The organism is Cellulosimicrobium sp. CUA-896 (genome assembly GCF_001942335.1).
GTDB lineage: Bacteria > Actinomycetota > Actinomycetes > Actinomycetales > Cellulomonadaceae > Cellulosimicrobium.
The window spans coordinates 1-93,479 of record NZ_MKKH01000005.1 but is presented as its reverse complement, the minus strand read 5'-3'; the positions used below and the strand labels follow the sequence as shown (position 1 = coordinate 93,479).

General features: G+C 74.7%; 84 protein-coding genes, 14 pseudogenes and 1 riboswitch. Of the genes and pseudogenes, 44 read left to right on the top strand and 54 right to left on the bottom strand.

Translation table 11 applies throughout. The features are described from left to right. Positions 1-220: 220 nt before the first annotated feature. Both BJF88_RS02360 and BJF88_RS02355 read left to right on the top strand, forming a co-directional pair. Positions 221-1,213, top strand: coding sequence for a sensor histidine kinase (locus BJF88_RS02360; protein ID WP_255371681.1), 993 nt, complete (start codon positions 221-223; stop codon positions 1,211-1,213). Next, positions 1,210-1,896, top strand: coding sequence for a response regulator transcription factor (locus BJF88_RS02355; RefSeq protein ID WP_075827619.1), 687 nt, complete (start codon positions 1,210-1,212; stop codon positions 1,894-1,896). The genes BJF88_RS02360 and BJF88_RS02355 overlap by 4 nt, the downstream gene beginning before the upstream one ends. A gap of 33 nt (positions 1,897-1,929) precedes the next feature. Here the strand turns inward: BJF88_RS02355 and BJF88_RS02350 are convergent, their stop codons facing one another. The 5 genes and pseudogenes from BJF88_RS02350 to BJF88_RS02330 all read right to left on the bottom strand — a co-directional run bounded on the left by BJF88_RS02350 (position 1,930) and on the right by BJF88_RS02330 (position 6,396). Next, complete coding sequence (locus BJF88_RS02350) at positions 1,930-2,250, bottom strand: DUF4235 domain-containing protein (protein ID WP_075827607.1); 321 nt, start codon at positions 2,248-2,250, stop codon at positions 1,930-1,932. A gap of 71 nt (positions 2,251-2,321) precedes the next feature. Further along, a complete protein-coding gene (locus BJF88_RS02345; RefSeq protein WP_139315870.1) occupies positions 2,322-2,531 on the bottom strand; it encodes a hypothetical protein in 210 nt (69 codons plus the stop codon). After that, complete coding sequence (locus BJF88_RS02340; RefSeq protein ID WP_083648795.1) at positions 2,528-3,469, bottom strand: ABC transporter ATP-binding protein; 942 nt, start codon at positions 3,467-3,469, stop codon at positions 2,528-2,530. The genes BJF88_RS02345 and BJF88_RS02340 overlap by 4 nt, the downstream gene beginning before the upstream one ends. Before the next feature lie 139 nt (positions 3,470-3,608). Next, a pseudogene (locus BJF88_RS02335) lies at positions 3,609-5,326 on the bottom strand (ABC transporter permease). Then, entirely contained in the window at positions 5,302-6,396 is a 1,095-nt protein-coding gene (locus BJF88_RS02330; protein WP_075827618.1) for a thiamine ABC transporter substrate binding subunit, read from the bottom strand. Before BJF88_RS02330 ends, BJF88_RS02335 begins: the two are co-directional and overlap by 25 nt. A gap of 73 nt (positions 6,397-6,469) precedes the next feature. After that, positions 6,470-6,573, bottom strand: a riboswitch (TPP riboswitch). A 113-nt stretch (positions 6,574-6,686) separates the two neighbouring features. Here BJF88_RS02330 and BJF88_RS02325 point away from each other — a divergent pair. Then, positions 6,687-6,953 (top strand): DUF4235 domain-containing protein, encoded by a 267-nt coding sequence (locus BJF88_RS02325; protein WP_075827605.1) that lies wholly within the window; start codon positions 6,687-6,689, stop codon positions 6,951-6,953. A gap of 39 nt (positions 6,954-6,992) precedes the next feature. On the opposite strand, the gene BJF88_RS02320 is transcribed toward BJF88_RS02325, so the two are convergent. Together BJF88_RS02320 and BJF88_RS02315 are read right to left on the bottom strand one after the other, a co-directional pair. Then, on the bottom strand, positions 6,993-7,697 hold the full coding sequence (locus BJF88_RS02320; RefSeq protein ID WP_075827604.1) for a DUF1361 domain-containing protein: 705 nt from the start codon (positions 7,695-7,697) through the stop codon (positions 6,993-6,995). A 27-nt stretch (positions 7,698-7,724) separates the two neighbouring features. Further along, complete coding sequence (locus BJF88_RS02315) at positions 7,725-8,246, bottom strand: DUF6328 family protein (RefSeq protein WP_222843908.1); 522 nt, start codon at positions 8,244-8,246, stop codon at positions 7,725-7,727. A gap of 119 nt (positions 8,247-8,365) precedes the next feature. On the opposite strand from BJF88_RS02315, the pseudogene BJF88_RS22900 reads away from it, so the two are divergent. Next, positions 8,366-8,701, top strand: a pseudogene (locus BJF88_RS22900) (PAS domain-containing protein); the annotation flags it as partial. Positions 8,702-8,946: 245 nt separating this feature from the next. Next, on the top strand, positions 8,947-9,072 hold the full coding sequence (locus BJF88_RS20970) for a hypothetical protein (protein WP_255371680.1): 126 nt from the start codon (positions 8,947-8,949) through the stop codon (positions 9,070-9,072). A 46-nt stretch (positions 9,073-9,118) separates the two neighbouring features. On the opposite strand, the gene BJF88_RS20965 is transcribed toward BJF88_RS20970, so the two are convergent. From BJF88_RS20965 to BJF88_RS02295, 3 genes are all read right to left on the bottom strand, one after another. Further along, positions 9,119-9,325, bottom strand: a complete 207-nt coding sequence (locus tag BJF88_RS20965) for an ANTAR domain-containing protein (RefSeq protein WP_255371679.1) — start codon at positions 9,323-9,325, stop codon at positions 9,119-9,121. Between the two features lie 908 nt (positions 9,326-10,233). Next, a complete protein-coding gene (locus BJF88_RS02300) occupies positions 10,234-11,097 on the bottom strand; it encodes an SDR family oxidoreductase (RefSeq protein WP_075827602.1) in 864 nt (287 codons plus the stop codon). A 40-nt stretch (positions 11,098-11,137) separates the two neighbouring features. Next, a complete protein-coding gene (locus BJF88_RS02295) occupies positions 11,138-11,887 on the bottom strand; it encodes a PAS domain-containing protein (protein ID WP_075827601.1) in 750 nt (249 codons plus the stop codon). Between the two features lie 104 nt (positions 11,888-11,991). Between BJF88_RS02295 and glp the strand changes: the two genes are divergently transcribed. Beyond that, positions 11,992-13,356: a gephyrin-like molybdotransferase Glp gene (glp, locus tag BJF88_RS02290; protein ID WP_083648794.1), complete on the top strand. Its 1,365-nt coding sequence runs from the start codon at positions 11,992-11,994 to the stop codon at positions 13,354-13,356. A gap of 261 nt (positions 13,357-13,617) precedes the next feature. On the opposite strand, the pseudogene BJF88_RS20960 reads toward glp, so the two are convergent. Next, positions 13,618-13,986 (bottom strand): annotated as a pseudogene (locus BJF88_RS20960) (AIM24 family protein); the annotation flags it as partial. A gap of 154 nt (positions 13,987-14,140) precedes the next feature. On the opposite strand from BJF88_RS20960, the gene moaC reads away from it, so the two are divergent. From moaC to BJF88_RS19405, 4 genes are read left to right on the top strand one after another with little or no spacing between them, the layout of a single operon-like run. After that, complete coding sequence (gene moaC / locus BJF88_RS02280) at positions 14,141-14,629, top strand: cyclic pyranopterin monophosphate synthase MoaC (protein WP_075827600.1); 489 nt, start codon at positions 14,141-14,143, stop codon at positions 14,627-14,629. A 7-nt stretch (positions 14,630-14,636) separates the two neighbouring features. Further along, positions 14,637-15,308: a molybdenum cofactor guanylyltransferase gene (locus BJF88_RS02275; protein WP_075827599.1), complete on the top strand. Its 672-nt coding sequence runs from the start codon at positions 14,637-14,639 to the stop codon at positions 15,306-15,308. After that, complete coding sequence (locus tag BJF88_RS20155) at positions 15,305-15,586, top strand: DUF6457 domain-containing protein (RefSeq protein ID WP_075827598.1); 282 nt, start codon at positions 15,305-15,307, stop codon at positions 15,584-15,586. The genes BJF88_RS02275 and BJF88_RS20155 overlap by 4 nt, the downstream gene beginning before the upstream one ends. Before the next feature lie 45 nt (positions 15,587-15,631). Further along, the gene (locus BJF88_RS19405; RefSeq protein ID WP_075827597.1) at positions 15,632-15,823 is read left to right on the top strand and encodes a MoaD/ThiS family protein; all 192 of its coding nucleotides are present in this window, start codon (positions 15,632-15,634) and stop codon (positions 15,821-15,823) included. A gap of 87 nt (positions 15,824-15,910) precedes the next feature. Here the strand turns inward: BJF88_RS19405 and BJF88_RS02260 are convergent, their stop codons facing one another. The 3 genes from BJF88_RS02260 to BJF88_RS02250 all read right to left on the bottom strand — a co-directional run bounded on the left by BJF88_RS02260 (position 15,911) and on the right by BJF88_RS02250 (position 17,761). Beyond that, positions 15,911-16,420: a molybdenum cofactor biosynthesis protein B gene (locus BJF88_RS02260; protein WP_075827596.1), complete on the bottom strand. Its 510-nt coding sequence runs from the start codon at positions 16,418-16,420 to the stop codon at positions 15,911-15,913. A 57-nt stretch (positions 16,421-16,477) separates the two neighbouring features. Further along, a complete protein-coding gene (locus BJF88_RS02255; protein WP_075827595.1) occupies positions 16,478-17,146 on the bottom strand; it encodes a PAS and ANTAR domain-containing protein in 669 nt (222 codons plus the stop codon). 135 nt (positions 17,147-17,281) lie between these two features. After that, positions 17,282-17,761 carry a GNAT family N-acetyltransferase gene (locus tag BJF88_RS02250; protein WP_075827616.1) on the bottom strand — a complete coding sequence of 160 codons (480 nt, stop codon included), beginning with the start codon at positions 17,759-17,761 and terminating at the stop codon, positions 17,282-17,284. Positions 17,762-17,993: 232 nt separating this feature from the next. On the opposite strand from BJF88_RS02250, the gene BJF88_RS18795 reads away from it, so the two are divergent. From BJF88_RS18795 to BJF88_RS20950, 4 genes and pseudogenes are all read left to right on the top strand, one after another. After that, a complete protein-coding gene (locus BJF88_RS18795) occupies positions 17,994-18,398 on the top strand; it encodes a molybdopterin-binding protein (RefSeq protein WP_075827594.1) in 405 nt (134 codons plus the stop codon). After that, on the top strand, positions 18,395-19,261 hold the full coding sequence (gene modA, locus BJF88_RS02240) for a molybdate ABC transporter substrate-binding protein (RefSeq protein ID WP_075827593.1): 867 nt from the start codon (positions 18,395-18,397) through the stop codon (positions 19,259-19,261). Before BJF88_RS18795 ends, modA begins: the two co-directional genes overlap by 4 nt. A 10-nt stretch (positions 19,262-19,271) precedes the next feature. After that, a pseudogene (locus tag BJF88_RS20955) lies at positions 19,272-20,048 on the top strand (ABC transporter permease); the annotation flags it as partial. A 243-nt stretch (positions 20,049-20,291) separates the two neighbouring features. After that, entirely contained in the window at positions 20,292-21,428 is a 1,137-nt protein-coding gene (locus BJF88_RS20950; protein ID WP_255371685.1) for a sulfate/molybdate ABC transporter ATP-binding protein, read from the top strand. Positions 21,429-21,432: 4 nt separating this feature from the next. On the opposite strand, the gene BJF88_RS02230 is transcribed toward BJF88_RS20950, so the two are convergent. After that, positions 21,433-22,122 (bottom strand): FadR/GntR family transcriptional regulator, encoded by a 690-nt coding sequence (locus BJF88_RS02230; protein ID WP_075827591.1) that lies wholly within the window; start codon positions 22,120-22,122, stop codon positions 21,433-21,435. 150 nt (positions 22,123-22,272) lie between these two features. Here BJF88_RS02230 and BJF88_RS02225 point away from each other — a divergent pair. Further along, positions 22,273-22,805: pseudogene (locus tag BJF88_RS02225) on the top strand (gluconokinase); the annotation flags it as partial. Between the two features lie 65 nt (positions 22,806-22,870). Next, a pseudogene (locus BJF88_RS02220) lies at positions 22,871-24,252 on the top strand (GntP family permease). Between the two features lie 136 nt (positions 24,253-24,388). On the opposite strand, the gene BJF88_RS02215 reads toward BJF88_RS02220, so the two are convergent. The 3 genes from BJF88_RS02215 to BJF88_RS22895 all read right to left on the bottom strand — a co-directional run bounded on the left by BJF88_RS02215 (position 24,389) and on the right by BJF88_RS22895 (position 28,262). After that, positions 24,389-26,080, bottom strand: coding sequence for a hypothetical protein (locus BJF88_RS02215; RefSeq protein ID WP_158068866.1), 1,692 nt, complete (start codon positions 26,078-26,080; stop codon positions 24,389-24,391). Between the two features lie 82 nt (positions 26,081-26,162). Continuing rightward, the gene (locus BJF88_RS19400) at positions 26,163-27,422 is read right to left on the bottom strand and encodes a hypothetical protein (protein ID WP_075827588.1); all 1,260 of its coding nucleotides are present in this window, start codon (positions 27,420-27,422) and stop codon (positions 26,163-26,165) included. Positions 27,423-27,524: 102 nt separating this feature from the next. Further along, positions 27,525-28,262 (bottom strand): VIT1/CCC1 transporter family protein, encoded by a 738-nt coding sequence (locus BJF88_RS22895; RefSeq protein ID WP_369824443.1) that lies wholly within the window; start codon positions 28,260-28,262, stop codon positions 27,525-27,527. Between the two features lie 561 nt (positions 28,263-28,823). Between BJF88_RS22895 and BJF88_RS02200 the strand changes: the two are divergent. Further along, positions 28,824-29,194, top strand: a pseudogene (locus BJF88_RS02200) (FKBP-type peptidyl-prolyl cis-trans isomerase). Positions 29,195-29,301: 107 nt separating this feature from the next. Here BJF88_RS02200 and BJF88_RS02195 read toward each other — a convergent pair. Next, a complete protein-coding gene (locus BJF88_RS02195; protein WP_075827587.1) occupies positions 29,302-30,033 on the bottom strand; it encodes a DedA family protein in 732 nt (243 codons plus the stop codon). A gap of 247 nt (positions 30,034-30,280) precedes the next feature. Between BJF88_RS02195 and BJF88_RS02190 the strand changes: the two genes are divergently transcribed. Both BJF88_RS02190 and BJF88_RS02185 read left to right on the top strand, forming a co-directional pair. Continuing rightward, a complete protein-coding gene (locus BJF88_RS02190) occupies positions 30,281-30,856 on the top strand; it encodes a ribonuclease H (RefSeq protein WP_075827586.1) in 576 nt (191 codons plus the stop codon). Positions 30,857-31,018: 162 nt separating this feature from the next. Then, on the top strand, positions 31,019-32,041 hold the full coding sequence (locus tag BJF88_RS02185; RefSeq protein WP_255371678.1) for a DNA-3-methyladenine glycosylase: 1,023 nt from the start codon (positions 31,019-31,021) through the stop codon (positions 32,039-32,041). 80 nt (positions 32,042-32,121) lie between these two features. On the opposite strand, the gene BJF88_RS02180 is transcribed toward BJF88_RS02185, so the two are convergent. The 3 genes and pseudogenes from BJF88_RS02180 to BJF88_RS02170 all read right to left on the bottom strand — a co-directional run bounded on the left by BJF88_RS02180 (position 32,122) and on the right by BJF88_RS02170 (position 33,839). Beyond that, entirely contained in the window at positions 32,122-32,316 is a 195-nt protein-coding gene (locus BJF88_RS02180; RefSeq protein WP_075827585.1) for a hypothetical protein, read from the bottom strand. A gap of 137 nt (positions 32,317-32,453) precedes the next feature. Further along, positions 32,454-33,151: pseudogene (locus BJF88_RS02175) on the bottom strand (DsbA family protein). Between the two features lie 7 nt (positions 33,152-33,158). Then, positions 33,159-33,839 carry a DinB family protein gene (locus BJF88_RS02170; RefSeq protein WP_083648791.1) on the bottom strand — a complete coding sequence of 227 codons (681 nt, stop codon included), beginning with the start codon at positions 33,837-33,839 and terminating at the stop codon, positions 33,159-33,161. A gap of 216 nt (positions 33,840-34,055) precedes the next feature. Here BJF88_RS02170 and BJF88_RS20945 point away from each other — a divergent pair. From BJF88_RS20945 to BJF88_RS02160, 3 genes and pseudogenes are all read left to right on the top strand, one after another. Continuing rightward, positions 34,056-34,427: pseudogene (locus BJF88_RS20945) on the top strand (histidine phosphatase family protein); the annotation flags it as partial. Then, the gene (locus BJF88_RS22890; protein ID WP_369824441.1) at positions 34,397-34,765 is read left to right on the top strand and encodes a histidine phosphatase family protein; all 369 of its coding nucleotides are present in this window, start codon (positions 34,397-34,399) and stop codon (positions 34,763-34,765) included. The pseudogene BJF88_RS20945 and the gene BJF88_RS22890, both read left to right, overlap by 31 nt. A gap of 96 nt (positions 34,766-34,861) precedes the next feature. Continuing rightward, entirely contained in the window at positions 34,862-35,419 is a 558-nt protein-coding gene (locus BJF88_RS02160; RefSeq protein ID WP_075827613.1) for a PH domain-containing protein, read from the top strand. Between the two features lie 66 nt (positions 35,420-35,485). On the opposite strand, the gene BJF88_RS02155 is transcribed toward BJF88_RS02160, so the two are convergent. Beyond that, complete coding sequence (locus BJF88_RS02155) at positions 35,486-36,211, bottom strand: MOSC domain-containing protein (RefSeq protein ID WP_075827584.1); 726 nt, start codon at positions 36,209-36,211, stop codon at positions 35,486-35,488. A gap of 86 nt (positions 36,212-36,297) precedes the next feature. On the opposite strand from BJF88_RS02155, the gene BJF88_RS02150 reads away from it, so the two are divergent. The 7 genes and pseudogenes from BJF88_RS02150 (at position 36,298) to BJF88_RS20935 (ending at position 43,114) form a co-directional block, all read left to right on the top strand. Next, complete coding sequence (locus BJF88_RS02150) at positions 36,298-36,915, top strand: bifunctional 2-polyprenyl-6-hydroxyphenol methylase/3-demethylubiquinol 3-O-methyltransferase UbiG (RefSeq protein WP_075827583.1); 618 nt, start codon at positions 36,298-36,300, stop codon at positions 36,913-36,915. Further along, entirely contained in the window at positions 36,912-37,184 is a 273-nt protein-coding gene (locus BJF88_RS02145) for a hypothetical protein (protein ID WP_369824440.1), read from the top strand. Before BJF88_RS02150 ends, BJF88_RS02145 begins: the two co-directional genes overlap by 4 nt. Positions 37,185-37,253: 69 nt before the next feature. Further along, positions 37,254-39,043: pseudogene (locus BJF88_RS02140) on the top strand (AMP-binding protein). A gap of 192 nt (positions 39,044-39,235) precedes the next feature. Then, positions 39,236-40,510, top strand: coding sequence for an NAD(P)/FAD-dependent oxidoreductase (locus tag BJF88_RS02135; RefSeq protein ID WP_075827581.1), 1,275 nt, complete (start codon positions 39,236-39,238; stop codon positions 40,508-40,510). A 76-nt stretch (positions 40,511-40,586) separates the two neighbouring features. After that, positions 40,587-41,111: a PT domain-containing protein gene (locus tag BJF88_RS18785; protein WP_139315867.1), complete on the top strand. Its 525-nt coding sequence runs from the start codon at positions 40,587-40,589 to the stop codon at positions 41,109-41,111. 219 nt (positions 41,112-41,330) lie between these two features. Next, on the top strand, positions 41,331-42,809 hold the full coding sequence (locus tag BJF88_RS02125; RefSeq protein ID WP_255371676.1) for a M28 family peptidase: 1,479 nt from the start codon (positions 41,331-41,333) through the stop codon (positions 42,807-42,809). After that, positions 42,752-43,114: a hypothetical protein gene (locus BJF88_RS20935; RefSeq protein WP_075827578.1), complete on the top strand. Its 363-nt coding sequence runs from the start codon at positions 42,752-42,754 to the stop codon at positions 43,112-43,114. The genes BJF88_RS02125 and BJF88_RS20935 overlap by 58 nt, the downstream gene beginning before the upstream one ends. Positions 43,115-43,220: 106 nt before the next feature. Here the strand turns inward: BJF88_RS20935 and BJF88_RS02115 are convergent. The 7 genes and pseudogenes from BJF88_RS02115 to BJF88_RS02090 all read right to left on the bottom strand — a co-directional run bounded on the left by BJF88_RS02115 (position 43,221) and on the right by BJF88_RS02090 (position 49,979). After that, a pseudogene (locus BJF88_RS02115) lies at positions 43,221-43,879 on the bottom strand (SDR family oxidoreductase). A gap of 103 nt (positions 43,880-43,982) precedes the next feature. Further along, positions 43,983-45,707, bottom strand: coding sequence for a DapH/DapD/GlmU-related protein (locus BJF88_RS02110; protein ID WP_187346183.1), 1,725 nt, complete (start codon positions 45,705-45,707; stop codon positions 43,983-43,985). Between the two features lie 170 nt (positions 45,708-45,877). Further along, positions 45,878-46,219 carry a glycerophosphodiester phosphodiesterase family protein gene (locus BJF88_RS20930; RefSeq protein WP_255371684.1) on the bottom strand — a complete coding sequence of 114 codons (342 nt, stop codon included), beginning with the start codon at positions 46,217-46,219 and terminating at the stop codon, positions 45,878-45,880. Continuing rightward, complete coding sequence (locus BJF88_RS20925) at positions 46,216-46,662, bottom strand: glycerophosphodiester phosphodiesterase family protein (protein WP_255371675.1); 447 nt, start codon at positions 46,660-46,662, stop codon at positions 46,216-46,218. The genes BJF88_RS20930 and BJF88_RS20925 overlap by 4 nt, the downstream gene beginning before the upstream one ends. After that, positions 46,659-48,020: an ABC transporter substrate-binding protein gene (locus tag BJF88_RS02100; protein WP_075827576.1), complete on the bottom strand. Its 1,362-nt coding sequence runs from the start codon at positions 48,018-48,020 to the stop codon at positions 46,659-46,661. The genes BJF88_RS20925 and BJF88_RS02100 overlap by 4 nt, the downstream gene beginning before the upstream one ends. A 131-nt stretch (positions 48,021-48,151) precedes the next feature. Then, positions 48,152-48,994, bottom strand: a complete 843-nt coding sequence (locus BJF88_RS02095) for a carbohydrate ABC transporter permease (protein WP_075827575.1) — start codon at positions 48,992-48,994, stop codon at positions 48,152-48,154. After that, positions 48,991-49,979 (bottom strand): annotated as a pseudogene (locus BJF88_RS02090) (carbohydrate ABC transporter permease). The gene BJF88_RS02095 and the pseudogene BJF88_RS02090 overlap by 4 nt, the downstream one beginning before the upstream one ends. Before the next feature lie 270 nt (positions 49,980-50,249). Between BJF88_RS02090 and BJF88_RS19395 the strand changes: the two are divergent. Together BJF88_RS19395 and BJF88_RS02080 are read left to right on the top strand one after the other, a co-directional pair. Beyond that, the gene (locus BJF88_RS19395; RefSeq protein WP_158068865.1) at positions 50,250-51,395 is read left to right on the top strand and encodes a 3'-5' exonuclease; all 1,146 of its coding nucleotides are present in this window, start codon (positions 50,250-50,252) and stop codon (positions 51,393-51,395) included. Further along, positions 51,386-51,658 (top strand): hypothetical protein, encoded by a 273-nt coding sequence (locus BJF88_RS02080; RefSeq protein WP_075827573.1) that lies wholly within the window; start codon positions 51,386-51,388, stop codon positions 51,656-51,658. Before BJF88_RS19395 ends, BJF88_RS02080 begins: the two co-directional genes overlap by 10 nt. 79 nt (positions 51,659-51,737) lie before the next feature. Here the strand turns inward: BJF88_RS02080 and BJF88_RS02075 are convergent, their stop codons facing one another. After that, positions 51,738-52,280 (bottom strand): dihydrofolate reductase family protein, encoded by a 543-nt coding sequence (locus tag BJF88_RS02075; RefSeq protein WP_075827612.1) that lies wholly within the window; start codon positions 52,278-52,280, stop codon positions 51,738-51,740. A gap of 85 nt (positions 52,281-52,365) precedes the next feature. Here BJF88_RS02075 and BJF88_RS02070 point away from each other — a divergent pair, with 85 nt between their 5' ends. Then, positions 52,366-53,373 carry a hypothetical protein gene (locus tag BJF88_RS02070; protein WP_075827611.1) on the top strand — a complete coding sequence of 336 codons (1,008 nt, stop codon included), beginning with the start codon at positions 52,366-52,368 and terminating at the stop codon, positions 53,371-53,373. Positions 53,374-53,444: 71 nt separating this feature from the next. Next, a complete protein-coding gene (locus tag BJF88_RS02065) occupies positions 53,445-53,957 on the top strand; it encodes an Hsp20/alpha crystallin family protein (RefSeq protein ID WP_075827572.1) in 513 nt (170 codons plus the stop codon). Between the two features lie 222 nt (positions 53,958-54,179). Here BJF88_RS02065 and BJF88_RS02060 read toward each other — a convergent pair whose 3' ends face one another. The 4 genes from BJF88_RS02060 to BJF88_RS02045 form a co-directional block, all read right to left on the bottom strand. Continuing rightward, positions 54,180-54,680, bottom strand: a complete 501-nt coding sequence (locus tag BJF88_RS02060; protein ID WP_075827571.1) for a heme-degrading domain-containing protein — start codon at positions 54,678-54,680, stop codon at positions 54,180-54,182. A gap of 223 nt (positions 54,681-54,903) precedes the next feature. Continuing rightward, complete coding sequence (locus BJF88_RS02055) at positions 54,904-56,025, bottom strand: metallophosphoesterase (protein WP_255371683.1); 1,122 nt, start codon at positions 56,023-56,025, stop codon at positions 54,904-54,906. After that, complete coding sequence (locus BJF88_RS20920; protein WP_075827569.1) at positions 55,962-57,095, bottom strand: fibronectin type III domain-containing protein; 1,134 nt, start codon at positions 57,093-57,095, stop codon at positions 55,962-55,964. Before BJF88_RS20920 ends, BJF88_RS02055 begins: the two co-directional genes overlap by 64 nt. Before the next feature lie 192 nt (positions 57,096-57,287). After that, positions 57,288-57,713: a ChaB family protein gene (locus tag BJF88_RS02045; RefSeq protein WP_075827568.1), complete on the bottom strand. Its 426-nt coding sequence runs from the start codon at positions 57,711-57,713 to the stop codon at positions 57,288-57,290. 221 nt (positions 57,714-57,934) lie between these two features. On the opposite strand from BJF88_RS02045, the gene BJF88_RS02040 reads away from it, so the two are divergent. Beyond that, entirely contained in the window at positions 57,935-58,705 is a 771-nt protein-coding gene (locus BJF88_RS02040) for a hypothetical protein (RefSeq protein WP_139315865.1), read from the top strand. Between the two features lie 108 nt (positions 58,706-58,813). On the opposite strand, the gene BJF88_RS20915 is transcribed toward BJF88_RS02040, so the two are convergent. The 10 genes and pseudogenes from BJF88_RS20915 to BJF88_RS01995 form a co-directional block, all read right to left on the bottom strand. After that, the gene (locus tag BJF88_RS20915) at positions 58,814-58,999 is read right to left on the bottom strand and encodes a PaaX family transcriptional regulator C-terminal domain-containing protein (protein WP_255371674.1); all 186 of its coding nucleotides are present in this window, start codon (positions 58,997-58,999) and stop codon (positions 58,814-58,816) included. A 233-nt stretch (positions 59,000-59,232) separates the two neighbouring features. Further along, positions 59,233-59,673: pseudogene (locus tag BJF88_RS22885) on the bottom strand (regulator); the annotation flags it as partial. A 69-nt stretch (positions 59,674-59,742) separates the two neighbouring features. Next, positions 59,743-61,005: a kynureninase gene (locus tag BJF88_RS02030; protein ID WP_083648788.1), complete on the bottom strand. Its 1,263-nt coding sequence runs from the start codon at positions 61,003-61,005 to the stop codon at positions 59,743-59,745. Next, positions 61,002-61,514 carry a hypothetical protein gene (locus BJF88_RS02025; RefSeq protein ID WP_139315864.1) on the bottom strand — a complete coding sequence of 171 codons (513 nt, stop codon included), beginning with the start codon at positions 61,512-61,514 and terminating at the stop codon, positions 61,002-61,004. Before BJF88_RS02025 ends, BJF88_RS02030 begins: the two co-directional genes overlap by 4 nt. A gap of 5 nt (positions 61,515-61,519) precedes the next feature. Beyond that, entirely contained in the window at positions 61,520-62,509 is a 990-nt protein-coding gene (locus tag BJF88_RS02020) for a hypothetical protein (RefSeq protein WP_075827565.1), read from the bottom strand. Beyond that, positions 62,506-63,383, bottom strand: a pseudogene (gene kynA, locus BJF88_RS02015) (tryptophan 2,3-dioxygenase). The gene BJF88_RS02020 and the pseudogene kynA overlap by 4 nt, the downstream one beginning before the upstream one ends. 212 nt (positions 63,384-63,595) lie before the next feature. Then, entirely contained in the window at positions 63,596-63,961 is a 366-nt protein-coding gene (locus BJF88_RS02010; protein WP_369824442.1) for a GNAT family N-acetyltransferase, read from the bottom strand. A 130-nt stretch (positions 63,962-64,091) separates the two neighbouring features. After that, the gene (locus BJF88_RS02005) at positions 64,092-64,835 is read right to left on the bottom strand and encodes a histidine phosphatase family protein (protein ID WP_075827563.1); all 744 of its coding nucleotides are present in this window, start codon (positions 64,833-64,835) and stop codon (positions 64,092-64,094) included. A gap of 33 nt (positions 64,836-64,868) precedes the next feature. After that, complete coding sequence (locus tag BJF88_RS02000; protein WP_075827562.1) at positions 64,869-65,666, bottom strand: hypothetical protein; 798 nt, start codon at positions 65,664-65,666, stop codon at positions 64,869-64,871. 167 nt (positions 65,667-65,833) lie between these two features. Next, positions 65,834-66,388, bottom strand: a complete 555-nt coding sequence (locus BJF88_RS01995) for a DUF6318 family protein (protein ID WP_075827561.1) — start codon at positions 66,386-66,388, stop codon at positions 65,834-65,836. 262 nt (positions 66,389-66,650) lie between these two features. On the opposite strand from BJF88_RS01995, the gene BJF88_RS01990 reads away from it, so the two are divergent. Then, the gene (locus BJF88_RS01990; RefSeq protein WP_075827560.1) at positions 66,651-67,628 is read left to right on the top strand and encodes a ribonuclease Z; all 978 of its coding nucleotides are present in this window, start codon (positions 66,651-66,653) and stop codon (positions 67,626-67,628) included. Here BJF88_RS01990 and BJF88_RS01985 read toward each other — a convergent pair. Together BJF88_RS01985 and BJF88_RS01980 are read right to left on the bottom strand one after the other, a co-directional pair. Next, complete coding sequence (locus BJF88_RS01985; RefSeq protein WP_139315863.1) at positions 67,534-67,896, bottom strand: hypothetical protein; 363 nt, start codon at positions 67,894-67,896, stop codon at positions 67,534-67,536. The two genes, BJF88_RS01990 and BJF88_RS01985, sit on opposite strands and share 95 nt — an antisense overlap. 160 nt (positions 67,897-68,056) lie before the next feature. Next, on the bottom strand, positions 68,057-70,972 hold the full coding sequence (locus BJF88_RS01980) for a family 43 glycosylhydrolase (protein ID WP_255371673.1): 2,916 nt from the start codon (positions 70,970-70,972) through the stop codon (positions 68,057-68,059). 153 nt (positions 70,973-71,125) lie between these two features. Between BJF88_RS01980 and BJF88_RS01970 the strand changes: the two genes are divergently transcribed. Together BJF88_RS01970 and BJF88_RS01965 are read left to right on the top strand one after the other, a co-directional pair. After that, on the top strand, positions 71,126-72,217 hold the full coding sequence (locus tag BJF88_RS01970; RefSeq protein ID WP_075827557.1) for a hypothetical protein: 1,092 nt from the start codon (positions 71,126-71,128) through the stop codon (positions 72,215-72,217). Then, on the top strand, positions 72,217-73,044 hold the full coding sequence (locus BJF88_RS01965; RefSeq protein WP_075827556.1) for a hypothetical protein: 828 nt from the start codon (positions 72,217-72,219) through the stop codon (positions 73,042-73,044). The genes BJF88_RS01970 and BJF88_RS01965 overlap by 1 nt, the downstream gene beginning before the upstream one ends. A 35-nt stretch (positions 73,045-73,079) precedes the next feature. Here BJF88_RS01965 and BJF88_RS01960 read toward each other — a convergent pair whose 3' ends face one another. Next, positions 73,080-73,928: a DUF4352 domain-containing protein gene (locus BJF88_RS01960; RefSeq protein WP_075827555.1), complete on the bottom strand. Its 849-nt coding sequence runs from the start codon at positions 73,926-73,928 to the stop codon at positions 73,080-73,082. Positions 73,929-74,360: 432 nt separating this feature from the next. On the opposite strand from BJF88_RS01960, the gene BJF88_RS01955 reads away from it, so the two are divergent. The 4 genes from BJF88_RS01955 (at position 74,361) to BJF88_RS01940 (ending at position 79,438) form a co-directional block, all read left to right on the top strand. Beyond that, positions 74,361-75,608: a sensor histidine kinase gene (locus BJF88_RS01955; protein WP_075827554.1), complete on the top strand. Its 1,248-nt coding sequence runs from the start codon at positions 74,361-74,363 to the stop codon at positions 75,606-75,608. An 82-nt stretch (positions 75,609-75,690) separates the two neighbouring features. Then, the gene (locus BJF88_RS01950) at positions 75,691-76,338 is read left to right on the top strand and encodes a response regulator transcription factor (protein WP_075827610.1); all 648 of its coding nucleotides are present in this window, start codon (positions 75,691-75,693) and stop codon (positions 76,336-76,338) included. A 153-nt stretch (positions 76,339-76,491) separates the two neighbouring features. After that, positions 76,492-77,379: an HNH endonuclease gene (locus BJF88_RS01945; protein WP_075827553.1), complete on the top strand. Its 888-nt coding sequence runs from the start codon at positions 76,492-76,494 to the stop codon at positions 77,377-77,379. Between the two features lie 367 nt (positions 77,380-77,746). Then, positions 77,747-79,438 (top strand): hypothetical protein, encoded by a 1,692-nt coding sequence (locus tag BJF88_RS01940; RefSeq protein WP_075827552.1) that lies wholly within the window; start codon positions 77,747-77,749, stop codon positions 79,436-79,438. 94 nt (positions 79,439-79,532) lie between these two features. On the opposite strand, the gene BJF88_RS18770 is transcribed toward BJF88_RS01940, so the two are convergent. The 3 genes from BJF88_RS18770 to BJF88_RS01925 form a co-directional block, all read right to left on the bottom strand. Then, positions 79,533-80,198, bottom strand: a complete 666-nt coding sequence (locus BJF88_RS18770; RefSeq protein ID WP_139315860.1) for a hypothetical protein — start codon at positions 80,196-80,198, stop codon at positions 79,533-79,535. Between the two features lie 1,299 nt (positions 80,199-81,497). Further along, entirely contained in the window at positions 81,498-86,042 is a 4,545-nt protein-coding gene (locus BJF88_RS01930; protein WP_369824439.1) for a ThuA domain-containing protein, read from the bottom strand. 156 nt (positions 86,043-86,198) lie between these two features. Continuing rightward, a complete protein-coding gene (locus BJF88_RS01925; RefSeq protein WP_255371671.1) occupies positions 86,199-87,260 on the bottom strand; it encodes a multicopper oxidase domain-containing protein in 1,062 nt (353 codons plus the stop codon). A gap of 627 nt (positions 87,261-87,887) precedes the next feature. Here BJF88_RS01925 and BJF88_RS01920 point away from each other — a divergent pair. Beyond that, positions 87,888-89,000: a saccharopine dehydrogenase NADP-binding domain-containing protein gene (locus tag BJF88_RS01920; protein ID WP_075827551.1), complete on the top strand. Its 1,113-nt coding sequence runs from the start codon at positions 87,888-87,890 to the stop codon at positions 88,998-89,000. 6 nt (positions 89,001-89,006) lie between these two features. Here BJF88_RS01920 and BJF88_RS01915 read toward each other — a convergent pair whose 3' ends face one another. From BJF88_RS01915 to BJF88_RS20905, 3 genes are all read right to left on the bottom strand, one after another. Beyond that, a complete protein-coding gene (locus BJF88_RS01915) occupies positions 89,007-89,816 on the bottom strand; it encodes an alpha/beta fold hydrolase (protein WP_255371670.1) in 810 nt (269 codons plus the stop codon). A 152-nt stretch (positions 89,817-89,968) separates the two neighbouring features. Beyond that, on the bottom strand, positions 89,969-91,177 hold the full coding sequence (locus BJF88_RS01910) for a cobalamin-independent methionine synthase II family protein (protein ID WP_075827550.1): 1,209 nt from the start codon (positions 91,175-91,177) through the stop codon (positions 89,969-89,971). 157 nt (positions 91,178-91,334) lie between these two features. After that, positions 91,335-91,856 carry a nucleotidyltransferase family protein gene (locus BJF88_RS20905; RefSeq protein ID WP_255371669.1) on the bottom strand — a complete coding sequence of 174 codons (522 nt, stop codon included), beginning with the start codon at positions 91,854-91,856 and terminating at the stop codon, positions 91,335-91,337. Positions 91,857-92,099: 243 nt separating this feature from the next. Here BJF88_RS20905 and BJF88_RS01900 point away from each other — a divergent pair, with 243 nt between their 5' ends. Together BJF88_RS01900 and BJF88_RS01895 are read left to right on the top strand one after the other, a co-directional pair. Beyond that, positions 92,100-92,792, top strand: coding sequence for a histidine phosphatase family protein (locus tag BJF88_RS01900; RefSeq protein ID WP_075827549.1), 693 nt, complete (start codon positions 92,100-92,102; stop codon positions 92,790-92,792). A gap of 69 nt (positions 92,793-92,861) precedes the next feature. Further along, positions 92,862-93,479, top strand: a 618-nt coding sequence (locus BJF88_RS01895; RefSeq protein ID WP_075827548.1) for a hypothetical protein, incomplete at its 3' end; no start/stop codon positions are given.

The window sequence follows — 93,479 nt, the reverse complement described above, 5'->3', positions numbered from 1 at the left end:
GCCGGGCCGCCGGTCCTCGCGACGGCGACGGCCCGGCGCGACGCGACCGCCCGGCTGCTGCCGTGGCCGTGGTTCGCGGCCGCGACGGCGGGGATCACGGTCCTCACGCTCCTCGCCCTCGGCGGCGTCGCTCGAGGACGGCGGCACGCGTCGCGCGCTGGACGTCGCCGTCGCGGTCCTCGCGCTGGCCGCGTCCCCCCTGCTGTTCACGCGCCGCGCCGTGCCTGCGTCGCTCGTCCTCGCGGCGCTCGCCGCGGTGTCGGGCGCGGCCACCCCGGCGTCCACGCTGGCCACGCTGCACGTGGCGCGCTGGTTCCCGCTCCGCACGGCCCTGCCGGTCGCGGTCGCGGGCTTCGCCGGCCACGCCGTCCAGGCGCTGTGGCGGCCGGTCGCGCTCCCGCTCGGCTGGTGGCTGCTGTGCGTCGCCGCGGTGCAGGCCGCGCTGCTCGGGTGGGGCGCGTACGGCCAGGCGCGGGCCGCGCTCGTCCGGTCGTGGCGCGAGCGCGCGCGACGGGCCGAGGCGGAGCAGGAGCGTCGCGTCGCGGAGGCACGCCTCGCCGAGCGCGCGCGCATCGCCCGCGAGATGCACGACACGCTCGCCCACCGCCTCTCGCTCCTCGCGGCGACGGCGGGCGCGCTCGAGTACCGCCCCGACGCGCCGCCGGACCGGCTCGCGGCGGCCGCGGCGCTCGTGCGCGAGGGCGTGAGCACCGCGCTGGAGGAGCTGCGCGACGTCGTGCGCGTGCTGCGCGCGGTCCCTGACGACGCGGCCGGCGCCGCGCCCGACCTCGTCCCGCAGCCGGGGCTGGGCGACGTGCCGCGGCTCGTGGCCGAGGCGCGCGCCGCGGGCGGGGACGTGACGCTCGAGCGGACGGGCGACGTCGACCCGCCGCGCGCCGTCGGGGTCGCGGCCTACCGCGTCGTCCAGGAGGGGCTGACGAACGCGCGCCGGCACGCCCCCGGCAGCCCGGTGGCCGTGCACGTGTCGTCGGTGCCGGGCGCGGTGCGGGTCGTCGTGTCCGACGCCGGTCCGCAGCTCGTGCGCTCCGGTGCGCCGGGGGTCGGGGCCGGGTCCGGCACGGGGCTCGTCGGCCTCCGCGAGCGCGTCGCGCTGCTCGGCGGCCGGCTCGACGCCGGCCCCGCGCAGACCGCTGCCGCGGGCGGGCGCGCGCCGGGGTTCGTCCTCGACGTGCGGCTACCGTGGGGGACATGACGGCTCCGGACGCGGCGACCGGCGCGGAGCGGCCCACACGCCTCGTCATCGTCGACGACGACGCGCTCGTGCGCTCCGGCCTGCGCCTCATGCTCGACGGCGCGCGCGGCATCGAGGTCGTCGGCGAGGCGGCCGACGGCGCCGAGGTCGCGGCGGTGCTCGACGCCCACCCGACCGACGTCGTGCTCATGGACCTGCGCATGCCGGGCGTGGACGGGATCGAGGCCACCCGGCGCGTGCGCGCCCGGACCGCGCCGCCGGCCGTCGTCGTGCTCACGACGTTCGACACCGACGAGGAGGTCGTGGGCGCGCTGCACGCCGGGGCGTCCGGGTACCTGCTCAAGGACATGCCGCCCGAACGGATCGTCACGGCGGTGCGGGCCGCCGCCGCGGGCGAGCCGGTGCTGTCCCCGGAGATCGCGCGGCGGCTCATGGCGTCCGCGGCGGACGCCGGCGGCGCGCGCGGCCGGGCACGCGCCGCGCTGGGCCGGCTCACCGCGCGCGAGCGGGACGTCGCCGTCGAGATCGGCCGCGGGGCGACGAACGCCGAGATCGGCGCACGCCTGTTCCTCAGCGTGCCGACCGTCAAGGCCCACGTGTCGAGCGTGCTGCTCAAGCTGGGCGTCGAGAACCGCACCCAGGTGGCGCTCGTCGTCCACGAGGCCGGGGCGGACGAGGACTGACGCCCGGACCGGTCGGACGGGCGCGGAGGGTCCTCAGTCGCCGGGCCACTCCCCCGTCCACTTCTCGAAGACCCGCGCGCCGCCGCGGTCGATGAGCGCCTTCACCACCGCGTAGATCGCGCCCTGGATGAGGGACGCGACGACGATCTCCTTGAGCGGGTACTCCGACTGCAGGGGCGTGGGCGCGTCCTTGCGGTCGCCGGGGCCCACGCGCTTGTACACCTGCTTGAACACCTGGCCGGCCACGAGCCCGCCGAGGATCGACGTCACGATGCCGACCGGGCGGTAGAGGATCTTCGCCGACTTGCTGCCGTGCTTCTCGGGCAGGTGCTCGCCGATCTCTGCGTCGCTCATGACTCGACGCTAGGACGTCCCCGGCCGGGTCGCTCGCCGAGACGGGACCGGGGCGACGCTTCGCCGGCCGCTCAGCCCGGGACGACGGCGCACCCTCCGGCCTCGAGCCCGACGCGCACGACGTCGCCGGGCCGGGGCGTGCCGGCGCCCTCGGCGGGTGCCGTGGCGGGTGACTCGCCGGATGACTCGCCGGATGACTCGGCGGGTGACGTGGCGGCGAGCGCCACCACGCGGGCCGACGCATCGTCGGGCGTCCCGGGCAGCACGACGTCGACGGTCACCTCCGTCGCGCCGCGCCGGAACACGCTGCCCACCACCGTGCCGCTCCACGTGCCGGCGCCGTCCGCCGTCCGGTGCCTGGTCCGGTCCGGGGCGCCGGCGTCGCTCCGCGGCCCACGACGCGCAGGCCCCGCGGCCCGACCGCGACCACACCGCTCGTCGTCCCGGCACCGTCCCGCGTCACCGCGGCGCGCTGCGCCGCGGACAGCGCGTCGAGCGGCACGAACGCCTGGTACCCGAGGAACTGCGCGACGCGGCGCGACGCCGGCGCGCGCCACAGCTCCTCCGGCGGCGCGACCTGCAGGAGCCGCCCCGCGTCCATGACGGCGACCCGGTCCGCGACGGTGAAGGCCTCGTCGTGGTCGTGCGTGACGAAGACGGCGGTCGTGCCGGTCGCCCGCAGGGCGTCGCGCAGGTCCTGGGCGAGGCGCTCGCGCAGGCCCCGGTCGAGCGCGGACAGCGGCTCGTCGAGCAGCAGGAGCCGCGGCCGGGGCGCGAGCGAGCGCGCGAGGGCGACGCGCTGCCGCTCCCCGCCGCTCAGCGTCGCGACGGGTCGGTGCTCGTACCCGGCGAGCCCGACGACGTCGAGCAGCTCCCGCACGCGCGCGTCCCGCTCGGCGCGCGGCCGGCCCGCGAGCCCGTACGCGACGTTGCCCGCGACGTCGCGGTGCGGGAAGAGCTGCCCCTCCTGGAACATGAGCCCGAACCCCCGCCGGTGCACGGGCACGCCCGCGAGGTCGTGGCCGACGAACGCGACCGTGCCCGACGCGACGGGCTCGAGCCCCGCGACCGCGCGCAGCAGGCTGGACTTGCCGCACCCGCTCGGCCCGAGCAGGGCGAGGACCTCCCCCGGGGCGACGTCGAGCGAGACGTCCGCGACCGCCGTCGTGGCCGGGTCGCGACGTCCCTGCCCGCCGTACCGCACGACGACGTCGCGCACCTCGAGCCCGCGCGCCGGCCGGGTCCCGGCGCCGGTCGGCGCGGGTCGCCGCGGCGGGGCGCGCGCGTGCCGTCGGCCACGTCGACGGGGGCCTCGGCGGAGACGTCCGCGGACGTGTCGGCGGGTACGGGTCGCACCATCAGAACTCTCCTCCGGGACGGTCGCCGCGCAACCGCTCCGCGAGGAGCATCACGGTGGCGGTGAGCAGGGCCAGCACGACGCTCGCCGCGAGCGCCATGCCGTAGTTCTCCGCGCCGGGCCGCCCGATGAGCCGGAAGATGACGACGGGCAGGGTCGCGGTGTCGGGTCGGGCGAGGAACGACGTCGCACCGAACTCCCCGAGGGACACGGCGAACGCGAACCCGACGGCGAGCCCGAGCGAGCGCGCCGCGATGGGCGCGTCGACGGTGCGGAACACGCGACCGGGAGCGGCACCGAGCGTGGCCGCGGCCTCGCGCAGGCGGGGGTCGATCGCCCGCAGCGTCGGGAGCACCGTGCGGACCACGAGCGGGATCGCGACGACGGCCTGGGCGATCGGCACGAGCAGGCCGGACGTGCGCAGGTCGACGTCGATCCCCAGCGGCCGGTCGAGCGTGATGAGGAAGCCGAAACCGACGGTCACGGCGGACACCCCGAGCGGGAGCATGAACACCGAGTCGAGGGCGCCGATCGCGCGCGACCCGCGCGGGAGCGGGGGCGGCGGGAGACGACGAGCGCGACGAGCCCGCCGACGACCACGGCCAGCAGCGTCGCGACGGCGGCGGTGCGCAGCGAGTTCCCGGCGGCCTCCCACACGGTCACCGACAACGCGTTGCGGCCGCCGGTCGTGCCCAGGTTCGCGTAGTTCTCGAGGCCCCACCCGCCGCCGGGGACGCGCAGCGACCGCACGACGAGGGTGCCGAGCGGCAGGCCGACGAGCACGACGACGACAGCGGCGGTCAGCGCGGCCGGCGCGAGGCTCCCCGTCGGCCGGCCGTCGCGCCACAGCCGCAGCGGCTGCGCGGCGCTCGCCGCGGACGACAGGGTCAGGGCGCGCTCGCGGTGTGCCCGCGTGCGGTTCGCGACGGTGAGGGCGGCGGCGACCACCACGAGCTGGACGACGGACAGCACCGCGGCGGCGCGCAGGTCGAGGAACTGCGTCGTGCGGACCCAGATCTCCGTCTCGATCGTGCCGTACCGGATGCCGCCGAGGACGAGCACGATGCCGAACGCCGTCGCGCAGAACAGGAACACGATGGACGCCGCGCTCGCGACCGCCGGGGTGAGGGCGGGCAGCGTCACGGTGCGGAACGCGCGCCACGGGGTGGCGCCGAGCGCGCGCGCGGCCTGCTCGGCCCGCGGGTCGAGGTGCTCCCACAGGCCGCCGACCGTCCGGACGACGACCGAGTAGTTGAAGAACACGAGCGCGACGACGATCGCGGCGAACGTCTCGTCGAGCCCGAGGAAGCCGAGCGGCCCGCCCTCGACGAGCAGCGAGCGGAACGCGACGCCGACGACGACCGTGGGCAGCACGAACGGCACGGTGACCAGCGCGCGCAGGACCCGGCGGCCCGGGAACCGGCACCGGTACAGCACGTACGCGCCGGGCACGCCGAGCAGCACGGAGAACGCCGTGCCGAGCACCGACTGCCACAGGGTGAGCCCGACGATCCGCCACGTGCGCGGCTGGGAGAACGTCTCGGCGAACCCCGACAGGTCGAGCGCGCCGTCGGTGACGAAGCCGCGCGCGACGAGCGTCGCGACGGGCCAGGCGAAGAAGACCCCGAGGAAGGCGAGCGGCACCGCGGCCGCGAGCGCCCACAGGACGCCGCGGCCGACGGCGGGCGCGGAGGTCAGTCGACGACCGTCGCCGTCCACGCCCGGATCCACTCGTCGCGGTTCGCCGAGATCTCCTCGGGCGCGACGTCGAACGGCTGCTCGGCGAGCGGCGCGAACTCCGCCCAGCCCTCGGGCAGCGCGACGGAGTCGTCCGCGGGGTACATGTACATCTGCTCCGGGACGTCGGCCTGGAACGCCTCGCCGACCAGGAAGTCGACGAGCTGCCGGGCACCCTCGGGGTTCTCGGCGTTCGCGAGGACGCCGGCGTGCTCGACCTGGCGGAAGCACGTGTCGAGCAGCGCGCCGGTGGTCGACGCGGTGCCGTCCTCGGTGAGCGTGAAGGCGGGCGACGTGGAGTACGACAGGACGAGCGGTCGCGGCCCGGCGCCGTCGGCCCCGGAGAAGTCGACGTAGTAGGCGTCGGACCAGCCGTCGACGACCTTGACGCCGTTCTCGCGCAGGTCGGTCCAGTACTCCTGCCAGCCGTCCTCGCCGAACGCACCGACGGTGGCGAGCAGGAACGCGAGGCCGGGCGAGGACGTCGCGGGGTTGGTGACCACGAGCAGGTCGCGGTACTCGGGCCTCGTCAGGTCCTCGAGGGTCACGGGCTCGGGCACGCCCTGCTCGTCGAACCACGTGTGGTCGACGTTGATGCACACGTCGCCGAGGTCGACGGGCGTGAGCTCGCCGTCGCCGATCGTGTACCGCGCCGCGGAGTCGGAGAGAACGGCGGGCGTGTACGGCTCGAGCACGCCCTCGTCGATCGCGCGCGAGGCGAACGTGTTGTCGATGCCGAAGACGGCGTCCCCGAGCGGGGCGTCCTTCGTCAGCACGAGCTGGTTGACGAGCGCTCCGCCGTCGCCGGGCGCGATCTGCTCGACGTCCAGGCCGCTCTCCTCCTCGAACGCGGCGAGGACGTCGTCGCTGACCGCGAACGAGTCGTGGGTGACGAGCGTGACGGTGCCGCCGCCCTCGCCGCCGCCGCCCGCGCCGTCGGTCCCGTCGGCGTCCTCCGTGCCGCCGCCGCACGCGGCGAGGGCGAGGAGCGCGAGGCTCGTGCCGCCGGCGACGGCGAGCGCGCGGGCGCACCGGGGACGGCGGGTCGTGATGTGGTGCACGTGTCCTCCCTGGACGTTCAGGAGGGGTTCCACCCGCGCAGCGCGACGTGGCGTCGCGCTCGGGTGGTCGAGATTCCCGACTTCCTCCACCGGTGCTAACCGGATCAGGTTCGAGGGTCTGCGGCGGTCCGCACTCTCAGCTCCCGGGGAGCTCCCCTGTCGTTCCCCGTGAGCCTACACCGGCGGCGCGGCCGCGCGGCGTGGGCCCAGGTCAGCCGCTACGGTGGAGCGCAGCACACCCGTCGACACCGGCCGACCCGGCCGGCCGTGAAGGAGCACCCGTGGCAGACACCGAGGACCAGACCCTGGCCGTCAAGGTCGGCACCGTCGCGCTGACGTTCGCCGCCGGCTGGGCGGCGCAGAAGCTCGTGACGTTCGTCTGGGCGAAGGCGACGGGCCACGACGCGCCGAAGGACCTCGACGACGAGGAGGTCGGCATCGTCTCGGCCGTGACGTTCGCGGCCGTCGCCGCCGGGGTCGGCGTCCTCGCGCGCCGGTTCGCCGGGCGCGGCGCGAAGCGCTTCGTCGCGCGTCTCAGCCCGCGCTGACCCGCGGCGCGTGCCCGGCGCCGCGCACGGACAGCAGCGTCAGCCGCCGCGCACGAACAGGGTCGTGAGCGGCCCCACGACGACCACGTAGACGAGGCCGAGCAGCACCGAGTGCAGCAGGCAGAACAGCGCCGCCTGCGCGGGCACGCCCGGAGTCCGTAGGTGCTGGGCGAGCTTGTGCACGAACGCCGCCGGGTGCAGCAGGTCCCAGCTGTTGAACCGGACGTAGCGCCCGAGGTAGATGCCCACCGTGACGAGCACGAGCACGACGGCCACGGCGATCCACGAGCCAGGACGCTGGAACGGCGCGTCGTCGTCGGGGTAGCGCAGGACGGCGTAGAGCATCTGCGCGACGAGCACGTTGACGACCGTGTTCAGCACGCCCGAGAGCGCGAGCGTGAGGACCGCGACGATGTCGAACCACAGCGGCACGCCGTCGTCGTCGCGCCGGTGGCTGAAGTTCAGCTCGGTGACGAGATAACCGGCGTTCGGGAGCAGGACGAGCCACACGAGCGAGCCCGCCACGGTGACGACGACGGTCACCGCCGTCGGCGCCTGCGTCGCCAGGAGCGCCATGAGGGCGAGCACGACGACGCCGAGCACGAACACGGGGACGATCGACAGCGCGAGGTTGAGCAGCATCGGCCGGTACACCGGCGTGCGGTAGAGCACCCCGCGCGCGACGACGAGCGCGAGCGCGTAGACGTTGAGGAGCGCGACGCCGCCGAACAGCCACCAGAGCACGCGCCCACGGTACGGCGCGCGCGCCGGCTACACCCCGCGCACCGCCGCGCGCGGCAGCGCGAACCAGAGCCCGACGAGCAGGACGAGGATGGCGCCGCTCGCCCAGAACGCCGCGGTCCGGTTGACGACCACGTCGACGACGAGCAGCACCGTCCCGGTGAAGACGAGCGCGAGCACGAGGATGCCGGCGCGCGTCACGCGGTCGCTGAGCGTGACCAGGGCCGGCTTGCGGTGCTTGCGGAACAGGGCGCGGTGCAGGCTGACGGGGGTGACGAAGAGGCCGGTGGCGAGGACGGACAGGCCGACGAGCGCGAGGTAGACGCCCACCTGGAACGTGTCCAGGTCGGCGAACCGCGCCTGGAACGGCAGGGTGAGCAGGAAGCCCGTGAGGATCTGCACGCCCGTCTGCATGACGCGCAGCTCCTGGAGGAGCTCGACCCAGTTCCGGTCGGACCGCTCGTCGGGCGTCTCGTCGCGCCCGCGGTCGCCCTCGCCGCCGGATCCGCCCGATCCGCCCGACCTGCGCGACAGCTCGTACCCGTCCGCCATCTCTCCTCCGCCCGTGCTGCCGTGCCGTGCCGACGCCCGGCACCCGGCTGGGTTAGTGTTCCATCTGCTGGGGTCAGGAATCGGCTCCGTCCTTCGTCGACCCCTGGGGACCCCTATCGATGGACGCCGCCCTGCCCTCCGACCCTCCTGAACCGGCACTGACGGTCCCGGCCGCCCTCGACACGGTCCTCGCGGCCCTCGTCACGGGCGACGACCAGCCCGTGGGCCGCTTCCGCGTCGACCTCGTCGCGGACCGCTGGTGGTGGTCGGACGAGGTGTACGTGATGCACGGGTTCGCGCCCGGGGAGGTCGTGCCGACGACGACGCTCGTCCTCGCGCACAAGCACCCGGAGGACCGCGAGCGCGTCGCGCGGGCGCTCGCGCGCGCGGCCCGGAGCGGGGAGCCGTTCGGTTCCATGCACCGCATCGTGGACGCGGCGGGAGACGCTCGCACGCTCGTCGTGGCCGCCCAGGGGCGGCGGAGCCGGGCGACCGGTGCGGTCGTGGAGCTCTCCGGGTACTTCGTCGACGTCACGGAGACCCACCGCGTCGTGGCGCAGCGCGAGGCGACGGCCGCGATCCAGGCCGCGGACGTGTCGCGCTCCGTCATCGAGCGCGCGCGGGGCGTGCTCATGATCGCGTACGGGGTGGGCCCGACGAGGCGTTCGAGCTGCTGCGCAAGCGGTCGAACGACTCGAACGTGCCCGTCCGCGACCTCGCGCGGGACCTGCTCGACGGCCTGCGTGCGCACGGCGCGTCCGAGCGCACGCGCGAGCTCGTGGAGCAGGTCCTCGCCGAGGCGAGCAGCAGGGTCGTCGGCGGCTGACCGCGACGCCGGCGCGACCGGTGCGCGCCCGCCCGCCCGGTGCTCGCTACCGCGGTCGGTCCGGGGTGAGACCTGCGGCCCGTCCCGTCCCGGGCACGCGGCGGGTGCTGACGATGTCGCGCGCGACGTCGACGAGCTTGACGTTGGAGTCCTGGGAGACGCGGCTCATGACGGCGAACGCCCGCGCGTCGCTGAGGCCGAAGCGCTCCATGATGATGCCCTGCGCCTGGCCGATCAGCGTGCGTGTGCGCACCGCCGACTGGAGCTGCTCCTCGGTGCGCGCGGCGGCGATCGCCGCCGCCGCGACCGCCGCGAACGTCGTCGCGAGGTGGAGCGACTCCTCGTCGAAGGCCCGGTGGAGGTCGCGTAGAGGTTGAGCGCGCCGTGGGCGTCCGCGGAGGTGTAGAGCTGCACGCCGAGCATCGACCGCACGCCGAGCTCGTCGACGGCCGTCGGCGCCCAGGGGGCCACCGCGGGTCCGCGGCCACGTCGGGCGACTCGACGACCGTCGCGAGACGGATCGCGTCGAGGCACGGGCCCTCGCCGAGCTCGTACTGCAACGCGTCCCCGCGTGCGACGAACGGGTCGGACACCGACACGCTGCGGATCCTGCCGCGCTCGACGAGCGAGATGCCGGCCGCCTCGCACCCGGGCACCATGGTCATCGCGAGCTCGACGACCCGGTCGAGGGTCTGCTGGAGGGTGGGCTCCTCCGCGAGCGTGCGCGCCGCGTCGGCGACCGCGCCGGAGACGCCACGGTCCTCGAGCTCGCGAATGGTCTCGGCGAGCTCGTCGGAGGTCACGACCTCCGCGTCCATGTCGCGGGCCCGGGGGTGCTCAGGATCGGTCGTCGTCATGCCGCCTCCTCTCGTCGGCACCAGGCTACGTCGCCCGGGCGGTCGAGGAGGGTCGGGCGGCACCGTGCGCCCGGTGATGGTGGCGGAGGTCCCGCTCGGGCACGTGGCCCGGGCGGGACCGGGAGCGGTGGCCGTCTCGCCCGCACAAGGCGTGGCGGCCGGTGTCCCGACCATGGGCGCCGTCGCTCTCGCGGCGGACCCGCTCCCGGACGGGCGGCGTGCGCCCGTCCCCCGCTCCTCCCGGCCTGGGGCGTCCCGGTGGTCGACCGAGCCGGCGACGCCCCGAGGGAGGAGGTTCGTGCGCTCAGAACACGGGCTTGCCCCCCGTGACCCCGAGCACGGTCCCGGACACGTAGCTCGCCTCCGCCGCCGACGCGAGGAAGACGAACGCGGGCGCGACCTCGGCGGGCTGCCCCGCGCGCCCCAGGGGCGTGTCCGTCCCGAACTTCTCGATCTTCTCCGGCGGCTGCGTCGAGGGCTGCAGGGGCGTCCAGATGGGCCCCGGCGCGACGGCGTTGACCCGGATCCCCTGCGGGCCGAGCTCGGCCGCGAGGTTGACGGTGAGGTTGTTGATCGCCGCCTTGGTCGACGCGTAGTCGAGGAGCGACGTCGACGGCTGGTACGCCTGGATCGAGGAGACGTTGATGATGCTCGCCCCCTCCGTCAGGTGCTCGAGGGCCGACTGCGTGACCCACAGCAGCGCGTAGAGGTTGGTCTTGAGGACGCGGTCGATCTCGTCCGTCGCGACGTCCGCGAACGACTCGCGCCGCGCGAACTGGAACCCGGCGTTGTTGACGAGCACGTCGAGCCCGCCGAGCTCCGCGGACGCCCGGCCGGGAAGCTCGCGCGCGGTCCGCTCGTCGGTGAGGTCGCCGGGGAGCAGGACGGCCTGGCGTCCGGCGTCGCGGACCCAGCGCGCCGTCTCCTCGGCGTCCTCCTGCTCCTCGGGCAGGTAGCCGATCGCGACGTCCGCGCCCTCGCGCGCGAACGCGATCGCGACCGCGCGACCGATGCCGGAGTCGCCGCCGGTCACCAGTGCTCGGCGGCCCTCGAGCCGTCCGCTGCCCCGGTAGGACTGCTCGCCGTGGTCGGGCGTGGGGTCCATCGCGGCCGTGGAGCCCGGGGGCTCCTGCTGCTGGGCCGGGAAGGCGGGCGTGTCCTGCGACATCGGGTCCTCCTGTCGTCGTCCGTGCGGGGAAGGGTGCGGGTCAGCGGCGGCTCGGCTCGCGGCGGCGCGCGAGCTGGGCCTCGTGGGCGTGGGGCCGGGCGACGGGCTTCACGGCGGCGACGGCCCCGGCGACGGTGGCCTCCGCCGTCGGCCCGATGCCGCCGGCCTTCGCGAGCGCCGTCATGACCTGGGCCGCGGTCTCCTGGACCGGCACGCCGGCGGCGCCCGCCGCCTCGGCCAGCAGGTGCGACGCGGCGACGTCGTCGACGCCGTGCACCGCCATGAGCACGCCCTTGGCCTGCTCGACGGACGCGGCGCTGACGAACGCGCGCGTCACGGCGCGGTTCGCCTCGCGGTCGAGCGTCTCGCGCTGGGCGGGGGTGACGTCCACGACGTACCCGGCGATCTCCACGACACGGCCCCGCGCGTCGCGCCGGCCCTGCCCGGTGATGACGACGCAGCGCGCCTTGCCGTGCCCGTCGACGATCCGGTGCGAGCACGAGAACGGACGGCCCGCGCGCAGCGCGTCGGTCGCGGCGCGCACGACGCGCGCCCGGTCGTCCGGGTGCTTGCGCGAGCGCATCGCGTCGAGGCCGGGCTCGACGTCGCCGGGCGCCCACCCGTGCATCTGGTACACCTCGTCCGACCACCACCAGGAACCTGAACCGAGCTCGACGCGGTACTGCCCCACCACGAGGTGGGTACCCAGGGCCAGCACCTCGGCGAGGGACGCGGGCCGCACGGGTGCGGTGCGCTCGGGGGTGTCGGCGGTCATGGAGTTCGAGGCCATGTCAGTCCTCCTGGATCCAGGGGGTTTCGGGCCGCTTCATGACTCCTGGACCAACGTAACCCAGGGGTGAGGAGACGGCATCCGGGCTTCGGTAGCGTGCGGGCATGGCCCCTCCCGCGCCCCGCCGGAGCATCGCCCAGCACGTCGACGACGCGCTGGACCTGGTGCAGCCGCTGCCCGTCGAGCGGCGCGACCTCGACGACGCGCTGGGCCTCGTGCTCGCCGCCGACCTCGTGGCGCGCCTCGACTCCCCCGCCTTCGACGCCGCCGCGATGGACGGGTACGCCGTGCGGTCCGCCGACGTCGCGGCGGCGACGCCGCAGGCCCCCGCGGTGCTCCGCGTCGTGGCCGACGTCCCCGCGGGCGGGGCCGGACCGTCCGGGACGGCGGGGACCGACGACGAGCGGCGGGTCGGGTCCGGCGAGGCCGCCCGGATCATGACCGGCGCACCGGTGCCCGTGGGGTGCGACGCCGTCGTCCCCGTGGAGTCGACCTCCACCGGGCGCTTCGTGCCGGGCGCCGCGGACACGGGACCGGCGACGGTCGAGGTGCGCGGCCTCGGGCGCCGCCACGTCCGCAGCCGCGGCGAGGACGTGCGGCGCGGCGACGTCGTGCTGACGGCCGGCACGACCCTCGCCGCGCGCCACCTGTCCGTCGCCGCCGCGACCGGGTACGGGCAGGTGCCGGTGCACCGGGGCCCGCGCGTCGCCGTCGTGTCCACGGGGAGCGAGCTCGTCGCGGCAGGGGTCGCGCCGCCTCCCGGCATGCTCCCCGACTCCAACTCCGTGCTCCTCGCGGCGGCCGTGCGGTCGGCCGGGGCGCACGTCGTGCGCCGCGGCGGGGTCGGGGACACCGCGGCCGCGGTCGTCGCCGTCCTCGACGCCGCGCTCGGCGCGTCGTGGCCGGGCGGAGTGACGGGCCCGCCCGACCTCCTCGTCACGACGGGCGGCGTGAGCGCCGGGGCCTACGACGTCGTGCGCGAGGTCCTCGACCCCGCGACCCGGACCGGCACGGCGTGGGCGGACGCGGTGACGGACGCGCGCCTCGTCGCCGTGGGGATGCAGCCCGGCAAGCCGCAGGGCCTCGCGCGCTGGCGCGGCGTGCCGTGGCTGGCGCTGCCCGGCAACCCCGTCAGCGCCGCCGTGTCGGCCGAGCTGTTCGTCCGGCCGGTCGTCGACCGGCTGCGGGGCGTCGCCGACCCGCGCCGCACGCTCGTGCCCCGCGTGGCCGGCGCGGGGTGGTCGTCACCGGCCGGGCGCGAGCAGCTCGTCCTCGTGCGCCACGTCGTGCCCGACGGCGCGCGCGTCGTCCCGGCGCGCGGCGCGCACGCTCCCGGCGACGCCGACGGGCGCGGCTCCGGCTCGCACCGGCTGTCGGCGCTCGCGCACGCCGACGCGGTCGCCGTCGTGCCCGCGGACGTCGTCGCCGTCGAGCCCGGCGACGAGGTGCACGTCCTCCGGCTCCGGTGACCCGGGCGCCGGGCGACCCGGCGCCCGCCGGTCACTTCTGCGGAGGCAGCGGGTGTCCCTCCGAGGCCTGCACGACGACGATCCCCCGCCCCGAGAGCGCGAGCTGGTACGCCTCGCCGGAGCCGCGGCCGATCGCCGCCGCGAGCTTCGCCGTCTTGCGGATCGACGACTGCAACGACGTCGACCACAGCACCGCGGACTGCATGTCGACGTACGTCGCACGTCGACGTCCAGCACGACCGGCGTGCCGTACGCGGTGACGGCGATCGACCCGGTGCCGCGGAACGTCGTGTTGAACAGGCCGCCGCTGAGCATCGACGCGCCCTCGACGCGGTTGATGTCCCACGTGAGCGTGCTCTCGAACGCGAGGACGTTGGCCCCGTTGACCGTCACGCCCTCGTCCTCCAGGTGCAGCACGAACACCTCGTCCGCGTCCTGCGCGAGGAACACGTCGCCGCTGCCCGAGACGCGCATGAGCGACATGCCCTCGCCGGTGAACGCCTTCTTGAACATCTTCCCCAGGCTGCCGCTGCCCTCGTAGGCGAAGTCGACGTCGCCCTGGTAGGCGACCATCGACCCCTGCTTGGCGAAGAAGTACCCGCCCGTGCCGGTGAGGTCGACCTTGAGCATGCGAGGGTTCTGGAGCTGGAAGCTGCCGGGCTCGACGGAACGCTCGGCGTGTTCGAGGAGTGAGCTGCGCATGCGCCGATCCTCGCGGCCGCGCCCCCGGCGCGCAACGGTCCGGGCGCGCGACGTCGCGAGAGGGTCTGCAAGAGTGTCGTCCATGAGCTTCACGCACCTGGACCGGCGCGGCCACGCGCGCATGGTGGACGTCACCGAGAAGCGGCCCACCGTCCGCTCCGCGACGGCGACCGGCACGGTCCGGTGCTCCGACGACGTCGTGCGGGCCCTGCGCGACGACGCCGTGCCCAAGGGCGACGTGCTCGCCGTCGCGCGCATCGCCGGGATCGCGGGCGCCAAGCGCACCGCGGAGCTCCTGCCGCTCGCCCACGTCATCGGCGTGCACGGCGCGGTCGTCGACCTCACCGTGGGCGACCACGGGGTGGACATCACCGCGACGGTGCGCACCGCCGACCGCACCGGGGTCGAGATGGAGGCGCTCACCGCCGTCGCGGTCGCGGGCCTCGCCGTCGTCGACATGGTCAAGGGGCTCGACAAGGCCGTCGAGCTGACGGACGTCCGGCTCGTCGCCAAGACCGGCGGGAAGTCGGGCGACTGGCACCGCGACGCGGCCGGCCCTGCCGGCACATGAGCGCCGCATGACGGTGCCCTCCGCGGCGGGCGGGCGGCCCGCGTTCGACGCGCTCGTCCTCGCCGGCGGCCGCGCACGCCGCCTCGGCACCCCGAAGCCCGGCCTCGTCGTGGCCGGACGTCGCCTGCTCGACCACGCGCTCGCCGCGACGGCGGGCGCCGGGGCGACGGTCGTCGTCGGGCCCCGGGAGCTGGCCGACCCCGCGCGGTACGTCCTCACGCGCGAGGACCCGCCGTTCGGCGGTCCCGTCGCGGCGATCGCCGCCGGGCTGGCCGTGCTCGGCCGTGTGGGCCCGGACGGCACCGGTCGGGACGCCGCGGGCCGGGACGGCACGCTCCGCCCGGCCTGGGTGCTCGTGCTCGCGTGCGACGTGCCGCGCGCCGCCGCGGCGGTGCCGCTGCTGCTGGCCGCCGTGGACCGGCCCGCCGACTCTCCCGCGCCCGTCGACGCCGTCCGCGCCGTGCGCGACGGGCGCGACCAATGGCTCGTCGGCCTGTACCGACGGACGGCGCTCGACGCCGCGGTCGCGCGGATCCGCGCGGCGGGAGGCGTCGACGGCGCCCCGGTGCACCGGCTCCTGGGCGACCTGCCCGCGCTCCTCGTCGAGGACACCGCGGGCCACACGCGCGACGTGGACACGTGGCAGGATGCCCACGACCAGGACAGGAGGCACCGATGACCAACCTCGAGCGCTGGGTGGACGCCCTCGCCGCCGAGTTCGACCTGGACCCGGACGTCGTCGACATCGCCGGCGTGCTCGACCTCGCGCGCGACGCCGCGCACCACGTCGAGCGCCCGGCCGCCCCGCTGACGGCGTTCGTCGCCGGCTATGTCGCCGGCCGGGCCGCGGGCGGGAGCACCGACCTCGCCGTCGACGACGTGCTCGACCGCGCGAGCACGCTCGCGCTCGCGTGGGCACCCGAGCCAGAGCTGCCCGGCACCGGCACGGAGGCCTGACGTGGCGACCGTCCGCTACTTCGCCGCGCCCGCGACGCCGCGGGCGTGGAGACCGAGACCGTGCCCGCCGAGACCGTCGGCGAGCTGCACGCCGCCCTCGTCGGGCGTCACCCGGCGCTCGCGGACGTGCTGCCGCGCTGCTCCCTGCTCGTCGGGGGCGTGCGCGCGTCCGACGACGCCGGCCCGGTCGGCCAGGACGAGCTCGTCGACGTGCTGCCGCCCTTCGCCGGGGGCTGAGCCGCGGTCCCGTCGGTCAGCCGTCGGGACAGCCGTCGGTCACGATCGTCGGCCACAGCCGTCGGTCGCGGCTGTCGGTCGCAGCCGTCAGTGGTCCCCGCCCGCGAGCTGCGCCAGCACGTGCGGCACGAGGGGCTCGAGCACGGCCCACCCGTCGCGCACGCCGCCCACCGACCCGGGGAGGTTGACGACGAGCGCGCGCCCCGCCGCGCCGGGGGCGGTCCCCGCGACGCCGCGCGAGAGCACGGCGGTCGGGACGTGCTCGGCCCCGCGGCGACGCAGCTCCTCGGCGACGCCGGGCAGCTCCTGGTCGACGACGAGGCGAGTCCCCTCCGGCGTCCGGTCCCGCGGCGCGACACCGGTCCCTCCCGTCGTCAGCACGAGGCGCGCGCCCTCGCCCAGCACCCGGGCGAGCGCGTCGCGGACCGGCTCCGCGCCGTCGGGCACGAGCACCGTGGACGCGCGCGTCCAGCCGGCCGCCGCGAGCAGCTCCACGAGCAGCGGGCCGGACCGGTCCTGCGCCTCGCCGCGCGCGCAGCGGTCGGACACGGTGACGACGGCGACGGCGACGTCCTCGCGGCCTGCGGTCTGCGTCATGAGGCACCTTAACGACGCAGCCGCGGGCGGGGCCGGGGGCGCACGCCCGGGCGGTGCCTACGCGGCGCGCGAGCCGTCGAGCGCGGGCGCGGTGCGCGCCACGTCGAGGGCGGCCGCGACCCGCGCGACGCTGCGGTCCGCGCCGACGGCCGCCTCGACGACATGGCGCGCGACCTCGCGCAGCGGCACGTTCGCGTCGTTCGAGGCCTTGCGCAGGACGGCGAACGCGTCCTCCGGGTCCGTGCCGAGCGCGAACGCGACGATCCCCTTCGCCTGCTCGATGGGCCCGCGGCTCGCCGCCGCGGCGCGGACGCTCTCGTCGGCCACCGCGCCGGCACGACGCGCGATCGCGGACGTGACGTCGACGAAGTACCCGCCGAGCTCGACCACCGCGCCCGTGACGGGGTCGCGGCGCCCCTCGCCGACGAGGACCAGCGTCCGTTCGCACCCGCGTCCGTCCATGATCCGGTGGACGCTGCGGAACGGCTCCCCTGTCGTGGCCGCCGTCGCGAGCGTCGCGCGGACCCGGTCGCGGTCCTCGGGATGCTTGTGCGCGAGCACGAGGTCGGTCGTCGGCACCACCTCGTGCGGCGCGAAGCCGTGGATGCGGTACGTCTCGTCCGACCACCACCAGCGGTCGGTCGACGGATCGACGGTGTAGCGGCCGACGAGCTCCCCCTCGCCCGCCGCGCGGGCGCGCTCGGTCCCCAGAGGTTCTGCAGTCATGGCGTGCCCCTTCGGATCCCGGGCACGCCGCGCGAAGGAGCCGCTGCCTGACTCATGGCGATCGTCGCCCGGGACAAGTAACCCCCTGGATACCAGAGGGTGACGCGGTGTGCGCGGCGAGTCAGAGCACGCGGGTCAGAGCTCGCGGGTCAGGAAGACGCTGTTCGGGTCCTCCGTGTAGTCCGCGAACGGCGCGCACCCGACGAACCCGTGCCGCGCGTACAGGCGGCGGGCGGCCGCGAAGTACTCCTCGGCGCCGGTCTCGAGGCTCACGCGGGCCAGCCCGCGGCGGCGGGCGTCGTCGAGGAGGAACGCGAGGACCGCCGTCGCGACACCGCGTCCGCGCGCGGCGGCGGTGGTGCGCATCGACTTCAGCTCCCCGTGCGCGGCGTCGTGCTGCTTGAGCGCGCCGCAGCCGAGCAGCGTGCCGTCCCCCGACCGCGCGGTGACGAACGTGATCCCCGGGACCCGCAGCCGCTCGACGTCGAGGGCGTGCACGCTCTCCGGCGGCGACGTGGCGTACATGTCGTCGAGGTGCTCCTGGAGGAGCGCGAGCACGTCGCCGGCCTGCGGGTCCTCCACGGCGACGACGACGCGGGCAGGCTCCGAGGGCAGCGTGGGGTCGGGCTGCGGTGCGGTGGTCGTGTCGCTCACGCGACGAGAGTGCCACAGGCCGAGGGATGCACTCCGGGTCGAGAGGGGCACGTCGCGGTGCATCTGCCGAGCGGAGGTGCAGCGCTCGGGGCGCAGCCGCGCCGCACGAGTCCCTCACCGACGCGTGGGAGGACACCGCGGGACCCGCCCCGCGCCGCGACGCCGCCGCAGATGCGGCGCTATCCTCGCCCTCATGCCGCAGTTCCGGATCAGCCAGGCCGCCGGTCTTCTCGGCGTCAGCGACGACACCGTCCGCCGGTGGGTCGACGGCGGGGAGCTCGCCGCGAGCACCGACGACGCCGGGCGCAAGGTGGTCGACGGCGCGGAGCTCGCCCGGTTCGCCGCCGGGCAGGCCCGTCCCGTGCCGGACCCGTCCGGCGTCGCGCGCTCCGCGCGCAACCGGTTCGTCGGGCTCGTCACGGGCGTGGTGAGCGACCGCGTCATGTCGCAGGTCGAGATGCTGTGCGGCGGGCAGCGCGTCGTGTCCCTCATGAGCACCGAGGCGGTGCGCGAGCTCGACCTGCAGCCGGGCAGCCTCGCCGTCGCGGTCGTCAAGGCGACCAACGTCGTCGTCGAGACCCCGGGAGGGGCCGCGTGAGCACCGCGCCCGCGCGCCCGCTCGCACGGCGACGCACGCCCGCCACCGCTCCCCCGGCACGGCGTGGACCACGGCGGACCGCCGCGTCGCTCACGGCAGGCGCGCTCGTCGCGCTCACCGCGGCGTGCGGCGCGTCGGGCGCGGACGGCGGCGCGGCGTCGGGCAGCGGCGCCGAGGAGCGGACGCTCACGGTGCTGGCCGCCGCGTCGCTGCGCGACGTGCTCACCGAGATCGCGGCGGACTTCGAGGCGGAGCACGAGGGCGTGACGGTCGCGCTGTCGTTCGCCGGCTCGTCCGACCTCGCCGACCAGGTGCTCGCGGGCGCCCCCGCCGACGTCCTCGCCACGGCGGACGAGCGCACGATGGAGCGGGTGGTCGAGGCGGGCGACGCGCGCGACCCGGTGGTGTTCGCGACGAACACGCTGACCGTCGTGACGCCGCCCGACAACCCGGCCGAGGTCACCGGCCTCGCCGACCTGGCCGACGACGACGTCCGCGTCGTCGTGTGCGCACCGCGCGTGCCGTGCGGCGCGGCGACCGACGCCGTCGAGGACGCCGCCGGCGTCTCGCTCCACCGCGTGAGCGAGGAGGCGAGCGTCACGGACGTGCTCGGGAAGGTGACGTCGGGCGAGGCCGACGCGGGACTCGTCTACGTCACCGACGCGAGGCTCGCCGGGCAGGACGTCGCGGTCGTCGACGTCCCGGAGGCGGCCGCGGCGGTGAACACCTACCCGGTCGCGGTCCTCGCCGCGGCCTCCGAGGCCGGGCCCGACCAGGCGGAGCTCGCCCAGGAGTGGGTCGACCTCGTCACGGGCGACGCCGGCCGGGAGGCCCTCGCCGACGCAGGCTTCGGCGCCCCGTGACGGCCCGCTGATGCGCACGCTCCCCCGCTGGGTGCTCGTCCCGGCGGTGCTCGGCGCGCTGTTCGTCGTGGTGCCGCTCGCCGCGATGGTCGCGCGCGTCGACGTCGCGCCGGCACCCGACGGCACCGGCGGCCTGTGGGCCCTGGTCACGTCCCCGGCGTCCCTCGACGCGCTCGGGCTGTCGCTGCGGACCTCGCTCGCCGCCACCGCGTGCTGCGTCGTCCTCGGCGCGCCGATGGCGCTCGTCCTGGCCCGCGCGTCGTTCCCCGGCCGGCGCCTCGCCCGCGCGCTGGTGCTCCTGCCGCTCGTGCTGCCGCCCGTCGTCGGCGGCATCGCACTGCTGTACACGTTCGGCCGGCGCGGGCTGCTCGGCCGCCACCTCGAGGTGCTCGGCGTGGAGCTCGCGTTCACGACGACGGCGGTCGTCATGGCGCAGACGTTCGTCGCCCTGCCGTTCCTCGTGCTGAGCCTCGAGGGCGCGCTGCGCACCCAGGACACCCGGTACGAGGACGTCGCCGCGACCCTCGGAGCGCGACCCACGACCGTGCTGCGGCGCGTGACGCTCCCGCGGGTGCTGCCGGCGCTCGCGTCGGGCACCGTCCTCGCGTTCGCCCGCGCCCTCGGCGAGTTCGGCGCCACGATCACGTTCGCCGGTGCCCTGCAGGGCGTGACGCAGACGCTCCCGCTCGAGATCTACCTCCAGCGCGTCGCGGACCCGGACGCCGCGGTCGCGCTCTCGCTCGTGCTCGTCGTCGTCGCGGCGGTCGTCACCGCGGCCGTCCACGGTCCCCGGCTGCTCGACGGCGCCGGCGCGGCCGGGCGCGCGGGTGCGGCCCCTGGTGGGACGACCGGGCGGGGCACGCCCAGGCGGACGGGCGCGGCGCGGCGGTACCGCGGGCGTGCGGCGGGGACGGCGCGGACGGCGCGGACGGCGCCGGAGGACGTCACCGAGCAGCCCGTCGCGCCGCCGTTCGAGCCGCCCGCCGAGCCGCCGATCGAACCGCCCGCCGCGCTGACCGTGCGCGCACGGATGCCCGGTCGCGGCCTCGACGTCGACCTCGCGGTCGCGCCGGGCGAGGTGGTGGCGGTGCTCGGCGAGAACGGTGCCGGGAAGTCGACGCTGCTCCAGGCCGTCGCCGGCCTGCTGCCGACCGGCGAGCTGGACGGCGCGCACGTCGTGGTCGACGGCGCGGACGTCACGCGCGAGCCGCCCCGGCGTCGACGCGTCGCGTGGCTCAGCCAGCGCCCGCTGCTGTTCGAGCACCTGTCGGTCGTCGGCAACGTCGCGTTCGGCCCCCGGGCCCGGGGCGAGAGGGCGGCCCGTGCGCGCCGGACGGCGCTCGGCGCGCTGGACCGCGTCGGCGCCACGGACCTCGCCGGACGCGCCGCGTCCGCGCTGTCGGGCGGTCAGGCGCAGCGCGCATCCCTGGCCCGCGCGCTCGCGACGGACCCCCGCGTGCTGCTGCTGGACGAGCCCCTCGCCTCGCTCGACGTCGCCGTCGCGCAGCAGGTGCGCACCGCGCTGCACGACGCCCAGCGCGCACGGCCGCGCACGACGCTCCTCGTCACCCACGACCTGCTCGACGTGCTCGTGCTGGCGGACCGCGCCGTCGTCCTCGAGGACGGCCGGGTCGTGGAGGACGGGCCTGCGGGCGAGGTCCTCACCCGGCCGCGGTCGCGGTTCGCGGCGCGGCTCGCGGGCGTGAACCTCCTCGCGGGCACGCTCACGGAGGTCGGCGTGCCGGGCGACGACGCGTCCGCGGGGCGCTCCGCGACGGTCGCGGTCGAGGGCGGGGCCGCGCGCGTCGTCGGGACGACGGACGAGGACGCCCGCCCGGGGGCGGACGCCGTCGCGGTCTTCGGACCCCGCGCCGTCGCGGTGCACCGGGCGACGCCCGAGGGCAGCCCCCGCAACGCCTACGCGGTCGAAGTGACGGGCGTCGAACCGCACGGCCCGTTGCTGCGGGTATGGGGCCACCTCGCCCCCGGGCACCGGGACGCGGGGCCGGGCGCTGGCGCGGGTGCGGGCGCGGGCGCGGACAAGGGCTCCGCGCCGCGGCTCGCGGCCGACCTCACGCCACCGGCCGTCGCGGAGCTGCGGCTCGTCCCGGGCGAGCGGGCCTGGTTCGTGGTCAAGGCCGCGGAGGTGTCGGTCCACGTCCGCTGAGCCGCTACCCGCGGTCGAGGGCCCGGCGCACCTCCCCGACGATCGCCGCCATCGCGGCCTCCGCGGTATCCGGGTCGCCGGCGGCGACGGCGTGCGCCACAGCCTCGTGCTGGTCGAGCGCCTCGGGCACCGGCGCGGCCGGCATGAGACCGAGGTGCGTGCGGCCGCTCAGCACCTCGGCGACGACCTCCGCGAGCGCGCCGAACATCTCGTTGCCGCTCGAGCGCAGCAGCAGCTCGTGCATGCGGACGTCGAGGGCGAGGAACTCCTCGAGGTCACCGGCCTCGCCGAGCCGGCGCATGCGCGCGGCGACGGCGACGAGCTCGTCGCGCACAGGCGCCGGCGCATGGCGTGCCGCACCCGCGGCGGCCAGCGGCTCGACGGCGTGGCGCAGCTCGGTGAGCGAGCGGAGCTGGTCGTCGCGGCCCGGGCCCTCGAGGCGCCAGCGGATCACGCGCGGGTCCAGGACGTTCCACTCCTCGATGCCGAGGACGACGAGCCCGACGCGCCGCCGCGAGCGCACCAGGCCGAGTCCTTCGAGGAGCCGCATGACCTCGCGCGCGACGGTGCGCGACACCCCGAACTCGGTGCCGATCGCGTCGAGCGTCAGCGGCGCCCCCACGGCGACGTCGCCGCTGGTGATGCGCCGTCCGAGCGCGTCCAGCACCGTGGTGTGCAGTGCCGTCGTCGCCATGACGGCGAGCCTACGTCCCATCGATTGGTGCTATCAATTGTTTGCCAATGGTGCTATCAATGGGCCATCCTGAACCACGGCGCGACGACCGCGCCACGACACCGGCGTCGGGAACCCCCGTCGGCGGACCCTCGACCGACGGGAGAACCCATGGACAGCGACACCGGCAGGGACACCAGCGCGAGCGCGGCGGACTCCGTCGAGCACGTCGTCGTCATGGGGGTCGCGGGCTCCGGCAAGACGACGGTCGCGACGCTCCTCGCCGACCGCCTCGGCATCACGTACGCCGAGGCGGACCAGTTCCACCCGCAGGCGAACATCGACAAGATGACCGCGGGCACCGCCCTCACCGACGAGGACCGCTGGCCCTGGCTCGAGGCGATCCGCGACTGGCTGACGTCCGAGGCCGAGGCCGGCCGGTCCGGCGTCGTGACCTGCTCCGCGCTCAAGCGCAGCTACCGCGACCTGCTGCGCGCGCCCGCGGCGAGGTGTGCTTCGTGCACCTGTCGGGATCGCCCGAGCTGCTCGCCGAGCGCATGCAGCACCGCAGCGGTCACTTCATGCCGACGTCGCTCCTGCCGTCCCAGCTCGCCACGCTCGAGCCGCTCGCCGACGACGAGCGCGGCATGACGCTCGACGTCGCCGCGTCACCGCAGGACCTCGCGGACGAGATCCTCGCGCGCACCGACGCCAGGGCACCCGCTGAGCCCTCGCGCCGACCCCCATCCCACCGTCGACGGAGACCCCCATGCCCCCTGAGGACTGGACCCAGACGCTCACCGCCGGGCCGCTGCTCGCGATCGCCGCCGGGGCCATCGCCCTGCTGCTCGTGCTCATCATCAAGCTCAAGCTCCACGCCTTCCTCGCGCTGATCCTCGTCAGCCTGCTCACCGCGCTCGCCGCGGGCATCCCCACCGGCTCGATCGTGGAGGTGCTCACCGCCAGCTTCGGCTCGACGCTCGCGACGGTCGCGCTGCTCGTCGCGCTCGGGGCGATGCTCGGCCGTCTCGTCGAGACGAGCGGCGGCGCACGGGTGATGGCCGACTACCTCATCGACAAGTTCGGGGAGAAGCGCGCGCCGTTCGCCCTCGGCCTCGCGTCCCTCATCTTCGGCTTCCCGATCTTCTTCGACGCGGGCCTCGTGGTCATGCTGCCCATCGTCTTCTCGGTCGGGCGACGCCTCGGCGGGTCCCTGCTGCTCTACGGCCTCCCGGTGGCGGGCGCGTTCTCGGTCATGCACATCTACGTGCCCCCGCACCCCGGTCCGGTCGCCGCGACCGAGTTCCTCGGCGCGAACATCGGCATCGTCATCCTGCTCGGCCTCGTCGTCGCCGTCCCGACCTGGTACGTGACCAGCTACCTGTTCGCCCGCTACGTCGGGCGGCGCATCAACCTCCCCATCCCGTCGATCCTGGGCGAGGCCGACGAGGACCAGGCCCAGAACCCGCCGTCGTTCAGCACGGTCGTCCTCATCCTCCTGCTGCCGCTCGTGCTGATCTTCGCCAACACGGGCCTCGACGCGCTCGGTGCCGCGGGCGCGGTGGATCGCGACAACCCGGCAGTGCAGGCCCTGCGTGCCGTCGGCGCGACCCCGATCGCGCTGCTCATCACCGTCCTCGTCGCGGCCTGGGTGCTCGGCCGGCGACGCGGCACGAGCGGGACCGCCCTGGAGAAGACGCTCGACTCCGCCCTCGGTCCCGTGGCCTCGGTCATCCTCATCACGGGCGCGGGCGGCATGTTCGGCGGTGTGCTCCGCGCGACGGGGATCGGCGACGCGCTCGCCGACGCCCTCTCGGACGTCGGCCTGCCGGTGATCGTCGCCGGCTTCCTCATCGCGGCGATCCTGCGCGTCGCGCAGGGGTCGGCGACCGTCGCGCTCACGACGCTGCCGGGCTCATCGCCCCCGCCGTGGAAGCCGGGTCCTTCAACCCGGTCGAGCTCGCCGCGATCGTCGTGGCGGTGGCGGCCGGCTCGGTGGTGCTGAGTCACGTGAACGACTCCGGTTTCTGGCTCGTGGGCCGGTTCTTCGACATGGACGTCAAGACGACGCTGCGCACGTGGACGGTCATGGAGACCGCCATCGGCGTCATGGGGTTCGCGATCGCGGGGCTGGTCTTCGCGGTCGCCTGACCCGCGCGGTGCGGCCGGCTCGTGCCGGCCGCACCGCGCAGGCAGGAGCGGACGGCGCCGCGCACGTGCTGCGCGGCGCCGTCCCGCGTCCGGGGCCGGCGACGCCCCTGCGACCGCCGGCCCCGGTGCTCCCGGGTCAGACCCGGCTGCGGTCCGTGAAGACCGGCGTGTACGCGTCGGGGTCCGCGAGACGCGGGCGACGACGCAGGCCGCGCAGCGCCAGGCCCAGCGCCACGAGCACGCCCGCCATCACGAGCAGGCCGAGGTCACCCCCGGCACCCGTCATGGCCATCGCAGACGGCCCGGAGGCCGCCGTCCACGTGCCCGAGCCGTCCGCCGACGCCGTCGCACCCACCGGGTGGGACACCCGGACGACCGTCACGCCGGGGTCCGTCGGGTCCGTGGGATCCGTCGGGTCCGTCGGGTCGGCGGCCGTCGGGCACTCCGCCGCGGCGTCGCCCAGGACGCCCACGCCGATGCAGGAGACGTCGACCGGGACGGTGATCGGAAGGTTCACGTCGAGGTCCGGCAGTCCGCCGAGCAGACCGTCGTCACCGAGGAGACCGTCCTCACCGAGGAGACCGTCCTCGCCGAGCACGCCGTCGAGGAGGCCGTCGGTCCCCAGGCCGTCGTCACCCAGGAGACCGTCGCCGAGCACGTCGTCCACCAGCCCGTCGTCGCCCAGGACGCCGTCCAGGAGACCGTCGGTGCCCGCGCCGTCCCCACCGAGGAGGTCGCCGCCGAGCACGTCCTCCACCAGCCCGTCGTCACCGAGGAGACCGTCGAGCAGGCCGTCGTCGGAGCCGTCCGCCGAGCCCGAGCCCGAGCCCGAGTCCGAGCCGACGACCGCGTCACCGATCACGCCGACCGCGACGTCCGACACGTCCACCGGCACGGTCACCGGCACGTCCACGTCGATCCCGTCCGTCCGGTCACCGGCGTGGTCACCATCGGTCGAGTCACCGTCGGTCTGGTCACCGTCGGTCGAGTCACCGTCGGTCGAGTCACCGTCCGCCGGAGCAGCCGGCTCCTGACCCTCGCCGCCCGAGACGACGGCATCGCCCAGGAGACCCACCGCAACGTCCGACACGTCCACCGGCACGGTCACCGGCACGTCCACGTCGATCCCGTCCGTCCGGTCACCGGCGTGGTCACCATCGGTCGAGTCACCGTCGGCCTGGTCACCGTCGGTCGAGTCACCGTCGGTCTGGTCACCGTCCGCCGGAGCAGCCGGCTCCTGACCCTCGCCGCCCGAGACGACGGCGTCGCCCAGGAGACCCACCGCGACGTCCGACACGTCCACCGGCACGGTCACCGGCACGTCGACGTCGATCCCGTCGGACGAGCCCGCGGGCTCTGCCGGCGCCGGCTCGGGAGCGGGCTGCGGTGCCGCAGGCTCCGCAGCCGGCCGGGTGACGGTCGCGTCGCCGAGGACGCCGGCCGCGACGCCGGAGACGTCCACCGGGACGTTCACCGGCACGTCCACGTCGATCCCGGACGGCGACGCCGCCGGCTGTGACGGCTGGTGCTCCGCGGGGGCGGGTTCCGGCGCCGGAGCCGGGGCGGGTGCCGGAGCGTGCTCGACGGTCGCGTCGCCGAGGGCGCCGACCGCCACGTCGGACACGGTGACGGGCACGTGCACGGGCACGTCCACCGAGATGTCGGGCAGGACGTCGGTGACCTCGCTCAGCTGAGCGTCGCCCGAGACGTCGAGTCCGAGGTCGCCGAGGAGGTCGCCCTCGGCTGCGTGGGCCGCTCCGGCCCCGACGACCACGAGGCCGCCCGTGACGAGCGCTGTACGCAGCGCACGCCGAAGGAAGGTATGCATCATCGTTCTCTTTCCTGGTCTGAGGGTGATGGCGCGTCAGCGCCGGGCCGCGTGCCGTGCGCGCAGGCACGGCCGGGCTGCCTCAGGCAGGAGAGACGGGGACCTCGAAGAAGGTGGTCGGGTGGTCGGACCGCGCGTCGTCCGCGACGACGGCCCAGGCACGGAGAGAGATCAGGAGAGCGTCGGCGGCGATCGCGGCGTCCGTGCCGCCGCCCGCCGTGCGGTGCGACGTGGAGCCGGACGGAGTCGCGCCCGTGCCCGTCGCCGCGGCGGCACCGCCGACGGCGCCGACCCCGCCCGTGGCGGTCGCGGCGCCGGGCTGCGCCATGGTGGCCGGTGCCGGTACGAGGACCGACGAGAGCGGCGCGCGCTGCACGTCGGCGCGGCGGTCGGCGGGGACGGCCGCGGTGGCGCTGCTCGGCGACGCGGGCGCTGGTACGCCGACGGTGACGCCGGGGCGCGCGGTCTCAGGGCCGGAGGGCGTCCGCGAGGTGCCCGTCCACGACCCGTCGGAGCTCTCGTCCGGACCGGCGCCGTCCGGGCCTGCGCCGTCCTGGCCGTCGCCGGGACCGTCGCCGCCGTGCGGCGGCAGGACGGGGGCAAGCGGGTCGACCGGCGCGAGCGGGTCGAGCACGGGCTCCAGGACCGGGTCGGTGATCGGCGCGAGCACGTCGGTGACGGGCGTCAGCAGGTCGAGCACCGGCGTCGTGACGGGCGCGAGCGGCGACGTGGCGCCGACGATCGGGTCGAGCACCGGAGCGAGCGCCTCGAGGACGGGCGTCAGGCTCGGCAGCACGCCGTCCGCGACGGGGGTGGTCACCGGTGCGACCGCGTCGACCACCGGCTCCAGGGCGGGGGCGACGGGCTCGGTCACGCTCTCCACGACCGGAGCTACCGGCTCGACCACGGTCTCCACGACCGGAGCCACCGGCTCGACCACCGTCTCCACGACCGGAGCCACCGGCTCGGTCACGCTCTCCACCACGGGAGCCACCGGCTCCACCACGGTCTCGACCACGGGAGCCACGGGTTCGGTGACGGGCTCGACGACGTCGCGCACGACCGGCTCGACCACGGGCTCGACGACCTTCTCGACCACGGGGTCGAGGACCGGCTTCACGACGTCGTCCACCACGGGGTCCACGACGCCCTCGACCGTCGAGGTCACCGGGTCGAGGACTGCGCCGAGGCCGAGCGGATCGTTCTCGGCGGCAGCGGCGCCGCCGGCCGTCGCGATCGCGAGGCCGGTCCCGAGGCCGACCGCACCGGCGGCCGTCAGCCCCCGCAGGAGCCAGCGGCGGGCGCGCGTGCGCGCGCCCTGCGCCTCCTGCGTGCCGTGCATGACCGCCCCCTGAGCCGGATCGCCTGCCGCGGCCGGATCGACGCCGACCGTGCCGACACGTTAACCACAGAGATGCAGGTCACACCAGCCGAACGGCGTGTCTCACCCGACGGTCGCTCCGAAGACGAGTCCCAGGAGGTAGGTCGCCGCGGCCGCGCCGAGGCCGATCGCGACCTGGCGCAGCGCACGCGTGACCGGCGACGTCCCGGACAGCAGACCCACGGTGGCGCCCGTCACGAGCAGCGCCACGGTGACGAGGCCGGTGGCCAGCACGACGGCCGCGAGCCCGGTCATCCCCAGCAGGTACGGCAGCACCGGGATGAGAGCCCCGGACGCGAAGAACAGGAACGACGAGACGGCCGCGCCGACCGCCGTGCCGTGCGTCTCGTGCTCGTCGCCGGACGGCCCCGGGGCGATCACCGTCTGCGCGGTGTAGGTCGCGAGGACGTCGCGCGCGTGGGCGTCCGCGTCGCCGGACGACATGCCCCGCGCCCGGTACACGAGGGCGAGCTCGTTCGCGTCCACGTCGAGATCGGGCAGCGCGGCCGACGCCTGCGGGCTGGGCGTCGACGCGTCGAGCAGCTCGCGCTGCGACCGCACCGAGACGTACTCCCCCGCGCCCATCGACAGCGCCCCCGCGAGGAGCCCGGCGAGCCCGGACAGCAGCACGGTCGACGACGACGCGCCGGACGCACCGATGCCGAGGATCAGCGCGAGGTTGGACACGAGTCCGTCGTTCGCCCCGAAGACGGCGGCGCGGAACGTCCCGGACAGGCGGTTGCGGCCTCGCGTCGCGAGGCCGCGCACGACCTCCTCGTGGATCCGCTCGTCCGCGGCCATGCTCGCCGTGGCGTCCGCGTCGCTCCCGTACGACGACCGCGACTCGGCGCGCTGCGCGAGCGCGAGCACGAAGACACCGCCGAAGCGCCGCGCGAGCCGGCCGAGGGTACGTGTGCGCCAGTCGCCGGGCAGCGGTCGCCCGACGTCGTCACCCAGGAGGTCGAGCCAGTGCTGCTCGTGACGACCCTCGCGTCCGCGAGCGCCAGCAGGATCTCGCGCTCCTCCCCGCTGCGCCGGCTCGCCAGATCGCGGTACACGGCGGCCTCGGCGCGCTCGTCGGCGAGGTAGCGGCGCCACCTCCGCACGTCGCGGGCGCTGCGCCGGCGCCCGGGCTCGTCCCCGGGGCGGGTCGCGCGGGCGGGCTCGTGAGCGCCACCGCCGGGCGCGCCGGGACCGGTCTCGTCAGGGGTGGGCATGCCCACCATGATGGCGATCTTCGGCCCGCCGGTGTTTCGCCTCACCGAACCCCTCCGCGCGGCGGTCCGCGTCCGGCGGCGCGGCCGCCCGGCGGTCCTCGACGCCCGGCTGCCGCCGCCGGCACCCCGTGGTTGGATCGACGGCATGACCACACAGCCTGAACGCCCCGAGGTCGACGCGCCCGAGGGCCCCGCCCCCACCGAGCTCGTCGTCGAGGACGTCGTCGTCGGCGAGGGGCCCGAGGCCACCGCCGGCTCGACCGTCGACGTGCACTACCTCGGCGTCGAGTACGAGACGGGCGAGGAGTTCGACGCGTCCTGGAACCGCGGGCAGTCGATCAACTTCCCGCTGCGCAGCCTCATCGCCGGCTGGCAGCAGGGCATCCCCGGCATGAAGGTCGGCGGGCGCCGCAAGCTCGTCGTCCCGCCGGACCTCGCCTACGGCCCGGCCGCGCCGGCCACCGCCTGTCCGGCAAGACGCTGATCTTCGTCATCGACCTGCTCGGCGTGTCCTGACCGACCCGAGCCCGACCTCGGCCAGCCGAATCTGACGTGGTTGACCGGGGCTGACCGAGGCCGACCGGGGCCCCGCCGTGCGCTGACCGGACCCCGGTCGGCCCCGGTCAGCGCGCGGCGGGGGCGGCGGCGGCGAGCTGCGGGTCCGGGTGCCCGTCGGCGTCGGACCGGGTCGTACCGGCGTCGACGACGGCGGCGAGACCCGGAGCGGCGGCGGCATCACGCCGCCCGGCACGGACCGCGCGCACCCGGTCGGCGACGACCCCCACGACGGTTCCGACGACGACACCGACAGCCACGGCGAGCAGCGGCTGGTCGCCGAGCCACCGCGCCGCGAGCGTCCCCACCGCGACGGTCCAGGCGGCCCAGGCGGTCGACGCCACGGCCGACAGCGTCATGAACCGGCGGCGGGGGAACCCGACCGCGCCGGCCGTGACGTTGACCGCGGTGCGACCGACGGGCACGAACCGCGCGCCCAGCACGACCGAGGCCCCGCGCCGCGCGAGGGCGGTCCGTGCCCACGCCACCGCGCGACGGCCACGGGGCCCGCGCAGGGCGCGCACGCGGTCCGTCCCGACGGCGCGCCCCACCGCGTACGCGAGCTGGTCCCCGCACCACGCGCCGAGCGCCGCGAGGGGGACCACGACCCACCACGGGAGGCCCGCGCCCGACTGCGCGGCCACCGCGAGCGACACGACGACGGTCTCCCCCGGCACCGGAGGGAAGAACCCGTCGAGCGCGGTCGTCGCGAGCAGCGTCGGCACCGCCCACGCGGAGTCGACGAGCGCCAGCACCCACGCCTCGAGCTGCGCCCAGAGCGCCACGACCGGTTCGACCATGCCGTCCAGGCTGCCGGTCGGCGGCGACGGCCACCATGGGGTATCCCCCCGGTTCGTCCCTGATGTTCCCCGGGTCCCGCGCCGCGGCCGAGCGCCCAGGGTGAAGGGACGGGTGAAGGCCACGCCGGTGCGCGGGACCGTGCGCCGGGCACACCGGTCGGCGGGGGAGAATGGCCGCCGACGCACCCGTCCGCCTCGCGCGGCGGTGGGGTCCGTGATCGAGAAGCACAGGGGATCGAGGAGCGCAGTGATCACTGTCAGCACCGACGGCTCCTGCCTGAGCAACCCGGGCGGGGCCATCGGATGGGCGTGGATCAACCACGACGGGTCGTTCGACTCGGGCGGCGCCGCGAGCGGCACCAACCAGGTCGCCGAGCTGACCGCCCTCCTCCAGGCGGTGCGTGCCCACCCCGGCGCGGACCCCCTGCTCATCGAGTCCGACTCGCAGTACGCCATCAAGTGCGCGTCCGAGTGGGTCGTGGCGTGGAAGCGCAAGGGCTGGCGGACCGCCGGCGGGCAGCCGGTGAAGAACCTCGAGCTCGTCCAGGCGATCGACCGTGCCATCACCGAGCGCGCCGGCCCGGTGCGGTTCCGGTGGGTCCGCGGTCACGTGGGCGACCCGTTCAACGAGCGCGCCGACCAGCTCGCCGGCGCGGCCGCGCAGGACTGGGCCGCGGGCCGCGGCGACCTCGACGGCACGCTCGTCCCCGAGCTCGGCGACCCGACGGCGCCCGCCGGCCGCTCGCCGTCGGCCGCCGTCCCCGCGTCGTCCCGCCCCGCCCCTGCCGAGCGCGCGTGGGACATGGACACCCTCTTCGACTGATCACCGCTCCGCCCGATCAGCGCTTCGACCGATCACCGCGCCCGCCGACCACGACGTTGGTGACGTCATCCGGCCGAGAACGACACCGATGACGTGCTCGACCGCGACGCCCCTCGTGCTCGACGGTCCGGGGTCCGAACCGTGGGGTGCGACCATGGACGGGTGACCGTCCTGCCGAGCACGGGCCTGCCGCCCGCCGAGCACGGGGCCGACGACCGTTCCCGCCCGGATCCGGTGGACGGCCCCGTGGCCGACGCCCGAGGACCACGGACCCGGCGCCTCGCGTCGGACCGCCCGCTCGACGTGCGACTCACCCTCGACCGGCTCGCGCGCGGCCCGTACGACCCGACGTTCCGCCGGCCGGCCCCCGGGGAGGTCTGGCGGACGACGCGCCTCCCGACCGGTCCCGCGACGTGCCGGCTCGTGCAGACCGGGCCGCGCGACGTCGTCGTGCACGCGTGGGGTCCGGGGGCCGAGGAAGCGCTCGAGGGCCTGCCCCACCTGCTCGGCGAGCACGACGACGCCGACGGCTTCGTCCCGCCCGCGCCCCTGCGCGACGCGCACCGGCGCGCGCCGGGGCTGCGCGTCCCCCGCACGGGCCGCGTCCTCGAGGCGCTCGTGCCCGCGATCCTCGAGCAGCGCGTGCAGTCGGTCGCGGCCTGGCGGTCGTGGGGCTGGCTGCTGCGCCGCTACGGCGAGCCCGCGCCGGGGCCGGCGGGCGAGGCCGGGATGCTCGTGGTGCCCGACGCCGCGACGTGGGCGCGCGTCCCCTCGTGGGACTGGCACCGGGCCGGGGTCGACCCCGCCCGGGCGCGCGCCGTCGTCGCGGCCGCGCGCGCGGCACGCCGGCTCGAGGAGTGCCCGGCGCTCGTCGACGCACACGGGGCGGCCGCCGCGCACGAGCGTCTGCAGCTCGTGCCGGGCGTCGGCGTGTGGACCGCGGCGGAGGTCGCACAGCGCGCCCTCGGCGACGCGGATGCCGTCTCGGTGGGCGACTTCCACCTGGCCAAGGCGGTCGGCTGGGCGCTCACCGGGGAGCGCGTGGACGACGAGCGCATGCTCGAGCTCCTCGCGCCCTACGCGCCGCACCGCTACCGCGTCGTGCGCCTCCTGGAGATCTCCGGGCGCGCACGACCGCCGGCTCGCGGCCCGCGGCTGTCGATCCAGGACCACCGCCGCCACTGACAGGCCTGCGGGCCCGGCGAGCCGTGCGGGCACGGCGCCGGCCCGCGGGAGTCACCGGCCGACCCGGCCGGGCGGGGACGTCAGTCCGGGAGCGCGCAGGACCCGTCGACGCACACGCCCGCGTCGTCCGCACCGACCATGGTGAAGCCGTGGTCCGCGCGCTGCGGCGCGGCCGCCTCGGCGGCCGAGCGACCCAGCAGCGTGGTGCGGCGCGGGTTCGCGATCGAGTGGTAGAGACCTGCGGCGGGCTGGTGGGTCGCCGTGGAGTCGGTCATGGTGATCCTCCTCGTGGGGTTCACGGGCACCGGGAGCGGGCGGGGCCGGCGTCGGTGCGGCCTCACCCGGGGTGCGGGTGATTCAGTCTGAGCGAGACCGCGCCACCCGGCCAGCCGACCGGGGTGTGAGGTGGGCCTCAGGCGGCCGCCGCGTCCCGCGCGGCGTCCTCGAGCACCCGGACGAACACCGCCGGGTCCTGCGCTCCGGACACGCCGTAGCGGCCGTCGACGACGAAGAACGGCACCCCCGTGATCCCGTACGCGCGCGCCTGGTCGATGTCGGCCTGGACCGCGCCCGCGTAGCGTGGTCCTCGAGCGCGGCGACGACCTCCTCGCGGTCGAGGCCGACCTCGGCCGCGAGGTCGGCGAGGACGTCCACGCGCCCCACGTGCCGCCCCTCCTCGAAGTACGCCTTGAGCAGGCGCTCCTTCATCTCGAGCTGGCGGCCGTGCGCCTTCGCGTGGTGCAGCAGCTCGTGCGCGGTCAGCGTCTTCGTGTGCCGCAGCGCGTCGAAGTCGTACGCCAGCCCCTCGGCCGCCGCGAGCTGCGTCATCTGCGCGAGCATCTGCTCCACCTGCGCGCGCGGCATGCCCTTGTGCCCGGCGAGGAAGTCCACCTCGCTGCCCTCGAAGTCGACCGGGGTGTCGGGGGCGAGCTCGAACGAGTGGTACTCGATCTCCACGCGCGGGGCGAAGCCGCGCTCGGCGAGCCGCTCCAGCGCGGTCTCGAGACGTCGCTTGCCCACGAAGCACCACGGGCACGCGACGTCCGACCAGACGTCGACGCGCACGACCGAGGGCGCGGGATCGGGAGGCAGGGGCAGGGAGTCCGTCATGGACGGGTCAACCGGCCGGCGACGTCGCCGATTCCCGTCCCTGAGGGTGCGCCGCGCGGTGCAGGTCCTGGAGCACGAGGATCTCCGCGCCGTGGTGGATCAGCTCGCGGTTGAGGTGGGCGACGAGGTGCGCGAACGGCGACCGCGCGTCGATCTCCGTCGTCTGGCTGAGCCCGACGGTGAACACCTCGCTCTCGGGCAGGGCGTCCACGTCGGCACGCCATCGCTCGACGGCGTCGCGCAGCCCCGCGACGGCGGGCTCGACCTCGCCCGAGAACGGCACGTCGTCGCGCCGCCGCTCGTGGGCCCCGAAGGTCCACTCCCAGCGCTCCGCGAACACCTCGGTGAGGTGCGCGACCAGCCAGGCGATCGTGCGGGGCTGCGGCGAGTCCGGCCCGGCCGGCCACTCCATCACCCAGGCGCCCGGTCCGAGGGTGCGCGGCGTGCGCTCCTCGCCGCGGCGCACGACCCGCAGCGCACCCGGCGCGGGCTCCCACTCGAGCTCCGCCTGCGTGAGCGTCGCGAGCCGGCCCGCGAGCTCGAGCCACGAGAAGCCGAGCTGCCCGCGGACGACGGCGAGCGGTGTCGGGACCGCCAGGACCGACCAGTCGAAGTCGGGGCTGCCGTAGACCGGTACCGCCTCCTGCTGCGCACCGTGCGCCGTCGCGTCCTGCGGGGCGTCCGCCATGGTGGGCCTCCTCGTCCGTCGTGGGTGACACTAGGAGGCCCCACCCACACCGACCGACCGGAGACCTCGTGCGCGTCCGCCCCCGCACCGTCCTGCTCGTCGCGACCGGGTTCGCCGTCGTGCTGCTCGTCGCGCTCGTCGTGTTCCTGGCCTCCACGGGGCTCGACGGCGTCGCCGGCTGAGCCGCCCGCCGCGCGCGCGGCGTCGGTGCGCGCGATGCTGCGGGGGTACCCCTCCGAGCAGGAAGGACGGCGCATGAGCGCACCGGAGCAGGCATCCGTCCAGTCGTCCGACGACGCCCCCGACCCCCAGCTCGTGCTCGTCCGGCACGGGGAGACCGAGTGGAGCGCGACCGGCAAGCACACCGGGCGCAGCGACATCGCCCTCACCGTCGCCGGCGAGCAGCAGGCGGTCGCGGCCGGCGCGTGGCTCCAGCGGTGGGCCGACGAGCGCGGGCGGCGACCCGCCGTCGTGCTCTCCAGCCCGCGGCAGCGGGCCCGGCGCACCGCCGAGCTCGCCGGCTTCCCCCACGCCCCCACGGACGACGACCTCGTCGAGTGGGACTACGGGCCCGTCGAGGGCCGCACCACGCGCGAGATCTCCGCGGAGCTCGGGCGCGACTGGCTCGTGTTCCGCGACGCGTCAACGTGCTCGCCGGCCCGGACGGGCACCGCGGCGAGGAGCTCGACGACGTCGCCGCCCGCTGCGCGCGCGTGCTGGCCCGCGTGGAGCCCACGCTGCGCGACGGGCAGGACGTCGTCCTCTTCGCGCACGGCCACCTGCTGCGCGTGCTCGCGACGGTGTGGCTCGGGGTGGACCCCGGGCTCGGCGCGCGCCTCGAGCTGAGCACCGCGACGATCTGCATGCTCGGGTACGGGCACGGGCTGCGCACGGTCGAGGGCTGGAACCTGCCCGCGACCGGCTGACGTGCGGTCCGCGGGCAAGGCCGGCTCGCCCCGTCCGGCCCGCCCGCCCGTCCCGGGGACTCCCGCGCGGGCGGTCGCGCTGGCACCATGCTCCGCATGGGACTCAGCGAGAAGCACCTCACCGAGGGCGAGCACGTCGTCATGGAGCTCAAGGAGCACGCGAAGGCGCTGTTCTGGCCGCTCGTGCTCCTCGTGGTGCTCGTCGCGGCGGTGGTCGTCACGACGCTGCTCGCGCCGAGCGACGTCGTGGTCTGGGTGGTCGCCGGGCTCGCGCTCGTCGCGGCCGTCGTGTGGGTGCTCGTCCCGTGGCTGCGCTGGCGCACCACCGAGTACACGGTGACGACCAAGCGCATCGCCGTGCGTTCCGGCATCGTCACCCGGACCGGCCGCGACATCCCGCTGTACCGCATCAACGACGTCAACTCCGAGAAGGGGCCGGTCGACCGGCTCTTCGGCTGCGGCACGCTCGTCATCTCGGACGCGACCGACAAGCCCGGGCTCGCGCTGCACGACGTCCCCGACGTCGAGGCCGTGCAGGTGCGGCTCCAAGACCTGCTGTTCAGCGCGGACGACGGCTCCGACGACGGCGAGTGGCCGCCCACCGAGCCGCCGCGCGGTCCGCGCGCCCCGCGCATCCCCCGCTCCGGGCGCTGAGCGGACGGGCCGGCGCGCGTCGTCGGCCACGACGAGCGTCGCGCGACCGCGGCCCGCACCCCGGGCTCAGTCCGCGATCCGCTGCCCCGCCGCCGTCTCGGCCCGTCCCAGCATCTCGGCGGAGAGGGTGACGTCGCCGCCGAGGTGGGCCTCGAGCAGCCGCCGCGCGACGCCCGCCGCGCGCTCCGGCTCGGCACCGCGCGTCGTCCACGCGGCGAACCAGTCCGCGAGCGTGACGCCGTGCTCGGGGCGGTAGCAGACGGCGACCGCGTCGCCCGCCCGCAGCTCGCCCGGCGTCAGCACGCGCAGGTACGCGCCTGTCCGGTTCGCGGCGGCGAAGCGCCGGACCCAGCCGTCCTCGCCGAGCCGCCGCGCGAACGTCGAGCACGGCGTCCGGGGCTGCGTCACCTCGAGCAGCGCGGTGCCGACCGCCCATCGCTCCCCCACCACCGCGGCCGTGACGGGGATGCCGCGCACGCGCAGGTTCTCGCCGAACAGCCCCGGCTCGACGACGCGGCCGAGCTGCTCGGACCACCAGTCGGCGTCGTCCTGCCCGTAGGCGTACACGGCCTGGTCCTCGCCGCCGTGGTTGGCGCGGTCGGCCTGGAGGTCCGCGTGGAGCCCGAGGCGGCGCACCCGCACCGGGCCCTCGACGGGGCGCTTGTCGATCGCGGTGACGCCGACCGGCCCGGCGTCGGGCAGCAGCGCGTGCACGCGGCAGACGGCGAGCACCTCTCCGGTCGGGGCGGACGACGCGAGATCGGTCACGGGGGCGGACGCGGTCGTGCTCATCCTCGGATTGTTGCAGCCCGCGGGCCTCACGAACACGGGTTCACCCACCGTCGAGCACGGGATCGTCGCGGGTAGCCTCGGGGACCATGAGCTCCGCCCGTCCCTCCCGCTGGGAGCAGAAGGTCGCCGCCGACCCCTCGCACTCGGCCTGGTACGTCGAGCGCTTCCGCCGCATGGCCGCCGAGGGGGCCGACCTCGCGGGCGAGGCGCGGTTCGTCGACGCCGTGCTCCCCCGGCGCGCGCGCGTGCTCGACGCGGGCTGCGGCCCGGGCCGCGTCGGTGCGGAGCTCGCGGCGCGCGGGCACACGGTCGTCGGCGTCGACGTCGACCCGGTGCTGGTCGAGGCGGCGCGCGCCGACCACCCCGGACCGGACTGGCGCGTCGGGGACCTCGCAGAGCTCGACCTGCCCGCCGAGGGGGTCGCGGAGCCGTTCGACGCGATCGTGTGCGCGGGCAACGTCATGACGTTCCTCGCGCCGGGGACGGAGGTCGAGGTGCTGCGGCGGTTCGCGGCGCACCTCGCGCCGGGCGGACGCGCGGTCGTGGGCTTCGGCGCCGGGCGCGGCTACCCGGCGGACGCGTTCTTCGGCGACGTCGCCACCGCCGGGCTGCGTGTCGACCTCGCCCTCGCGACGTGGGACCTGCGCCCCTGGGACCCGACGTCCGACTTCCTCGTCGCCGTGCTGTGCCGTCCTACCGCGTGAGCCTCGCGGTCGGCGTGCTGCACCCGGGCGCCGACCCCGAGGCGGTCCTGCCCGGAGCCGCCGACGCGGCGCGGGCGCTGACGACCGTCGAGGCGTACGACGTCGGCGTGGTCCGCGGGCAGGCGCGGATCACCGTCCGGTTCCTCGCCGACGACGACGTGGCCGCGCACGTCGTGGCGCGCGCGGTGGAGGACGGCGTGCGGGGCCACGCCGCGACGTCGGACCGCCGGGTCACCCGGCGCTGGGGCGCGCGCTGGTACCCGGCCTGACGGCCGCACCTCGCCCGACCGTCACCCCGCGGGCATGAAACCTACGCAACCGTAGGTTACGGTGGCGTCGTGAGCACGCTCGCCTCGAGACCCTGGGTCGCCCGCTACGCGCCGGGCGTCCCGGCCGACGTGGAGATCCCCGACGAGCCGGTCACCGCGGCCCTCACCGCGGCCGCCGGGCGGTGGCCCGAGCGCGTCGCCGTCGACTTCTTCGGGGCGACGACCACCTACGCCCACCTCGTCGCGGAGGTCGAGCGCGCCGCCGGCGCCCTGCACGACCTCGGCGTGCGCCGCAGCGACCGCGTCGCGGTCGTGCTGCCGAACGGCACCGCGCACGTCGTGGCGTTCTACGCCGTGCTCCGCCTGGGCGCCGTCGTCGTCGAGCACAACCCCACCTACTCCGCCGACGAGCTCGCGCACCAGCTCGCGGACTCCGGCGCGAGCGTCGCGCTCGTGTGGACCAAGGCCGTCCCCGCCGTCCTCGCCGCGCGCGGTCCCGACGGCGGCGCGCCGGCGCTGCGCACCGTCGTCGCGGTCGACATCGCGCGCGACCTGCCCCGGACGTCGCGCCTCGCGCTGCACCTGCCCGTCGCGCGGGCGCGCGCCCAGCGCGAGGCGCTGCGGGGGCCCGTCCCGGCGGACGTCCCCGACTGGCACGACCTCGTGCGCCGGGCGCGCCGGCTGCCCCCGGCCGTCGCGCGGCCGACCGCCGACGACGTCGCCCTGATCCAGTACACGGGCGGTACCACCGGCACGCCCAAGGGCGCGGTGCTCACGCACCGCAACCTCGTCGCCAACGTCGTCCAGGGCCAGGCGTGGGCCGCCTTCGCCGAGGGCGCGAGACCGTGTACGGCGTGCTGCCGTTCTTCCACGCGTTCGGGCTGACGTTCTGCCTCACCCTGCCGGCGCGCATCGGCGCGACCCTCGTCGCCTTCCCGAGGTTCGACCCGCAGGCCGTCGTCGCCGCGCAGGCGCGCCGCCCGGCGACGTTCCTGCCGGGCGTCGCGCCGATGTTCGACCGCGTGGTCGACGCCGCCGAGGAGCGCGGGACCGGGAGGGACGGGGACCTGTCCTCGATCCGGCTCGCCTTCGCGGGCGCGATGCCGATCACCGCCGAGACGGCGCGCCGGTGGGAGGACGCCACGGGCGGGCTGCTCATCGAGGGGTACGGCATGACGGAGACGTCGCCGATCGCGCTCGGCAACCCGGTCTCCGACGACCGCCGGCCCGGCACGCTGGGGCTGCCGTTCCCGGGCACGGACGTCCGCGTCGTCGACCCGGACGCGCTCGACGCCGGGGAGGTCCGCGACGCCGAGCCGGCCGACGACGGCACCGTGCGCGGCGAGCTCCTGGTGCGGGGGCCGCAGGTGTTCCAGGAGTACTGGGGGCGCCCGGAGGAGACGGCGCACCAGCTCCTCGACGACGGCTGGCTGCGCACGGGCGACGTCGTGCGCGTCCCCGTCGAGGGGCCGGACGCGGGACTCGTCACGCTCGTCGACCGCATCAAGGAGATGATCGTCACGGGCGGGTTCAAGGTGTACCCCTCGCAGGTCGAGGACCACCTGCGGCAGATGCCGGGCGTGCGGGACGTGGCGGTCGTCGGCCTTCCCGGCTCCGGGTCGGACGAGCGCGTCGCCGCCGTCGTCGTCCTCGACGAGCCCGACGACGCCCCCGCGCCCCCGCGCGTCGACCTCGCCGCGGTCCGCGCGTGGGGCGAGCGCCGCCTCGCGCGGTACGCGCTGCCGCGCGCGCTCGCCGTCGTGCCCGAGCTGCCGCGCTCGCAGATCGGCAAGGTCCTGCGCCGCGTCGTGCGCGACGACCTCGTCGGCCGCGACGACGTCGAGCACCACGGCGGCTGAGCCCGCCTCCGGCCGGCCGGCGGACGGGCGCGCCCGTTCGCCCGGTCCTCGCCGCCGCCGTAACCTGGCGGACGTCGCCGGCGACGTCCCCGCCGTCGGCGAGCGGACGTCGTCGGACCTGCCACCCGTCCCCCGCCCGACCGAGGAGTCGCCCGTGCCGCCGAAAGCCCCGACCGACCTGCCCACGTCGTCGTGGTCGGCGCCGGGTTCGCCGGGCTCGAGGTCGTCAAGGAGCTCGCCTCCGCGCCGGTGCGCGTGACGCTCGTCGACCGCCGCGTCTACAACACGTTCCAGCCGCTGCTGTACCAGGTCGCGACGGGGGGCCTGAACCCCGGCGACGTGACGTATTTCCTGCGGGGCCTGCGCCTCAAGCAGAAGAACGTGCGGGTCGTGCACGAGCACCTCGTCGGCGTCGACCACGACAACCACCGGATCCGCCTGCTCAACGACGAGTGGGTCGACTACGACTACCTCGTGCTCGCCAACGGCGTGACGACGAACTTCTTCGGCACGCCCGGCGCGAAGGAGCACTCCTTCCCCATGTACTCGCGGTCCCAGGCGATGCGGATCCGCGACACGCTGTTCATCCGTCTCGAGAAGGCGGCGGCGACGCCGGGCACGGACGACGGGCTGCGGGTCGTCGTCGTGGGCGGCGGCGCGACCGGCGTCGAGGTCGCCGGGGCCCTGGCCGAGCTGCGCACCGCGGGGCTGCGGCCGGCGTACCCGGAGATCCACGGCGACGCGTTCGAGGTCAAGATCGTCCAGCGCGGCGCCGAGGTGCTCAAGGCGTTCCACCCGAAGCTGCGGAAGTACGCCGCCGACGAGCTGCGACACCGCCACGTCGGGCTGCACCTCGGGGCCGGCGTCGCCGAGGTCCTGCCCGACGCGGTCGTCCTCACCGACGGCACCCGCATCCGCTCCGACCTCACGGTCTGGTCCGCGGGCGTGCACCCGCACGAGGAGGTCGACGACTGGGGCCTGCCGCGCGGGACCGGGGGACGGGTGGTCGTCGGCGACGATCTCCAGGTCGAGGGCCTTCCCGGGATGTTCGCCGCGGGGGACATCGCGATCTCCCCCGCCGGGCTCCCCCAGCTCGCGCAGCCCGCGATCCAGTCCGGCAAGCAGGTGGCGCGCAACATCCGCGCGCTCGTCGACGGCCGTCCCACCGAGCCGCTGCACTACTTCGACAAGGGCACGATGGCCGTCATCGGCCGGCGGGCGGCGATCGCCGAGGTCGTGGGCAAGATCCGGCTCACGCGCGGCGTCGCGTGGCTGGCCTGGCTGTTCGTCCACATCATGGGGCTCATCGGGCCGCGCAACCGCCTCACGACGCTCGCCGGGCTCGTCACGCGGTACGGCTTCCCGTTCCACCGCCGGCCCATCCCGATCGTCGGGGACGTGCCGACGGTCCGCCCCCCGAAGCGCCGGGGCGCGACGAGATCACCCGGCACCGGCGGGTCCGCTTGACGAGAGGTCCCGTATCCTCGTACGGGCAGGGGCGTCGCAGGGGGTGACGCCGCAGGCAGGGGGCAGCATGCGGGTCGTGGCGCGCAGGGGCGCGGTCGTGATGATGGTGGTCGTCGCCGTCGCCCTCCTCGGGGCGTGCAAGGCGCCCGGGTTCCCCGGTGGGCCGGGCGGTCCGACGGCGAGCCCGACGGACCCGGGCACCGGCGGGCCGACGGATGACCCCACCGGCGGGCCGACGACGGATCCGACCGAGGACCCCACCGACGAGCCCACCGACGAGCCCACGCCCGGCCCCACCGACGGGCCGACCGCCGGGCCCGGCGAGCCCGGGTCGTCCGACGGCGTCGAGGTGAGCGTCACGATCGAGCCCGGCTACTCGATGCCGCACCTCGTCGAGACCTCGCTCAAGCAGGCCCGGCGGGCGCTCGAGCGCGAGGGCGCGCAGACGGTGACCGTCGTCGACGCGCGGCGCGGCGGCGAGGTGCGCGGCGCCGCGAACGGCTGGACGGTGTGCTCGCACGAACCGGCTGCGGGCGACTTCGCCCGCGCGTCGACCCCGGTCGTGCTCGCGGCGGCGCCGAACGCCCGGCAGTGCCGTTGATCGAGCACTGCCGTTGATCCAGCACTGCCGCTGATCCCGCGCCGCCGTTGACGGCGCGTGCCCGGTGAGCTCCCCGTCACCGCGGCCCCTTCTCTCGGCGCCCTCCAGCGCTTACGCTCCAAGCACACGAGTCCTCGCAGCGTCGCGTCTCGTGTGCGACTCGGTCGACCCTCGGCACGACCGGGGACGGCCGGCGGGGGCCACTGCCGAGGAGGATGCGTGAGACCAGGAACGTTCGTCCCGTCTGCAGCCGCCGCGAGCCTCGTGCTCGCCGTGATGACCGCCGCGCCCGTGAGCGCCGCCCCCGGCCCGGTCGGCACCGCCCCCGGTGCCGTCCGCGCCGCCGCCGACCCCCTGCCCCTGGAGGACCTCGTCACCGGCGACGCGGTCCTGGACCGCCTGACCGAGCTCCAGGCGATCGCCGACGCGAACGGCGGCAACCGCGCTCTCGAGACCCCGGGGTACGAGGCGAGCGCCGCGTACGTCGAGCAGGTGCTCACCGACGCCGGGTACGACCCGGAGCGCCAGTACTTCACGTTCGAGGACGTCGTCGTGGACGACCTCTCGCTCACCGCGGCCGGCGTCGAGGTGCCCGGCCCGCTGTACCCCGCCGCGTTCTCCCCGGCGACGCCGGACGAGGGCGCCACCGGCCCGCTCGTGCAGCCCGTGGACGAGCTGCGCCACGGCTGCCTCGCCGAGGACTGGAGCGGCGTCGTCGTGACCGGGGCCGTCGCCCTCGTCAGCCGCGGGTCGTGCGCCTTCGCGCAGAAGGTGCAGGTGGCGGCCGACGCGGGCGCCGCAGCGGTGATCCTGTACAACAACGTCGACGAGCCGCTGAACCCGACGCTCGGTGCGGAGAACGACGCGTGGGTGCCCACCGTCGGCATCTCGCAGGCCGCCGGACAGGAGATCCTCGCCGCGCTCGAGGCCGGCGCGTTCCCCGAGGCGACGTACGACTACCAGTCGCACGTCGAGGAGTTCGAGACGTTCAACGTCCTCGCGCAGACGCCGGGCGGCCGCGAGAACAACCTCGTCATGGCCGGCGCGCACCTCGACAGCGTCGAGGACGGACCGGGCATCAACGACAACGGCTCGGGGTCGATGGCGATCCTGGAGGTCGCCGTGCAGCTCGCCGCCGCCGCCGAGGACGACGGCTGGCCCGACAACGCGGTGCGCTTCGCGTGGTGGGGTGCCGAGGAGGTCGGGCTGGTCGGCTCGACGCACTACGTCGACGACCTCGTCGCGAACGACCCGGAGGCGCTCGAGGACATCGCCACGTACCTGAACTTCGACATGGTCGGCTCGCCGAACTACATCATCGGCGTCTACGACGCGGACGAGTCGACGTACGAGGCGCCGGTCGAGGTCCCGCCCGGCTCGCCCGAGACCGAGGACGTCTTCACCGACTACTTCGACCAGATCGGCCAGCCGTGGGTCGACACGGAGTTCTCGGGGCGCTCGGACTACCAGGCGTTCATCGAGAACGGCGTCCCGCGTCCGGCCTGTTCACGGGGGCGGACGGCTCGAAGACCGCGGAGGAGGTCGCGCTCTTCGGGGGCACGGAGGGCATCTACTACGACCCGAACTACCACTCGCCGCAGGACACGATCGACAACGTCGACCCGACGGCGCTCGACATCATGTCGCGCGCGATCGGGCACGCGGTCGCGTCCCTCGCGGACGACACGCTCGCCGTGAACGGCGTGGCCAACCCCGAGCTCGCCGACCTCACGGCGCAGGCGCGCTGCCTCGGGGGCACGGCCTACGTCGCGGTGCGGGCGACGAACGACGAGACGGTCCGGACCGACGTCCGGATCATCACGCCGTTCGGCGAGCAGAAGTTCGCGGGCGTCACGCCGGGCCGCGCCGCCTACCAGTCGTTCTCGTCGCGCGCGGCGTCGATCGAGGCGGGCACCGTGACGGTGCGGGGCTACACCTGGAACGACGGCGACCCGCGGTACCACGCGTACGAGGTGCCGTACGAGGGCATCGCCTGCGGCTGACGCGTCGCGCACGACGGCGGCCGGGCACCCGTGCGGGCCCGGCCGCCGTCCGCGCGCGGTGCGCCGGCGCGCCGCGCGCGGACGGTGCGCGGACGGTGCGTCCCGCTCAGCGCAGCGCGTCGAGGACCGGGGTGTCCCCGGCGGTGAAGCGCAGGAACCGCCCGGCGGTGCCCGGCGTGCGCAGCACCTCGGCCGCGACCATCGCGACGTCGGCCCGCGACACGCGCGACGCCTCCCCCGTGGGCATGTCGTCCTGCTCGCCGAGCACGGTGATCGCGCCGGTCGGGTCGTCGTCGGTCAGGGTGCCCGGGCCGAGGATCGTCCACGCCAGGTCGGTGGCGCGCAGGTGGTCGTCGGCGGCGAGCTTGGCGTCGGCGTACGGGAAGAATGCGGCGTCCTCGGGGATCCCGTGGTCGGGCACCGACCCGATCCACGACACCATGACGTACCGGTCCACGCCCGCCGCCCGGGCGGCGTCCATCGAGCGGATCGCGGCGTCGCGGTCGACGGCGTAGGTGCGGTCCGGGTTCCCGCCGCCCGCGCCGGCCGCCCACACGACGCGTCGGCGCCCCGCAGCGCCTCGGTGATCTCCTCGGTCGACGCGTGCTCGACGTCGAGCAGCACGGGCTCGCCGCCGACCTCGCGGACGAACGGCTCCTGCTCGTCCTTGCGGACGAGGCCGCGCACCTCGACGTCCCGGTCGACGAGGACGGGCAGGAGCAGGCGCGCGACCTTCCCGTGCGCTCCGATGACGGCGACCTTCATGGGGTGTCCTCTCGCTCGGGGGCCGGTCAGGCTCCACCGTCGCGCGTCCGCGCGGGCGCCGCCAGTCGACGCCCGCCCGAGGACCCGGTGGACGGGCCGGGCGTCAGCCGACCGGCGCCGGGCGCGGGTCCGGGGCGTGGATCCCCCGCGGGGTCCAGCCGAGCGCACCGGCGCGGCCGAGGAGGTCCGCGGCGTACCAGGCGGTGGCGAGCCACATCTCGGTGCCCTGGAGGCTCGGCACGCCCTCCGGGACGCGCGAGGCCGTGCCGCCCGGCGACGTCCGCGGGCCCGCCGGGGCGAACGCCAGCCCGTCGGGGGTCCAGCGGTCGAGGACGCCGTCGAGGACGGTCCGCGCGACGTCGGTCACGTCGTCGGTGCGGTAGCCCTCGGCCCCGCAGCGGCGCGCCCAGCGCAGCAGGTGGACGACGTCGAGCGCGTCGCACGCCGTGACGCGGGCGTCGTCGAGCACGCCCGAGGCGGCGTGCCGCAGCACCGTGTCGGTGAGCTCGCGCCCGAGGCCGAGCGGCGTGCCCCACTGCGCGAACGTGCCGCGGACGAGGCGGTACGTGCCGTTCACCGGCTCGCGCCACCCGTCGCCCGCGTGCGGCGCGCCCCACAGCCCGGTCACGGGGTCGCGGTGCTCGACGAGCCAGCCGACGAGCGCCTCGCGCGCGCCCTCGGGCACGGGGGTGGCGGCCTCGCGCGCCCACGTGAGCGCCGTCCCGACGGTGTCGACCGTCGCCCCGGCACCCCACGCGTTCGTGCGCCACGGCAGCGCGGCGAGCCGGGCGGCGACCTCGCCCGCCGCCGCGCCGACACCCGGCACGGCGGGCAGCGCCGCGCCGAGCAGGTCCAGCGCGTACCCGACGCACAGCACGTGGTACCCCTCCGGGTCGGCCGGCCACGCGTCGTCGGGCACCGGGCGCCGCGCGTCACCGGACGTCGCGCCGACGGGCTCGGCCGGCGCCGCACCGAGCTCCGGGGCGAGTCCCGTCGGACCGACCAGGCCCGCGAGGCGTGCGACGTGCTCGTCGCGCGACAGGCAGGCGGGCACGCCGCCCGCGAGCGCCGCGAGCTCGACGGCGTCGCAGTGCGCGCGGACGGTCGGCGGGGCGCCGGGGGCGTCGCGGTACCGCTCGCCGTCGGACGCGCGCTCGACGAGCCCGGGGATCGCGGCGACGACGTCCGCGGCGAACCGCTCGAGCCGACGGGCGCGGTCGGCGTCCGGGTCCGGTCGCCGCGGGACCTCGCGCGACGCCGGGCGCTCGCCGGTGCGGCGGTCGCGGACGACACGCGCCGGGTTGCCGACGGCGACCGCGTACGCCGGGACGTCGCGCGTGACGACGGCGCCCGCCCCGATCACGGCGTGCGAGCCGACGGTGACGCCGTCGAGCACGACGACGTGGGCGCCGATCCACACGTCGTCGCCGATCGTGATGCCGCGCGAGGTGAGGCCCTGGCGGTGGACGGGGACGTCGACGCGGTCGAACGCGTGGTCGAACCCGAGGATGCTCGTGCGGCTGCCGATGCGCACGCCGTCGCCGATGGTCACGCGCCCGCGCACGGCGGCGGCGACGTTGACCGAGCAGTCGGCGCCGATCTCGACGTCGTCCGTGACGTGCGCGTGGGCGGCGACGTAGCTGCGGTCGCCGAGCGCGAAGGTGTCGGCGTCGACCTCCGCGAGCGCCGAGACGACGCACCCCTCCCCGACCGCGTGGCCGTCGGCGCGCAGGGCGGCGACGCGCTCGTCGTTCGCCTCGCGCTGCTCGGGCGAGGCGGAGTCGTCGAACGTCCAGGGCGAGAAGTCGGGTGTCAGGGGGCCGGGCACGCGCCCCACTGTCGCACGGGCTCACCTGCGGCCCAGGTGCCACCGGCCCGTCCCGGCGAAAGCGAACCGAAACGGTCACGGCCGCGAGGTAGAGGGAATCCGGCGAGGTCGAGGGCGATCGCCCTCTACCTCGCGTCGTTCCCTCTACCTCGCGGAGGGCACCGAGCCGGTCAGACGTCGGTCGTGGCGGCCTGGCCCGCGAGCCAGCCGACGAGCCGGTCCGGCCGGTCGGTGATGATGCCGTCGACGCCGAGGCGCACGGCGGCGTCCCAGTGCTCCGGCTCGTCGAGCGTCCACACCATGACCTGCAGGCCGGCGGCGTGAAGCCGCTCGACGAGGTCGGGCTGCTGGACGAGCAGCGTGCCGACCGGGTTGCACGTCATGACGCCGAGCGCGGCGCAGCGCTCGAGCAGGTCGTCACCGGCCTCGAGGACCAGCAGGCCGCGGCGCAGCTCCGGGGCCGCCTCGGCCAGCGCGGCGACCGTCTCGGGCCAGAAGCTCTGCCCGATCACGCGGTCGACGAGCCCGGCCGCGCGCAGCGGCTCGGTGACCGCGCGGACCTGGTCCGTGGTCCACGACCGCTTGACCTCGAGCAGCAGCTCGATGCCGGGGCGGGACAGCAGGAGGTCGACCACCTCGCGAACGTCGGCACGCGCTGGCCGACGAAGGCCGGGGAGAACCACGAGCCCGCGTCGAGCGCCCGCACGTCCGCGAGGCGCAGGCCCGCGAGCGCGCCCGTGCCGTCCGTCGTGGCGTCGACGGTGTCGTCGTGGATGACGACGACCTGGCCGTCGGCGGTGAGCTGCACGTCGAGCTCGATGCTGCCCGCGCCGCCGCGCCACGCCGCCTCGAACGCGGCGAGCGTGTTCTGCGGCGCGACCGCGCTGTTGCCCCGGTGCGCCACGACGAGCGGCGTGCCGGGCCGGCGCGCGGCCGAGGTGTCGACGGTGGTCACAGGTAGGGCTCCACGTTCTCCTCGTACGCCCGCTCGATCTGCGGGGCGACGGACTCGAACGCCGTCGCCGGGTCGGTGCCCTCGATGACGATCTGCTCGATCGCGTCGTTGAGCAGCGCGTCGGCACCGGGGACGAACACCCGGACATCGTCCTGGATCCGCGCCTTGTCGGCGAGCTGGTCGACCGCGGTGCGGAACTGGGGCGTCTGCTCGTAGATCGTCGTCATCGTGTCGCTCTCGACCGCGGAGGTGCGCACGGGCATGTACCCGGTGCCCTGCGAGAAGGTCGCCGTGTTCTCCGTGCTGGTGAGGAACTCGAGGAACATCGCCGCGGCGAGCTGCTCCTCGGGCGTGCTGGACGAGGAGATCGCGACGCCGGTGCCACCGGTCGGCGTGCCGCCGCCCGCGGGGCCGTCGGGGAGGTACGCCGTGCCGACCTCGAACGACGCGGCGTCGAGCGCGCCCTTGAGCGAGCCGGTCGAGCCGATCGTCGAGGCGATGAGGCCGGACGCGAAGTCGGCCATCGCGTCGTCCGCGGAGAGCGTCGCGACGCCGGACTCGTGGAACAGGTCGTGGAGGAACTGGCCGCCCGCGAGCGACTCCTCGGTGTCGAGGGTGAGGTCGAAGCCGTCGGAGTACGCCCCGCCCTGGGCCCAGATCATGTTCTCGAACCACCACGCGCCCCACGACGGGCCGGTGGACAGGCCGAAGGTCGAGCCGCCCTCGGGCACCTGGGCGCTCAGGGACGCGTTCCACTCCTCGAGCTCGGCCCACGTCTCGGGCCCGCGGTCCGGGAGGCCGGCGGCGGTCCACATGTCCTTGTTGTAGTAGAACAACGGCGTCGACCGCGCGTAGGGCACGGCCCAGTGCTGGCCCTCGTACTCGTAGTCGGCGTAGAGCGCGGGCTGGAAGTCGTCCGCGTCGGCGTCGAGGTGCTCCATGACGTCGTCGAGCGGCATGATCTGGTCGTTCAGGTGGTACCGGAACCACCAGACGTCGGACGCGATGACGAGGTCGGGCATCTCGTCGGTCTGCGAGGCCGCCTGGAAGCGCTGGGCCACCTCGTCGTAGTTGGCGCCCGCGGTGACGAGCTCGACGCTGATGTCCGTCTCGGCCTCGAAGGCGTCGATGACCTGCTGCTCGATCTCCTGCGACTGGCCGGGGTGGTTGCTCCACCACGTGATCTCGGACGCCGGCTCGACGGACGACCAGTCGACGGCCTCCTCGGTGGCCTCCTCGGCGTCGCCGGACGAGCCGACGCTCGGGCCCGCGCAGGCGGTGACGGTGAGCGCGGCGACGGCCGTCAGCGCGGCGGCGGCGGTCCGGCGAGAGGCGCGCCGGGTGGGACGGTGGGACACGGGTGCTCCTTCGGGTCGTGCACCAGGGTCGGTGCGCGTTTCGTGGTGCTCGGGGTCCGAGCGGGGGTGCGCCCGACGTCGCCGGGCGCGGGTCTGAGGGCCTCAGCCGGGTGGGCGTCGGCCGGCACGGGTCAGCCGGTGACGGCTCCCGCGGTGAGGCCGGCGACGAGCCGGCGCTGCAGGACGAGGAAGACGAGCAGGATCGGCAGGGTCACGACGACGGTCGCGGCGAGCAGCACGCCCCAGTTCGTCATGCCGTCGATGTTCTGCAGCAGCGTGAGGCCGACGGGCAGCGTCATCTTGTCGGGGTTGTCCACGACGAGGAACGGCCACAGGTAGTCGTTCCACTCGGTGACGACGGACACGAGCGCGACCGCCGCGACCGTCGGCGTGCTCATCGGCACGACGAACCGCCACAGCGCGCGCCAGTGACCGGCGCCGTCGAGCTCCGCCGCCTCGAGGATCGACCGCGGCAGGGTGAGGAAGTGCTGCCGGAACAGGAACGTGCCGAACGCGCTCGCGAGGCCGGGCACGAGGATCCCCTGGTAGGTGTTGAGCCAGCCGAGGCTCGCGACGAGGGTGTAGTTGGGGATGATCGTGATCTGCGGCGGGATCATCAGCGTCGCGATGACGAGCCCGAACACCGCCTTCTTGAACGGGAAGTCGAGGAACACGAGCGCGTAGGCGCAGCACAGGCCGAGCACGACCTTGAGGCTTGCGCCGACGATCGTCAGCCCGACGCTGTTCGCGAGCAGCCGCCCGAGCGGGACCGACTGCGCGGCCTGCGCGTAGTTGTCGAGGTTCGCCTGGCCGGGCAGCCACTGGAGCGGGAGCTGGTAGAGCTCGTCCGGCGACTTGAGGCTCGCGAGGAGCATCCACACGAGCGGCAGGCCGAGCACGACGGTCGCGAGGGCCATGGTCAGGTAGCTGCCGACGGGCAGCCGGCGCGGACGGCGGGGCGTGACGACGCTCATGAGTAGTGGACCTTCCGCTGGACGAACCGCATCTGCACCGCCGTCACCACGAGCAGCACGAGGAACAGGACCGTGGCGACGGCGGACGCGTAGCCCGCGCGGCCGTTGACGAAGCTCTCCTCGTAGATCGAGTACATGAGCGTCGTCGTGGAGCCGAGCGGGCCGCCCTGCGTCATCGCCTTGATGATGTCGAAGGACTGCAGCGAGCTGAGCAGCATCGTCACGAGGAGGAAGAACGTCGTCGGCGTCAGCAGCGGCAGCACGATCGAGCGCAGCGTGCGGGCCGACGACGCGCCGTCGAGCGCGGCCGCGTCCTTGAGGTCCTTCGGCACGGCCTGGAGCCCGGCGAGGTAGATGAGCGCGACGTACCCGAGGTTCTTCCACAGGTAGACGACGATCACCATGACGAGCGGCCAGGGGCGCTGCGTGTACCACTGCGGGGACGCCACGCCCACGAACCCGAGCAGCTCCTGGACGAGCCCGTAGCGCGGGTCGAACATGAACAGCCACAGGATCCCGACGGCGAAGCCCGAGAGCACGTACGGCGCGAACGCGACCGTGCGGGCGAAGCCGCGGCCCACGAGCCTGCGGTCGAGCAGCAGCGCGAGGCCCAGGCCGAGGAACATCGCCCCGCCGACGGTCGCGACCGTGAAGACGAGCGTGGCCGTGACCACGGTCGGGGTGCTCGGCGCCGTGAACCACTCGACGTAGTTGCCGAGCCCGATCGAGCGGGCGACGGGCGAGCGAGGTTCCACTGGAGCGTGGACAGGTAGAAGCTCTCCAGCAGCGGCCGGTACACGAAGACGAGCAGCAGCGCGACGTTCGGGCCGCCGAGCAGCAGCGCCCAGAGGATCGCGCTGCGGCGCCGGCGGGCGCCGAGACGGCTCCGGCGCGCCGGAGGTCCCGAGGAGGGGCGCGCGGGGCGCGCCTCGGGGACCGGGAGGTCCTGCGCTCGAGGCGCACGGGGGGTATCGACAGTGGTCACAGCGATGTTCCGCTCACACGGGGACGGGTCGTCGGCCGGTCGGCCTCGACCATCTTGGAGGGGGTGAAGGGCGGTTCGTGGGGGTTCGTCCCCGCGATCGCGCACAGTTCCGGAAGCGTTCATCCGGCGGCACCCGATGCGTCATCTGGGCCGGGCCGGTTCACCGGGACGCCACGATCCGCGGGCCGTCACCGCAGGTCACGGCGCGATCACGGTGCGAGCACGGCGTCGCGCGCACCGACCTGCGCGCGCCTCGGGCAGACTGTGCGCGTGCCGTTCGCCGTCCTCGACCTCGAGACGACCGGGTTCTCCCCACGCCTCGGCGACCGGGTCGCGGAGGTCGCCGTCGTGCTGGTCGACGACGCGGGCCGCGTCGAGGACGAGTGGTGCACCCTCGTGAACCCGGAGCGCGACCTCGGGCCGCAACGGGTCCACGGCATCGCGGCGGCGGACGTCGCGCTCGCACCGACCTTCGACCGCGTCGCCCCGGAGCTCCTGCGCCTCCTCGCGGGACGGGTCCTCGTCGCCCACAACGCGGCCTTCGACACGCGGTTCCTGCGCGCCGAGCTCGGCCGTGCGGGCGTCGCCGCCGCGATCGACCCGCTCGCCTGCCTGTGCACGCAGCAGCTCGCCGGCCGCCACCTCGACGGGCCGCGCGGCCTCGCCGCGTGCTGCGCCGCGGTCGGCGTGGTGCACGACGGCGTCCACTCGGCCCTGGGCGACGCGCGCGCCACCGCCGGGCTGCTCGGGCACCTCCTCGCCGTCGGCGCCGACGACGAGTGCTGGGACGTCGCGCGCGCCGCGGCCGACGGGGTGCGGTGGGCGCTGCCCGCGGGCGGCTCCGTCGAGCCGGTCGAGCGCGGCGCGAGCCGTCGGCACGGGCACTGGCTCGCCGCGCTCGACGCGGGCACGGCGTCACCGCTCGACGGACCGCGGCGGCACCCGCGGGACGGCCGACCGCGAGATGACGTCGCGGACCCGGGCGCCGAGTACCTCGCCCTGCTCGACCTGGCGCTGCTCGACCGGCACGTGTCCCACACCGAGCGCGCCTCGCTGCTCGACGTCGCGCGACGCGGAGGCCTCGCGCGGGCCGACGTCGAGCGCCTGCACCGCGACCACCTCGCCGTCCTCGCGCGCGAGGCCCTGGACGCCCTCGACGTCCGCGCCGTGGCCGGCGACGCCCGTCCCGCTCCCGCGGTGGGGCGCGGCACGGCAGGCACGGCCGCCGGGCCGGAGGCGCTCGCCGCGGACCCGGAGCTCCACGAGGTCGCCGGTCAGCTGGGCCTCGACGCCGACGACGTCGCGGACGCGGTCGAGGCCGCGCTCGGGGCGCGGCTCGTGGACGAGGCCGCCGCCGGCGCCGTCGTCGGGCGCCGCGACCGGTTCGCGCTCGCCACGGCGACGAGGTGGTGCTGACTGGCGAGATGCGGCGCAGCCGCCCGGCGTGGGAGGACACGGCCCGCCGCGCGGGCCTCGTGCCGTGGGCGAACGTGACCCGCCGGACCCGGCTGCTCGTCGCGGCCGACCCGGACTCGCTGTCGACCAAGGCGCGGACCGCGCGGCGCTACGGCGTCCCGGTCGTCACCGAGGACGGGTTCGAGCGCCTGCTCGCGGCCACGGATCGCGCTCGCGCCGACCGTGCCGCGGTCGACGCCGGGGGCGGCGCGCTGTCCGCGTGACCCTCGACCTGCCCTCGGGCCTCGCCGCCGAGCGTGGATCCTCCGGTGACGGGTGGGCTCTACCGGCAGGTCGGTACCGCTAGCCCGTCGTCGTGAACCGGTAGACCGACTGGACCGCCCCCGCACCGAGCACGCGCGACTCGACGAGCTCGGCGGGTATCGGCGCCGGGACGGGGCCGAACAGCGGGATGCCGTCTCCGACGAGCACCGGCACGCGCGTGATGACGATGTCCGAGAGCAGTCCCGCGGACAGGAATCCCTGCACGGTGCGGCCGCCGTCGACGTACGCGCGGGCGACGCCCGCCTCCGCCAGCGCGGTCTGGAGAGCGGGGACGTCCGGGTGGACCGTCACGGCGGACTCCCCCAGGCGCGGCCGCGGGCCCGACGGCAGGGTCTGCGAGAGGACGTGCACCGGCGTCGTGCCGTAGAACCCCGGTCCGGACGCGCTGATCACCTCGTAGCTCCGGCGGCCCATGACGACCGCGTCCACCGAGCCGAAGAAGTCGTCGTACCCGGTCTCGCCCAGCACGTCGTCGAACGCCACGAGCCAGCCGATGTCGTCGTCCGGGCCGGCGATGAAACCGTCGATGCTGCACCCGAGGAACGCGTGGAAGGTCGCCATGGCCGCCACCGTAGGGCGGCGCACCGACACGCAATGGACGACACCAGCGATGGTCACGCCCCCGCCGGCCGGGCAGGCTGGCCCCATGAGCCCGGACGCACCCGTCGACGTCGACTCCGTCCTCGACGAGCTCTACGCGCTACCCCTCGAGCAGTTCGTCGTGGCGCGGGGCGCCGCGTCGAAGCGCATCAAGGCGTCGGGCGACGCGGTCGGCGCGGAGCGCGTGGCACGCCTGGCGAAGCCGACCGTCGCGGCGTGGGTCGTCAACCAGGTCGCGCGCGAGCACCCCGAGGAGGTCGCGGCGCTCATCGCCCTCGGGGACGAGCTGCGGGACGCGACGGAGGACCGGGACCGCGCGCGGCTCACCGTGCTCGACCGCCTGCGGCGCGAGCGGATCGAGTCGCTGGTCGGTGCCGTCCGGGACGCGGGCGAGGTCGCCGGCCGGGGCGTGTCCGCGAGCGCCGTCGACCGTCTCGCGGAGACGCTCACCGCCGCCGTGATGGACCCCGACGCCGGGGCGGCCGTGCGCGCGGGACGGCTGGGACAGGCCCTGCAGCACGTGGGTTTCGGGCTCGTCGACGAGGGGGGCGAGCCCGCTGACGTCGTCGAGCTCCGGGCGGCCGGGGCGTCGGCCGAGGACGGCGGCGCCGCGGAGCGCGCCGGTGGGAAGCGGTCGTCGTCGCGCCGCCCCGGCTCCGGCACGGACGCCGGCCCGAAGACGGACGAGGACGGCGCGCTCGCCGCGGCGGAGCGCGAGGTCGAGAGGACCGCGGCGGAGGTCGACCGGCTCGAGGCGGCCCGCGACGAGGCGGACGGTCGCGCGCGCGAGGCGAGCGACGCCGTCGGGCAGGTTGAGGAGGACCTGGGGCGGGTCGAGGACGAGCTGGCCCGGCTCGCGGACGAGCGCGACACGCTGCGTGCCCGGCTCAACGCCGCACGGTCGGAGCGGGACGAGGCGCAGGACGCGCTCGACGCCGCCGACGAGGCGCTGGAGGCGGCCGAGGAGCGCGCGAGCGCGGCGCGCAAGGCCCGCAGGGCGGCACGGCGGCCTCCCGCTGAGCAGGAGGTTCGTCGTGCGCGAACGTGGGATTGAGCGGGGACGGCTCAAGGTTGAGTAGGTCAGGACGCCGCGGGACCACCGCGGCAGCAGACCGAGGAGTCGACATGACCACCACCCTCATCCCCGCCCCGTTCGGCGCCTTCACGGCGGACCGCCTCGTGCGCGACCTGTGGACCCGACCGGCACCCGTCGCCCGCACCGGCTACGCGCCGGCGGCGGACGTCTACCGCGACGGCGATGACCTCGTCGCCCGCTTCGACCTGCCGGGCGTCGACCCGGAGCGCGACGTGACCGTCGAGCTCGAGGGCCGTCGTCTCGTCGTGCGCGGCGAGCGGCGCGACCAGCGGGTCGTCGAGGCGCCGACCGACACGGAGCTCGACGAGACGGTCGCCGAGGCCGAGCGTGCGGACGAGCGCACCGAGTCCGTTGAGAAGCCGGCCGGGCGTCGCATCCGCGAGGTGCGGTTCGGCGAGTTCCGCCGCACCGTCACGCTGCCGAAGACCGCGGAGGCCGACGCCGTCCGCGCGTCCTACGACGCGGGCGTGCTCACCGTGACCGTCGCCGGCGTGTTCGCCGGCCGTGCGCCCCAGCGCATCGAGGTCACGCGCGCGGCCTGACGCCGCACCTGCTCCGGCCGCGCCGGCCCCTGGGCGCGGCCAGGTCCCGCGTCACGCTTCCCCCTTGGCGTGACGCGGGCACCGACGGGGCCGGCACTCTCCGCGCCGGCCCCGTCGTCGTGCGCCGGCCCCGCCGTGGTACGCCGGACCCGTCGTCGTGCCGAACCCCGGGTTGTACGCCATCCAAGGGCTCGAACGGCCTACAACCCGGGGTTCGGCACCTCAGGCGAGCAGCGTCTCCGGCTTGCCGAGGAACGAACGCAGCGCCTCGACGACGAGCGCGTGGTCGTCCGCCTGCGGCAGGCCGGACACGGTCGCGACGCCGACGATCCCCACGCCCTCGACCCGCAGCGGGAACGCGCCGCCGTGCGCCGCGTACTCCTGGAGCGGGAGCTGGTGCTGGTCGTTGAACGTCGTGCCCTTGGCCTTCGCCCGCAGACCCACGACGTACGACGACGCCCCGAACCGCTGCACGACCCGCACCTTGCGCTCGACCCACGAGTCGTTGTCCGGCGTCGTGCCCTCGCGCGCGGCGTGGAACACCTGCTGGGAGCCCTTGCGCACGTCGATCGTCACCGCGAGGTCGCGCTCCGCGGCGAGCTCGACGATCAGGCAGCCGAGGCGCCACGCGTCGTCGTGGGTGAAGGAGCGGAGCACGAGGTCGTGCTCCTGCGCCTCGACCGAGGCGATCAGCGCGGGCAGGTCGTCGGGCGTCGTCGTCATGGCGTCATCGTGGCACGCGCGGGCCGGCTCAGGCTGTCGAGCCCCGGATTACCGACGGATGCGAGCCCGCAACGGCAGGTAACCCGGGGCTCGGCACTCCAACCGGCCCCGGACGCGCCGAACCCGGGGTTGCGTACCACTCCGACGTCGGAACGGCACGCAACCCCGGGTTCGGCAGGCGCGCGAGCCGGGCGCAGGCGTCAGGCCCGGCCCGGCTCCTGCGTCAGCCGCAGGTCAGCGCCGAGACCGGCACCTCGTAGTCACGCGACGCGCCGTCGAGCGTGCCGGTGACGGTCACCGAACCGGCCTCGACCGACGTCGACCGCACCGGGAACGACTGGTAGGCCGACGTCCCCGGCGCGACGGCCGCGACCGAGCGCGAGCCGAACGGCGTCGTGAGCGTGACGTCGACCGGCACGTCCTCGCCGTTGGTCGCGCGGACGGCGACGTAGGCGCTCCCGGCGAGGCAGCGCGGCTGGGCGGTCAGCGCGACGAGCTCCGGCCCCTGCGGCGCGCGCTGCAGCGTGACCTCGTCCATGACGCGCGCGGTCGCCGTCTCGTACGTCGTGACGGTGAACGCCTCGGGCGTGACGTCGACCTCGGAGTAGCTCGGCGTTCGCTCCTGCTCCCACAGCCCCGTCCACGGCTTCTGGCCGTCGAACGCGTAGTACTTCGAGCCGCTCGCGGAGTTGCCGGTGATGTACAGGACCTGGTCGTCGTCGGGCACGAGCACGTCGCCCACGCCGGGCGTCGCGGCCGGGACCACGGGCGTGGTGCCCTCCATGAGGTGGCTGCGCGTGTAGATGTGGTCGTGCCCGGAGAACACGGCGTCGACGCCGAGCTCGCTCAGCACCGGGGACAGGCCCTCGCGCAGGCGGATCACGTCGGCGTCGCGCGAGTGGAACGCCTGGCTGTACAGCGAGTGGTGGAACGTCACGACGACCCACGAGTACGCGTCGCCGTGCTCGCCGACGACCTCGCGCAGGAACTCGGCGTGACCCGCGATGTCCGCGGCGCTCGAGTAGTTCGAGTCGAGCGTGACGACGAGCATGTCGTTGAACGCGTACCAGTAGTCGCGGGGGTGCTCGGTCGACAGGTTCGGCGTCGCGAAGTGCTGGTCGTACAGGGAGCTCGCGACGTCGTGGTTGCCGTCCGTGACGGAGAAGCGCAGCTCCTGCATCTGGCGGGGCGCGAGGAAGCCCGTGTACTCCTGCGCGCTGCCGGCGGAGTTCACCTGGTCGCCGCCGGACATGAGGAACGACGCGTCCGGGTGACGCTCGGTCATCGTCTCGAGCGACTGCGTCCAGCCCGCCGTGTCGTTCGCGACGTCGCCGCTCGCGCCGATCTGCGCGTCGCCGATGAAGAGGAACGAGAACTCGTCCTCGAAGGTCCCCGTGTCAACGTGGCCGGCTCCGACCACCCCGTCGCCGCGCTGCCCACCCGGTACGTGTACGACGTGCTCTCCTCGAGCCCCGTCATGGTGGCGTGGTGGTAGGTCGCACCGTCGGCGGACGCCCCGGACGTGGCCGACGACGTCGCCGCGCCCGCCCAGTCGACCTCGCCGGAGCCGTCGGCCGCCCGGGCCCACTGCACCTCGCCCGCGCCGGGCAGGGTCGAGAACCACGCGACGTTCGCCTGCGTCTCGTCGGCGCCGACGGTGAGCGCGACGTCGCGGACCTCGCCGTGCGTCGGCACGAGCGAGCGGACGTCGAGGTAGATGTCCGAGCTCGTCGGCGCGTCCTGGTAGAGCGCGACGGAGATCGTGTTCTCCCCCGCGTCGAACGCGTCGGCCGGGACGACGAACGTGCTCGTCACCGGGTCGGTCCGGCTGTTGCCGAAGTACTGGAGGTTCTCCGTGATCTCGCGCCCGTCGTCCCCGAGGCGGACGACCTCCTCGCCGTTGACGTAGACGATCGCGACGTCGTCGTGGACGATCTCGCCCTCGAACGCCGGGACGCCGTCGAGGTCCGCCGCGGTGAGGTCCACGTCGGTGCGGAAGAAGAACGTGGGGACGTCCGTCGTCGTGCCCGGGATGTACTGCGTGAGCAGCGTGGTGACGGGGAACGCGTCCCCGAGCCCGGTGGGCTGGCCGCGCTTGGCGCCGAACGGGGCGACGCCCGTCTTCCACGCCGCGTCGTCGTACGCCGTCGTGGTCCAGACCTTCTGGTCCGGGTCGTCGCCGGCGGGGTTCGTGTTGTCCTCGAGGTAGCGCCACGTGGTGCCGGTGGTGCTGAGGAGGGACTCGTCGACGGCGGCGGCCGCGGGCGTGACGTCGGCGGGTGCGACGTCGGCCGGTGCGGCGGAGGTCGCGGTGGCGGAGGCGGCGACGAGCACGGCGCCCACGAGGGACGCGGTGAGCGTCGAGGCGGTGGCGCGCGTCAGCGCGGCCGGCCGCCCGGAGGCATGCAGGTCCATGGGTTCCTTCACGGTCGGGGGCCCGGCGGCGACGGCCGTCGGACCACCGTGGCGACGCCGGACCCGAGGTGGGAAGCGCTGTCAACCTACGGAACCGGCATGACCCGCAGAGGTCGGCCGGGTGAACTCCGAGCGGCGATCAGATGACCCGCGCGCACCCCGCCGACGCCCCCGACCCGTGGGGGGACCGCGTCAGTCCCCGCGCGCCTCGCGCGTCTCCTTGTCGTTCGCGCGCTGGATCGCCTCGACGAGCTCGTCCTTGTTCATCGACGAGCGCCCGTGGACGTCCAGCTTGCGCGCCACGTCCATGAGGTGCTCCTTGGACGCGTTCGCGTCCACGCCGCCGGCGGACTTCCCCGACGCGTCCGGGCCGCCGCCCTTCGCTCGCTCGTCCGACGGGCCGGACTCGTCCTTGGGCTCCCAGTGGTCGCCGACCTTCTCGTGCGTGTGCTTGAGCGCCGAGTACGCGACGCGCGCGGCGCGCTCCGCCTCGCCGTACTCGTCCATCGCGGAGTCGTACGCCTTCGCGAACGTGCGCTGCGCCTTCTCGTCCGAACGCTGCAGCGTGCTCGGGATCTCGGACTCCTTCGCGTCCCCGCTGCGGTTGGTCTTCGGCACGTCGGCCTCCTTCGCGGTCGCTGTCCGACGGCGGTCGCCGCCTCGCCCCGAGCGTCTCGCCCCGGGCGCGGGCTCGCCACCGGAGCCCGACGACGCGGTCGGCGATGTGGTCGGCGATGTGGTCGGCGTCGCGATTTACATCGCGGTCGGCGATGTGGTCCGCGATGTGGCGGACGTCGCGCCACGGGGCGGGCGGTGCGGCCCCGGCCTACGCTGCCGAGATGCCGCGCGCACTGTTCTTCTCCGGCCGGATCGCCGGCTGGGGCACCACGTCCGGGACGCGGTTCGTCGTCGGGCGCTGGGACGAGTCGCCGTTCGGCGCGTTCGCCGACGTCATGGTCGAGCACCCCGACGGCGAGCGCGTGCTGCTCGCCCCGACCGACGAGGTCGCGGAGCTCGTCGCGTCGACGTACTCCTTCGACCGGGTCGAGACGGTCCCCGTGCGCGTCGACGACGCCCCCGGTCGCACCGACTCCCCCGTGCCCGTCGGCGGGAGCGGCGGGGCCGCCCGGTCCGACCCGGCGCCGCTGTCCGACGTGCCGCGGACCGGCCCCGCGGCGTCCGGCGGGGTGCACCGCCCGGCGACGGGCCGGCCGTCCCGCACACCACCGCCGTGGCTCGTGGTGGCCGGACCGCTCGAGGCGCGGCTCGTCGTCGGGCCGCGGACGGGGCTCGGCCGGGCGCTGCGCGCCGTGCCGGAACGGCTCGCGTCGTCGCGACGGTTCACCGCCGTGACCGACCCCGTCGCCCGGGCGCTGCTCGACGGCGTCCGCACGCGCGGCAGCGCCGGCGCCGGGCGCGTCGAGCACTACGGCGCGACGGACGTGCACGCGCTGCGCGACGCCGCGACGTCGTGGGACGGCGTCGACCTCGGCGGCCTCGCTCCCGTGGACCCGCCCGTGCGGTTCGGGTTCGGCTCGACGCCGCGGAGGCCGGCGGTGACGGACGTCGTGACGACGATCGTGCTCCCGGCGCACGACGCCGACGCCTGATCCCGCGCCTGGCGAGTGATGCACCTCGGCTCGAGCGATGCACCTGGAAGCGCATCACTCGAGCAGACGTGCATCGCTCGCGTCGGCCCATGGCGCCCGGTCGGGCTCTCAGCGGCGCCCGACCGGCTCTCCCGTCACCGACCGCACGTAGCGCGCCGCCCGCTCCGCGAGCTCGCCGCGCAGCCGCGCGAACAGCGCGACGCTCGCCGTGCCCGGCCAGTCGGGCGGCAGCGCGCTCGGCGGCAGCCCGGGGTCGAGGTACGGGACGAGGCGCCAGTCGTCGACGACGCGCACCCACCGGGCGAACGCGTCCCGCGGCGACGGCGCGCCGTCGGGCACGGCCCACCCCGAGCCCGGCGCCCGTCGTCGTGCCGGGCGAGGAACGCGCGGTGCAGCGCGGCGAGGCGGTCGAGGTCCCACCAGCGGGCGGCGGCGTCGGCGAACGACCCGGCCGTGCGCGGCGCCCCGGTCGGGAACAGCGTCGCGGCGTCGCGGAGGCCGAGGTGCTCGAGGATCTCCTCGACCTCGTCGGCGAGGTGCCCGGGCGCGATCCACAGGCCGTCGGCGACGGTGCCGCAGCCGATCCAGCCGAGGTGGCGGCGCAGCTGGTGGCGTGCGTCGCGGCGGGCCTCCGGCACGGAGAACGACACGAGGCACCACGGGTCGTCGTCGGCCTGCTGCCGGTACCCGAAGATGCGGCGGTCGCCGCGCGCGAGCATCGCGGCGGCGCCGGGCGCGAGCCGGTACCCCGGACGGCCGTCCACCGGCTCCGCGACGAGCAGCCCCTTCGCCTTGACGCGCGAGATCGCGCTGCGCGCGCCGCTCGGCGGGACCCTGACGGCGTCGAGCAGCGCCACGAGGTCCGCGACGGCGATCGCGCCGCCGAGGTCGCGCACGCACAGCCCGACGACCGTGCGCAGCAGCGACGTCGCACTCCCGGGCCGGGCGTCGATGTCGTCGAGGATCATGCGGGTCTCATGGCGTCGGGGCGTCGGGCGCGGCGTCGACCAGCGCGTCGGCCGGGACGCGCCCGGACGTCACCTCGACGAGCGCGTCGCGCACCGCCTCGACGCGACGCGCACCTCGTCGAACGACGTCGACAGCGGCGACAGCCCGAGGCGCAGCCCGTTCGGCCGCCGGAAGTCGGGGATGACACCGCGCTCCCACAGGAGCGGGAGCGTCGCCTCGAACGCGTCGTGGTCGACGGTCACGTGGCTCCCCCGCCGGTCCGGGTCGCGCGGCGAGGCGACGCGCGCGCCGAGCGGGACGAGCAGGTCGTCGACGAGCTCGAGCGCGAGCTCGGTGAGCGCGACGGACTTCGCGCGGACCGCGTCCATGCCGGCGTCGGCGACCAGCTCGACCATGTCCTGCATCGCGAGCATCCCGACGATGGCGGGCGTGCCGGACAGGAACCGCCGCGCTCCCGCGTGCGGGGCGTACCCCGGCCCCATCTCGAACGGGGCCGCGCTGCCCATCCAGCCCTGGATCGGCTGCGTCAGCACGTCCTGGAGATCGGCGCGCACGTACCCGAACGCGGGGGCGCCCGGGCCGCCGTTGAGGTACTTGTACGTGCACCCCACGGCGAGGTCGACGCCCCACGCGTCGAGCGCGACGGGCACCGCGCCCGCGGAGTGGCACAGATCCCAGAGCACGAGCGCGCCGGCGTCGTGGGCGACGCGCGTGATCGCCTCCGCGTCGCTCACGTACCCCGACCGGTACGCGACGTGGCTCAGCACGACGAGCGCGGTGCGCTCGCCGACGACCTCGGCGACCTGCTCGGGCGTCACCCCGCCGTCGTGCGGGGGGTCGATCCAGCGCAGCGTCGCCCCGTGCTCGCGCGCGACGCCCTCGAGGACGTAGCGGTCGGTCGGGAAGTTGCCGGAGTCGAGGACGATCTCGTCGCGCCCGGCGGCCTGCGGCGCCGCGAGCGCCGCCCGCACGAGCTTGTAGAGGATGACGGTCGTCGAGTCCGCGACGAACGTCTGCCCCGCCGCCGCGCCGAGCGTCGCGGCGCCGATGCGGTCGCCGAGCGTCAGCGGCAGCTCGTACCACTCCTCGTCCCAGCCGCGGATGAGCCGCGCACCCCACCGCTCCGTCGCGAAGCGGGCGAGCCGCTCGGCGGACGCCCGCGTGGGGCGGCCGAGGGAGTTGCCGTCGAGGTAGGCGATCACGTCGTCGGACGGCACGAACGCGTCGACGAAGCGCGCGAGCGGGTCGGCGGCGTCGAGCTCGGCGGCGCGCGCGGCGCGGGCTGCGGCGTCCGGGTCGGGGTGGGTGCCGGTGCGGGGAATGGCGGTCATCGCTCGTCCTCTCGGGTGGTCGTGCCCGACGGCGGTGCGAACGCCGGGTGCAGCACGTCGGCCAGGTGCAGGGTCGTCGCGCCGGCGAGCCAGCGCGTGAGCTCGACGAGCTCGTCCGGGCCGTCGAGGTGATCGAGGTCGGCGAGGTCCTCGGGCGGTGGCCCCGGGACGTAGGTGACGGCGCCGAGGGATGCACTCGTGCCCCAGGGATGCACCTCGACGTGCATCTCCGGGCCCGGAGTGCGTCCTTCGACAGCGCGGTCGCGGCGGGCCCAGGACCGTCGCGGTGGATCACCGGTGAGTGCGTGCAGGAGCGCCTCCGCGTCGAGGCCCGCGGCGGCGAGCGCACGCAGCTCCCGACGGTTCACGCCGAGCGGCAGCGGCCCGTTGCCGAGATCCGTCCCGTAGACGACGGTGCCGCCCGCGGCGACGAACCGCCGGACGTTGTCGATCGCGACGTCCTGCTCCGGCGTCGGCGCGCCCCAGCCGTGGATGTCGAGGGTGCTCACCCACGTCATCGGCCCGCCCCCTGCCCCGCCGAACACGACCTGAGCGTCGTTCTCGGGCGCACGGCGACGCTCAGGTCGTGCTCGACGACGCGCGGTGTCGTGCTCGGCGCGAGAGCCGGACCAGGGCGCCGGCGGGCCATGGCGAGCAGCAGCGCGTCGGGCAGCCGCTCGGAGAACGGGGCGTGCGCGAGGCGGTCGACTCCGGCCTCGAACGCGCGCGCGGCCTGGCCCGGGCCCTCGGCGTGCGCGACGACCGCGACGCCGCGCTCGTGCGCACGTCCGACGACGGCGGCGAGCGTCGCGTCGTCGGGCACCGGGCCGGCCGTGCTGTGGAGGGCGACCTTGACGAACGACGCTCCGGCGCGGAGCTGCTGGTCGACGGCCGCCACGGCGTCGTCGGGCGTCGCGATCTCGACGACGGAGCCGGGCGGCGCCCACGACCGGTCGGACGGGTAGCCACCAGGCGCGGTGAGGAAGGCGCCGGCGAACGCGACGTGCGGTGTGCGCGGGGCCGGGTCCGCGGGCGCCGCGCCCTCGGTGCTCGGGCTGGCCGGGTCCGCGGGCGGTGCGCCCTCGGTGCTCGGGCTGGCCGCGCCGTCGCCTTCAGCGTTCGGCCGTCCGTTCTCGCGCGCGACTTCTACGCCATTCGCCTCCGACGCCGCACCGCCCGCTCGTGCGTCCCGGTCGCCGTCGCGCGCCCAACCTGCTGCGACCTCCGGGATCCAGCCGAGGTCGTGGACGGCGGCGATGCCGTGCGGGACGAGGGCGGTGGCGTCGACGAGCCCGAGGTGGACGTGCGCGTCGGTGAACGGCGGCAGCAGCGTGCCGGGCAGGTGGAGCGGCTCTGCCGCGCCGTGGGCGTCGACCTCGGCGTCGCTCAGGGGGTGGAGCCCGGACGCGGTGGCGAGGAACGTCGTCGGGCCGGTGGGCGGACGGCCCGGGAACCAGGACGCGTCCACGGTGACGAGGCGGGCGCCGTCGGGCACGACCGTCATGGCCGGGACGCGCCGATCTCGGTGCGGACGGCGAAGAGCTCGGGGAAGAACGTGAGGTCGAGGGCCTTCTGGAGGAAGCCGACGCCGCTCGAGCCGCCCGTGCCGCGCTTCGTGCCGATGATGCGCAGGACGGTCTTCATGTGGCGGAAGCGCCAGAGCTGGAAGTTGTCCTCGAGGTCGACGAGCTCCTCGCAGGTCTCGTAGGCCGACCAGTGGGTGTCCGGCTCGGCGTAGATGCGGCGGAACACCTCGACGAGGTGGTCGTCGAGGTCGTGCGCGACGGTGACGTCGCGATCCAGGACGCGCTGCGGGACGTCGTGGCCGTGGCGGGCGAGGTAGCGCAGGAACTCGTCGTAGACGCTCGGCTCGGCGAGCAGGCGCGCGAGCTCGGCGTGCGCGGCCGGCTCGGACGCGAAGACCTTGAGCATCGCGGCGTTCTTGTTGCCGAGCACGAACTCGACGGCGCGGTACTGCCACGACTGGAACCCCGACGCGTTGCCGAGGTAACCGCGGAACTGCGCGTACTCGCTCGGGGTGAGCGTCGCGAGGACGGACCACTGCTCCGTGAGCGTGCGCTGGATGTGCTTGACACGAGCGATGCGCTTGAGCGCGGCCGGGAGGTCGTCGGCGGCGAGGAGGTCGCGCGCCGAGGCGAGCTCGTGGAGCACGAGCTTGAGCCAGAGCTCGGTGGTCTGGTGCTGGACGATGAAGAGCATCTCGTCGTGGTGCGGCGGGGTGCTGGTCGCCGCTGCGCGGCCAGCAGGGTGTCGAGCTGCAGGTACGACCCGTACGTCATCTGCTCGCGCAGGTCGGTGACGATGTCGGGCTCGAGGGCGCGCTCGTTCGCCGAGGGACGCGGTGGCTGGTCGACCATCCGTCGAGGGTATGACGCCGACGTGACGACCGCCAGGACCGTGCGACATCGTCGGGAGGGGCGATGCGCGTGGGCGGGGTGCGTGCGGCCGCGCCGAGATCGGCAGCTCGTGTCGAGGTCGGCAGGTCGGGAGTGCCGACCCGGACCGTTGCTGCCGATCTCGGCGCAGTCGATCGACCGACGTCTGGCGCCGCAAGACGGGTCGAGAGTTCTCAGAGGCGGCAGCGCATCTCGGTGTTGGGGACGACGACGCCGCGCACGGTGTTGTCCGGACGCTCGGCGACGACGGTGAAGCCGAGGCGTTCGAAGACCGGGCGGGCGCTGCGGCTCGCGAGGGTGCGGAGCTCCACGATGCCGCGGGCGCGGGCGTCGGCCTGGACGGCGGTGAGTAGGGCGCGGGCGACGCCGCGGCCCCCCGCGCGCGGGTCGACGAAGAGCATGTCGACCAGGCCGTCCGGCCGCAGGTCCGAGAACCCGACGACGATCCCGTCGAGCTCCGCGACGAGCGTGTCCGCTCCGTGCCGGCGCTCGTCCCAGCCGGTCAGGTCGAGACGGGCGGGGCCCAGCCAGGCGGCGATCTGGTCGGGGTCGTAGGCGGTGGCCGCGGTCCGGGCGATCGCGGTGCGCGCGACGACGTAGGTCGCCGCGGCGTCGTCCGGGCTCCGGTAGGGCCGGATCTCGGGCTGCGTCCCGTCGGCGGTCGCATGGTCAGCCGGCGTCCGGGTCGCGCGGTGCGTCGGTGTCGCGGTGCGCGGCGGCGTCGATGCGCTCGTGGTCGACGTCGGCGCGCTCGTCGGCGACGGACTCGCCGGTGGGGTCGTCGGCGAGCTCGTCGGTGAGCACGTGACCGCCGAGCGGGGCGGCGTTCATGCCGACGAAGCGCCAGCCGGCGTCCGGGTCGCCCTCGACCTCGACGAGCCCGGTGTTCTCGAGCTGGGTGTACGCGATGGCGTCGAGGTCGACGCCGGCCGCGCGGATACCGGCCCACGAGCGGATGGCCGCGCCGTGGGAGACGACGACGGCCGTCTCCCAGCCGGTGGACGCCACCTTGGCGACGGCGTCGTCGAAGCGCGCAACGAACTCGTGGCCGTCCGGGCCTCCGGGCATGCGCCGCGCCATGTCGCCGCCGCCCCAGGCGAACACGGTCTCGAGGTAGCGGACGTGGTGCTCGTGGTGCCCGGACATCTCGAGGTCGCCGGCGTCGATCTCGCGGAAGCCGTCGAGCTCCAGCGGTTCCAGCTCGAGGCGCTCGACGAGCGGTGCCGCGGTGAGGTGGGTCCGCACGAGCGTCGAGACGGCGATGCCCTCGATCACCCGGTCGGCGAGCGCGTCCGGGATGGCGGCGGCCTGCCGTGCCCCGAGGGCGGTCAGGCCGGGGCCAGGCAGCGCGGTGTCGAGCAGGCCGGCGACGTTGGACGGGGTCTGTCCGTGACGGACGAGCAGCAAGCGCATGATGCTCCGGGGGTTCGAGGGGTACTGACCACCCTACGAGCCGTCCGGCAGGTCGCCGCCCGAGACGTCGGCCGCGCCAGAGCCCCGAGCGGCGCCTGCGCGACGGTCGGGCGGCAGAGGCGAGTCAGCCGAGCGGGTCGGTGACGAGCCGCGAGCGCGCCTCGTAGACCTGGAGCGGCGGGGCGGTGCTCGACGTCGACGCCGTCCCGGGCACGTCCGTCCACGTCGCGACCCGGTGATGCGGAACTGACCCGACCACGTCGTCGTCAGCCCGATCGTCACCGCGTCCGCCGGCTGCGCGTACGTGTGGTGCACGGTGTGGTCCGGGTACGGCGCGCCGGGGTCGGTCGTGACGAGCGGGGCGCTGCCGTCGGCGTAGTCCCACGCGTACGACTCGGGCGTCGCACGGATCTGCACCGGGATGCCGAGCAGCGACGTGTCGAACGTCTGCTCCGCCGCGTCGGTGTACGTGATCGTCGGGAGGTTCACGACGGTCCAGCCGTCCGGCGGCTGCACGACGACCGGCGACGGCGCGATCGGCAGCGTCGCGAACTCGCGCTCCGCCTCGGCCAGCAGGTCCGCCGGCGTGATGCAGCCCTCGTCGCCCACGAGCTCCGGCGGACCCCACGTGCCGTCAGGCTGCCGGACCTCGCGGAACAGCGCGCCCTGCGCGAACTCGTCCGCGCCGCACTCGATGCCCTCGTACGCGAGCTGCTCACCCTCGGTGCACGCGTAGTCGTAGGCGGTCGTCGGACCGTCGAGAGAGCTGACGAGCGCACACAGCGCCGGCGTCGCGGAGAAGTACCGGTCCGTCGGCTCCTCGTCGCTCATGGGAACGTAGGTGCCGCCGCCGCGCGTCGCCTCGCGCGCAGCCTCGACCGAGACTTGCTGCCCCTTTGCCTCGCCCTTATAGCCCCCGTAGTCAATGCCCGCACTCGACGAGCCCTGGAGCACTGAAGAAGCTACGAGTGTGACGCCGATGGCTGAAGCGACGAGCATCACGCCTGCTCCAGCAGTGCAACCTCAACGACGACCCATTCCCCGTCCTTCCGGCCGATCTCCGCGCGGTAGAGGTCGTCCGTCCGCTCCTGGGAGAAGAGCTCCTTACCCTCGGCGTCGGAGATCGTCATGGCTTCCTGAACTATGCGCATGTCTAGCGGGAAGATGCCCGTAGCCTCGTCCCGCGCATATAGCCCTGGTTTCTCCACGGTAGCTGTCACGGCACCGCCCACGAATGCGTCACCTCGCTCGCGAATCGTCTCAGCTTGGTCAATTGAGCCCTGGCAGAAGCCGCAAGACTCGTGCGCGAGGCTTCGCCATTCCGAGGTGTCGCCGGAAGTCATGACGTACGGGTACAGCTCTGAGAAGTACTCCGCTGCGGCGGCGGCACCCTCCGCGTCCTCCTGCTCCATCGCGGCTGGCCGCTCCGGCTTCGCCGGGCCGGTCTCGGTCGGCGTCGGCTCGGGTGTCTCGGTGGGCTCCTCCTCGACCGTGCTGGTCGTCGGCTCCGGTTCGGCGGGCTCGCCGCTGCACCCGGCGACCAGGAGGCCCACGGCGACGACGGCGCCCGTGGCGAGCGCACGGCGTCGGGCACCGACTGTTGACGGACGACCGAGGTGCATCTCTCTCCTGCTGACGAACGACCACTGGACTGCCCCGACGAGCCGCGGCTCGCCGGGCTGCGCGCGCCGCGGACCGGCGGACCGCGCGAACTGCCCCAGAACCTAGCGAATCGGCGCGGCGGACGGTACCGCGAGTCCACCTTCTGTGGACCACAGGCTCTGTGGACAACCGGGCGCGTGGCAGTCTGTCGGCATGTCGCGCCGTGAGCTCGTGGCCCTGGGGACGGCCAGCATGGTGCCGACGCGCACGCGCAACCACAACGGGTACGTCCTGTTCTGGGACGACGAGGCGATCCTGTTCGACCCGGGCGAGGGCACGCAGCGGCAGATGACGCTCGCCGGGGTGTCGGCGACGGACCTGACGCGCATCGCGATCACGCACCTGCACGGCGACCACAGCCTGGGCCTCGCGGGTGTCGCGCAGCGCATCAGCGGAGACGCGGTGCCGCACACGATCCCGGTGTCGTACCCGGCGTCGGGTCAGCGGTGGGTGGAGCACCTGCTCGACGCGTCGGCGTACCGGCGCCAGGGTGCGATCGAGCTGCAGCCGCTCGACGGCGACGGACCGGTTCCCGCAGCCTCCGAACGGCCGCACCCGGGCTTCACGCTCCACGCGCGACGCCTCGACCACACGATCGACGCCGTCGGCTACCGGCTCGACGAGCCCGACGGCCGCCGCATGCACCCCGACCTCCTCGCCGAACACGGCCTCGCGGGCCCGGTCGTCGGGCAGCTGCAGCGTGACGGCGTCGTCACCACGGACGCCGGCCGCACCGTCACCGTCGACGAGGTCAGCGAGCCACGCCCGGGGCAGTCGTTCGCGTTCGTCATGGACTCGCGCCTGTGCGACGCGGTACGCGAGCTGGCCGACGGCGTCGACCTGCTCGTCATCGAGTCGACGTTCCTCGACCGCGACCTCGACCAGGCCGAGCGCTGGGGCCACCTCACCGCCTACCAGGCGGCGAAGGTCGCCGCCGAGGCCGGCGTGCGCCACCTCGTGCTGACGCACTTCTCGCAGCGGTACACCGACCCGGCAGAGTTCGAGCGCGAGGCGCGCACGGTGTTCCACGGCGAGCTCACCGTCGCCCGAGACCTGGAACGCGTAGGCGTACCGGCCCGTCCCCGGGCAGGTCGACCCTCGACGGGCGGTCGAGGTCGTACGGGCGCCTGAGGGGCACGACCGTGCTGTGGCCCGGCTCGTCGGACGGCGGGCCGACCGCGCTCACGGGGCGCAGGAAGGTCAGCGCCCAGGCGAGCGCCACCGCGAGGACCAGCACGAGCGCGCCGTAGATCCGCACCGTCCCGGCGTCGCGGTCGGTCGGTCTCGCCTCCGCGCGCCGGTCGAGCTGGGGGATCCGGTCGAAGAGGGGCGTCGCGCGCGGCGCGAGGAGGTGCCAGAGCCCGACGGCCGCGACCGGGATCGCGAGGAGGATGTGCACGCCACGGGAACGTAGGGCCAGCGACGGCACGACGGAGGCCGTCGTCCACACCCCTGTGGACGACGGCCTCCGAGCCTCCGGTCAGCCGCAGCTCGTGCGCGGCGGCGCAGCGAGCAGGCTCAGCACCACCGGCTCACCACGATCCGCCGGCACCGCCGGCTCAGCCGCACGACAGCGCGCCGTACGCGGCGGTGATCTCCGACGTCGTGCCGTCCGCGGTCGTCACGGTCACCGTGGCCTCGCCGGCCTCGAGCGGCCCGCGGACCTTGAACGACTGGTAGGCGTTGCGGCCGGGGTCGACAGCGGTGAGCGCCTTCTCCCCGTGCGGCGTGGACAGCATGATGCCGACCGTCGCGTCGCCGTCGTTCGTCGCGCGCACGGCGACGTACGGGGTGCCGGCGAGGCACCGCGTCTGGGCCTGCACGGTGATCTCGGGCTCGGCCGGCGTCTGCTCGGACGGGTAGACGTCGACCGCGTCGAGCTCGGTGTACCAGGTCTGGCGCGTGAGGGTCACGGTGTTCGTGCCCTCGGCGAGCTGGACCTCGTGCGCCACGCTCTGCCAGTTGCCCCAGGTCGTGTGCGGGAACGTCACGACGCCGGCGTCCTCGCCGTTGACGGTGACACGGTCGCTCGACTCGAGCGTGTAGCCGCCGCGCTCGGAGCCGTTCGCGAACCGGATCGCGAGCGTGTACGGGCCGGCCTTCTCGGCCTCGATCTCCATCGCGATCGTCACGGAGCTGTCGTCGAAGTCCAGGCCGCCGACCTTCTCCCCGCCCGAGGCACCCGGAGCGGAGCCGACCGACCCACGCACGATCACGCCGTCCTCGAACTCGTAGCGCTGGGCGTCCGCGGGGACCACCGGCGGCACGACGTTCTGCGGCTCGCGCACCGTCGGGAAGACGTCGAACGCGTCGATCTCCGCGAAGAACGTGCCGCGCGTCAGCGTGACGGTGTTCCACCCGGCGGCGAGGTCGACGAGCTGCTCGGCCGTCTGCCAGTTGCCCCACGTGGTGTGCGCGAACGTCACGACGCCCGCGTCCTGCCCGTTCACGGCCAGCGTGCTGGTCGAGGGGACCCTCTCGCCGTCGTCCACCGACCCGTTCGCGTACCGGATGCCGAGCAGCGCCGGCCCGGCCTCCTCAGCCCAGACCTCCACCGTCACGGAGCTGTCGGCGAAGTCCATGCCGCCGACCTTCGCGCCGCCCGACGCGCTGCCGTCCTGCACGACGCGCGCGTTCTCGACGACGCCGTCCTCGGCCTGGTAGCGGTCCGACGCGGCCGCGACGGACGGAACGCCCTCGGCGGACCACTCGAGCTCGCTGACGTACATGGCGCGGTAGGTGAAGCGCTCGTTCCAGCCGTGGAAGACGATCGCGGTGGTGCCGTCCGGGCGCACGACGACGTCCTGGCCGCCGGGGCCGCGCACGTCGCCGGCGAAGCGGTCGCTCGTCACGAGCTCGGTGGTCGCCTTGGTCCACGGGCCGAGGACGCTGTCGGACGTCGCGTGCGCCGTCCGGTAGCTCCCGCCGTAGAAGTCGTTCGCGGAGTAGAAGAGGTAGTAGGTGCCGTCGCGCTCGACCATGGTCGGCGCCTCGACGACGATGCCCTCGTTCGGGCGGTCGACGCGGATCAGCTCGGTGGGCGGGCCGGTGAGCTCCGTGCCGTCCGCCGACAGCGGCTGCGCGAAGAGGATCGCGGCCTTGCCGGCGCAGCAGTTCCCGTCGGCCTTCCACAGCAGCCACAGCTGCTCGCCGTCGTGGAACGTGCCGGCGTCGATCGCGCCGCCGAGGTCCTCCGTGCCGTCCTCGCCGTTGGGGCAGACGAACGGGTCGTCGCCGACGGGCACGAACGGACCGTCCGGCGACTCGGACAGGGAGAGGCCGATGCACTGGCGCGGCGACGTCGCGTCGCGCGCCGTGTAGTACAGGGCGTAGCCGCCCTCGACCGCGGCGACCTCCGGCGCCCACACGCACCGGTCGGTGGCGCCGCCCGGCGAGAAGGAGCAGGCCTCGCTCACCCAGGCACCCAGGTCCGGCGCGACGTCGGTCGGCTCGCTCCACGTGACGAGGTCCGTCGACGTGCGGTGCTGCACGTTCTGGCCCGCGTTGTTCGTCGCGTACGCGTGGTAGACGCCGTCGACGAGCAGGACGTCCGGGTCGGGGAAGTTGGCGTCGACGACGGGCTCGATCACCGGCGGCGCGGGTTCCGCGGCAGCCGGTGCGGCGCTCGCGGTCGCGGCGCCGGTGACGGTCAGGCCGAGCGCGAGCAGCGCGCCCGTGACAGCGGTGGCACGCGCGCGTGCGCGAGACAGGAAGGGTTTCATCGGGATGTCTCCTCGACGGTGAGGCGGCAGGACCCGGGTCGACGTCGACTCGGGGCACTTGAGTCTCCCGGCAGGCCGCACACAAGTCAACGGTTCCCCGCAGAACCGAACACCCCGCCTGCGCAGGGGAACGAGACCGGGGGTCGGCAGGGTCGCGGCGCCGGATCGCGCGTCAGGGCCGACGGCGGTCGGGCAGCCCCGCGGCGACGCGCAGCTCCGCGTACGCCTGGCCGAGCGTCGCGACGGTGTGGTGCGCGTTGAGGCCGCTCGGGTTGGGCAGCAGCCACACGCGCGCCGGGCCGATCCGGCGCTCCTGCAGGCCTGCGTCGCGCGACGGTCGCCGAACGCCGTCCGGTACGCCCCGAGGCCGAGCACCGCGACCCAGCGAGGCTCCCACTCGCGCGCCGTCTCGATGAGCCGCCGACCGCCGTCGACGATCTCCTCCGGCGCGAGCTCGTCCGCGCGGGCGGTCGCGCGCCGCACGACGTTCGTCATGCCGAGGCCCGCGTCGAGGAACGCGTCGCGCTCCCACGGCCCGAGCACCCGGTCGGTGAAGCCCGCCTCGTGCATCGCCTTCCAGTACCGCGTCCCCGGGTTGGCGAACGGCCGCCCGACCGCCGCCGAGTACAGGCCCGGGTTGATGCCGCAGAACAGCACGTCGAGGCCCGGGCGCAGCCAGTCGTCGATCTCCCGGTCGCGCGCGGCGGCGAGATCGGACGGCGTCGGGCGCGGGTAGGGCGGGGCGGGCGGCACCGGGTCATCCTCGCGGAGAGAAGCGAGGCGTCGCACCCAGCGGGTGCACTGCGGTGACTCGGCGCATGGTTTTCTCAGACGAGACCGTTTTCCACTGGTACAGTGGAAAACATGAGAGCGGTAGAAAACCGTGCGCTCACCGCCGTGGAAGCGGTGTTGTCAGACGCCATACGCCGCTGGGACGACGCGCGGCTCGACGTCGCGCCGGACGCTCCGCTCATCGATCTCGTCATGAAGGACGCGGGGGCGAAGTTCTCGGTCGTCTGGGCCGGCGAGGGATTCCCGGCCGACATCGACGCGGCGCTGCGGTCGGCGCGCATGGCAGACATCCTGCCTTCCACCTCCACCCCGCTCGTCGTCGCGCGCCACATGTCACCGGGAGCAGTCGCCGTTCTCGAGGAACGGGGTGTCAGCTGGGTGGACGAGACCGGCCGCGCCTCGGTGCACGCCGAACCCGGGATCGCCATCGTCATCGACCGCGAGCGGTCCCCGACCGAGAACTTGCGGCCGCTCCCGCGCAGCTCACGCTGGGCTCCCGGCACCGCGGCCGTCGCGGAGACCGTCCTCGTGCGCGCAGCGCGCTTGCCCGACGCGCACGCCGAGCCGCTGCCGTCGGTGACGAGGCTGGCGGCTGATGCGGGCGTGTCGACCGCGCTGGCCTCGCGGGCGCTACAGGGCTTCGACGCCGAGGGCTGGACGAGCAAGTCCGGTGCGTCGCGTGGCCCGCGCGCCGCTCGCACGCTCTCCGATCCTTCGACGATGCTCAGCTCGTGGGCGTCGTGGCACGCCGAGCAGGTTCCTTCTCGGATCGGTGTGCACGCGGTCGTCGACGACCCGGACCGCTTCGTCCGCGACCGCCTCGCGCCGCAACTGCGTACCGACGACTGGGCGCTCACCGGGTGGCTCGCCCTCCAGCACACTGCACCGTTCCTGACGAGCGTCCCGCTTCTCAGCGTCTACCTCGCGCCCAGGCTGTTCGACGACGGCGCGGCGCTCGATCGCGTGCTGACCGCTGCCGGGCTCCGACGCGTCGACCGTGGTGCTCGGCTCGAGATCCTCCGAGCGGACGAGCTCGTGCTGCGCGGTGCGGAGCTCGACGTGCCGGTCGGCGAGGAGCAGAGCACGTCGTCCCCGGCACCCGTACGGTGGGCGAGCGCGATCCGCCTCTACGGCGACCTGCTGCGGATGGGCGCACGGGGCCCCGACGCCGCCGAGCACCTCCGGCAGACCCGGATCGGGTTCTGATGGACCGCACGCCCACGACGCGCCGCTACGCCGAGCGCGCGCTCGGCCTGTTCGCCGTCGAGCTCGGTGCGCATGCCCACGACATCACGGTCGTCGGAGGGCTCAACCCCGATCACCTCACGCGCGCCACGTCGGCGCCCCACCAGGGCACGACGGACGTCGACGTGCTCGTCGAGGTCGGGTTCGTCTATGACCGCGACGATCTCGACCTCTCGTGGCTCGAGATTGCCCTGCGCGCCGCCGGGTTCACGACACGAGGCGACGAGACCTGGCGCTGGTGGATCGACGTCGACGGCGTACCGGTCAAGCTCGAGCTGCTGTGCGACACCCCTGACAGTCCGTCCCAGCAGATCGTCCTGCCCGGCTGCGCCTCCGCGACGGCGATGAACGTCCGCGGACCACGCCCCGCCCTCTACGACACGACCGTGCGCGCGGTGACCCTGTCCGAGGACCCGCACCTAGCCCGAACCGCTCAGGTCCGGTTCGCCGGCCTCGGCGGCTACCTGCTGGCCAAGGCCGCCGCCGTGATCCAGCGCGGCCTGCGCAAAGACTTCTACGACTTCGCCTTCGTCCTGCTGCACAACCTCGAGGGCGACGCAGCGGCGGCGGGCCGGGCGGCACGCAGGGCGGTCCCGAGCACCGGACTCGACGACTACGGCGCCGTCTTCCTGGCGGCTCTCGACCTCTACGCGGATCCGAGCGGCGACGGGCCGACGACCTATGCCGAACAGCGCACGCTCGACGGCGACGACACCGACCCGGACGTGCTGCGCGAGGACGCCGTGTCAGCGGCGCACGAGGCGCACCGGGGTTTCGGCGAAGGCTGATCCCCCGGCGCGCTCGCGGGCCGTCCTGCCCGCGCTCAGCCCAGCGCGACCTCGACCCCGCCGGAGAACATCGAGTCGTGCAGGTCGATCGTCGCCGGGACGGCGTCGGCGGGGATGTCGAACACGACGGTGCCGTCGACGGAGTTCCCCGGGTTGATGTCGGTGAGGAAGCTGTTCGCGTCGCCGAGGTAGATCGCGGCGCTCGTGTCGGCGGAGTGCGTACGGCCCGCGGTGTCGGTGAGCTCCTGGCTCGACCCGTCGAACATCTGCGCCTCGGTGCCGATGTTCGTCACCGCCATGTGCACGAGCACGTACTGGCCCTGCGCCTGCTGGTTGAGGAACTCGTCGCCGACGGTCGCGACGCCCGTCTCCACCGACGTCACGGTGAACTCGAACTTGCCGTCGCGCACCGGCGTGCCGATGCCGGGAGCGGCCGGCTCCTCCGGCGCGGGCTCCTCGGCGGGGGCCTCGGGTGCGGGCTCGGCCGTGTCGGCTGCACCGTCCGACGGCCCGTCCGCCGCGGGGGCGCCGGCGACGGCGGCGGTCGTCGCCGGCTCGTCCTCTCCCCCGCCGCCCAGGGCGCCGCCGATGATCGCGAGCAGCACGACGACGCCCAGGCCCGTGAGGATCTTGTGGCGCGCGAACCAGCTCTTGCGGGGCGGCGTCGGGACGCCCGGCTGGGCGCCCTGCGCAGGGTAGCCCTGCGGGTAGGGCTGCCCGGGGTACGGCTGGCCGGGGTCCGCCTGTCCGGGGTGCTGTCCGGCCGGCGGCTGTCCGGACTGCGGGTAGCCGTGCGGGCCGGGCTGCCCGGGCGCGCCGGTCTGGTGCGGCGTCGTGGACGGCTGGGGCTGGGCGGGCTGCGGGTGCTGGTTGGGCGTGGACATCGTGGCCTCCTGGTGACCGGCGTCGGTCGTCGTCGCTGCGGACTGTGCTCGACGACGATCGTGCTGGCCGGCCGCCCGCCGTCGGATCCCCCGATCGGCTCGTCACCGCCGCCCGATCGGTGGAGATCCGGCCCGCGAAGACCACCCGCTCGGGCGGGCCGCGGCGTCGGCGCGCGACCGTATGCTCACCGCATGTACCCGCCTCCGCAGCCTCCCGGGACGCCGTCCGGCGCCCCGCACGGTGGCGCCGGGTACCCGCCGCCCCATCCACCGGCGGTCGTCACGTACGCGGGATGGCCGGGTCCGGCCGTCGGTCCGGCGGCGCCGTGGGGCACGACGACGCACCTCGCCCCCGCGGGGTACGCGCCTCTCCCGGGGCAAGGTCGGGGGCGGCGTGGGCAGCCGCACCGCGTCTGGTCCGCACTGGGCACCGTGGGCGCCGTGGTCGTGACGTTCACCGTCGGGATGATGGCCTCGACGTTCGACGCCATCGCGTACGGCCCGACGCCGTCCGGCGCGCAGCTGGCACGGACGGTCCTGTGGTGGGTGCTCCTCGCGGGCGTGGCGACGGCCGTCGTCTGGCGGGACCGGTACGCGGTCGTCGTGTGCCTCTCCACGGCGGCGGCCGGCGTCCTCACACCCGTCGGTGCCGTCGCGCCGCTGCTCGCCCTGCCGTTCGTCATCGCCCGGGAGAGGCGGTGGCGCGTCGTCGTCGGGTGCGCGGCGGCGACCGCGCTCGCCGTCGGGGTGTCGTTCTGGCGCGACGAGGCGCGCGAGGGCGAGGCGGTGATCTTCTCGATCACCAGCACCGGCCTGTCCGGCACGTCGTACCTGACGCCGGCGGGCTACGCGATCCTCACCGCGCTCCTGGTCGCCGCGTCCGTGGGCGCCGGGTTCCTGCGCCGCGCGGTCGGCCGGGCCGACGCCGCGCAGCAGGTGGCCGCCGCGGAGAACCAGCGCGCGCGGGTGCTCAGCTCGCAAGCCGACGAGCTGCGCACCGAGGTGTCGCGGCAGGAGGAGCGCGAGCTCATCGCGCGCGAGATGCACGACACGGTCGCGCACGAGCTGTCGCTCATGTCGTTGCAGGCGTCGGCGTACGAGGTCTCGACGGACAACCCGGACGTCGTCGACGTCGCCCGCACCCTGCGCTCGTCGGCGCACCGCACGCTCGACGAGATGCGCACGCTCATCGCGTCCCTGCGCGCCGGCTCCGAGCAGTACACCGGCTCGGCGCCCGCACTCGGCGACCTGGCGACGCTGCTCGACGACGCCCGCGCCGGAGGTGTCGACCTCACCGCGACCGTGTTCGTCGCCGACGCGGACGAGGCCCCAGCGGCCCTGACCCGCGCCGTGTACCGAGTGGTGCAGGAGGCGCTGACCAACGTCATGAAGCACGCTCCTGGTGCGCGAGCCGACGTCGACGTCCGCGCGCGGCCCGGTGACGGCGTCGACATCACCGTACGGAACGCCGTGCTGCCGGAACTCAACCCGTACGCCGACGCGCCCGTCCTCGGCGACCCGGGCGCGACGGTCGGCGCCTCGGGGATTCCTGGCGGCGGCTCGGGCCTCGTCGAGATGCGCGAGCGGTGCGAGGCCATGGGCGGGACGTTCGACGCGGGCGTCCAGGACGGACGGTACGTCGTGCGCGCGCACCTGCCGTGGGTACACCCGACGGCGTAGCCGCGCTCGGCCGCGTCCGCGCCGGTCGAGCGCGTGGCGGCTCTGCTGACAGCGCGTGGGCGGGCGTCGCTACGATCACGCCGTGATCAGGGTGATGGTCGTCGACGACGACGCGATGGTCCGCCGCCTGCTGCGCACCATCCTGCGGCCCGACGACATCGAGGTCGTCGCCGAGGCGTCCGACGGCGACCAGGTCCTCCCCGCGGTGCAGGCGCATCGACCGGATGTCGTGCTCATGGACCTGCGGATGGCCCGTGTCGACGGCATCGACGCCACACGGGCCCTCCAGGCTCTGCCCGACCCACCGGGCGTCATCGCCATGACGTCGTTCGACACCGAACAGGCCATTCTCGACGCGGTGCACGCCGGGGCGTCCGGGTTCCTCGCCAAGGACGCCGAGCCGACGGAGATCGTCGCGGCGGTTCGGGCGGTCGCGGCCGGCGATGGCCTCCTGTCGCCGCGTGCGACGAGAACAGTCCTCGCGCAGGTCGCCGCGGCGCCCGGCGCCGCGGGGCGGCGCGAGGCCGCGGAGCGTCTCGCGACACTCACCGAGCGAGAATTCGACGTCGCGCGGCTCGTCGCGGAGGGGCTGTCCAACGCCGACATCGCGCAGCGTCTGTTCCTCGGCGAGGCAACGGTCAAGACTCACCTGGCGAGCGCGAGCGCGAAGCTAGGCGTGGCGAACCGAGTCCAGCTCGCGGTCGCATTGACGCAGGCAGAGCGCGCATAACCTCTCTGCGCTACATCCAGCAGGATCTGAACGCTCCATCGAGCAGGAGCGGTCTCCCCTCCTCAAGCTCGCGAACAGACCCCAGCACTGTCCATGCAAGAGTTCACCCGACAAGAGATTGAATCGCGACGAAACGCCTGGTGAGCTTCGCGCATGGACTCCGCCGTCGAAGCCGCTCTCCGCTCTCGCATCATCCAGTGGGTTCAGGACCAGGCTGAGGCGAACGGCGGATTTCTCCACCGCGACGAGCTCCTGGACTTCCACATCGACGGCCAGAAGCTGCCCGTCATCGACTACTCGCGCGGCATTCGCAATCCTCAAGCGTTCGGCTCGACGCTGTCCATCGTCAGCGCTGCCGACGGCCCGTACGACGACACCGAGTCCGAGGACGGCCTCCTGCACTACGCCTACCGCACCGGGGATCCGTGGAGCGGAGACAACCGCAAGCTCCGCCATGCGATGGAGACCGGGATGCCGCTCATCCTGTTCCGCAAGGAAGTGCCGAAGATCTACACGCCCGTCGCGCCCGTCTACGTCGTCGACGACGAGCCGGAGAACCGTCAGTTCCTCATCGCCCTTGACGAGGCGTTCCGGTTCATCCCCAACACGCGAAACCTGACGACGCCTCAGCGTGAGTACGCCGTCCGTCTCGCCAAGCAGCGGCTCCACCAGCCGGCGTTCCGCACTCGTGTACTCGTCGCCTACGAGACTCGGTGCGCGATCTGCGAGCTCAAGCACGGCGCTCTTCTCGACGCCGCCCACATCATGCCGGACAGCGACGAACGCGGCGTCCCGACGGTGAACAACGGCCTTGCCCTATGCAAGATCCACCATGCCGCGTACGACCAGAACATGATGGGCGTGACACCCGACGGCGAGGTGCGGATTGCCCTCGACCTCCTCGAAGAGATCGACGGCCCCATGCTCAAGCACGGACTTCAGGAGATGCACGGGCGCCTTCTTGCGCAACCTCGCAGACGAGCCGATCGGCCGGACCGCGACCTTCTCGCCTGGCGTTTTGAACGCTTCAGCACACAGTGAGCAGCGAATGCTGTCCGAAACTACTAGTAACCCGTGAGACATTTGTCCGCCTAGGCTCAGGTGTTCACGGCACGCACCTAGGGTTGAGTTGCGATCGTCTGCTCTTAAGTCGAGCCATCGGCCTCCGGTTGCCAACGCCGGATCGGCGGAGCGGCCGGCGTGGCCCGTCGTTGTACTAGTACTTTCATGACACGACGACTAACCGACAGTTCATGGAAGTTGCTTCCCCCGCTGCGACGGCCGCGAAGAACGGCACAAGTTCACCCCCCTCACGCGCTCGCGACCGTATCGCGCCGGGCACCCCAGGCCCTACGCTCACGCTGCTCGACGCGGACGGCCGCGACGACCGGTCGGACAGGAGCAAGCCATGACGAAGCGGCTGACCACGTGGTGGTGCACGATCGCGCTGGTGGTCGGGTCACTCCTCGCGACCCCGCCCGCGCTCGCGGACGAGGCGACGGCACCCGGTGCCGAAACGGTGGTCGAGGCCGTCGTTCCGGAGGCACCTCGCCCGGCGGAGATCGACGACGGTCCGCGGTGCGTCGACGGCTACCGCGCGCAGTTCACCCAGACGCATTCCTACGGACGACAGTTCGGCGGGACGGCGCGCGTGTGGGAGTGCGCGTCTGGGCTGCCCGCCGCGGGGAACGTCGTGCTTGCACTGGCGGACAGCGGTGGCGTCCTGGCCGAGTCGCGCCTGTACAACGGCAACCACACGTTCATCGGCGTCTCGGCACCTCGCTCTGAGTCGAGCTTCGAGCTCGACATGCGATTCGATCCGGCGGACGGCAGTGGCTCGCGCTCGTGGCCCGCTCGCATCACGACATCGACGAGCTCGGTGAGCCTGCGCCTGTCGACCGACGTCAAGGCCGCCGGCGTGGTCTTCGACGCAACGGTCGTGACGCCCCGCACCGTCAACCTCGGCGCCTTGAGGACGCCGAACACAGCGACCGGAACCGTCGTCATCCGTCGTGGGGACGACGTGCTGGGCACCGCCGAGCTGAAGCCGTCCCCGGTCTACGCCAACGAGACGTGGGCCCGGCTCACCGTGCAGGGGCTCGCCGTGGGCGAGCCGGTGATCCTCGAGTACCTCGGGGACGACGGGTACCCAGCCGCATCGCTCACGAAAGCCCTGGTCGACAACCGGACGCGGACTGACACCACGATCACCGCTGCAACAGTCACCGCGACGCACGCGCAGATCGTGGCCGAGGTGCTGGACTGGACGCCTGGTTCTTCTGACCTGCTCGTGGGCCAGCAGGTCGCCATCAGCGTGGACGGACGCCCGGCGAGCACGGTTGTCGTGCCCGCGAACGAGGTCGGATCGCGAAGCACCGAGCACGGACTGCGCAGGCGCGCACGGGTCGTGCACAACTTCCAGGTCACCCCCGGAACGCACGAGATCACGGTGTCTTTCGGAGGCAACGACCGGCTTCAGCCGTCGTCAGCATCGACGACGCTCACGGCGTCGAAGGTTGCGACCAGTGTCAGCAGACCGTTCGCATCGCCGTCGACAGTCGGTTCCACCCGCTCCACGGTCCTCAGCTCCACCGTCCTCGACTCGACCGGCCAGCCCATCGGCGTCCAGATCGCCTTCCAGGAGCGCACGGTGGGATCGTCGACCTGGCGCACGGTCGGAACCACGACAGCGAAGGCGGGAGTCGCGGTACTGACGACGACGCCACGGGTGTCGCGTGACTACCGGGCCGTCGTGGTGGGAACGTCGACCTACCTCACCTCCACGTCGAGCACCTCCCGCGTCACGGTGGCGCGCACCGCATCGCTCGCCCGGATTGCGCACCCGTCCACACCTCGTACCGCAGCCATTCTCGTGACCAGGGTGGCGCCGACGGGCAAGGTCCTGCTCCAGGAACGACAGCCGAACGGTTCCTGGGTCACACGGGTGACGCGCACCGCCAGCGGCGCGACCGGCTCCACGAGCGAAGTCCGGTTCACCGTCTCGCGGACGACGACGAACCGGGTCTTCCGTGTGCTCGTCCCCGCCGACGCCGCGGCCACCCAGGCGGTGAGTCCTACCGTGACGGTCCCTCGACGCTGAGGCCGAGGCTGAGAAGAGCGGGTGCAGGACGCAGACGAGCCGGGCCGCACCCCACGACGAAGGGTGCGACCCGGCCCGGGTCTGGCGGCTCGCGTCAGCGAGCGATGTCGGACATCTCCGCGGCGGTGATGATGAGCTGCCGCTCGGCGCCGATGAGCACGCCCTCGTCGACGAGGTCACGGGTGACCTGGCGGACGTGGCGGACGAACTCGCGGTGGGTGGGGTACTCGTCGTCCTGCGCGATGTGGTCGTTGACGGTGCAGCCCTCGCCGTCGTCGAAGTTCTCGACGGTGGAGTCGTTGCCGTCGATGATCACGGTGGGGCGCACGTCGGAGCCCGGGCAGCGGTCGCGCCGCAGCTCCAGGATCGTGAACGTGACCTCGCCGGTCTGCGAGACCTCGCCGGCGCCGTTGACGGCGCGGTACCGGACGACGTGCTCGCCGTCGGCGGCGAGGACGAACGGCGCGGCGTAGCGCTGCCACGTGCCGCCGTCGACCTGGAACTCGGTGCGGTCGACGCCGGACTCCTCGTCCACGGCCGTCAGGGTGACGGTGGCGCGGCCGACGAAGTCGCCGTCGCGGGTGCGGCTGCCGCCGACTCCCGCGGTGACCTCAGGTCCCTCACCGTCGCCGTCGCCCTCGCCCTCCATGTCGACGACGATCGACTGCGGCGCGGACACGTTGCCGGCGACGTCCGTGGCGCGGAACGTCACGGTGTGCTCGCCCGGGTCGCGCAGCGTGATGGCCTTGGAGTACGGCATCCACTCGCCGCCGTCGATCTGGTACTCGACGGACGCGACACCGGAGTCGGCGTCGGTCGCGAGGAGGCGGACGAACGCGGGGCCGACGTACTCGCCGGCCTCGTTGCGCGGGCCCATGACGCGGTGGCGGATCTCCGGGGCGACGGTGTCGCTCCCGTCGGACTCGACGACGTCGAACGTGACGGTGCCGGCCTCGGAGACGTTGCCGGCCTCGTCCGTCGCGCGGTACGCGAGGGTGTGCTGGCCGGGCTCGTCGACGACGACGGCCTCGGTGTACTCGGTCCAGCCCGCACCGTCGAGGTCGTACTCGACGGATGCGACGCCGGAGCGTCGTCGGTCGCGGTGACCATGACGGACGCGGAGCCCACGTAGGCGCCGTTCTCGTCCTGCGTGCCGCTGAGCTCGGTGGCCACGGTCGGGGCGGTGGTGTCGCCGTTGTCCTCCGCGACGACGGTGAACGTCGTGACGGTCTCCTCGGAGACGTTGCCCTCGGCGTCGGTGGCCCGGTAGACGAGCGTGTGCTCGCCCGGCTCGGTCACGACGACCGGCTCGGTGTACTCGGCCCAGCCTGCGCCGTCGAGGTCGTACTCGACGGTCTCGACGCCGGACGCGTCGTCGGTCGCGGTGAGCGTCGCCGTGGCGGAGCCGACGAACGCGCCGTTCTCGTCCTCGGTGCCCGAGACCTCGGCGGTCACGGTCGGCGCCGTGGTGTCGGGCTCGTCGCCCTCGATGACGGTGAAGGTCGTCGAGCGCACCTGCGACTGGTTCCCCGCCGCGTCGGTCGCACGGTAGGAGACGGTGTGCTCACCGGGCTCGGTGAAGTCCACCGGCGCGGTGTACGGCATCCACTGCCCGTCCACCTGGTACTCGATGGAGTCGACGCCGGAGCCGCCCTCCTCGTCCTCCGCGTGGAGCATGACCTGCGCGCTGCCCACGTACTGGCCGTGGTCGTTCATGTCGCCCATGAGCATCGCGCTCACGGTCGGGGCGGTCGTGTCCTCCACGACGTCGCCCTCGACGACGGTGAACGTCGCCGTCTGCGCCTCGGACGTGTTGCCGGCCTCGTCCGTCGCGCGGAACTCGAGCGAGTGCTCGCCCACGGCGTCGACGGAGAACGGCTCGGTGTACGCGGTCCAGCCCGCGCCGTCCAGGTTGTACTCGACGCCCGCCACGCCGGAGCCGTCGTCGACCGCGTCGAGCGTGACCGTGGCCCCGCCGACGTACGCGCCGTCGCCGTCCTGGTCACCCGTGACCGTCGCGGTGACGGACGGCGCCGTGGTGTCGTCCCCGCCCCCGCCGTCACCGGTGACGACGAGCTCGCCCCACATCTCGCCGTGGCCCGGGATGGCGCAGAAGTAGCGGTACGTGCCCTCGGTGAACGTGACCTCGGCCTCGTGCAGGCCGCCGTTCGCGTCGAACGGGCTCGCGAGGATGTTGAGGTCCACGTCGTGGTTGTAGCCCGCCGTCGAGGTGTCGAACGTCAGGGTGTGGCTCATGCCGAACGTGTTGCCGGTCGCGATGCTGTTCTCGAAGACGATCGTCGCCGGGCCGGCGGTCGCCGTCGCCGGGAACGACAGGTAGTCGGTGACGGAGTTGCCGGCGGTCCAGGTCAGCACCTGCTCGGCGGCGACCTCGGCCGCGGGCGCGGCGGGAAGGCCGACGGCGGCCGGGGAAGCGGGCAGGGGGGTCGCCGTCGCGGGCGCGACGGAGACGACGGTGGCGGCGGTCAGCCCGGCGACCACGGCGGCCACGAGCCGTGTGGTGCCGCGGCGACCGTAGCCGGAACAGGGACGTCGTTCCATGGGTGTGCACTCCTCGTCGATGTGCAGTGTGGTGCGTCTGTCGTGTGCTGGGGGGTGTGGGAGCTCGGGTGAGCCGGGTGGACCGGGTCGCGGGGGCGACGAGCGCCGCCCCCGCCGGCCCGGTCACGCGGTCACAGGTCCGCGACCCGGATGTCGCGGAACTCGATGAGGTCCGCGTTGCCGTGGTTCTGGAGACCGATGAACCCGCTGTCGAACTGGCGCAGGTCGGTCGGCGGGTCGCCGCGCGGGACGACTCCTGGCCCGGCGTGTTCTCCCACTCGTTGATCACGACGCCGTTGCGGATGATCGTGTACTGCTGGCCGACCACCCGGATCTCGTACTCGTTCCACTCGCCCTTCGGCTTCTCGCCGCCGGCGTCGAGGCCGATCGGGTCGAAGTTGTAGACCGAGCCCGTCTTCTGCGGCTCGCCCGTCGGGCCGTCGTAGATCTGGATCTCGTGACCGCACGAGATCGCGACCCACGCCGGGGACTGGCCCTCGGCGCACTCGACGTCGCCCGGCTCCTCCGGGTCCGGGAACCGCGTGAACACACCGCTGTTCGCGTGGTGGTCACCCGGCGAGACGTCGCGGTAGAGCAGCTTCACGGAGAAGTCCCCGAGCTCCTCGCCCGCGTACCAGAGCATCCCCAGACCGCCGCTGGAGCGCAGCGAGCCGTCCGGCTGGAGCGTGAACTCGCCGCCCGGCGCCTGGACCCAGTCGAACAGCGAGTCCTCGGTGCCGTCGAAGATCGTGCGGTACCCGCCCGGGTCGACGCCGATCTGCGAGCGCGCGGCCGCGTTGACGAGGGCGTTGCGCTCCGAGCCGGTGATGCGGCTGTCGTCGAACAGCTGCTTGGCGACCGACCGCACGTGACGGAGGAACTGCTTGTGGTTGTCCCACTCCTGCTCGTCCTGGAACAGGTCGTTCATCGTGCAGCCGCCCAGGTCGAGGTTCTCGACACGGGAGTCGAAGTCCCCGAAGAACACGGTGTCCCGGTCGTCCGGGAGCGTGCAGCTCGGGCTCGAGTCGGTCGTGATCGTCTCGGTGGACCCGTCGGCGTAGGTGACCGTGAGGGTGGCCTCGTAGTCGTCCACGCGCTGGTAGGTGTGCTGCGGGTTCGCCTTGCGCGAGGTCGCGCCGTCGCCGAAGTCCCAGTGGTACGCGACGCCGCCGGAGCGCTCGCCGCGGAACTGCACCGTGAGCGGGTCGCCCTGGACGCTCGCCGCGGACGCCGTCGGGACCGGGGTCGGGGCCCCGCCCTGGTACGTGATCCGCATGAGCTTCTGGTTCGGGTCGAGGCTGAAGAAGCCGCCCGCGTAGTCGAGCAGGTACAGCGCGCCGTCCGGACCGAACTTCGCGTCCATCCAGCTCTGCAGCAGCTCGTCGCCGCGGCCGCCCGGGATGATGTGGCGCAGGTCCTCCATGAAGACGGGGGCACCGGCCTCGTCCACGGTCTCCGGGTCGACCGTCACCGCGACGCGGTTGTTCGGGTTCGACTGGTCACCGAGGAACCACTTGCCCTCCCAGTAGGACGGCCACGCGACGTCGGACTCCGGGTCCACCTGCGACTGACGGAACGTCGGGCCGGACATGACGGCCTGGCCGCCACCGCGGAGCCACGGGATCGTGTACGTCGCGTCCTCGTCCTCGTAGGTCGGGATGCCGTTGCCGCGGTCCGGGAAGACCGGGCCGCCGCCGGACGGCGAGTACCAGATCATGTTGTCGCGCACCGGCGGGATGTCCACGAGGCCGGTGTTGCGCGGCGACGTGTTCTGCGGGTTGTCGCAGTCGTACCAGTCGGTGAGGACGCTCGCGTCCTCGTTGCTGCGGTCGCGGTACGGCTGGCGGTTGCCCATGCAGTAGGGCCAGCCCTGGTTGCCGGCGGACGTGATGATCGTCGCCGTCTCGTACTTCGCCGGGCCCAGCTCCGGGTTCGGCATGGTCGCGTCCGGGCCGACCCACGCGGCGGTGAGCCAGTCGGTGTCGGGGTCGATCTGCAGGCGCGAGATGTTGCGCACGCCCATCACGTAGATCTCCGGGCGCGTCTTGTCGGCCGGGTACTCGCCCACGGGGAACAGGTTGCCCTCGGGGATCGTGTACGTGCCGTCGTCCTCGGGGTGGATCCGCAGGATCTTGCCGTTGAGGTTGTTCGTGTTGCCGGAGGTACGGCGCGCGTCCTGGAAGCTGATGCCCGCGTACTCCTGGGTCCAGTTGTTGCCGGAGTACCCGTTCGAGCCGCCGGACGAGTTGTTGTCGCCGGAGCCGATGTAGAGGTTGCCCTCGTCGTCGAACGCCATGCCGCCGCCCGCGTGGCAGCAGCTGTGGATCTGCGTCTCCCACTCGAGGAGGTCGACGCGCGAGCTCTGGTCGATCGTCGGGCCCGCCGGGTCGTACGTGAACCGCGAGACCGTGCGGTAGCCGACGCGACGCTCACGGTCGATCGACTCGTGCGGCATCCAGTACGCGTACAGGTAGTGGTTCTCCGCGAAGTCCGGGTCGGGGACGAGGCCGAGCAGGCCCTCCTCGTTCTTCACCAGCTCGTCGCCGCTGCCGCGGTTGCCCATGACGTCGAGCGTCGTGAGCAGCGTGACGTCGCCCGTCTCCGGGTCCCACTGGTGGATCGTGCCGCAGCCGAGGCCGACGTCCGGGTCGTCCCACGAGGGGATCGGACCGGACGGGCACGCGCCGCGACCGATGTAGAACACGGTGCCGTCGGGCGCGATCGTCACGCCGTGGGGCTCGCCGTTCTGGTCGAGCTGGCCCTGCGCGTTCGGCGCGGACAGGCGCTCGGCGGTGTAGTTCGCCGCGATCGTGGCCTGGCAGTCGCCGCGCACGGCGCCCGTCGTCCACTGCAGCGCCCCGAGGAGGTGGTTGCGGAAGTTCTCGTCCGACCAGCTCTCCGCGGTGCCGCCCATGCCGGTGTAGAACGAGCGGCCGCCGTCGTAGTCACGGCACCACGAGACCGGCTCGAACGGCGACGTGGTGGCGCCGGCGTCGGGGCCGGGCTCGAGCGTGGCGACGGTGTGCACGTCGCCCGCCGGGTCCTGGGCCCAGTCGAGCCACATGTCCTCGCGGTCCCACGTCAGCGGGAGCTCGGTGTTCGCCGGGTGCTGCCGGTCCACGAGGTCGACCGTGCGCTCCTCGAGCGGGATCTCCGGGTCGGGCTGCTCGACGGAGTCGGGGCCGAAGATGGAGAGCTCGGCGAGCTGGACCTCGGCGTCGCCCGAGTTCGCCGCGACGACGAGCCGGTACCAGCCGTACTCCGTCGTGTCCCCGACCTCGAAGGTGCGGGGCTGGAAGCGCTGCGAGAAGGTCTCGTCGGTGCGCGAGTCGACGTCGACCCACGTCTCGCCGTCGTTCGAGCCCTGGATCGTCCAGTTCTTCGGGTCACGGCCCGGGGAGTCGTTCGCCGACGTCAGGCTGTACTGCGTGAGGGCGACCGGCTCCTCCATCCGGAGCGTGAGCGTCCCCGTGCGGGCGAACGTCAGCCACTTCGTGCCGGGGTCCCCGTCGACGGCCTTGGGCGGGGTCTCGGCATCGGGGCTGCGCCCGGTGCCGGTGGCCTCGGCCACCTTCTCCGCGACCGGAGTCGCGCCCGCGATGCGGGTGCCGATGAGGCCCGTGAACCACTGCGACGCCTCCTGGGCGCGCGCCGCGTCGCGCACGCCGAGGAACCCGCCGCCGTCGCCGATGTAAGCCTGCAGCGCCGCCTCCTGCTCGGCGCTGAGCTCGATGCCCTCGGCCGACAGCATGACCACGCCGCGGTACTCGCCGAGGCCGGCCTCGCTGAAGATCGCCGGGTCGGACGACGCCTCGACGTCGAACCCGTTCTCGGCGCCCAGCTCGCGCAGCGCGGCCGCGGCCTCGACGACCGGGTCGTCCTGTGCGTCGGGCGCGCCGTGGAAGACGAGGACCCGCAGCGGGTCCGCCCCCTCGACGGGAGCCTGGACCGCGGTCGCGGCGCTGCCGGCCACAGGTCCCGGCTGGGCCGACGCCGGGATCACGGCGGCGCTCGCGACGAGCGCGACGCTCGTCAGGCCCACGGCCAGGACCTTCGGCGCTCCGGGCCCGGAGCGTCCCCCCTTCGGGGGTGGTGTTCGTCTGGTCAGCACTCTCCAACTCCTTCGTCATCGGTGCGGTGCGCCCGGGCGGGATCCCGGACGACGGACGGGCTGGCGGGCCGCGGCGGGCCCCCGTGGTCAGTGACCCGCATGGGCCCCCTGCTCCGGCGCGGTCTGCGTCGTCGTGGCGGCCGTGTGCTGGTGGCCCGAGTAGCGGTCGATCGCCTCCTGCGCGCCGGGCGGCATGCTGCCGTCCGGGTTGCGCACGAGGAAGATGCCGGCCATGCCGCCGTCGGCGTGGAACTGGACGTGGCAGTGGTACATCCACGCGCCGGGCCCGACGCCGAGGCCGGCGACCACCTGGAACCCGAACGAGTCGCCCGGGTTGAGGTCGCGGTTGTCGACCACCTGGCTCACGTCGTCGCGCCCGGACAGCAGGCCGGTGCGGTTGTTCGCCCACCGGTGCGCGTGCAGGTGGAAGGTGTGGAACGTGTTGCCGTGCCCGATGCAGATGAACTCGACGCGCTCGCCTCGTTCGCCTCGAACATCGGGGTGTCCGGGGCCATCTTGTTGTTGATGAGCATGTCGTTGAACACGACCGTGAACTGCTTCTCCGGCAGCACGTCGCCGATGCGGCGCACCACGAGCGCGCCGTACAGGCCCGCGGCGACGCCTGCGTCCCGTGGTCGCCCCCCGCGTGGTCGTGGTAGTGCCAGTAGCCCGCGCTGCCCGGCATCCAGATGCCGCGGTCGCGGCGCATCTTCGTCGTCGACCAGGTGTACGTGCGCGTCTCCCCCGCTCGTTGAACGAGCCGAGGTACGGGCTGCCGTCGCTGTTGACGTCGTAGTTCACGCCGTGCGGGTGGATCGACAGGCGCTGGTCGGTCGTGTTGACGAGCGTGATCTCGAGCGTCTCCCCCTCCCACATCTCGAGGACCGGCCCGGGCACGGTGGCGGTGCCCGGCTCGAAGCCGTAGCCCACGGTCCGCTCGTCGATGCGCTCGGCGTACATGGTGATGCGGCGCACCGAGCCGTCCGTCGCGCTGGGCACGGCGGCGGCGGCCGGAGCGGCCGCGACGCTGCCGCCGGAGCCGAGGACGAGCGCGGCGGCCGGGGCCGCGGCGACGACTCCGGCTCCCATGAGCAACGAGCGCCGGGACAGCGGCTTCTTGGGGGTGGCGAGGTCTGTCGACTCGCTCATGGGTTCTCCTTCCGGACGCGGGCGCGCCGGGGCGACACGGCGCGACGGCGCGCCGCGTCGGTCCGTGCGCTGCGTCTCACGGTCGAGCGGTGGTCGGGGCGACGCCCCGGGACGGGGTGCAGCACGGCGTGCAGCACTCATGCGGTCGGACGCGTGCTGCAGCGCCGTACTGCAGGTACAGGTGGTGACTGCGGGTACGGGCGGTGCGGGAGGCGTACGGGGGCTCGGTCGGCGGCGCCTGTGCCGCCGGCGAGGTCCAAGGCCATGCTGGCCGTGCCGGTGCGCGCCGCGGTGCACGCCCGACGTCGTCGGTCCGGGCGGCCGACTCCCCCAAGCCCGCCGTCCGGTCCCTGGTCGGTTCCAGGGGCAACGGCCTCCATCAGACCGCAGCCAGACAGCGATGTCAACACGCGCGCGAAAGTTCTGTCGTGACCAGGCAAAAGTCGACGGTCGACCGCCACATCGGTCCTGGCAGCCGCCGACAGGCACGCTGGTCCGCACGCGTCGGAGGAGGTTCTCGACGAGCGCGCCGCACCGCGGGACCGTACGCTCGCCGCACCCGCCACCCACCCGGACATCCACCCCCGACACCCACCCCGACCCCCACCCCGAGACCCTGGAGGCGCCGTGGCCGGCCGCATCGTGCTGCTCGGCGCCACCGGCTACACCGGCCGGCTCGTCGCCCACGAGCTCGTCGCGCGCGACGCGCGACCGGTGCTCGCGGCACGGTCGCGGGAGCGGCTGGACGACCTCGCGCGGGAGCTCCACGAGGCGTCGGGGGCGGAGCCCGAGACCGCGGTCGCCGACGTCGCGGAGCCCCGCACCGTCCGGGCGCTGGTCGAGCGCGGCGACGTGCTGGTCTCGACGGTCGGGCCGTTCACGCGCCGCGGCGGCCCCGCGGTGCGCGCCGCCGTCGACGCCGGGGCGGTGTACCTCGACTCGACCGGCGAGGCCGCGTTCGTCCGGGAGGTGTTCGAGCAGCACGGACCCCGCGCCCGGGAGAACGGCGCCACGCTGCTCACGGCGTTCGGCTACGACTGGGTGCCCGGCAACCTCGCCGGGGTGCTGGCGCTGCGCGCGGCGGGCGCGGACGCGACGCGCCTGAGCGTCGGCTACTTCGGCCTCGGCGGGGGCGGGACGAGCGCGGGCACCCGGACGACGGCGACGGCTGCCCTGCTCGACCCGTCGTACGCGTGGCGCGACGGGCGGCTGCGCGCCGAGCGGCTCGGCGCCCGGGTCGTGACGTTCGACGTCGGCGGACGGCGCGTGCGCGGCATCTCCGCGGGCGGCAGCGAACCGTTCGCGCTGCCGCGTCTGGCGCCCGCCCTGCGCGACCTCGACGTCGTCGTCGGCTCCTCGAGCCCCGCCGTGCACCTCGTGCCGGCCGCGACCGCGCTGCTCACCGGGGCGCTGCGCCTGCCCGTGCTCGGCGCCCGGCTGCGCGAGGCCGTGGAGGCCCGCTCGGCCGGACCGTCGGGCGCCGGACCGGATGCGACGCGGCGCGCGTCGACGCGCAGCCACGTGGTCGCGGACGCGCGCGACCGCCGGGGACGGCTGCTGCACCGCGTGCGCCTCGACGGCCCCGACCCGTACGACCTCACGGCCCGGTTCCTCGCGGCCGCGGCGGTCCGTGCCGTGCAGCAGGGCGTGCGCGACGTCGGTGCGCTCGGCCCCGTCGAGGCGTTCGGGCTCGACGCGCTGCGCGGGATCGTGACGGACGCGGGCGTCGTCGTGCGCTGAGCGGGCTCAGCGGTCGAGCACCTCGCGCAGCGTCGCGGCGAACGCCGCCGGGTCGTTGTCGGGCGCCCAGTCGTTGCGCATGAAGCCGCCGTGGTCCCCCGGGAACGTGACGGCCTCGGTGCCGAGCAGCGTCGCGAGCGCCGCGCCGCCGCGCCACGCGAGGGTGCCCTGGCCGCGCGCGCTGACCGCGGGCACGATCCGGACGCCCGCCGACCGCAGCGCCTGCGCGTCGGGCGCGTACTCCGGCTGGGCCTTGAGGTTGCCCGAGAGCAGGAGGTCGTCGCGCGATCCGTCGTCCTCGGTCGGCAGGCCGAGCTGCCTCGGGTCGGGGGCCGGCCGGTCGAGGTAGTCGGCGGGCAGCGGCCCGACGTGGCTGACCAGCGCGATGAACTTCGCCATCGCCGGTCCGTAGCCCTCGCGGTGGTACGTGTCGACGATGTCCAGCTCGACGGCGTCGGCGACCTCGCGGTCCTCGAGCAGCGCCGTGAGCGGCGGCTCGTGCGACACCAACGTGGCGACGTCGGCCGGGTGCTGCTCGATCCACGACAGCCCGACGATCCCGCCGCCGCTCGACCCGAACACGTCGACCGGGCCCAGCCCGAGCGCCCGGACGACGCGGTGCAGGTCCTCCGCGTGGCCCGGCATGGTCACCTCGCCGTCGGGCGCGAGCGTGCTGCGCTCGGTGCCGCGCGGGTCGTACGTGATGACCGTGCGGTCGTCGAGCAGCGCGACGAGCTGCTCGAACCCCGACGCGCCCATGGGCGAGCCCATGACGACGAGCGGGGTCAGGTCGCTCGCCGTCGCCGGCTCGTGCACGTCGTAGGTGGGGACGCGCCCGGCACGTCCAGCGTGTACGTCTTGCGCTCGCTCATGGTGGCCTCCGCCTGGTCGTGGTGTCACGACCTACGACGCGGGATGCCCGCAGAACTGATCGGTGCCCCCGCCGGGGCACGACCGGCTCGGGGCCGTCAGCCCCAGAGGCGCTTCGTCGCGATCTCGGCGCCCTGCGCGAGCGACTCGAGCTTGGCCCACGCGATCTGCGGGTGCACGCGCCCGCCGAGGCCGCAGTCCGTGGAGGCGACGACGTTCTCGCGACCCACGCGCGCCGCGAACCGCTCGATGCGCTCCGCGACGAGCTCCGGGTGCTCGACGACGTTCGTCGCGTGCGAGACCACGCCGGGCAGGAGGAGCTTGCCGTCGGGCAGGGCGACGTCGTCCCACACGCGGTACTCGTGCTCGTGGCGCACGTTCGCGGCCTCGAACGAGTACGCCGCGGCGTCGATCTCGAGCATGAGACCGACGATGTCCTTCATCGGCAGGTCGGTCGTGTGCGGGCCGTGCCACGAGCCCCAGCACAGGTGGTACCGCACGCGGTCCTCGGGGATGCCGCGCAGCGCGTGGTTGAGCGCCTCGACGTGCACGCGCGAGAACGCGAGGTAGTCCTCGACGCTCGGTTCGGGCGTGATCTGGTCCCAGGACTCGGCGAGGCCCGGGTCGTCGATCTGCAGCACCAGGCCGGCGTCGACGATCGCGAGGTACTCCTCGCGCAGCACGTCCGCCCACGCGTACGCGTACTCCTCGTGCGTCGCGTAGTGCTCGTTCGCGATGCGCGTGGCGGAGCCGGGCGCGATCGACGTGACGAACGCGTCCTGCACGCCTGCGGCGTCGGCGGCGGCGCGCAGGTTCGCGGCGTCCTGCGCGACGGCGGCCTGACCGGTGTAGGTGAGCGGTCCCGTGACCTTGGGGAACGCGCCCGGGCCCTCGCCCGCGAAGATGCCCGACGTCGGGTCCGTGTACGCCTCGCGGAAGCGCGCCTGGTCGCGGCGGTTGCCGAAGCCGGTCAGGCGCACGTCGCCCGGCGACGACTGCACGTCGGCCAGGACCCACGCGGCGTCCGTGTCGAGCTCGAGCCCGCCCGTGCGCTGGAACGAGTACGACCACCACGCGCCGTAGTCCATCGGCGACGACATCGACTTGCCGTACTCGCCGTCACCCACCAGCGTGATGCCGGCGCGCCGCTGGCGCTCCACCACGTCGACGACGGCGTCGCGCAGCAGCGTGTCGAAGTCGCCCTTCACATCCCCGGCCTCGCGCGCCGCGTTGGCGGCGAGCAGCTCGGGCGTGCGCGGGAGCGAGCCCGCGTGGGTGGTCTGGATGCGGTCGTCGTTGCGGCGCACGGTCTGCCTCTCGTCACGTCGCCGCGCCCGTCCGGGCGCGTGCGGCCTCGATGGTCACACGGCGTCGCGACGTCCGGACGTCACCGCCCACGATCCGGGAGCGGGTGTCCGTCACACGCGACCACCCGCTCCCTCACGTGGTCGGCGTCGCTCTTCCTCACAGCGGGATCGCCGTGATGGTCGCGCGGACCGCCTCGCGCAGCGTGCGCTCGGGCACGACGTCGACCGAACGGCCCAGGATCTCCTCGAGCTCGGTCTCGAGGGCGCCCAGACCGAAGAGCCCGACGCCTTCGTCGAGGTCGACGAGAAGGTCCACGTCGGAGTCCGCGGTGTCACTGCCCTCAGCGACCGAGCCGAACACGCGCACGGACCGAGCGCCGTGGCGAGCAGCGGCCTCGACGACGGCGTCCCGCTTGACGCGCAGCACGTCGTCGAGCGCCGACCGGCAGCTTCGCTCGACGACCGCGAGGCGACCATGGGTGAGTGCGCGGTCGAGCAGCCGCTTGACCTCGGGCTGGCTACGACCCAGAGCCGCCGCGGTGCGGCGCTGGCTCCAGCCGAGGTCGTGCGCCTGACGGACGGCGCGTTCCAGCGTCGCGCCGGCCTCTGCGCGCAACGCATCCGCGTTGGCACCGGCTGCCTCCAGGTATGCGGCGAACGCCTTCTCGACAGAGCTCACCCGACCTCACCTTCCGATAGCAGATGCTCTCGGAGACCGAGATGCTCCGGAAGAGGGTTCGTCCCCGTGCGCCGAGCCGCTCGGGACCACCGCCGACGGGCAGACCGTTACACCCGCGCCTGTCGCCCGGCGGACGCCTGACGGACGCCTAGTGGCCGTCCGCCCGACGCCGCACGGTCACCTACCGCCCCTAGCGTCGGTCGCGGAGACCGCACCGGGACCACCGGAAAGGGCACGCCGACGATGACCCTCACGCTCACGCTCGTCCGCCACGGGCAGACCGTCCTCAACGCACGCCGGCACCTGCAGGGTGCGTGCGACTCGCCGCTGACCCGCACGGGCCGTGCCGGTGTGCGGGTGACGGCCCAGCACCTGTCGCTGCACGACTTCGACGCCGTCTACTGCTCGCCGCAGGGCCGGGCCGTGCTCACGGCGATGGAGCTCCTGCGCCACCACCCCGACCTGGAGCTGACCGTCGACCACGACCTGCGCGAGCTGTCGTTCGGCAGCTTCGAGCGGCGACCGGAGCACGAGCTCGACGCCGTCGAGTCGTGGACGGACCTCGTCCCCGCCGTCCTGGCCGGCACCCACCCGGGCGTGGGCGGCGGCGAGCCCGGCGCCGACTTCATGGCCCGCGTCCGCGCCGTGTTCGCGCGCATCGTGGCCGCGCACGACTGCGCCGCCGCCCCCGGCGCGCAGGAGGACCGGCAGGTGCTCGTCGTCGGGCACGGCCTGACCCTCGGCGCGTACCTCGCGACGATCGACCCGTCGCGCCTCGTCGCGCTGCCGAACGCGTCGGTGTCGACCGTCGAGGTCACGGACGGGCGCGCCGCCGTCGTCGCCGCGGGGCTCGACGTCGCCGGCCACGGGTCGGTCGCCGCGCGGCCGGCCGTGGTGCCGGAGGACGTCGAGCCCGTCGCCGTCGCGCCGGCCTGACCGGTTCCCGTCCGGGGGTCCACCCCCTACCCTCGGTCAGCGGAGACGCCCGGAGCCGGGAGGACGACGATGACCGCAGCCACACCCGACGGCACCCCCGACGACACACCCGACGGCACGCCGACGACACCGCCGCACCGCTCGCTGCTGAGCCGCCTCGACGCGGCGCTCACCGCACCCGACGCGACGAGCACCGAGCGCGCGCTGGGCTACGGCACGGCGCTGGTCGGTGCGGCGCTCGCCGTCGTGCTCGCGGTCGCCCCGGGAGACGACGCCGGGCTCGCCGTCTGGCAGGTCGCGCTGCTCGCGCTCGTCGGGTTCGACCTCTTCGGCGGGGTCGTCGTCAACGCGACCGTGACGGGCTCGCGTCGGTTCCACGCGCCGGGCGCGTCGCGCCGCGGCCTGGTCACGTTCACCGCCGTCCACGTCCACCCGCTGGTCGTCGCGGCGCTCGTCCCGGGCCTGCCGTGGTCGACGGCGCTCGTCACCTACGCGGGGATCCTCGGCGTGGTCGCCGTCGTCGCGCTGCTCGTGCCCCCTGCCGTGCGGGCGCCGTCGCGTCGCGGGCGCCGCCGTCCTGGTCGCGCTGCTCGTCACGGTGCTCGCCCCCGAGCCGTGGGTGGCGTGGGTGGGGCCGCTCCTCGTGCTCAAGCTCGTCCTGTCCCACGCGCTCCGCACCGCGCCGCG

Coding starts and splice junctions, on each gene's coding strand:
- BJF88_RS01945 (WP_075827553.1), top strand. CDS start 76,492: ATGGACTCCGCCGTCGAAGCCGCTCTCCGCTCTCGCATCATCCAGTGG.
- BJF88_RS01960 (WP_075827555.1), bottom strand. CDS start 73,928: ATGTCCACGCCCAACCAGCACCCGCAGCCCGCCCAGCCCCAGCCGTCC.
- BJF88_RS02170 (WP_083648791.1), bottom strand. CDS start 33,839: ATGGCGGACGCCCCGCAGGACGCGACGGCGCACGGTGCGCAGCAGGAG.
- BJF88_RS02260 (WP_075827596.1), bottom strand. CDS start 16,420: ATGACGCAGACCGCAGGCCGCGAGGACGTCGCCGTCGCCGTCGTCACC.
- BJF88_RS02255 (WP_075827595.1), bottom strand. CDS start 17,146: ATGACTGCAGAACCTCTGGGGACCGAGCGCGCCCGCGCGGCGGGCGAG.
- BJF88_RS02275 (WP_075827599.1), top strand. CDS start 14,637: ATGACGGTGCCCTCCGCGGCGGGCGGGCGGCCCGCGTTCGACGCGCTC.
- moaC (WP_075827600.1), top strand. CDS start 14,141: ATGAGCTTCACGCACCTGGACCGGCGCGGCCACGCGCGCATGGTGGAC.
- BJF88_RS18795 (WP_075827594.1), top strand. CDS start 17,994: ATGCCGCAGTTCCGGATCAGCCAGGCCGCCGGTCTTCTCGGCGTCAGC.
- BJF88_RS20920 (WP_075827569.1), bottom strand. CDS start 57,095: ATGGACCTGCATGCCTCCGGGCGGCCGGCCGCGCTGACGCGCGCCACC.
- BJF88_RS02075 (WP_075827612.1), bottom strand. CDS start 52,280: ATGGCGACCTTCCACGCGTTCCTCGGGTGCAGCATCGACGGTTTCATC.
- BJF88_RS20950 (WP_255371685.1), top strand. CDS start 20,292: ATGCCCGGTCGCGGCCTCGACGTCGACCTCGCGGTCGCGCCGGGCGAG.
- BJF88_RS02355 (WP_075827619.1), top strand. CDS start 1,210: ATGACGGCTCCGGACGCGGCGACCGGCGCGGAGCGGCCCACACGCCTC.
- BJF88_RS02300 (WP_075827602.1), bottom strand. CDS start 11,097: ATGTCGCAGGACACGCCCGCCTTCCCGGCCCAGCAGCAGGAGCCCCCG.
- BJF88_RS02315 (WP_222843908.1), bottom strand. CDS start 8,246: ATGGCGGACGGGTACGAGCTGTCGCGCAGGTCGGGCGGATCGGGCGGA.
- BJF88_RS02230 (WP_075827591.1), bottom strand. CDS start 22,122: ATGGCGACGACGGCACTGCACACCACGGTGCTGGACGCGCTCGGACGG.
- glp (WP_083648794.1), top strand. CDS start 11,992: ATGGCCCCTCCCGCGCCCCGCCGGAGCATCGCCCAGCACGTCGACGAC.
- BJF88_RS20935 (WP_075827578.1), top strand. CDS start 42,752: ATGTCGCGCGCGATCGGGCACGCGGTCGCGTCCCTCGCGGACGACACG.
- BJF88_RS02095 (WP_075827575.1), bottom strand. CDS start 48,994: ATGAGCGTCGTCACGCCCCGCCGTCCGCGCCGGCTGCCCGTCGGCAGC.
- BJF88_RS01940 (WP_075827552.1), top strand. CDS start 77,747: ATGACGAAGCGGCTGACCACGTGGTGGTGCACGATCGCGCTGGTGGTC.
- BJF88_RS01990 (WP_075827560.1), top strand. CDS start 66,651: ATGTCGCGCCGTGAGCTCGTGGCCCTGGGGACGGCCAGCATGGTGCCG.
- BJF88_RS22895 (WP_369824443.1), bottom strand. CDS start 28,262: ATGGCCGCGGACGAGCGGATCCACGAGGAGGTCGTGCGCGGCCTCGCG.
- BJF88_RS20155 (WP_075827598.1), top strand. CDS start 15,305: ATGACCAACCTCGAGCGCTGGGTGGACGCCCTCGCCGCCGAGTTCGAC.
- BJF88_RS02195 (WP_075827587.1), bottom strand. CDS start 30,033: ATGGTCGAACCGGTCGTGGCGCTCTGGGCGCAGCTCGAGGCGTGGGTG.
- BJF88_RS02150 (WP_075827583.1), top strand. CDS start 36,298: ATGAGCTCCGCCCGTCCCTCCCGCTGGGAGCAGAAGGTCGCCGCCGAC.
- BJF88_RS02005 (WP_075827563.1), bottom strand. CDS start 64,835: ATGCGCTTGCTGCTCGTCCGTCACGGACAGACCCCGTCCAACGTCGCC.
- BJF88_RS02155 (WP_075827584.1), bottom strand. CDS start 36,211: ATGAGCACGACCGCGTCCGCCCCCGTGACCGATCTCGCGTCGTCCGCC.
- BJF88_RS18770 (WP_139315860.1), bottom strand. CDS start 80,198: ATGCCGTACTCCAAGGCCATCACGCTGCGCGACCCGGGCGAGCACACC.
- BJF88_RS02160 (WP_075827613.1), top strand. CDS start 34,862: ATGGGACTCAGCGAGAAGCACCTCACCGAGGGCGAGCACGTCGTCATG.
- BJF88_RS02180 (WP_075827585.1), bottom strand. CDS start 32,316: ATGACCGACTCCACGGCGACCCACCAGCCCGCCGCAGGTCTCTACCAC.
- BJF88_RS02065 (WP_075827572.1), top strand. CDS start 53,445: ATGACCACCACCCTCATCCCCGCCCCGTTCGGCGCCTTCACGGCGGAC.
- BJF88_RS02295 (WP_075827601.1), bottom strand. CDS start 11,887: ATGGCCTCGAACTCCATGACCGCCGACACCCCCGAGCGCACCGCACCC.
- BJF88_RS02030 (WP_083648788.1), bottom strand. CDS start 61,005: ATGACCGCCATTCCCCGCACCGGCACCCACCCCGACCCGGACGCCGCA.
- BJF88_RS02060 (WP_075827571.1), bottom strand. CDS start 54,680: ATGACGACGACGCCCGACGACCTGCCCGCGCTGATCGCCTCGGTCGAG.
- BJF88_RS02070 (WP_075827611.1), top strand. CDS start 52,366: ATGAGCCCGGACGCACCCGTCGACGTCGACTCCGTCCTCGACGAGCTC.
- BJF88_RS02040 (WP_139315865.1), top strand. CDS start 57,935: ATGCCGCGCGCACTGTTCTTCTCCGGCCGGATCGCCGGCTGGGGCACC.
- BJF88_RS02215 (WP_158068866.1), bottom strand. CDS start 26,080: ATGCATACCTTCCTTCGGCGTGCGCTGCGTACAGCGCTCGTCACGGGC.
- BJF88_RS01925 (WP_255371671.1), bottom strand. CDS start 87,260: ATGAGCGAGTCGACAGACCTCGCCACCCCCAAGAAGCCGCTGTCCCGG.
- BJF88_RS01965 (WP_075827556.1), top strand. CDS start 72,217: ATGGACCGCACGCCCACGACGCGCCGCTACGCCGAGCGCGCGCTCGGC.
- BJF88_RS01900 (WP_075827549.1), top strand. CDS start 92,100: ATGACCCTCACGCTCACGCTCGTCCGCCACGGGCAGACCGTCCTCAAC.
- BJF88_RS02020 (WP_075827565.1), bottom strand. CDS start 62,509: ATGACGGTCGTGCCCGACGGCGCCCGCCTCGTCACCGTGGACGCGTCC.
- BJF88_RS02350 (WP_075827607.1), bottom strand. CDS start 2,250: ATGAGCGACGCAGAGATCGGCGAGCACCTGCCCGAGAAGCACGGCAGC.
- BJF88_RS02000 (WP_075827562.1), bottom strand. CDS start 65,666: ATGAGCGACGAGGAGCCGACGGACCGGTACTTCTCCGCGACGCCGGCG.
- BJF88_RS19400 (WP_075827588.1), bottom strand. CDS start 27,422: ATGCACGGCACGCAGGAGGCGCAGGGCGCGCGCACGCGCGCCCGCCGC.